The organism is Streptomyces sp. NPDC022552 (genome assembly GCF_055561875.1).
In genome coordinates, this window is sequence record NZ_JBVHGJ010000009.1 from 56,178 (window position 1) to 168,924 (window position 112,747).

General features: G+C 71.7%; 102 protein-coding genes, 1 tRNA gene and 1 pseudogene (2 of these 104 only partly in view). 50 read left to right on the top strand and 54 right to left on the bottom strand.

Features of this window, described 5'->3' with window-relative positions:
• From ACZ3OF_RS22975 to ACZ3OF_RS22985, 3 genes are all read left to right on the top strand, one after another.
• A protein-coding gene (locus ACZ3OF_RS22975) for a tripartite tricarboxylate transporter permease (RefSeq protein WP_361671256.1) crosses the window boundary here: on the top strand, positions 1-455 show its final stretch. It extends 1,042 nt beyond the left edge of the window; only the last 455 of its 1,497 coding nucleotides appear in the window; the start codon falls outside the window, past its left edge; its stop codon occupies positions 453-455.
• Positions 452-913 carry a GNAT family N-acetyltransferase gene (locus ACZ3OF_RS22980; protein WP_467306505.1) on the top strand — a complete coding sequence of 154 codons (462 nt, stop codon included), beginning with the start codon at positions 452-454 and terminating at the stop codon, positions 911-913. Before ACZ3OF_RS22975 ends, ACZ3OF_RS22980 begins: the two co-directional genes overlap by 4 nt.
• 73 nt (positions 914-986) lie before the next feature.
• Positions 987-1,400, top strand: a complete 414-nt coding sequence (locus ACZ3OF_RS22985) for a DUF6299 family protein (protein ID WP_361671252.1) — start codon at positions 987-989, stop codon at positions 1,398-1,400.
• A gap of 448 nt (positions 1,401-1,848) precedes the next feature.
• Here ACZ3OF_RS22985 and ACZ3OF_RS22990 read toward each other — a convergent pair whose 3' ends face one another.
• The gene (locus tag ACZ3OF_RS22990; protein ID WP_361671247.1) at positions 1,849-2,328 is read right to left on the bottom strand and encodes a ribonuclease FAU-1 family protein; all 480 of its coding nucleotides are present in this window, start codon (positions 2,326-2,328) and stop codon (positions 1,849-1,851) included.
• Entirely contained in the window at positions 2,309-3,229 is a 921-nt protein-coding gene (locus ACZ3OF_RS22995; RefSeq protein WP_361671245.1) for a GNAT family N-acetyltransferase, read from the bottom strand. Before ACZ3OF_RS22995 ends, ACZ3OF_RS22990 begins: the two co-directional genes overlap by 20 nt.
• Before the next feature lie 73 nt (positions 3,230-3,302).
• Here ACZ3OF_RS22995 and ACZ3OF_RS23000 point away from each other — a divergent pair, with 73 nt between their 5' ends.
• Positions 3,303-3,677: a GntR family transcriptional regulator gene (locus ACZ3OF_RS23000; protein ID WP_361671242.1), complete on the top strand. Its 375-nt coding sequence runs from the start codon at positions 3,303-3,305 to the stop codon at positions 3,675-3,677.
• A 63-nt stretch (positions 3,678-3,740) separates the two neighbouring features.
• On the opposite strand, the gene ACZ3OF_RS23005 is transcribed toward ACZ3OF_RS23000, so the two are convergent.
• The 4 genes from ACZ3OF_RS23005 to ACZ3OF_RS23020 all read right to left on the bottom strand — a co-directional run bounded on the left by ACZ3OF_RS23005 (position 3,741) and on the right by ACZ3OF_RS23020 (position 7,660).
• Positions 3,741-4,952, bottom strand: a complete 1,212-nt coding sequence (locus ACZ3OF_RS23005; RefSeq protein ID WP_467306509.1) for a DUF5925 domain-containing protein — start codon at positions 4,950-4,952, stop codon at positions 3,741-3,743.
• A 73-nt stretch (positions 4,953-5,025) separates the two neighbouring features.
• On the bottom strand, positions 5,026-5,799 hold the full coding sequence (locus tag ACZ3OF_RS23010) for a polysaccharide deacetylase family protein (RefSeq protein WP_361671430.1): 774 nt from the start codon (positions 5,797-5,799) through the stop codon (positions 5,026-5,028).
• A gap of 20 nt (positions 5,800-5,819) precedes the next feature.
• Complete coding sequence (locus ACZ3OF_RS23015; protein ID WP_361671238.1) at positions 5,820-6,836, bottom strand: glycosyltransferase family 2 protein; 1,017 nt, start codon at positions 6,834-6,836, stop codon at positions 5,820-5,822.
• On the bottom strand, positions 6,833-7,660 hold the full coding sequence (locus ACZ3OF_RS23020) for a glycosyltransferase family 2 protein (RefSeq protein ID WP_467306511.1): 828 nt from the start codon (positions 7,658-7,660) through the stop codon (positions 6,833-6,835). The genes ACZ3OF_RS23015 and ACZ3OF_RS23020 overlap by 4 nt, the downstream gene beginning before the upstream one ends.
• Before the next feature lie 609 nt (positions 7,661-8,269).
• Between ACZ3OF_RS23020 and ACZ3OF_RS23025 the strand changes: the two genes are divergently transcribed.
• On the top strand, positions 8,270-9,076 hold the full coding sequence (locus tag ACZ3OF_RS23025; protein ID WP_361671232.1) for an SGNH/GDSL hydrolase family protein: 807 nt from the start codon (positions 8,270-8,272) through the stop codon (positions 9,074-9,076).
• Here ACZ3OF_RS23025 and ACZ3OF_RS23030 read toward each other — a convergent pair.
• A complete protein-coding gene (locus ACZ3OF_RS23030) occupies positions 9,060-10,667 on the bottom strand; it encodes a serine/threonine-protein kinase (protein ID WP_361671229.1) in 1,608 nt (535 codons plus the stop codon). The two genes, ACZ3OF_RS23025 and ACZ3OF_RS23030, sit on opposite strands and share 17 nt — an antisense overlap.
• Positions 10,668-11,003: 336 nt before the next feature.
• Here ACZ3OF_RS23030 and ACZ3OF_RS23035 point away from each other — a divergent pair, with 336 nt between their 5' ends.
• Positions 11,004-11,267 carry a hypothetical protein gene (locus ACZ3OF_RS23035; RefSeq protein WP_361439168.1) on the top strand — a complete coding sequence of 88 codons (264 nt, stop codon included), beginning with the start codon at positions 11,004-11,006 and terminating at the stop codon, positions 11,265-11,267.
• A gap of 155 nt (positions 11,268-11,422) precedes the next feature.
• On the opposite strand, the gene ACZ3OF_RS23040 is transcribed toward ACZ3OF_RS23035, so the two are convergent.
• The 3 genes from ACZ3OF_RS23040 to ACZ3OF_RS23050 all read right to left on the bottom strand — a co-directional run bounded on the left by ACZ3OF_RS23040 (position 11,423) and on the right by ACZ3OF_RS23050 (position 14,445).
• The gene (locus ACZ3OF_RS23040) at positions 11,423-12,619 is read right to left on the bottom strand and encodes a CaiB/BaiF CoA transferase family protein (RefSeq protein WP_361671227.1); all 1,197 of its coding nucleotides are present in this window, start codon (positions 12,617-12,619) and stop codon (positions 11,423-11,425) included.
• Between the two features lie 63 nt (positions 12,620-12,682).
• Positions 12,683-13,504, bottom strand: a complete 822-nt coding sequence (locus ACZ3OF_RS23045; RefSeq protein ID WP_467306709.1) for an ABC transporter permease — start codon at positions 13,502-13,504, stop codon at positions 12,683-12,685.
• A 2-nt stretch (positions 13,505-13,506) separates the two neighbouring features.
• Entirely contained in the window at positions 13,507-14,445 is a 939-nt protein-coding gene (locus ACZ3OF_RS23050) for an ATP-binding cassette domain-containing protein (protein WP_467306515.1), read from the bottom strand.
• Positions 14,446-14,507: 62 nt separating this feature from the next.
• Here ACZ3OF_RS23050 and ACZ3OF_RS23055 point away from each other — a divergent pair, with 62 nt between their 5' ends.
• Entirely contained in the window at positions 14,508-15,224 is a 717-nt protein-coding gene (locus ACZ3OF_RS23055) for a TetR/AcrR family transcriptional regulator C-terminal domain-containing protein (protein ID WP_361671221.1), read from the top strand.
• A 29-nt stretch (positions 15,225-15,253) separates the two neighbouring features.
• Here the strand turns inward: ACZ3OF_RS23055 and ACZ3OF_RS23060 are convergent, their stop codons facing one another.
• From ACZ3OF_RS23060 to hmgA, 3 genes are all read right to left on the bottom strand, one after another.
• A complete protein-coding gene (locus ACZ3OF_RS23060) occupies positions 15,254-16,468 on the bottom strand; it encodes a type ISP restriction/modification enzyme (RefSeq protein WP_467306711.1) in 1,215 nt (404 codons plus the stop codon).
• A 49-nt stretch (positions 16,469-16,517) separates the two neighbouring features.
• Complete coding sequence (locus tag ACZ3OF_RS23065) at positions 16,518-17,267, bottom strand: GntR family transcriptional regulator (RefSeq protein WP_361439158.1); 750 nt, start codon at positions 17,265-17,267, stop codon at positions 16,518-16,520.
• Positions 17,268-17,391: 124 nt separating this feature from the next.
• Positions 17,392-18,714, bottom strand: coding sequence for a homogentisate 1,2-dioxygenase (hmgA, locus tag ACZ3OF_RS23070; RefSeq protein WP_467306518.1), 1,323 nt, complete (start codon positions 18,712-18,714; stop codon positions 17,392-17,394).
• Between the two features lie 161 nt (positions 18,715-18,875).
• Here hmgA and ACZ3OF_RS23075 point away from each other — a divergent pair, with 161 nt between their 5' ends.
• From ACZ3OF_RS23075 to ACZ3OF_RS23125, 11 genes are all read left to right on the top strand, one after another.
• A complete protein-coding gene (locus ACZ3OF_RS23075) occupies positions 18,876-20,999 on the top strand; it encodes a right-handed parallel beta-helix repeat-containing protein (RefSeq protein ID WP_467306520.1) in 2,124 nt (707 codons plus the stop codon).
• Positions 20,996-21,907 carry a hypothetical protein gene (locus ACZ3OF_RS23080; protein WP_467306522.1) on the top strand — a complete coding sequence of 304 codons (912 nt, stop codon included), beginning with the start codon at positions 20,996-20,998 and terminating at the stop codon, positions 21,905-21,907. Before ACZ3OF_RS23075 ends, ACZ3OF_RS23080 begins: the two co-directional genes overlap by 4 nt.
• A complete protein-coding gene (locus ACZ3OF_RS23085; RefSeq protein ID WP_361671210.1) occupies positions 21,904-23,181 on the top strand; it encodes a hypothetical protein in 1,278 nt (425 codons plus the stop codon). The genes ACZ3OF_RS23080 and ACZ3OF_RS23085 overlap by 4 nt, the downstream gene beginning before the upstream one ends.
• Before the next feature lie 24 nt (positions 23,182-23,205).
• Positions 23,206-23,976 carry a TetR/AcrR family transcriptional regulator gene (locus ACZ3OF_RS23090; RefSeq protein ID WP_467306525.1) on the top strand — a complete coding sequence of 257 codons (771 nt, stop codon included), beginning with the start codon at positions 23,206-23,208 and terminating at the stop codon, positions 23,974-23,976.
• Positions 23,977-24,108: 132 nt separating this feature from the next.
• Positions 24,109-26,307: a molybdopterin oxidoreductase family protein gene (locus tag ACZ3OF_RS23095; RefSeq protein ID WP_361671205.1), complete on the top strand. Its 2,199-nt coding sequence runs from the start codon at positions 24,109-24,111 to the stop codon at positions 26,305-26,307.
• 157 nt (positions 26,308-26,464) lie between these two features.
• Entirely contained in the window at positions 26,465-27,886 is a 1,422-nt protein-coding gene (locus tag ACZ3OF_RS23100; RefSeq protein WP_361671426.1) for a CitMHS family transporter, read from the top strand.
• A 147-nt stretch (positions 27,887-28,033) separates the two neighbouring features.
• A complete protein-coding gene (locus tag ACZ3OF_RS23105) occupies positions 28,034-28,990 on the top strand; it encodes a hypothetical protein (protein ID WP_467306527.1) in 957 nt (318 codons plus the stop codon).
• Complete coding sequence (locus ACZ3OF_RS23110; RefSeq protein ID WP_467306529.1) at positions 28,977-29,762, top strand: class F sortase; 786 nt, start codon at positions 28,977-28,979, stop codon at positions 29,760-29,762. The genes ACZ3OF_RS23105 and ACZ3OF_RS23110 overlap by 14 nt, the downstream gene beginning before the upstream one ends.
• 200 nt (positions 29,763-29,962) lie before the next feature.
• Positions 29,963-30,469, top strand: coding sequence for a DUF3574 domain-containing protein (locus tag ACZ3OF_RS23115; protein ID WP_361671196.1), 507 nt, complete (start codon positions 29,963-29,965; stop codon positions 30,467-30,469).
• 154 nt (positions 30,470-30,623) lie between these two features.
• Complete coding sequence (locus ACZ3OF_RS23120) at positions 30,624-32,015, top strand: aldehyde dehydrogenase family protein (RefSeq protein WP_361671194.1); 1,392 nt, start codon at positions 30,624-30,626, stop codon at positions 32,013-32,015.
• Positions 32,016-32,102: 87 nt separating this feature from the next.
• Entirely contained in the window at positions 32,103-33,182 is a 1,080-nt protein-coding gene (locus tag ACZ3OF_RS23125; protein WP_361671423.1) for a Zn-dependent alcohol dehydrogenase, read from the top strand.
• Here the strand turns inward: ACZ3OF_RS23125 and ACZ3OF_RS23130 are convergent.
• The 4 genes from ACZ3OF_RS23130 to ACZ3OF_RS23145 are packed head-to-tail and all read right to left on the bottom strand — an operon-like array spanning position 33,179 to position 36,875.
• Positions 33,179-34,105, bottom strand: a complete 927-nt coding sequence (locus tag ACZ3OF_RS23130) for a DMT family transporter (RefSeq protein WP_361671191.1) — start codon at positions 34,103-34,105, stop codon at positions 33,179-33,181. The genes ACZ3OF_RS23125 and ACZ3OF_RS23130 overlap by 4 nt on opposite strands.
• 32 nt (positions 34,106-34,137) lie before the next feature.
• Entirely contained in the window at positions 34,138-34,833 is a 696-nt protein-coding gene (locus ACZ3OF_RS23135) for an ArsR/SmtB family transcription factor (RefSeq protein WP_361671189.1), read from the bottom strand.
• Positions 34,834-34,851: 18 nt separating this feature from the next.
• The gene (locus tag ACZ3OF_RS23140) at positions 34,852-36,231 is read right to left on the bottom strand and encodes an ankyrin repeat domain-containing protein (protein WP_467306531.1); all 1,380 of its coding nucleotides are present in this window, start codon (positions 36,229-36,231) and stop codon (positions 34,852-34,854) included.
• A complete protein-coding gene (locus tag ACZ3OF_RS23145) occupies positions 36,198-36,875 on the bottom strand; it encodes a TetR/AcrR family transcriptional regulator (RefSeq protein WP_361671184.1) in 678 nt (225 codons plus the stop codon). Before ACZ3OF_RS23145 ends, ACZ3OF_RS23140 begins: the two co-directional genes overlap by 34 nt.
• Before the next feature lie 73 nt (positions 36,876-36,948).
• Here ACZ3OF_RS23145 and ACZ3OF_RS23150 point away from each other — a divergent pair, with 73 nt between their 5' ends.
• From ACZ3OF_RS23150 to ACZ3OF_RS23160, 3 genes are all read left to right on the top strand, one after another.
• Positions 36,949-38,100, top strand: coding sequence for an acyl-CoA dehydrogenase family protein (locus ACZ3OF_RS23150; RefSeq protein WP_467306533.1), 1,152 nt, complete (start codon positions 36,949-36,951; stop codon positions 38,098-38,100).
• A 70-nt stretch (positions 38,101-38,170) separates the two neighbouring features.
• Entirely contained in the window at positions 38,171-38,458 is a 288-nt protein-coding gene (locus tag ACZ3OF_RS23155) for a YiaA/YiaB family inner membrane protein (RefSeq protein WP_352189895.1), read from the top strand.
• 64 nt (positions 38,459-38,522) lie between these two features.
• Positions 38,523-39,149 carry a TetR/AcrR family transcriptional regulator gene (locus ACZ3OF_RS23160; protein ID WP_361671179.1) on the top strand — a complete coding sequence of 209 codons (627 nt, stop codon included), beginning with the start codon at positions 38,523-38,525 and terminating at the stop codon, positions 39,147-39,149.
• Here the strand turns inward: ACZ3OF_RS23160 and ACZ3OF_RS23165 are convergent.
• Positions 39,140-39,601, bottom strand: coding sequence for a MaoC family dehydratase (locus ACZ3OF_RS23165; RefSeq protein ID WP_361601413.1), 462 nt, complete (start codon positions 39,599-39,601; stop codon positions 39,140-39,142). The two genes, ACZ3OF_RS23160 and ACZ3OF_RS23165, sit on opposite strands and share 10 nt — an antisense overlap.
• 101 nt (positions 39,602-39,702) lie before the next feature.
• Between ACZ3OF_RS23165 and soxR the strand changes: the two genes are divergently transcribed.
• A complete protein-coding gene (gene soxR / locus ACZ3OF_RS23170) occupies positions 39,703-40,167 on the top strand; it encodes a redox-sensitive transcriptional activator SoxR (RefSeq protein ID WP_361439122.1) in 465 nt (154 codons plus the stop codon).
• 148 nt (positions 40,168-40,315) lie between these two features.
• On the opposite strand, the gene ACZ3OF_RS23175 is transcribed toward soxR, so the two are convergent.
• The 3 genes from ACZ3OF_RS23175 to ACZ3OF_RS23185 form a co-directional block, all read right to left on the bottom strand.
• On the bottom strand, positions 40,316-41,386 hold the full coding sequence (locus ACZ3OF_RS23175; protein ID WP_361671177.1) for an RNA ligase (ATP): 1,071 nt from the start codon (positions 41,384-41,386) through the stop codon (positions 40,316-40,318).
• A 156-nt stretch (positions 41,387-41,542) separates the two neighbouring features.
• Positions 41,543-42,271, bottom strand: a complete 729-nt coding sequence (locus ACZ3OF_RS23180) for a 3-keto-5-aminohexanoate cleavage protein (RefSeq protein ID WP_467306537.1) — start codon at positions 42,269-42,271, stop codon at positions 41,543-41,545.
• Between the two features lie 49 nt (positions 42,272-42,320).
• A complete protein-coding gene (locus ACZ3OF_RS23185; RefSeq protein WP_467306538.1) occupies positions 42,321-42,932 on the bottom strand; it encodes a hypothetical protein in 612 nt (203 codons plus the stop codon).
• Positions 42,933-43,055: 123 nt separating this feature from the next.
• Here ACZ3OF_RS23185 and ACZ3OF_RS23190 point away from each other — a divergent pair, with 123 nt between their 5' ends.
• Positions 43,056-44,468, top strand: coding sequence for a hypothetical protein (locus tag ACZ3OF_RS23190; RefSeq protein WP_467306540.1), 1,413 nt, complete (start codon positions 43,056-43,058; stop codon positions 44,466-44,468).
• A gap of 1 nt (position 44,469) precedes the next feature.
• On the opposite strand, the gene ACZ3OF_RS23195 is transcribed toward ACZ3OF_RS23190, so the two are convergent.
• The 3 genes from ACZ3OF_RS23195 to ACZ3OF_RS23205 all read right to left on the bottom strand — a co-directional run bounded on the left by ACZ3OF_RS23195 (position 44,470) and on the right by ACZ3OF_RS23205 (position 48,488).
• Entirely contained in the window at positions 44,470-45,681 is a 1,212-nt protein-coding gene (locus tag ACZ3OF_RS23195; protein WP_467306542.1) for an alpha/beta hydrolase, read from the bottom strand.
• A gap of 111 nt (positions 45,682-45,792) precedes the next feature.
• Entirely contained in the window at positions 45,793-47,115 is a 1,323-nt protein-coding gene (locus tag ACZ3OF_RS23200; RefSeq protein ID WP_361671167.1) for an erythromycin esterase family protein, read from the bottom strand.
• 122 nt (positions 47,116-47,237) lie between these two features.
• On the bottom strand, positions 47,238-48,488 hold the full coding sequence (locus ACZ3OF_RS23205) for an exo-beta-N-acetylmuramidase NamZ family protein (protein ID WP_361671165.1): 1,251 nt from the start codon (positions 48,486-48,488) through the stop codon (positions 47,238-47,240).
• A gap of 151 nt (positions 48,489-48,639) precedes the next feature.
• Here ACZ3OF_RS23205 and ACZ3OF_RS23210 point away from each other — a divergent pair, with 151 nt between their 5' ends.
• Genes ACZ3OF_RS23210 through ACZ3OF_RS23220 form a run of 3 tightly spaced genes read left to right on the top strand, consistent with a single transcriptional unit; the run spans position 48,640 to position 51,686 of the window.
• Positions 48,640-49,404 (top strand): SDR family oxidoreductase, encoded by a 765-nt coding sequence (locus tag ACZ3OF_RS23210; protein ID WP_361671162.1) that lies wholly within the window; start codon positions 48,640-48,642, stop codon positions 49,402-49,404.
• Positions 49,401-51,050: a class I adenylate-forming enzyme family protein gene (locus ACZ3OF_RS23215; protein ID WP_467306546.1), complete on the top strand. Its 1,650-nt coding sequence runs from the start codon at positions 49,401-49,403 to the stop codon at positions 51,048-51,050. Before ACZ3OF_RS23210 ends, ACZ3OF_RS23215 begins: the two co-directional genes overlap by 4 nt.
• A 42-nt stretch (positions 51,051-51,092) precedes the next feature.
• Positions 51,093-51,686, top strand: a complete 594-nt coding sequence (locus tag ACZ3OF_RS23220) for a TetR/AcrR family transcriptional regulator (protein ID WP_361601442.1) — start codon at positions 51,093-51,095, stop codon at positions 51,684-51,686.
• A gap of 6 nt (positions 51,687-51,692) precedes the next feature.
• On the opposite strand, the gene ACZ3OF_RS23225 is transcribed toward ACZ3OF_RS23220, so the two are convergent.
• Positions 51,693-52,907, bottom strand: a complete 1,215-nt coding sequence (locus tag ACZ3OF_RS23225) for an acyl-CoA dehydrogenase family protein (protein ID WP_361671154.1) — start codon at positions 52,905-52,907, stop codon at positions 51,693-51,695.
• 6 nt (positions 52,908-52,913) lie between these two features.
• Positions 52,914-53,936, bottom strand: coding sequence for a phosphotransferase family protein (locus ACZ3OF_RS23230; RefSeq protein WP_361671151.1), 1,023 nt, complete (start codon positions 53,934-53,936; stop codon positions 52,914-52,916).
• A gap of 139 nt (positions 53,937-54,075) precedes the next feature.
• Here ACZ3OF_RS23230 and ACZ3OF_RS23235 point away from each other — a divergent pair, with 139 nt between their 5' ends.
• The gene (locus ACZ3OF_RS23235) at positions 54,076-55,326 is read left to right on the top strand and encodes a glucarate dehydratase family protein (RefSeq protein ID WP_361671149.1); all 1,251 of its coding nucleotides are present in this window, start codon (positions 54,076-54,078) and stop codon (positions 55,324-55,326) included.
• A gap of 6 nt (positions 55,327-55,332) precedes the next feature.
• On the opposite strand, the gene ACZ3OF_RS23240 is transcribed toward ACZ3OF_RS23235, so the two are convergent.
• The 3 genes from ACZ3OF_RS23240 to ACZ3OF_RS23250 all read right to left on the bottom strand — a co-directional run bounded on the left by ACZ3OF_RS23240 (position 55,333) and on the right by ACZ3OF_RS23250 (position 58,253).
• On the bottom strand, positions 55,333-56,799 hold the full coding sequence (locus ACZ3OF_RS23240; protein WP_361671146.1) for an eCIS core domain-containing protein: 1,467 nt from the start codon (positions 56,797-56,799) through the stop codon (positions 55,333-55,335).
• Positions 56,800-56,957: 158 nt separating this feature from the next.
• Positions 56,958-57,869 (bottom strand): MBL fold metallo-hydrolase, encoded by a 912-nt coding sequence (locus tag ACZ3OF_RS23245; RefSeq protein WP_467306551.1) that lies wholly within the window; start codon positions 57,867-57,869, stop codon positions 56,958-56,960.
• Positions 57,870-57,956: 87 nt separating this feature from the next.
• Positions 57,957-58,253, bottom strand: coding sequence for a hypothetical protein (locus ACZ3OF_RS23250; protein ID WP_361671143.1), 297 nt, complete (start codon positions 58,251-58,253; stop codon positions 57,957-57,959).
• A 128-nt stretch (positions 58,254-58,381) separates the two neighbouring features.
• On the opposite strand from ACZ3OF_RS23250, the gene ACZ3OF_RS23255 reads away from it, so the two are divergent.
• A complete protein-coding gene (locus ACZ3OF_RS23255) occupies positions 58,382-59,320 on the top strand; it encodes an NADP-dependent oxidoreductase (RefSeq protein WP_361671140.1) in 939 nt (312 codons plus the stop codon).
• 27 nt (positions 59,321-59,347) lie between these two features.
• Here ACZ3OF_RS23255 and ACZ3OF_RS23260 read toward each other — a convergent pair whose 3' ends face one another.
• Genes ACZ3OF_RS23260 through ACZ3OF_RS23280 form a run of 5 tightly spaced genes read right to left on the bottom strand, consistent with a single transcriptional unit; the run spans position 59,348 to position 62,015 of the window.
• A complete protein-coding gene (locus tag ACZ3OF_RS23260) occupies positions 59,348-59,668 on the bottom strand; it encodes a DUF202 domain-containing protein (protein ID WP_361671137.1) in 321 nt (106 codons plus the stop codon).
• Positions 59,665-60,060, bottom strand: coding sequence for a YidH family protein (locus ACZ3OF_RS23265; protein ID WP_361439087.1), 396 nt, complete (start codon positions 60,058-60,060; stop codon positions 59,665-59,667). Before ACZ3OF_RS23265 ends, ACZ3OF_RS23260 begins: the two co-directional genes overlap by 4 nt.
• A gap of 9 nt (positions 60,061-60,069) precedes the next feature.
• Positions 60,070-60,585, bottom strand: coding sequence for an NUDIX hydrolase (locus ACZ3OF_RS23270; RefSeq protein ID WP_361671135.1), 516 nt, complete (start codon positions 60,583-60,585; stop codon positions 60,070-60,072).
• A gap of 12 nt (positions 60,586-60,597) precedes the next feature.
• On the bottom strand, positions 60,598-61,380 hold the full coding sequence (locus ACZ3OF_RS23275; RefSeq protein WP_361671133.1) for a glucose 1-dehydrogenase: 783 nt from the start codon (positions 61,378-61,380) through the stop codon (positions 60,598-60,600).
• The gene (locus tag ACZ3OF_RS23280) at positions 61,377-62,015 is read right to left on the bottom strand and encodes a TetR/AcrR family transcriptional regulator (RefSeq protein ID WP_361671131.1); all 639 of its coding nucleotides are present in this window, start codon (positions 62,013-62,015) and stop codon (positions 61,377-61,379) included. The genes ACZ3OF_RS23275 and ACZ3OF_RS23280 overlap by 4 nt, the downstream gene beginning before the upstream one ends.
• 95 nt (positions 62,016-62,110) lie before the next feature.
• Between ACZ3OF_RS23280 and ACZ3OF_RS23285 the strand changes: the two genes are divergently transcribed.
• Positions 62,111-63,766, top strand: coding sequence for an FAD-binding dehydrogenase (locus tag ACZ3OF_RS23285; protein ID WP_467306556.1), 1,656 nt, complete (start codon positions 62,111-62,113; stop codon positions 63,764-63,766).
• A 59-nt stretch (positions 63,767-63,825) separates the two neighbouring features.
• Here ACZ3OF_RS23285 and ACZ3OF_RS23290 read toward each other — a convergent pair whose 3' ends face one another.
• The 3 genes from ACZ3OF_RS23290 to ACZ3OF_RS23300 all read right to left on the bottom strand — a co-directional run bounded on the left by ACZ3OF_RS23290 (position 63,826) and on the right by ACZ3OF_RS23300 (position 66,437).
• Positions 63,826-64,251: an ASCH domain-containing protein gene (locus ACZ3OF_RS23290; protein ID WP_467306715.1), complete on the bottom strand. Its 426-nt coding sequence runs from the start codon at positions 64,249-64,251 to the stop codon at positions 63,826-63,828.
• A gap of 124 nt (positions 64,252-64,375) precedes the next feature.
• Positions 64,376-65,773, bottom strand: a complete 1,398-nt coding sequence (locus ACZ3OF_RS23295; protein WP_361671125.1) for a GntP family permease — start codon at positions 65,771-65,773, stop codon at positions 64,376-64,378.
• Positions 65,774-65,912: 139 nt separating this feature from the next.
• On the bottom strand, positions 65,913-66,437 hold the full coding sequence (locus ACZ3OF_RS23300) for a gluconokinase (protein ID WP_467306558.1): 525 nt from the start codon (positions 66,435-66,437) through the stop codon (positions 65,913-65,915).
• A 139-nt stretch (positions 66,438-66,576) separates the two neighbouring features.
• On the opposite strand from ACZ3OF_RS23300, the gene ACZ3OF_RS23305 reads away from it, so the two are divergent.
• Positions 66,577-67,278, top strand: coding sequence for a FadR/GntR family transcriptional regulator (locus ACZ3OF_RS23305; RefSeq protein WP_467306560.1), 702 nt, complete (start codon positions 66,577-66,579; stop codon positions 67,276-67,278).
• A 193-nt stretch (positions 67,279-67,471) separates the two neighbouring features.
• Complete coding sequence (locus ACZ3OF_RS23310; RefSeq protein WP_361671119.1) at positions 67,472-68,941, top strand: amino acid permease; 1,470 nt, start codon at positions 67,472-67,474, stop codon at positions 68,939-68,941.
• A gap of 79 nt (positions 68,942-69,020) precedes the next feature.
• On the opposite strand, the gene ACZ3OF_RS23315 is transcribed toward ACZ3OF_RS23310, so the two are convergent.
• From ACZ3OF_RS23315 to ACZ3OF_RS23335, 5 genes are all read right to left on the bottom strand, one after another.
• Entirely contained in the window at positions 69,021-69,965 is a 945-nt protein-coding gene (locus ACZ3OF_RS23315) for an RluA family pseudouridine synthase (RefSeq protein WP_361671117.1), read from the bottom strand.
• Between the two features lie 51 nt (positions 69,966-70,016).
• Entirely contained in the window at positions 70,017-71,027 is a 1,011-nt protein-coding gene (locus tag ACZ3OF_RS23320) for a phosphotransferase family protein (protein WP_361671114.1), read from the bottom strand.
• Positions 71,028-71,029: 2 nt separating this feature from the next.
• Positions 71,030-72,022, bottom strand: a complete 993-nt coding sequence (locus tag ACZ3OF_RS23325) for a phosphotransferase family protein (RefSeq protein ID WP_361671112.1) — start codon at positions 72,020-72,022, stop codon at positions 71,030-71,032.
• Positions 72,019-74,526 (bottom strand): hypothetical protein, encoded by a 2,508-nt coding sequence (locus ACZ3OF_RS23330; protein WP_467306564.1) that lies wholly within the window; start codon positions 74,524-74,526, stop codon positions 72,019-72,021. The genes ACZ3OF_RS23325 and ACZ3OF_RS23330 overlap by 4 nt, the downstream gene beginning before the upstream one ends.
• Positions 74,527-74,642: 116 nt before the next feature.
• A tRNA-Leu gene (locus ACZ3OF_RS23335) sits at positions 74,643-74,730 on the bottom strand.
• 209 nt (positions 74,731-74,939) lie between these two features.
• On the opposite strand from ACZ3OF_RS23335, the gene ACZ3OF_RS23340 reads away from it, so the two are divergent.
• From ACZ3OF_RS23340 to ACZ3OF_RS23350, 3 genes are all read left to right on the top strand, one after another.
• The gene (locus ACZ3OF_RS23340) at positions 74,940-76,265 is read left to right on the top strand and encodes a M20/M25/M40 family metallo-hydrolase (RefSeq protein ID WP_467306566.1); all 1,326 of its coding nucleotides are present in this window, start codon (positions 74,940-74,942) and stop codon (positions 76,263-76,265) included.
• A 143-nt stretch (positions 76,266-76,408) separates the two neighbouring features.
• The gene (chpH, locus tag ACZ3OF_RS23345) at positions 76,409-76,642 is read left to right on the top strand and encodes a chaplin ChpH (protein WP_329122503.1); all 234 of its coding nucleotides are present in this window, start codon (positions 76,409-76,411) and stop codon (positions 76,640-76,642) included.
• 154 nt (positions 76,643-76,796) lie between these two features.
• Positions 76,797-77,609 carry a chaplin gene (locus ACZ3OF_RS23350; RefSeq protein ID WP_361671104.1) on the top strand — a complete coding sequence of 271 codons (813 nt, stop codon included), beginning with the start codon at positions 76,797-76,799 and terminating at the stop codon, positions 77,607-77,609.
• A gap of 59 nt (positions 77,610-77,668) precedes the next feature.
• On the opposite strand, the gene ACZ3OF_RS23355 is transcribed toward ACZ3OF_RS23350, so the two are convergent.
• A complete protein-coding gene (locus tag ACZ3OF_RS23355; RefSeq protein WP_100106356.1) occupies positions 77,669-77,857 on the bottom strand; it encodes a DUF5703 family protein in 189 nt (62 codons plus the stop codon).
• 47 nt (positions 77,858-77,904) lie between these two features.
• Between ACZ3OF_RS23355 and ACZ3OF_RS23360 the strand changes: the two genes are divergently transcribed.
• Positions 77,905-78,552, top strand: coding sequence for a hypothetical protein (locus tag ACZ3OF_RS23360; RefSeq protein WP_361601508.1), 648 nt, complete (start codon positions 77,905-77,907; stop codon positions 78,550-78,552).
• A 130-nt stretch (positions 78,553-78,682) separates the two neighbouring features.
• Here ACZ3OF_RS23360 and ACZ3OF_RS23365 read toward each other — a convergent pair whose 3' ends face one another.
• Positions 78,683-80,926 (bottom strand): helix-hairpin-helix domain-containing protein, encoded by a 2,244-nt coding sequence (locus tag ACZ3OF_RS23365; RefSeq protein WP_467306571.1) that lies wholly within the window; start codon positions 80,924-80,926, stop codon positions 78,683-78,685.
• Positions 80,923-81,909 carry an aldo/keto reductase gene (locus tag ACZ3OF_RS23370; protein WP_361671098.1) on the bottom strand — a complete coding sequence of 329 codons (987 nt, stop codon included), beginning with the start codon at positions 81,907-81,909 and terminating at the stop codon, positions 80,923-80,925. Before ACZ3OF_RS23370 ends, ACZ3OF_RS23365 begins: the two co-directional genes overlap by 4 nt.
• Before the next feature lie 130 nt (positions 81,910-82,039).
• Between ACZ3OF_RS23370 and ACZ3OF_RS23375 the strand changes: the two genes are divergently transcribed.
• Positions 82,040-83,089: an LLM class F420-dependent oxidoreductase gene (locus tag ACZ3OF_RS23375; RefSeq protein ID WP_361439054.1), complete on the top strand. Its 1,050-nt coding sequence runs from the start codon at positions 82,040-82,042 to the stop codon at positions 83,087-83,089.
• 227 nt (positions 83,090-83,316) lie between these two features.
• A complete protein-coding gene (locus ACZ3OF_RS23380; RefSeq protein ID WP_361671092.1) occupies positions 83,317-84,102 on the top strand; it encodes a ferritin-like domain-containing protein in 786 nt (261 codons plus the stop codon).
• Between the two features lie 46 nt (positions 84,103-84,148).
• Here the strand turns inward: ACZ3OF_RS23380 and corA are convergent, their stop codons facing one another.
• A complete protein-coding gene (gene corA, locus ACZ3OF_RS23385; RefSeq protein WP_361671421.1) occupies positions 84,149-85,141 on the bottom strand; it encodes a magnesium/cobalt transporter CorA in 993 nt (330 codons plus the stop codon).
• A gap of 71 nt (positions 85,142-85,212) precedes the next feature.
• Between corA and ACZ3OF_RS23390 the strand changes: the two genes are divergently transcribed.
• The 5 genes from ACZ3OF_RS23390 to ACZ3OF_RS23410 all read left to right on the top strand — a co-directional run bounded on the left by ACZ3OF_RS23390 (position 85,213) and on the right by ACZ3OF_RS23410 (position 91,916).
• Positions 85,213-85,902: a histidine phosphatase family protein gene (locus ACZ3OF_RS23390; protein ID WP_361671089.1), complete on the top strand. Its 690-nt coding sequence runs from the start codon at positions 85,213-85,215 to the stop codon at positions 85,900-85,902.
• A 77-nt stretch (positions 85,903-85,979) separates the two neighbouring features.
• Entirely contained in the window at positions 85,980-86,570 is a 591-nt protein-coding gene (locus tag ACZ3OF_RS23395) for a DUF3090 domain-containing protein (RefSeq protein WP_361601523.1), read from the top strand.
• Positions 86,534-87,370, top strand: a complete 837-nt coding sequence (locus ACZ3OF_RS23400) for an SCO1664 family protein (protein WP_467306717.1) — start codon at positions 86,534-86,536, stop codon at positions 87,368-87,370. Before ACZ3OF_RS23395 ends, ACZ3OF_RS23400 begins: the two co-directional genes overlap by 37 nt.
• Before the next feature lie 144 nt (positions 87,371-87,514).
• A complete protein-coding gene (gene mshC / locus ACZ3OF_RS23405; protein ID WP_467306572.1) occupies positions 87,515-88,744 on the top strand; it encodes a cysteine--1-D-myo-inosityl 2-amino-2-deoxy-alpha-D-glucopyranoside ligase in 1,230 nt (409 codons plus the stop codon).
• A 133-nt stretch (positions 88,745-88,877) separates the two neighbouring features.
• The gene (locus tag ACZ3OF_RS23410; protein ID WP_467306574.1) at positions 88,878-91,916 is read left to right on the top strand and encodes an NPCBM/NEW2 domain-containing protein; all 3,039 of its coding nucleotides are present in this window, start codon (positions 88,878-88,880) and stop codon (positions 91,914-91,916) included.
• A gap of 64 nt (positions 91,917-91,980) precedes the next feature.
• Here ACZ3OF_RS23410 and ACZ3OF_RS23415 read toward each other — a convergent pair whose 3' ends face one another.
• The 5 genes from ACZ3OF_RS23415 to ACZ3OF_RS23435 all read right to left on the bottom strand — a co-directional run bounded on the left by ACZ3OF_RS23415 (position 91,981) and on the right by ACZ3OF_RS23435 (position 98,263).
• The gene (locus ACZ3OF_RS23415) at positions 91,981-93,015 is read right to left on the bottom strand and encodes a PAC2 family protein (protein WP_389575229.1); all 1,035 of its coding nucleotides are present in this window, start codon (positions 93,013-93,015) and stop codon (positions 91,981-91,983) included.
• 181 nt (positions 93,016-93,196) lie between these two features.
• Positions 93,197-94,801 carry a glycerol-3-phosphate dehydrogenase/oxidase gene (locus ACZ3OF_RS23420; protein ID WP_467306575.1) on the bottom strand — a complete coding sequence of 535 codons (1,605 nt, stop codon included), beginning with the start codon at positions 94,799-94,801 and terminating at the stop codon, positions 93,197-93,199.
• A 6-nt stretch (positions 94,802-94,807) separates the two neighbouring features.
• Positions 94,808-96,364 carry a glycerol kinase GlpK gene (gene glpK / locus ACZ3OF_RS23425; protein WP_361671073.1) on the bottom strand — a complete coding sequence of 519 codons (1,557 nt, stop codon included), beginning with the start codon at positions 96,362-96,364 and terminating at the stop codon, positions 94,808-94,810.
• 35 nt (positions 96,365-96,399) lie between these two features.
• Positions 96,400-97,185 carry an MIP/aquaporin family protein gene (locus ACZ3OF_RS23430; RefSeq protein ID WP_361439034.1) on the bottom strand — a complete coding sequence of 262 codons (786 nt, stop codon included), beginning with the start codon at positions 97,183-97,185 and terminating at the stop codon, positions 96,400-96,402.
• Positions 97,186-97,498: 313 nt separating this feature from the next.
• On the bottom strand, positions 97,499-98,263 hold the full coding sequence (locus ACZ3OF_RS23435) for an IclR family transcriptional regulator (RefSeq protein ID WP_361671418.1): 765 nt from the start codon (positions 98,261-98,263) through the stop codon (positions 97,499-97,501).
• A 302-nt stretch (positions 98,264-98,565) separates the two neighbouring features.
• On the opposite strand from ACZ3OF_RS23435, the gene metH reads away from it, so the two are divergent.
• From metH to ACZ3OF_RS23455, 4 genes are all read left to right on the top strand, one after another.
• A complete protein-coding gene (metH, locus tag ACZ3OF_RS23440; protein ID WP_467306576.1) occupies positions 98,566-102,075 on the top strand; it encodes a methionine synthase in 3,510 nt (1,169 codons plus the stop codon).
• Positions 102,076-102,210: 135 nt separating this feature from the next.
• Positions 102,211-102,909 (top strand): HAD family hydrolase, encoded by a 699-nt coding sequence (locus ACZ3OF_RS23445; protein WP_361671067.1) that lies wholly within the window; start codon positions 102,211-102,213, stop codon positions 102,907-102,909.
• 527 nt (positions 102,910-103,436) lie between these two features.
• On the top strand, positions 103,437-105,026 hold the full coding sequence (locus ACZ3OF_RS23450) for an ABC transporter substrate-binding protein (protein WP_361671064.1): 1,590 nt from the start codon (positions 103,437-103,439) through the stop codon (positions 105,024-105,026).
• A 79-nt stretch (positions 105,027-105,105) separates the two neighbouring features.
• On the top strand, positions 105,106-106,680 hold the full coding sequence (locus ACZ3OF_RS23455; RefSeq protein ID WP_361671062.1) for an ABC transporter substrate-binding protein: 1,575 nt from the start codon (positions 105,106-105,108) through the stop codon (positions 106,678-106,680).
• Between the two features lie 112 nt (positions 106,681-106,792).
• On the opposite strand, the gene ACZ3OF_RS23460 is transcribed toward ACZ3OF_RS23455, so the two are convergent.
• Both ACZ3OF_RS23460 and ACZ3OF_RS23465 read right to left on the bottom strand, forming a co-directional pair.
• On the bottom strand, positions 106,793-107,464 hold the full coding sequence (locus ACZ3OF_RS23460) for a response regulator transcription factor (protein WP_361439024.1): 672 nt from the start codon (positions 107,462-107,464) through the stop codon (positions 106,793-106,795).
• A 272-nt stretch (positions 107,465-107,736) separates the two neighbouring features.
• Positions 107,737-108,543: pseudogene (locus ACZ3OF_RS23465) on the bottom strand (RecB family exonuclease); the annotation flags it as partial.
• Positions 108,544-108,742: 199 nt separating this feature from the next.
• Between ACZ3OF_RS23465 and ACZ3OF_RS23470 the strand changes: the two are divergent.
• The 3 genes from ACZ3OF_RS23470 (at position 108,743) to ACZ3OF_RS23480 (ending at position 111,672) form a co-directional block, all read left to right on the top strand.
• Positions 108,743-109,993 (top strand): site-2 protease family protein, encoded by a 1,251-nt coding sequence (locus ACZ3OF_RS23470; protein WP_467306579.1) that lies wholly within the window; start codon positions 108,743-108,745, stop codon positions 109,991-109,993.
• Positions 109,994-110,011: 18 nt separating this feature from the next.
• Positions 110,012-110,899: a tRNA (adenine-N1)-methyltransferase gene (locus ACZ3OF_RS23475; RefSeq protein ID WP_019884997.1), complete on the top strand. Its 888-nt coding sequence runs from the start codon at positions 110,012-110,014 to the stop codon at positions 110,897-110,899.
• Between the two features lie 197 nt (positions 110,900-111,096).
• A complete protein-coding gene (locus ACZ3OF_RS23480) occupies positions 111,097-111,672 on the top strand; it encodes a hypothetical protein (RefSeq protein WP_467306581.1) in 576 nt (191 codons plus the stop codon).
• Positions 111,673-111,676: 4 nt separating this feature from the next.
• Here the strand turns inward: ACZ3OF_RS23480 and ACZ3OF_RS23485 are convergent, their stop codons facing one another.
• A complete protein-coding gene (locus ACZ3OF_RS23485; RefSeq protein WP_361439018.1) occupies positions 111,677-111,988 on the bottom strand; it encodes a ferredoxin in 312 nt (103 codons plus the stop codon).
• A gap of 257 nt (positions 111,989-112,245) precedes the next feature.
• Here ACZ3OF_RS23485 and arc point away from each other — a divergent pair, with 257 nt between their 5' ends.
• Positions 112,246-112,747, top strand: partial view of a proteasome ATPase gene (arc, locus tag ACZ3OF_RS23490; RefSeq protein ID WP_361439016.1) — the start only. It continues 1,265 nt past the right edge of the window; the window shows 502 of its 1,767 coding nt (coding positions 1-502); the start codon lies at positions 112,246-112,248; its stop codon lies off the right edge, out of view.

Genomic DNA, 112,747 nt, shown 5'->3' on the forward strand with positions numbered 1-112,747 from the left:
TCGAACGCGAACCCGACCTGGTCTGGGGCCTGATCGCCTCGCTCTTCGTCGGCATGGTCCTGCTGCTCGCGCTCAACCTGCCGCTCGCGCCCGTCTGGGCCAAGCTGCTCCGCATCCCGCGCCCGTACCTCTACGCCGGCATCCTCTTCTTCGCCGCCGTCGGCGCGTACGCGGTCGGCGGCGAGGCGCTCGACCTCGTCATCCTGCTGATCATCGGCCTGATCGGGTTCGGCATGCGGCGTTACGGCCTTCCCGTGCTGCCCGCCGTCATCGGCGTCATCCTCGGCCCGGCCGCCGAACAGCAGCTGCGCCGCGCGCTCCAGATCAGCGACGGCTCGCTCACGGGCCTGGTGAACACGCCCTTCTCCGTGACCGTCTACGCGGTCATCGCCGTCCTCCTCGCCTGGCCCCTGCTGAAGAAGGTGATCGTCCGCCGCCGTAACGTGTCGGCATGACACAGGACATCCGGCTCGCGACGAGCACCGACGTCCCCCGGGTGAAGGCCGTGACCGACGCGGCCTATCACCACTACATCGAGCGGATCGGCCTCGTGCCGGCCCCGATGGAGGCCGATCACGCGGCGGACGTCGCCGCGGGGAGGGTGTTCGTCGCCGGCGGCCCGGTGGTCGGCCTCGTGGTCCTCAGGACCGAGGCCGACCATCTGTATCTCGACAACATCGCCGTCCACCCGGACGCGCAGGGCACCGGCCTCGGCAGCCGTCTGGTCGCCTTCGTGGAGTCCCGAGCCCGCGCCCTCGGGCTGCCCGAGGTCCGGCTGCTCACCAACGCGATGATGTGGGAGAACCAGAAGATGTACGAGCGGTACGGCTTCGAGGTCGTCGAGCGCCGGGCGGACGGACCGTACGACCGTATTCATTACCGCAAGCACCTCAACTCGCCCCCGATAGGGTGAGTTTCGGACACCTCGGGGCTTGATCCGATATCCCTGGCGGGCGACACACCCCCCACCCCGAAGGGATCTCCCCATGCGCTTCCGACTCGCCCTCTCGCTCGGCTCGCTGCTGGTCGCCACCGCGGCCGGCGCCGCCCACGCGGGCTCCGCCGACGTCCTCTCCGTCGAGGCGTACGGAACGGTCGCCGCCGACGGCACGGTCACCGTCTCCGGCACGTACCGCTGCGTCGACGACAGTGCGGGACCGGTCTTCGTCAGCAGCACGCTCGTCCAGGAGGACCGTTCCGCCGGCATCGGCGGCACCCGGGCCGTCTGTGACGGCCAGGTGCGCGACTGGTCCAACACGGCCGTCGTGAAGGAGCCCGGCTACCGGCCCGGCGCGGCCCGGGTGAGGGCGACCCTGATGCAGCTCACGCCCTCGGGCCCGCTGGGCGCGCCCATGCCCGGCTTCCTGGCCACCAGGGACGCGGCCGTGATCCTGGGGTAGGGGTCGGCGTGCATCGCCCTACGGGCCGAGGCCGGCGGGTCCACCCCGCGCCGCCCGTGTACGTGGGCTCTAGCGCCTGCTCGGGCGTCAGACCGAAGCCGATGTCCGGGCCGTAGACCGCCATGGCGAGGGCCTGGAACATCGGTGGAGGCGTGATGGCGGGGGTTCTTCGTGGACGCCACCGCGATCGACGTCCGGCGCGAGGGTACATCGTCGTGGACTCGTAACCGGCGAAGCTGCCCTCGCCGCCGATGAAGCCGCCGGTCTCGACGAACCCCAGTCCGTAGCTCCAGGTTCCGGGCCCGTTGTAGTTCCCCGCGAAGACGAAGGGGACCGGGTCCTTCTGCGCCTCGGCCCAGACCTCCGGTTCAAGCAGCTCACCCGTCGCCAGGGCGCGGGACCAGACACGCATGTCCGCGAGCGTCGAGACCACGCCACCGTGCGCCGCTCAGCCCAGCAGCTTCCTCAGCCCCTCGCGGCCCAGCAGTTCGAGCTCGTCGAGGGCGTCGACGGCGCGGGCCGCCGCCTCCGGGTCGGAAGCGGCCAGGCCGCTCGCCTGGAACTCGTCCTCGTCGAGCCGCAGCACCTCGCTGCCGTCCGCCGACACCCACAGGTCCAGGTCCAGGTCCTCGACCACGACCTCCGCGCCCTCGACCTCGGCCGGCCGGGTGACGTCGCAGTACCAGCCCTTGAGCGTCCCGTCCGAGGAGCGGACCTCCTTGACCGCGTACCAGCGGTCGCGCCAGTAGTGCTCCACGAACACGTCGCCCGGCTCGAACCGTACGAAGCCGAAGTCCCGCACCCCCTCGGCCGCCCATGGAGCGCGGACCGCCAGCCGGATGCCGTCGTCGGCGAGGACCTCGGCGGGGTAGCGGATCTTCGTGCGGCCCGCCTTCACGAGCACGACCTCAACCGAGCATGCGGGCATGACGTACCTCCGTCGCGCAGATCTCGTATCCGAACCACTTGTTGATCGCCAGCATGGGCCCGTTGCCCGCGTCGTTCCCGGTGAACGCCTCCGTGCAGCCGGCGGCCCGGGCCCGGTGCAGGGAGTGGTTCTTGGCCAGCTTGGCGAGGCCGCGCCCGCGGAAGGCCGGGTCGGTGCCGGTCATCCCGGAGTTGTACCGCCCCCGGCCGTCGGTCTGGGCGGCGCTGAACGCGGCGGGGCGGCCGTCCACGACCGCGACCGTGGTCAGCTCGGGGTCGAACAGCGGATGGTTCCAGGTGGTCGCCAGCCAGTGCTCGTAGTCCGTCAGCTCGGCACCGACGTCACCGGGCTCGTCGGCCGTGGTCAGTGCGTCGAGGACGAACAGCGGACGGGGATCGGCGTCGAAGGCGGCGGCACTCCGCAGCTCGACACCCGCCGGCGGCTCCACGAGCGGCGGCAGCTCGGCGGAGGCGAGGTCGAGGCGGAGGAAGTGCGCGGAACGGCGTGCGGAGTACCCGCGCCGCTCGGCGAAGCCACGGAACTCCGGATCGTCGAGGACCCAGCTGTAGAGCGTGCTCGCCCCGCGCTGCGCGAGGTGCTCCTCCGCGGCGTGCATCAGCAGCGTGCCCGCGCCGAGCCGTCGCTTCTCCGGGTGGACGTAGATGTCGACCGAGCCGACACCGGGCTCCGGCGCGTCGTGCACGACGCCGAGCCGGGCCGTGCCGACGACCTCGCCGTCGATCTCGGCGACCAGCGGCCGGTCATGCGCGTCGGGATGGGCGTGGGCCCAGTCGAAGGCCACCTGGGCGGCGTTCGTCAGCATGAACGGGAGCGCGGCCCGCCGGACGCGCGCGAAGTCCTCGGCGTCCTCGGGTCGTACATCACGGACGATCACAGTCATGGTGCCGCACGCTACGCGGCGGTGTTGCGCGGCCGCCTCCCATTTTCCCCCGGAGCGGGGGGAGAATCGGGCCGTGACATTGCGAATCACCGTGGACACGGACTCGTCGACCGCCCCGTACGAACAACTGCGCGCCCAGATCGCGGAGCGCGCCCGTTCCGGCGCCGTTCCGGTCGGCTACAAACTGCCGACGGTACGCGGCCTGGCGGAGGAGCTGGGCCTCGCGGCGAACACGGTCGCCAAGGCGTACAAGTCGCTGGAGGCGGACGGCGTCATCGAGACCCGGGGCCGCCACGGCACGTTCGTCGCCGCGGCGGGCGACGCGGCGGCCCGCCTGGCGGCGACCGCGGCGGCGACGTACGCGGGGGAGGCGAGGCGCCTGGGCCTGACCCACGAGGCGGCGTCGGCGGCGGTGACGGACGCGCTCCGGGCGGCGTACGGAAGCTGATCCCGCACCGGGGGCGGCGCCCTGGGGTCTCAGGGGCCCCGTCCTGGGCCCCACGGCACCGTCCTACAGGTACATGCCCGCGTCCGGGGTCCGGGGCTCCGGGAGCCCCGGGGCCGATGTTCCGCGCCGCAGGGCGTACAGCTCCGCCAGCGTCGCGCCCTCGCGGCCCACGCCCTCCTCGCGGCCCAGCCACCCCACCGCCTCGCTCCGGGTGAGCCCGCCCACCTCGATCCGCGCCAGGCACCGGCCGGGCCGGACCACGGCCGGGTGCAGCCGCTCCAGGTCCTCGTTGGTCGTGACGCCCACGAGGACGTTCCGGCCCTGGCCGAGCAGCCCGTCCGTCAGGTTCAGCAGCCGGGACAGCGCCTGCCCCGCCGTGTGCTTCGCCTCACCGCGGATCAGCTCGTCGCAGTCCTCCAGGAGCAGCAGCCGCCACCGCCCCTTCGCCGTGCCCTCGTCCTCGCCGATCGCGATGTCCATCAGATAGCCGACGTCGTTGAAGAGCCGCTCCGGGTCCAGGACACAGTCCACCTGGCACCAGTCCCGCCAGGAGCGGGCGAGGGTGCGCAGCGCCGAGGTCTTCCCGGTGCCCGGCGGTCCGTGGAGCAGCAGCAGCCGGCCCGCGATGTCGTCCGGGGTGACCTTCATCAGCCGGTCCATCGCGTCGGCCACGGGCGCCGTGTAGTTCGGCCGGATCTCCTCCCAGGTGCCCGCGCTGATCTGCCGGGTCGTCCGGTACGGCCCGCGTCGCGGCGACACGTACCAGAAGCCCATCGTCACGTTCTCGGGCTGCGGTTCGGGCTCGTCCCTCGCCCCGTCCGTCGCCTCCTCGAGGATCTTCTCCGCCAGCTCGGGCGCGGTCGCGGTGACCGTGACGTCCGCGCCCCTGTTCCAGCGGGAGATCAGCAGCGTCCAGCCCTCGCCCTCGGCGAGCATGGCGGCGCGGTCGTCGTCCTTGGCCGCGCGCACCACCGTCGCCCCGGCGGGCAGGAGCGTCGCGGCGGGCTTCACCCGGTCCAGGGACGTGCTGTGCGAGTGCGGCTGCTCGCCCGTGGCGAACCGGCCGAGGAAGAGCGCGTCGATGACGTCGGACGGCGAGTCGCTGTCGTCGACGTTGAGCCGGATGGGCAGCGCCCGATGCGGCTCGGACGGCGTGGACCCGACGGACGGCGCGGACCCAGCGGCCGGCACGGGCCTCTCGGACGGCGCGGACCCGGTCGGCGCGGGCCCGGATGGCGCGGAATCCTCGGATGGCGTGGCAGACATGGCGACCATGATCCGGCAACCGGGCATTCCGTGCACGGTGTTTTGAACGGGACGATCCGGGGCCCGCCACGGCCCCGGATCCTCAGAGCCCGTACCGCCCCGCCGAGCGGACCGCGGCCAGGGTACGGCGGACCAGTGCGTAGCCCTTGGTCAGCGCTCGGTCCGCGGCGAAGGTGCGGGTGATCGCCCGGCCCTCCACGAGGCGTTCGAACTCCTCGATCCCGGTGGAGCGCCGTACGGTCAGCCGCTCCAGCGCGTACGGTCCCTGCCGGCGCCGCGCCGCCGCGTTCCCGACCGCGAGCGCCTGGGCGTAGCCCGCCGCCCGGACCGTGCGCCGGACCCGGCGGTCCGAGTAGCCGTACGGGTAGGCGAACGACATCGGCGCGCGGCCGAGTTCCTCGCGGACGAGCTCCTTGCAGCGCAGGGTCTCGTACCAGAGGCGTCGCTCGTCGACCTGGTCGAGTTGCGGATGGGTGTGGGTGTGACCGCCGATCTCCGTACCGGCGGCGGCCAGTTCGCGCACCTGGTCCCAGTCGAGCATGGTGTCCAGGGCGCCGCCCTCGTCGTGCGCCCCCCGCAGCCAGCCCGTGGAGACGAACAGCGTCGACGCGAAGCCGTGCTTGGCGAGTACGGGCAGCGCGTGCCGGTGCACCCCCTCGTAGCCGTCGTCGAAGGTGATCAGGACCGGGCGCGCGGGCAGGCTCCCGCCCGTGCGCCAGGCCTCGGCCAGTTCGGCCGTGGTGAGCGCGGTGAACCCGCGGGCGGCGACGACCGCCATCTGCGTGGCGAACGCCTCGGGGGAGACGGACAGCCGGCGGGTGGCCGGAGCTGGTTCGTGGTCCACCGCGTGGTACATCAGGATCGGTACGGGTTCGTTCACGCGGCCACCTCCGGGGCTTCGCGGCGTCGCGGGATCGGCCCGGACGAGAACGTCGCCCCGCCCCCGCGGGCCCGCAGCGCCCCTCGTACGTAGCCGCCGGCCGCCACCGCCACGCCCGCCACGATCGCACCCGCCCGGCCCGCGCCGCCGGGGTGGCCGAGCAGCGCGTCGCGCAGACCGCGCGCGACGCCGGCCGGCAACACCCTGGTGGTGTACCGCCGTTCCGCCTCCAGTCCCTTGCCCGCGCCCACACTGCGGGAGACGAGCGCCTTGGAGAGGCCTTCGGCGTACGTCCGGGTACGGAAGTAGCCGAAGCGTTCGCGCGCCGCCGGGACCTTGTGGTGGATGACGGACCGGTCGTCGATCAGCAGGACGGCGTCCGGGAGGGCCTGGGAGAGCCGGATGCAGAGCTCGGTCTCCTCGCAGCCGAGCGGCCGCCGGTCGCCGTCCCGCCCGATGCCGGTGGCGAAGCCGCCCGCGGCGTCGAAGGCCGTACGCCGGAAGGAGGCGTTGCCGCCCAGCACGTTGCGTACCCGGACCCGCCCCGGAGGCAGGCCGCGGTACGTGCAGCCGACGACCCAGTCGAACTCCTCGGGGAACCAGTCCGGCCGGCGGCCCGACGCCCAGGCGGGGACGGTCCGGCCGCCCACCGCCATGACCCGCGGGTCGTCGTACGCCTCGGCGAAGTACCGCAGCCAGTCCCGCTCGGCCACGGCGTCGTCGTCGAGGAAGGCCACGAACTCGCCCTGCGCGGCGGCGATTCCGGTGTTGCGTCCGGAGGAGAGGCCACGGGGGCCCGCGTTGGCGAGCACCCGCACCTCCTCCTCGTGACCGGCCCGGTCCGTGAACCGCTCGGACAGCCGGGCGAGCAGCCGCTCGTTGTGGTCGACCACGAGCAGGATCTCCCGGGCCGGATGCGACTGGTTCCGTACGGAGTCGACCGCCGCGAGGATGTCCTCCCAGCGGTCCTCCGTGTAGACGCAGATCACGACGGAGAACAGACGGTCGGTCAAGACGTCTCTCCCCGGGGAACGTTGACCGAGAAGGCGTTCGGCCTGCGGCGCGCCGCGCGTCTGACGCCCTTCTCCCGGAGGATGACCTTCAGGACCCGGATGCCGTCGCGTACGGCGTTGAGGTTGCTCACGCCGTGGATGCGCAGGTACTCGTGGCTCGGTACCTCCTGGACCTTGAGGCCGGCCTGGACGACCCGGATGTTGATCAGGGTCTCGATCTCGAAGCCGGTGCAGTCCAGGGTGACCCTGTCCAGGCAGTGGCGCCAGAAGGCGTTGTAGCCGTAGCAGAGGTCGGTGTAGCGGGCGCCGAACTTGCGGTTGACCAGGGCGCAGAGCGCCCAGTTGCCCAGCCGGCGGACGGGTGTCATGTCGTCCGTGCCGCCGCCGTTGGCGAAGCGGGAACCCTTGGCGAAGTCGGCGCCGCCGACCAGGGCGGAGACGTAGGAGACGATCTCCTGGCCGTCGGCGGAGCCGTCCGCGTCGACCATCACGATGATGTCGCCGGTGCAGGCGGCGAAGCCGCTGATGAGCGCGTCGCCCTTGCCCTTGCCGACCTGCTTGACGACCTTGACGTCGGGCCGGAGTTCACGCGCCACCCGGACGGTGTCGTCGGTGGAGTTTCCGTCGACGAGAACCACTTCGTGGATCCAGTCGGGCAGCGACTTGAAGACGTACGGAAGATTTTCCGCTTCGTTCATCGCGGGGATGACGACACTCACCGGCGGAGTGATCGCCAAATGCGAGGTGATCGCCTTGTATTGGGCGGCTATTCGGCTCTGGTCCACCACTTCGTGGTCGACGGCCGGGCGCAGGAATGAACTCATGAGTGGTGTTTCCCTCTCGTCCGGTGGACCGCCCGCCCCCGGGCTGTCCGGTGGTCTGTCCGGTTACGAAAGGGGGGTACTCACCCCGTCCGCACAGCGAACGATCGCCGTACGGCATGGGTGAGTTGGCATCTCAGACCGCGCGGCACGCGACCCGGCGCACGCATGCGTACGTCGAGCACTGCCCCCCCTACCGCGCCCCGCTCCGGAACCCTCGCGACGCTGAAGCCCTCCCCTGAGCTGTTGAGCGCGATGGTCCGATGCGGGTGAGATGTACGACGGTATTGATGAATAGGACTGTATGGCAAGTCCTGGATCGCCGACTCCCATTTCTGCTAATTGGCGGCCCTTCGGCGGTCAGATACGGAACCGTCCCGATCGGTTTTTCACAATCCGTTTGTCTGGTGGTGTCATTGGGGTCGAATGAAACTCGTGCGCATTGTTGTGCGAATTCATTTCGATACAAGATCCATCAGGTGGCTGGATCTCGACGGTCCCTGACGGAGCGTCGGCGGCTCCTCGCCAAATCTCCTTGGCATGGACACTTCCAGCGGACTCGGCTCGCTGCTACTACCTAGTAGCGCAGAGATCCTGCTAAAGGGAGGTTCCATGAAAAGGTCCCGATTCGTGGCATTCTCGTCCTCACTCCTGCTCGGTGCCGTCCTCGCCCTCACCGGGGCGGGAACCGCGCAGGGCGCCGAAGCCGCAGCTCTCGACTACGTGGCGCTCGGTGACTCGTACTCATCCGGCGTCGGTGCCGGGAGCTACGACAGCGCCAGCGGCGACTGCAAGCGCTCCACCAAGGCCTTCCCCGTCCTCTGGAAGAACGCGAACTCGCCCTCGTCGTTCGCGTTCACCGCATGCTCGGGCGCCCGAACGGGTGATGTCACGAGCGGACAGCTCGGACCCCTCTCCACCGCCACCGACCTGGTCTCCATCACGATCGGGGGAAATGACGCCGGCTTCGCCGACGTCATGACCACCTGTGTCCTCCAGTCGGAAGCCTCCTGCATCAACCGTGTGAATCAAGCCAAGGCGTACGTCGACAGCACCCTCCCGGGGAAGCTCGACGCCGTGTATTCGGCCATCAGATCCAAGGCCCCGAACGCCCGGGTCGTCGTCCTCGGCTACCCGCGCTTCTACAAGATCGGCGGCAGTTGTGTCGCCGGTCTGAGCGAGAACGAGCGCCGCGTCATCAACGAGGGGTCCGACATCCTCAACGCGGCCACCGCCAAGCGCGCGGCCGACCACGGCTACACCTTCGCGAGCGTCGTCCCCGCCTTCACCGGACACGAGATCTGCTCCGGCTCGGCGTGGCTGCACAGCGTCAACTGGCTCAACATCGGCGAGTCGTACCACCCCACCGCCTCCGGCCAGTCCGGCGGCTACCTGCCCAGCTTCAGGGCTGTGGCGTAGCGGTCCCACTCGGGGAGGTGGCCCCGCCCGTCGGGGTCACCTGCTCGCAGGTCACCGAGAACGCCACCCGGTTCGAGCTCTTCTCGACCGGGGCGCGCACCTCCATCCGAATCCGGTCCCGGCGGGTCTCGCCCTCCCGGTGTGTCAGCTCCGTGTGCTCGACCTGCTGCTCCGCCGGCCCACCGGCCGGGAACTCCAGCTTCTGCCAGCCGTCCTCCGCCGAGCTCTCGCCGCTCTCCGTGACCCAGCGGTACTCCACCGAGGCGGGCGTGCGGCTCACCGTGAGCGTGGCGGCGAAGGAGGGCGCCCGGTCCTCGGGCGGCGGGCACGTGCCGCTGTAGCTGTCGCGCACGGCCCGTACGTGCACCAGGACCGTCGGTACCGGCGGTGCGGTGGTCGTCGGGTCGGCCGTCGTGCGGGTCGGGCTCGGCGTCGTGGTCGAGGGAGTCTCCGTGGGCGGCGCACTCGTGCCAGGCGCGCTGCTCGTGGCTCCTCCGCCCGGCCCCTGACCGCCGTCCTCGTTCCGCAGCAGCGCGTACGTCAGTCCGCCCAGGGCCAGCAGCAGAAGGACGATCCCGACCGCGAGGACGGCCACCGCCCGCCGTGAGCGGTCCTGATCCGTCCCGTCCTGGGGGAGCGGTCGCGAGGAGGCGGGCGGGGGGACGGGCAGCGGCAGCGGCGGGGTGCGCTCGCCGGCCGTGGCCCGACGGTCCGGCTCGTACGGCTCCGACGGCACCGGCCGTGACGATCCCGGCCCCGGCGACGCGGAGCCCGGCCCCGGGGTGCCGCCCGCGCCCACGATCCGCAACTGCCGCTCCGCGGGCGCCGCTTGAAGCCGCTCCTGCGGGTCCTTGCGCAGCAGGCCCTCGATCACGGGCGCGAGCGCCCCGGCCCGGCGCGGCGGCGGAAGCTCCTCGTCCACCACGGCCCGCAGCGTGCTCAGCGGAGTGTCCTGACGGAAGGGCGAGTGGCCCTCCACCGCCGCGTAGAGCAGCACGCCGAGCGACCACAGGTCCGAGGCCGGCCCCGGGGTCCGCCCCAACGCCCGTTCGGGGGCCAGGAATTCAGGCGACCCGATCAGCTCGCCCGTCATCGTGAGGGGAGACGTCCCCTGCACCGCGGCGATGCCGAAGTCGGTCAGCACGACCCGGCCGTCGTTGCCGAGCAGGACGTTGCCCGGCTTCACGTCCCGGTGCAGGACTCCCGCCTCGTGCGCGGCGCCCAGGGCCGCCAGCACCTCGGCGCCGATGAGCGCGGCGCGTCGCGGGGGCATGGGGCCCTCCGCGTCGAGGACGTCCGACAGGGCGAGCCCCGGGATCAGCTCCATCACGATCCAGGGCCGGCCGTCCTCGGTCGCCACGTCGTAGACCGTCACCACATTGCGGTGGGAGATCCGGGCGGCCGCCCAGGCCTCCCGCTCCAGGCGCGCGTACAGCCGGCGTTCGTCGTCACCGGCGAGGCCGGCCGGGGCCCGGACCTCCTTCACGGCCACGTCACGCCCCAGGACCTCGTCCCGGGCGCGCCAGACGGTGCCCATGCCGCCCTGCCCCAGCACGTCCAGGAGCCGGTACCGCCCCGCGATCACGGTCATGGCGTGTCTCCATCCGTCGACGGCCACGGTGGAGCATTCCTGCCCCTCGGCCGGGTACTTCGAACACCACCGGAGAAGTGCGAGGTGATCTTGGTGGTGGAGATCACACACCGTCAGATGACCGCAGGTGGCACCCGTGCGTGCAGGATGGTTCGTGACGGTTCGGAAGGTGTTCGAGCGCTGTCCAACTCACCCTGGAATCAGATGGATTCGGACAGTAGTCGTCAACCCCCGTACGAGTGCGGTGAATCCTGCCGTCGGGATACACGGGTGTCACAGCGGGGCGATAGGGTTAACCTGCCCGGGCCGGGTGCCCTCGTCAGGGTGGGGAGTGACATGGAACAGATAGCAATGCGCAGCAGGCCGCGAGTGCCTGCCATCACATGCGGGAGCAGCGCGACCAGTTCGCGGCTCGACCGCCATCTCGCGGTGCTCGGCGGCCCCGTCGTGCCCCAGCGTGAGGCGGCCGAGGCGACGCTGCTGATGCGTGAGCTGACATCGCGTGACGTCGCGCAGAGCCACCACAGCAAGAGCGCGCGCGTCTCGCTCTTCGCGCCCCTGCGCCGGCTGCGCCGCAGCCTCTTCGGCAGCCGCGGCTAGCCGGCGTTCCTTCGGGGTCGTGGGCATCTGGTCCGCAGAGCTGGGGTCACCCAGGGGCACCTCCCAGGCGAAGCTCCGGGGGTTGAACAGCTCTGCGGGAGGGTGAGCACACCCGGACGACGGCTGTTGCCCACCCCTCCCGCCCCGCGGCCCCCCTACGTCACGACACCGTCCTCCCGTAGCGCCGCCAGCTCCGCCGGACCCACCCCGAGCTCACCGAGCACCGCATCCGTGTCCTCCCCCAAAGCCGGGATGCGGCCCATCCGGGCCTCGGGACCGTCCGGGAACGTGACGGGCGGCAGCAGGGCCCGCAGGGGCCCGGCCGCCGAGTCGACCGACCGCCAGCGGTCCCGCGCCGCCAGCTGCGGATGCTCCGCCAGATCCGCCACCGTGTTCAGTCGCGCGCACGCGACCCCGGCCGCGTCCAGCCGCGCCAGGGCCTCCGCCGCCGTCAGCGGCGCCAGCGCCCCCGCCACCACCGCGTCCGTCCGCGCCCGGCCCGCCACCCGGGCCGTGTTCGTCGCGAACGCCGGATCGTCCGCCAGATCCGGCCGTTCCAGGACCTGTTCGGCCAGCCGGCGCCACTCACGGTCGTTCTGGACCGACAGCAGCACCAGGCTCCCGTCGGCCGTCGGATAGGCGTCGTACGGCGCGATGACGGCGTGCGCCAGACCGGTGCGCGCCGGTGCCGTGCCTCCGTGCATCCCGTGGTGCAACGGATGCCCCATCCACTCGGCCAGCGAGTCGAGCAGCGACACCTCCACGGGCCCGCCCCGACCGGTCGTCCCACGCCGCACCAGCGCGGCGAGGACGCCCGCGTACGCGTACATCCCCGCCGCGATGTCGGCCGCCGGGATCCCCGACTTCACCGGCTGCTCCTCGGTCCCGGTCACCGACACCAGGCCCGCCTCGCACTGCACGAGCATGTCGTAGGCCCGCTTGTGCGCGTACGGCCCGCCCGGCCCGTACCCCGAGACGTCCACCGCGATCAGCCGGGGGTGCGTGGCACAGAGAGTGGCCGCGTCCAGGCCGAGCCGCGCCGCCGCCCCCTGCGCCAGGTTCTGTACGAAGACGTCGGCACCGGCGACGAGCCGGCGGACCAGGCCGAGACCTCGCCCGTCCTTGAGGTCGACGGCCACCGATTCCTTGCCGCGGTTGCACCACACGAAGTGCGAGGCGAGCCCGCGCGCCGCCGTGTCGTACCCGCGCGCGAAGTCACCGCCGTCCGGGCGCTCGATCTTGATGACCCGGGCGCCCAGGTCGGCGAGCTGGCGGGTGGCGAAGGGAGCGGCGACGGCCTGCTCGACCGCGACGACCGTGATCCCCTCCAGGGGGAGTGGCTGCATGCTCATCAGCCCTCCCTACCCTCTGGTCACCGCCGTTGTCACCGTCACCCTCGTCACCCGCGGGCCGTGTCACCCCCGGGCGTACCGGCGCACGGCGAGCGGCGCGAAGACCGCGATCAGCGCCACCGACCAGAGCAGCGAGCCGGCCACCGGGTGGGTCACCGGCCAGGCGGCGTCCTCCGGGACGGCCGCGTTGCCGAAGAGCTTCCGTACCGCTGTCGTGACGGCGGAGATCGGGTTCCACTCGGCGATCGTCCGCAGCCAGCCCGCCATGTTCCCGGTCGGGATGTACGCGTTCGAGAGCAGCGGCAGCATGAACGTGGCGCTGCCCAGCTGGCCGGCGGCCTCCTCGCTCCGCGAGGCGAGGCCCAGCAGGATGCCCACCCAGGTCGCCGCGAAGCGGAAGAGCAGCAGCAGCCCGAAGGCGCCCAGTGCCTCCAGGGCGGAGCCCTCGATCCGCCAGCCCATGGCGAGCCCGACCAGGATCATCGGGATCATGCCGACCGCGCTGGTCACCAGATCGGCGAGCGCCTGCCCGAGCGGTACGGCGGCCCGGCTGACCGGCATCGTCCGGAAGCGGTCCATGACGCCCCGGTGGGAGTCCTGGGCGGCCTGGAACATCCCCGTCATGACGCCGCCCGCCGCCGTCGCGACGAGCAGACCGGGCACCAGGTAGGCGCGGTACTCGGAGCCCGGCATGGCGAGCGCGCTGCCGAAGACGTACCCGAAGAAGAGCAGGAAGACGACCGGCATGGTCTGCGTCATGACGACGATCGCCGGGGCGCGGCGGACCTTCCGGAGATGGCGGCCCAGTACCGCCCACCCGTCCCCCACCGCAGCCCTCACGGAGAGCGCTTCGCGCGCGCCTTCCCTTTCGGCGTGGACCAGCATGCTCATGCGACGAGCTCCTTCCGGTCGGTGAGGCGCAGGAACACCTCGTCGAGGGTGGGCGGACGCAGGGACGCGTCGACGATGTGGACCCCGGCCGCGTCGATCTCGCGGACGATCCGGGGGAGCGTGAGCGTGGTGTCCGTGGTCACCGCGCCGACCGTGCGGCGCTCCGCGTCGAGGAGCGGTGCCGAGCCGGTGAGCTGGTCGAGCACGGCCGCCGCCGCGTCGAGCAGTGCGGGGTCGGCGACCACCACCTCCGCCCAACTGCCGATCATCGCCTTGAGTGCGGCGGGGGTGCCGCGGTGCGCGGCCCGGCCCTCGTCGACCAGCACGATGTCGTCGGCGAGCTGATCGGCCTCCTCCAGGTACTGCGTGGTCAGCAGCACCGTCGTGCCCTGGGACGCCAACCCCCGTACGGCGTCCCAGATCCCGTTCCGGCTGTGCGGGTCGAGCCCCGTCGTGGGCTCGTCGAGGAAGAGGACCCGAGGCCTTGCGAGCAGGCTCGCCGCGAGGTCGAGCCGGCGCCGCATCCCGCCCGAGTAGGTGCGGGCGGGCCGGCCGGCGGCCTCCGTGAGGCCGAACTGCTCCAGGAGCTCGTCGGCCCGGGCGCGCGGGGCGCGCAGCAGCTTCGCGAAGAGCCGCAGGTTCTCGGCGCCGGAGAGATCGCCGTCGACCGAGGCGTACTGGCCGGTTACCGCGATGCGCTTCCGCACCCCCGCCGGGTCCCGCACCACGTCGTGGCCCGCCACCCGCGCGCTGCCCGCGTCCGGGGCGACCAGCGTGGTCAGCACGCGGACAGCGGTCGTCTTGCCCGCGCCGTTGGGGCCGAGGACGCCGCAGACCGTGCCCTCGGGGACGGCGAGATCGAGCCCGCGCAGCGCGTGGACGTCGCCGTATCGCTTCGCCAGACCCTCACTAAGTACAGCGTACGTAGTAGTCATGCCTCGACCGTACCCCACTACGTACGCTGTACGTAACTAGGATGGTGGGGAGGTGATGATCAATGGCGGGCCGAGCGGCCGAACCGGAAGTGATCTGGGCGCGCCCCGAACGCGCGGGCCGAGGCCCGAAACCGGCGTACACCAGGGCCGACATCGTGGCCGCCGCGATCCGCATCGCCGATGCGGACGGCATCGACGCGCTCTCCATGCGGCGCATCGCGGCCGACATCGGCTGCGGCACGATGTCGCTCTACAACTACGTGCCGCGCAAGGAGGATCTGTACGAGCTGATGGTCGACGCCGTCAGCGGTGAGTACGACCTCCCCGATCCTCCCAGCGGCGACTGGCGCGCGGACATGCTCCAGGTGGCCCGCGAGGCCCGGGGCATCCTGCGCCGCCACCCCTGGGTGATCCGGCTGATGACGACCGGGTACGCCTTCGGCCCCAACGCGCTGCGCTTCCTCGAAGCGTGCCTGGCCTGCCTGGACGGCCTGGATCTGCCCGGCGGCACCAAGATGGAGCTGATCGCGACGGTCAACGGCACCGTGATGACGATCGTCGCCAACGAACTCGCGATCGCCGAGCGCGCCCGCGGACTGCCCTGGTCCGAGGAGCAGGAGCAGGAGGTGCGCGGCGCCTATCTCATGGAGCGGCTCGCGGGCGGGGCCTACCCCAGACTGGCCGCGGTCGTCGGCGCCGCCGGGGTCGAACGCCTCGACCCCGAGGAGATCTTCGAGCGGACGCTGGGACGGGTCCTCGACTCCTTCGTCCCTGGGTAGACCGGCCCGCGGGGCGACCGGAGACTTCTCTACAGCAGTGCGAACTGGCCCTCCGGGCCCTCCTCCTGATGGTCCAGCACGGAGGCGGGACGGCGGGCCGTGTCCGGCACGGGCAGGACGCCGGCCTCCCGCAGCGCGGCCCGGGGCAGCCACGGCCCCTCGGCGGCGAGCGCGGCGCGTTCCCCGTCCCGCTCGGCGAGCAGCGCGAGGACGGTGATCAGCTCCAGGAGCTCCGACGTCCACTCCTGCGGCCATGCCGCCGGACCGATGGCCTCCAGGCCGCCGGGTTCGGCGGGCGCGGTCCGGTGCGCGAACCACTGCTCCAGCATCCGTACGCCTCCGACCTGGAACTCCCACGCCTCGGCCGGTACGGGCGAGATCCTGCCGTCGTCGAGGGTCAGGGTCTCCTCTCCGTGCTCGTACGCGAGCGTGGTCGGCCGTGCCGGGATCGGCGCGCGCACATAGGGACGCCGGCCGCCGGGCAGCCGGGGCCGCTCGCCGCCGTGGGCGCCCCGCAGCTGGATGTCCGTGAGCCTCCGGCCGAGTTCCACGCCCGTGGACCAGACGTCCGGGCGGGCCGGGAGCGGGACGCGACAGCCGGCGGCGGACGGATGGGCGGCCGCCACGGCCCAGGCCAGGACGTCGTGGGCGGTGACCCGACCCCCGTACCGCTCGCTCAGCAGGGGCAGCAGGCCGGGTGCGAGGTTCGGCTCCTCGCCCCCGGGGCGGCGGAACAGCGGGCGGATCCGGCCAGGGCGCCCGGCCGGAGAGCGGCCGGCGGGCAGCGCCGCCGTCACCAGGAGCGCGGGACCGGCCGCACCCGGCAGGTACCCCTGCTCGACGGCGAAGAGCTGCCGCGCGTCGGCGACTCGCCACAGCTCCGGGCGGGCGGTGTCGATGAGGCGGTGGTCGGGGAGCAGCCACTGCTCGTCGAAGGGGCCGTGGGCCAGCCGTACCGGTTCCGGACACGGCCCGGACTCGCGGGCGAACCGGACGGTGCCGGTCCGCTGCCCGGGCAGCGCGGCCACGGAACTCGACGGTGTACGCGCCCGGCTGGGCCGGAACAGCTCCTCGCGCTCGGGCCCCTCGGCCCCGACCAGCCGGTCCCAGCGCGCCCGCAGCGTACGGACGTCGGGCGCCACGATCCAGGACCGGCCGAGCCGCAACGGCGCGACGGACCACGGCATCAGCTCGTCCAGGAGGGGCGCGTCGTCCAGCGGTACGTCTTCGGTCACGCCCCGGATGCTAGCGAGCGGGCTCGGTGCGCCTCCACCGCTCGTCGGACCCGGTCCTTCAGTGCGCCTCCACCGTCACCGTGAAGGAGAACCGGTCGCCCCGGTACCGGATCCGGGCCACGTCCACCACCCGGCCGTCCTCGTCGTAGGTGACGCCGGTGTAGTGCAGGATCGGCGAGAGCAGCGGCACCTGGAGCAGCGCCGCGGTCTCCGGGTCCGCGAGCCGGGCCTCGACGGTGTCCGTGATCCGGCTGATCCGTACCCCCATCACGTCCCGCAGCACCTTCGTCATCGGCCAGCGCTCCAGGTCGGCCGGGTCGAGACCGGCCGCGACCTCGGGCCGTACCGCGTTCTCCGCCCAGTTGGTGGGCTCGCCGCTCTCCCCGTCGCGCCGCAGCCGCTTGTAGGCGACCACCTCCGTGACATCGGGGAAGTACTCGGCGAGCTCGCCGGGCACGGGCTCGGCGCCGTGCCCGAGGACGGTGGTCCGCTCGCCGGACTGCTGGGCCACGATCGCGTCGATCGAACCGAGCAGCCGGCGCGGGGTGGAGCGCCGGGCGCCGGGCTCGATGAACGTGCCGCGCCGCCGGTGTCTGCTGATCAGGCCCTCCTCCTCCAGCTCCTTGAGGGCCTGCCGCATCGTCAGCACGCTCACGCCGTAGTGGGCGGCGAGCTGCTCCTCGGTGGGCAGCCGCAGCGAGGCGTCGGGCGTGCGGCCCAGTATGGAGGCGCGCAGCGACTGCGAGACCTGATACCAGAGCGGCAGCTTGCGGTTCAGGACCAGTGAGTCGGGAGCGAAGGCGGTCACGGCGTTCTCCGTACGACGACAACGAGACTCGGCGACGACGAGGCTCGGGGACAACGAGGCCCGGGACGTCGAGCCTCGACGGCCACGGGCCTCCGGGGCCGTGAGGCTCGACGGCTACGAGACTCTACGGCCGGAAGTGGCGCTCAAGACCCTGCCATACGTCGTCGTAGCCCTTCTGCAGATGGTCGGCGGACGCGGCCTGCCCGGTGGCCGTGACCGGCCAGCGGGTCTCGAACATGAAGGCGAGCCCGTCGTCGATCTTCTGCGGCTTCAGCTCGGCGGCGCTGGCCTTGTCGAACGTCTCCCGGTCCGGGCCGTGCGCGGACATCATGTTGTGCAGCGAGCCGCCGCCCGGGACGAAGCCCTCGGCCTTCGCGTCGTAGGCGCCCTCGATCAGGCCCATGTACTCGCTCATCACGTTGCGGTGGAAGTACGGCGGCCGGAAGGTGTCCTCGCCGACCAGCCAGCGCGGGGCGAAGACCACGAAGTCGACGCCCGCGAGCCCCGGGGTGTCGGTCGGGGAGGTCAGGACCGTGAAGATCGACGGGTCCGGGTGGTCGTACGAGATCGTCCCGATGACGTTGAAGCGCCGCAGGTCGTAGACGTACGGGGTGTGGTTGCCGTGCCAGGCGACGACATCGAGCGGGGAGTGGCCGTACGTCGCGGACCAGAGGTTGCCGCAGTACTTGTTCACCACCTCGACCGGGGCCTCGACGTCCTCGTAGGCGGCGACGGGGGCGCGGAAGTCGCGGGCGTTGGCGAGGCCGTTGGCGCCGATCGGGCCGAGGTCGGGGAGCTGGAACGGCGCCCCGTAGTTCTCACAGACGTAACCGCGGGCGCTGTCGTCGAGGAGCTCGACGCGGAAGCGGACACCGCGGGGGATCAGCGCGACCTCGCCCGGGTGGGCGGCGAGCAGGCCGAGTTCGGTACGGAGGAGCAGGCCGCCGCGCTCGGGGACGATCAGCAGCTCGCCGTCGGCGTCGCTGAAGACCCGCTCCATGGAGGCGTTGGCGTGGTACAGGTGCACGGCCATGCCGATGCGCTGGGCCGCGTCGCCGTTGCCGCCGAGCGTCCAGAGGCCGGCCAGCCAGTCCGTGCCCGGCGCCGGGTCGGGGAGCGGGTTCCAGCGGAGCCGGTTGGGGTCGGGGACGGTCTCGGTGAACGGCGCGGAGCGGACGGCGCCGTTGTCGATCCGGGTGAACGGGGGGTGTGCGGCCGAGGGGCGGACGCGGTAGAGCCACGAGCGGTGGTTGTGGGCACGCGGCTCGGTGAACGCGCTGCCGCTCAGCTGCTCCGCGTAGAGGCCGAGGGGTGCGCGCTGCGGCGAGTTGCGGCCGTGCGGCAGTGCCCCCGGTACGGCTTCCGAGCTGTGCTCGTTCCCGAAGCCGGTGGAGTACGTGAGTCCGTCGGCCGTCTTTCTCGCCCGCTCGGTGTTCTCCGTGGTCATCGCACGCTCCTGTCCTGAAGCCCAAAACAATCCTATGCATGACCGTAGGATTCCGCGCCCGCTCGCGTCAACGGGGTCTCCGGCGTCCGCCGAGGTCCCCCGTTCGACGCGATGCGTGCACGAGGGGTTCCAAAAGATGAACATTGCTCTACTCTCACGCCATGTCGTGGACCCGCAGGCTCCTTGTCGCGCTCTCGGTCGTTCTCGCGGCGCTCGCCGCCGCCCTCGTCACCGCCCCCGGGGCCCAGGCCCACGAAGAGCGGCCCGTCACCTTCCCCGACGGCTCCGGCAGCGTGCCGAAGCTGCGCACCGGGGAACCCGATCTCCTGGTCTGCAAGACCGACCGGACCGACTTCACCCGCCGCGTCTCGGGCTTCCCGGCGGAGCTGAAGGCCCGGAACCTCGCCCTCTTCGACCGCTGTACGCGGAGCGGGTTCCGCCATCTCCAGCAGGCCGTCGACGCCGTCGACCGGCCGGGCATGACCATCGCCGTCCTGCCCGGTCTCTACGAGGAGGAGCCCTCACAGCCCGCGCCGACCGGCGCCTGCGCCTCGCTGACGGCCCCCAGGTCCGCCCTCGGCTACCAGATCCTGTCGTACGAGCAGCAGAAGCAGTGCCCGCACAACCAGAACCTCGTGGCGATCCTCGGCAAGAAGAACCTCCAGATCGAGGGCACCGGCGCCTCCCGCCTGGACGTCGTCATCGACGCCAGGTACACGAAGCTCAACGCCCTGCGCGCCGACGGGTCCGACGGCGTCTACTTCCGCAACTTCACCGCCCAGCGGACCACCTTCAACTCGCTGTACGTGCTGGCGGCCGACGGCTTCGTCATCGACAACGTGCTCACCCGGTGGAACGACGAGTACGGCTTCCTCACCTTCGCCTCCGACCACGGCCTCTACAAGAACTGCGAGTCGTACGGCAACGGGGACTCCGGCATCTACCCCGGCTCGGCCTCCGACATCAACGACGGCCGCGGCTACGACGTCCCGCGCTACTCCATCGAGATCACCGGCTGCCGCAGCCACCACAACATGGTCGGCTACAGCGGCACGGCCGGCGACTCCGTCCACGTCCACGACAACGAGTTCGACCACAACATGGGCGGCGCCTCCATGGACTCCGCCTTCCCCGGCCACCCCGGGCTCCCGCAGAACCACGCCCGCTTCGAACGGAACCTGATCCACGACAACAACCAGAACTACTACCGGTACGTCGCCGACGGCACCTGCGCCAAGCCGCCCGTCGAGCGCGGCTACGAGCAGGGCGTGGTCTGCCCGCAGATCTCGATGCCACCGGGCACCGGCATCATCACGGCGGGCGGCAACTGGAACCTGTACGAGAACAACTGGGTGTACGGACACCAGCGCGCCGCCTTCTTCCTGAGCGCCGTCCCCGCCTTCATCCGGGGCGAGTCCGCCTGGGGCAAGCAGACCGACACCTCCCACCACAACCGGTACGCCGGCAACCACCTGGGCGTGGACAGGGCGGGCGCCTCCCGGCCCAACCGCACGGACGTGTGGTGGGACGGCCAGGGCGACGGCAACTGCTGGCGCTCCGAGGGCAAGGCGTCCGGTGCGTCGACCCCCGGCTCCCTGCCCGAGTGCGGGAAGCGCTGGGGGGAGGTCTCCGGGAACACCGACCGGCTCGTCGGCGAACCGGCCAAGCTCGCCCACCTCCTGGTGTGCGCCGACTACAACGTCCAGGCGCGGCGGCTGCCGGCGGGCTGCGACTGGTACGGGGCACGGGGGATCCAGCGCGTCGAGACACAGCTCGCCCTGGGGGTCGCGGTCGTGCTCGCCCTCGTCGGCGGTGCGCTGTGGTGGCGCCGGCTCCGCGGCAACCGGGCGGCGGGCGTGGCGACCCTCCTGGGGTTCGCGGGCCTGGTCCTGGACGTGGCCGGTTCCACGCTCGGTCTCGCCTCCGGCCCCCTCCCCGCCGTGGCGCTGCTGCTGATCGGCGTCTGGTGGACGGTGGTGGGCCTCGCCCTGCGCCCGACGCGCCCCGCCTTCGCCTGGACCACCCTCGCCCTGGGGGCCCTGACCCTCCTCGACGCCTTCGACAAGGCCGTCCTGATGATCCCCTGGATCCCTCTCGGCCCCGCCTGGCTGCGCGGACTCCTCGCGGTGGTGTGGGTGCTGTGGGCGGTGGTGGTCGCGGGCCGGCGAACTCCCGGGGGAGCGGGCGACGAGGAACCCGCCCCGGTCCCCGGCCCGCCGCCTGCCGCCGAGGCCGCGCGTGGGGAGCGTGCTGGACGCGAGGCGCGGGACGGGGGTGCGTCATGAGGCGCCCGCTCGCCACGGCCACCGCCCCGGACCGCCGGTCCGCCGCCCCGGACCGCCGGTCCGCCGCCCCGCGCCACCGGTCCGCCGCCTTCGCCGGCGTCGTCCTCGCCGTCGCGCTGGCCGCCGCCGGCTGCGGCGGGCGGGCCACTACCCACCACAAGCCCGGCACCAGCCACCAGGAGGCCACCGCGGGCAGCGGCACGCTGCTCGCGGCGAAGGACGAGGGCGGGCACCGGCTCCGGGAGGTGCCGGCCGAGGGCGCGCCCGCCGTCCGCGTCGTGACACGGCCCGACAGTGAGGGCGGCTGGAACATCCACCTCGCCATGGAGAGGTTCCGCTTCACCCCGGAGAGCGTCGGGGGCGCGGCCATCCCGGGCCGCGGGTACGCCCGGCTCCTCGTCGACGGCAAGGAGACCGGCCGGGCCTACGGCCCCTGGCACCATGTCCCGTCCGGCGCCCGCACCCTGACCGTCCGCCTCCACGCGGACGACCACACCGCCTGGGCGGTCGCGGGCAGACCGGTCGAGGCCACCGTCGCCCTGTCGTCCGCCCTGCCCTCGTCCGCCCCGCCCTCGTCCGCCTCCACGACGGCCGCGCCGCCAGGGACCGCCGCCCCCACGGCCACCGCGCCGACGACAGCCGCGCCCGGCCGGACCGTCGAGATCACCGTCGACGGGTCGTCCGTCCAGCCACCCCCCTCCCGCATCGAGTTGAAGAAGGGCGAACGGCTCACCCTCCGTGTCACCAGCGACCGCGCCGACACCCTCCACGTCCACGGCTACGACCGGGAACTGCCCCTCGCCCCTGGCACACCCGGCTCCCTCACCCTCACCGTCGACCGCACCGGTCTCTTCGAGGTGGAGACCCACGACGCGGGACTCCTCCTGACCCAACTCGTCGTCCGATGACCGCTCCCGCCCCCCTCCTCGCCCACGGCATCGGCTCCCAGCACGACCTCCCGCTCGCGCCGTTCTACGCCTACGCGGGAGCCTTCGCCGCGCTCTTCGTCTCCTTCCTCGCCCTCGGCCTGCTCTGGCCCGACTCCCGTTTCCGCGGCGACCGGGCGGGCCGCCCGCTGCCCGCCGCCGTCCAGCGCCTCGCCGACGCCCCGGCCACCCGCACCGCCCTGCGTGTGGCCGGAGCGGCGGCCGCCCTGACCGTCCTGCTCCACCTCCTCCTCGGGCCCGACGACCCCGACCGCAACCCCGCACCCGGCGCCGTCTACGTCCTGCTGTGGGTGGGGCTCGTCCCCGCCTCCCTCCTCCTCGGCCCCGTCTGGCGCCTCCTCAACCCCCTGCGGACCCTCCACGCCCTGCTCCCGGCCCCCCGCGACCCCCGCCCGCTGCCTCCCGGACTCGGCACCCGGCCCGCCGCCGCCGGACTTCTCCTCTTCGCCTGGCTCGAACTCGTCGCCCCCGACCCCGCCTCCTCCACCACGCTCCTGGTCCTCCTCGCCGCCCTCACCGCTCTCGGCCTCCTCGGCGCCGCCCGCCACGGCCCCGACTGGTTCGCCCACGCCGACCCCTTCGAGGTCTACTCCTCCCTTCTCGCCCGGCTCTCCCCCCTCGGCCGCCGCGCCGACGGCCGGCTCGTCCTGCGCTCACCCTTCGACAGCCTCGACTCCACCCCGCAGACCCCCGGTCTCGTCGCCACCGTGTGCGTCCTGCTCGGCTCCACCGCCTACGACGGCTTCTCGGACAACCCCCGCTGGATCACCACCCTCCAGACCTCCCCCTATGGCCCGACCGTCACCGCCACCCTCGGCCTGCTCGCCGCGGTCGCCCTCGTCGCCTCCCTCTACGGCCTCTGCGCGGGGACCCTGCGCCTGATGTCCCGCGAACTCGCCACGCCTCTCACCTCCTTCGCCCACTCCCTCCTCCCCATCGCCCTCGGCTATCTCGTCGCCCACTACTTCACACTCTTCGTGACCGAAGGGCCACGTACCGTCATGATGGCAGGGGGCACTGACAACGCCCCCGCGCCCGCCCCACCCCTGGCCCCGGGCGCCCTCGCCACCCTCCAGGTCACCGCGATCGTCACCGGCCACGTCCTCGGCGTCGTCGCCGCGCACGACCGCTCCGTGCGCCTCTTCCCGCCCGACCGCGCCGTGGCCGGTCAACTGCCCCTGTTCGCGCTCATGATCGCGTACACCCTCGGAGGGATCGGACTGCTCATCGCCTGACCCGACCAGGAACGGAGCGGCATCATGGACCCCGTGCCCCAGCCCTCACTCCGCCGCACCCCCGTCCAGCAGCGCAGCGCCGAGCGCCTCGCCCGGATCCTCGACGCCTGTGCCGAACTCCTCGACGAGACCGGCTACGAGCAGCTGAGCACCCGTGCCGTCGCCGCTCGCGCGGGCGTTCCCATCGGCTCCGTCTACCGCTTCTTCGGCAACAAGCGCGCGATGGCCGACGCCCTCGCCCATCGCAACCTCGACCGCTACGCCGAGCGGATCGGTGCCCGCCTCGCCGCGGCCGGCCGGGCCGACGCGTTCAGCGCGATCGACAGCGTCCTGGACGAGTACATCGCGATGAAACGCACCGTGCCCGGCTTCGCGCTCGTCGACTTCGGCGTCCCCGCCCCTGCCGTCCCGGCTTCCCCCGTCCCGGCATCCACCGGCCCGGGGTCCATCGGTCCGGTTTCCCTGGCGTCCGAGGCGCCGGCCGCAGGTGCCCCGGGCGGCGAGGCCGTCGACGGAGCGGCGACCGGAACCGAACCCACCCGCGGCGAGCCCGCTCCCACCGCGGCCCCGGCCGAGGACGCCAATCACCTTGTCGCCGACCGCCTCTGCGGCCTTCTCGCCACCCACCTCGACCGCACCGCCGACGACGCCCTGCGCCGCAAGGTCCTGGTCGGGGTCGAGGCCGCCGACGCGCTGCTCCAGCTCGCGTTCCGTACCGCCCCGTCCGGTGACCCCGCGCTCATCGCCGAGACCCGTGCCCTCCTCTACGCCTATCTCGCGCCCTCGCTGAGCTGACCCCGCCCCGCGCGGTGCGCCGAGGCGCCAAGCCCCTCCCCCCTGGGCGACGCCACCCCCTCCCCACCGTGCGTACCGGTCGGTATGCTCGCTGGTGCCCGCGCGTCATCGCCGCCGCCCCAGGGAGTCGCCATGTCCACCGCCCTGCGCATCTGCCCGCTCTGCGAAGCCACCTGCGGGCTGACCCTGACCCTCGACGGCACCCGGATCACCGGCGCCCGCGGAGACCGCGACGACGTCTTCAGCCAGGGCTTCATCTGCCCCAAGGGGGCCTCCTTCGGCGAGGTCGACGCCGACCCCGACCGGCTCACCGGGCCCCTCGTCCGCAAGGACGGCACCCTCCAGGAGGTCACCTGGGAGGAGGCGTTCGACACGATCGCCGCCCGGATCCGGCCGCTGATCGAGACGTACGGGCCGAACGCGGTGGGTCTCGTGCTCGGCAACCCGAACGTGCACACCATGGCCGGAGGCCTCTACCCGCCCCTGCTGATCGGCGCCCTGCGGAGCAGGAACCTCTTCACCGCCTCCACGCTCGACCAGATGCCCAAGCACGTCTCCAGCGGACTGCTCTTCGGTGACCCCTTCGCCATCCCCGTTCCTGACCTGGACCGCACCGACCATCTGCTGATGCTCGGCGCCAACCCCCTGGATTCCAACGGCAGTCTCTGCACCGCCCCCGACTTCCCCGGCAAGCTCAAAGCGCTGCGCAAGCGCGGCGGCACCCTCACCGTCGTCGATCCGCGCCGCACCCGTACCGCCCGGCTCGCCGACCGCCATGTCGCCATCCGTCCCGGCACCGACGCCCTCTTCCTCGCCGCGCTCGTCCACACCCTCTTCGCGGAGGATCTCGCCGACCCCGGCCTCGCGCTCGCCGACCAGGTACAGGGCGTGGACGACGTACGGGAGGCGGTACGGGAGTTCACGCCCGAGGCCGTCGCCGCCGCCTGTGATCTGGACGCGGCCACCGTCCGTACCGTCGCCCGGGAACTCGCCGCCGCGCCCACCGCCGCCGTCTACGGCCGGATGGGCAGCTCCACCGTCGCGTACGGCACCCTCGCCAACTGGCTCGTCGACGTTCTCAACGTCCTCACCGGCAACCTCGACCGCCCCGGCGGCGCGCTCTTCCCGCTCGCCGCGACCGCCCCCGCACCCCGGCCGGCGGGCCCGGGCAGGGGCTTCGCGCTCGGCCGCTGGAGCAGCAGGGTCTCCGGCCACCCCGAGGCCAAGGGAGAGCTCCCGACGGCCGCGCTCGCCGAGGAGATCGAGACGGAGGGGGAGGAACGTATCCGCGCGGTGATCACCGTCGCCGCCAACCCCGTCCTGTCCGCACCCGACGGGCTGCGCCTCGACCGGGCGCTCGGCTCCCTCGACCTCATGGTGGCCGTCGACCCGTACCTCAACGAGACCACCCGCCACGCCGATGTCGTCCTGCCCCCGCCGCCGCCCTCGCGGAGCGCCCACTTCGACTTCTCCTTCAACGGCCTCGCCGTCCGCAACCAGGTCCGCTTCACCCCGGCCGTGGTCCCGCTGGAAGAGGGACGCATGGACGAGTGCGAGATCCACGCGCGGCTGATCCTCGCCGTGAGCGGGATGCACGGCGCCCCGCCCTCGGCCGTCGACGAGCTCGCCATCGACACGACCCTCGCCAAGGCCGTCACGCAGGAGCACTCACCCGTTCACGGCGCCGACCCGAAGGCGGTCGCCGCCCGGCTGACGGGTGCCACCGGGCCCGAGCGGCGCCTCGACCTGATGCTCCGCCTCGGTCCGTACGACCTCACCCTCGACGACCTGCTCCAGGCACCGCACGGCATCGACCTCGGCCCCCTCGAGCCCCGCCTCCCCGGGCTGCTCAGGACCCGCAGCGGACGCGTCGAGCTGCTGCCCGAGCCGATCGCCGCCGACCTGCCCCGGCTGCGCGCCGCCCTTGCCACCGCACCCGGTGGACTCGTCCTCGTCGGCCGCCGTCATCTGCGGTCGAACAACAGCTGGCTGCACAACGCGCCGTCCCTCAACAGCGGTTCGAACCGGTGCACCCTCCAGGTCCACCCCACCGACGCCGACCGGCTCGGGCTCGCCGACGGCAAGCCCGCCCGGATCGCGGCCGAGGGCGGTGCCCTGGAGGTCGAGGTGGAGATCACGGACGCCGTACGGACCGGAGTGGTGAGCCTGCCGCACGGCTGGGGCCACGACCGTCCCGGCACCCGTCTCGCCGTTGCCGAGGCCCGCCCCGGGGTCAATGTGAACCAGCTCCTCGACGGCTCGCGCCTCGACCCGCTCTCGGGCACGGCGGTGCTCAACGGCTTCCCCGTGGAGCTGACGCCCCTGCCGTGACCCGACTGCCACCCCCGCCGTGACCTGGGGTTTTGCTCGTATTGCTCACGCGTCGACGTCTTGTTAACGGCAGAAGGGGGCACCTAACGTCATCCGAACGCCGCACCGGTGGGAGCCGCCCCGGTGGGAGTTCAAAGGTGAACGTGAGGTGTCCTCCATGCTGACCGTCCTCGGCTTCGCCATGATCGCGACCTTCCTGGTCCTGATCATGATGAAGAAGATGTCGCCGATCGCGGCGCTCGTCCTGATCCCCGCGCTGTTCTGCGTCGCCGTCGGACAGGGCGCGCAACTCGGCGACTACGTCATCGACGGTGTGGAGAAGCTCGCCCCCACCGCCGCGATGCTGATGTTCGCCATCGTCTACTTCGGCGTGATGATCGACGTCGGCCTCTTCGACCCGATCGTCCGGAGCATCCTGCGCTTCTGCAAGGCCGACCCGGTGCGGGTGGTGGTCGGTACGGCGGTACTGGCGGCGATCGTCTCGCTCGACGGCGACGGCTCGACCACCTTCATGATCACCGTCTCGGCGATGTACCCGCTCTACAAGCGGCTCGGGATGAGCCTGGTCGTGATGACGGGTGTCGCCGCCACCGCCAACGGCGTCATGAACACCCTGCCCTGGGGCGGCCCCACGGCCCGTGCGGCGACCGCGCTCAAGGTGGACGCGGCCGACATCTTCGTCCCTATGATCCCGGCGCTCGCCATGGGCCTGCTCTTCGTCTTCGCCCTCGCGTACGTCCTCGGCCGCCGCGAGCGCAGGCGCATCGGCTACCTCACCCTGGACGAGGCCCTGGAGCCGCAGACCGAGACCGTCCTGGTCGCCGCGGGCGGCGGCACGAAGGGTGCCGCGGGGGACGGCCACTCCGTCACCGCCACGACCGGCTCCGGCCCCGGCTCCGGTGACGCGGCCGGGCTGCCCGAGGGGGCCCACGAGGGCTTCCAGGGCCTCGACCCGAACCGCCCGACGCTGCGCCCCAGGCTCTACTGGTTCAACGCCGGCCTCACCGTCGCGCTGCTCACCGCGATGATCCTCGAACTGCTGCCGATCCCGGTCCTCTTCCTGCTCGGCGCCGCCCTCGCGCTCACCGTCAACTACCCGAAGATGGCCGACCAGAAGGCCCGGATCGCCGCCCACGCCGACAACGTCCTGAACGTGACCGGCATGGTCTTCGCCGCCGCCGTCTTCACCGGCGTCCTCACCGGTACGGGCATGGTCAAGCACATGGCGGACTGGCTCGTGGGCGCGATCCCCGAGGGCATGGGCCCGCACATGGCGCTGGTCACCGGCCTCCTCAGCCTGCCCCTGACGTACTTCATGTCGAACGACGGCTTCTACTTCGGCGTCCTGCCGGTCCTCGCGGAGGCGGGCGCGGCCCACGGGGTCTCGCCGCTGGAGATCGCCCGTGCCTCGATCGCCGGCCAGGCGCTGCACATGTCGAGCCCGCTGGTTCCGGCCGTGTACGTCCTCGTCGGCATGGCGAAGGTCGAGTTCGGCGACCACACCCGCTTCACCGTGAAGTGGGCGGCGCTCACGTCGCTGGTGGTCCTCGCGGCGGGGATTCTCTTCGGGATCGTCTAGCGCCGGATCAGCGGCCGGGATCGTCGGCCGGGGGAGTGAATACGGAGGGTGTCACCGCTGCGGTGGCACCCTCCGCGGTCATGCCATGACAGATAGTCACATTATCGGCTGATCGTCCGACGTCTTCATGACTGGAGGAACCCCCGCATGACCGCTCTGGCAGTCCGTCCCCTGCTGTCCATCGCCGCCGCGTCGCTCGCCCTCGGCAGCGTCGGTCTGGCAGGTGCACCCGCGGCCTTCGCCGCACCCGGCGACAACGGCGACGTCAAGATCCACCACGCCGGAGGCCGCGGCGAGCCGCGCCGTACGGCCGCGAACGACGAAACCACGCAGCCCAGGGTCTGCACCTTCTATCTCGCCGCGTTCGACTTCGAGGGGTTGCAGCAACTCAGCTGGACCATCTCCCCGCAGCGGCCGGTGGACAGCGTGACCACGAACGGCACGATCACCATCGACTCCACGGGCCGCGGGATCACCCCGGACCTGACGCTCGTCGACGGCGCCTACAGGGTCGAGTGGACCTGGGAGGGACAGACCAGCGCCAGGAAGAGCAGGGACTTCCGGGTCGACTGCGACGACCTCACCAACGCGTCGGCGAACGGCAACAGCGGCAGCAACGGAAGCAGCGCCAACGGCAGCGGCGCCAACACGAACGGCGCCGGCGCGAACAGCTCCAACGCCGGCAGCGCCAACGCCACCAACGGCAGCGGAAACGCCGGCAACGGCAACGGGAGCGCCGCCTCCGGCAACGGCAGCGGTGGAACCGGCAACAGCTGGAGCGGCAGCACCAGCAACGGAAGCGGCGGCACCGGCAACACCTGGAGCGGCAGCGGAGGCAGCGGAGGCAGTGGGGGGAGTGGAGGCAGTGGGGGGAGCGTCGGGAGCAGCGAGAGCGGCAGCAGTGGATGGAACGCGAGCGGCGCCAGGCCCCCGCAGGGTCCGGTCGGCGCGGGTGGTGGCGGCAGTGCCAGCACCTCGACCACCGAGTCCTCCGACGACGGCTCCGTCTTCGGCGTCGCGTCCGCTCTCGCCGCCGGCCTCGCGGGCACGGCGGGTCTGATCCTCGTCCGCCGGGCGCGCCGCCGCACGCATGGCGCGTCGTAGGTTCCGCTCGACGCGCAGGCAGCGGCGCCTCCTCCGGCTCACCCGGACGGTGGTGGTGACCCTGTCCCTGGTCGGCGGTGGCATCTGGTGGGCCCAGGACGACGAACCGTCCGGCCCGCCCGCGGCCGCCGCCGACCGGGCGGCGTCGGAAGAGGCCGCCGCGCACGGGGCACCCGCACAGTCCACCGCCCGGCCCGTCCCCGGCCGGCGGCCCGACGAGAAGCCGAAGGCGCAGTCCCACCCCAAGCCCGGGGCCAAGGTCGCGCCGAAGCCCGCACGGCCGCTCGTGGCGTCCCCTCCGCCCTTGACCCGTTCGCGCGCCACCAGCATCGCCGTTCCGTCGATCACCATCGAGGCTCCGGTCATCGACCTCGGGCTCGACCGGTCGGGGAAGCTCGCCACGCCGCCGATCGAGAACCCGCGGATCGTCGGCTGGTACGCGGGGGGCCCCGCCCCCGGCGAGCGCGGCACGGCGATCGTCGTCGGCCATCGCGACACCCGCACCGGGCCGGCCATCTTCCTCAACCTCGACTCGCTCGACCGGGGCAACACCGTCCGTATCGCCCGGGCCGACGGCAAGGTCGCCGTCTTCACGGTCGACAAGGTCCGCACCTACACCAAGAAGGAGTTCCCCGACCGCGAGGTGTACGGCTCCACGGACCGCCCCGAACTGCGGCTGCTCACCTGCGGCGGTTCCTTCGACCCCAAGAAGGGTTACGAGTCGAACGTCGTCGTCTTCGCCCATCTCACGGATGTCGCCCATGAGTTCTGAGGCGCGCGCCGCCCGTCGTCCCGCGGGCCGCCCGCGCCTCCTCGGCGCGCCCCCGTGCTTCCGGTCGTTGGCCGGGGAGGCGCGGCGGTCGCGGGGCGGGCCAGGCCCGGACGCTAGAACTGGTCCGTCACCGGGGGGTGCCGAGCCGCGCAGGCCGGGCCCGGCACCCGCCCCCGCCACCGAACCGCGAGGACGCTCCCATGACGATCAGCCCGCCGCGCCTCCCCCTGCCCCGCCCCCTGACCCGCGCACTGGCCACACGTACCCGGGTCGCCGTCGCCACCGCCGGACTGCTCGTCGCGGTCGGCGCCCCCGCGTACGCCACACTCGGCGAGAACACGCCCGCGCGGACGGCCGTCACGGCGCAGGCCAGGGGCAAGGCGTACGTCGAGACCCGGCTCTTCTTCGGGACCGAGCGCCCCGACGGCGGTCCGGCCGTCACCGACGAGCAGTTCATGGCCTTCGTCGACCAGAAGGTGACGCCCGGCTTCCCGGCAGGGCTGACTGTCCAGAACGGGCGTGGACAGTGGCGCGACGGCAACGGCACCATCGAGCGGGAGCGTTCGTACGAGCTGATCCTGCTCTACCCGGCGTCGGAGGCGCGGCTTCACGATGCCCGGATCGAGGAGATCAGGGAGGCGTACCGGAAGGCCCACGGGCAGGAGTCCGTGGCCCGGCTCGACGAGCCGACCCTGGCCGACTTCTGAATCCGGCCGCCGGCGGGCGGGTCGGCCCCGGCGCCGTCCGGCGGCTCTGGCGCCAGAAAACTATCAGCGCTAGTTTGGGTGCCTGGTGCACCGGCCGGTGACGAAGACCGACGGACCGCAGGACCGCAGGCATCAAGGACCGAGGGAGTAGCGGATGAAGAGCCACGACGCGATGTACATCGGCGGGGAGTGGCGTCCCGCCGCCTCCACGGACACGATCCCGGTGGTCAACCCGGCGGACGAGCAGGTCATCGGTCATGTCCCGGCCGGTACCGCCGAGGACGTCGACGCCGCCGTACGGGCCGCCCGCACCGCCTTCCCCGGCTGGGCCGCCACCCCGCCCGCTGAGCGGGCCAAGCTGATCGGGGCGCTCCGCGACGGTCTCGCGGCCCGCGCCGAGGAGATCGCCGCCACGGTGACCGCCGAGCTCGGTGCTCCGCCGCAGTTCGCCGCCGCCGTCCACGCCGGGCTGCCCATCGCCGTCGCCGGTACGTACGCCGAGCTCGCCGCCGCGCACTCCTTCGAGGAGCAGGTCGGCAACTCCACGGTCTACTCCGAGCCGGTCGGTGTGGTCGGCGCGATCACCCCGTGGAACTACCCGCTCCACCAGATCGTCGCCAAGGTCGCCCCCGCGCTCGCGGCCGGCTGCACCGTCGTCCTCAAGCCCGCCGAGGACACCCCGCTGACCGCCCAGCTCTTCGCCGAGGCCGTCCACGCGGCCGGCATCCCGGCCGGCGTCTTCAACCTCGTCACCGGCCTCGGCCCGGTCGCCGGGCAGGCGCTCGCCGAGCACGAGGACGTCGACCTCGTCTCCTTCACCGGCTCGACGGCCGTCGGCAAGCGGATCGGCGCCATCGCCGGCGGCGCGGTCAAGCGGGTCGCCCTGGAACTGGGCGGCAAGTCCGCCAACGTCATCCTGCCGAGCGCCGACCTCGGCAAGGCCGTCGCCGTCGGCATCGCCAACGTCATGGCCAACTCCGGCCAGACGTGCAGTGCCTGGACCCGGATGCTCGTCCCCGCCGACCGGTACGAGGAGGCGGTGGCGCTGGCCGCAGAGGCCGTCGCCAAGTACGTCCCCGGCGAGCGCGTCGGCCCGCTCGTCAACGCCAGGCAGCAGCAGCGCGTGCGCGGCTACATCGAGAAGGGTGTCGAGGAGGGTGCCCGGATCGTCGCGGGCGGCCCCGAGGCCCCGCGCGAGACCGGCTACTACGTCTCCCCGACCGTCTTCGCCGACGTCACCCCGGACATGACCATCGCGCAGGAGGAGATCTTCGGCCCGGTCGTCTCTCTCCTGCGGTACGAGGACGAGGACGAGGCCCTCGCCATCGCCAACGGGACCGTGTACGGGCTCGCCGGCGCCGTCTGGGGCGAGCCGGAGGCGGCCGTCGCCTTCGCCCGCCGCATGGAGACGGGGCAGGTCGACATCAACGGTGGCCGCTTCAACCCGCGGGCGCCGTTCGGCGGTTACAAGCAGTCGGGCGTGGGGCGGGAACTGGGTGCGCACGGCCTCGCCGAGTACCTCCAGACCAAGTCCCTCCAGTTCTGAGCCTCCTGAGCCGTCAGAGCCCTTCTGCCCCCTCCTGAGCCCCTTCCGGGCCCTTCCGATTCACGAGGAGCAAGACGCGTCATGAGCGTGGTCCGCGCCGCCTTCCTGCCCGCCGTCGGCTCTCCGCTGGAGATAGCCGGCATCCGACTGCCCGAACCCGGCCCCGGCCAGGTCCGGGTCCGCCTCGCCGCAGCGGGGGTCTGCCACTCCGACCTGTCCCTCTCCAACGGCACCATGCGGGTGCCCGTCCCGGCCGTCCTCGGTCACGAGGGCGCCGGCACGGTCGTCTCCGTCGGCGAGGGCGTCACCCATGTCGCCCCCGGCGACGGGGTCGTCCTCAACTGGGCGCCGTCCTGCGGCGCCTGCCACGCCTGCTCGCTCGGCGAGGTCTGGCTCTGCGCGAACGCGCTGACCGGCGCCGGGAATGTGTACGCCGCCACCGAGGACGGTACGGACCTCCACCCGGGTCTCAACGTCGCCGCGTTCGCCGAGGAGACCGTGGTCGCGGCGAACTGCGTCCTGCCCGTCCCGGACGGGGTCCCGCTGACCGACGCGGCCCTCCTCGGCTGCGCCGTCCTCACCGGCTGGGGCGCGATCCACCACTCGGCGCGGGTACGGCAGGGCGAGTCGGTCGTCGTTTACGGCGTCGGGGGCGTGGGCCTCGCCACCCTCCAGGCCGCCCGGATCGCGGGCGCCTCGCCGATCATCGCGGTCGACGTCTCGCCGGAGAAGGAGGCCCTGGCGCGTGCAGCGGGGGCGACCGAGTACGTCGTCGCCTCCGAGACGACCGCCAGGGAGGTCCGGAAGCTGACGGGCGGCCAGGGCGCCGACGTGGCCGTCGAGTGCGTGGGCCGCGCCACCACGATCCGTACCGCCTGGGACTCCACCCGGCGCGGGGGCCGCACGACGGTCGTCGGCATCGGCGGCAAGGACCAGCAGGTCACGTTCAACGCCCTGGAGCTCTTCCACTGGGGCCGGACCCTGTCGGGCTGCGTCTACGGGAACTCCGACCCGGCCGTGGACCTGCCCGTCCTCGCCGGCCACATCCGGGCCGGTCGCCTCGACCTGAGCGCGCTGGTCACCGAACGGATCACCCTGGACGGCATCCCGGGCGCCTTCGAGAACATGATCGCGGGCAAGGGCGGCCGGGCGCTCGTCGTCTTCTAGGGAGCCCTGTTGGCCCCGACGCTGTCGGCCGGAGTCCTCGACGGGGGCTTCGGCCGGGAGCGCGAGACCGCAACGCCCGCCAGGCACAGCGCCCCGCCCGCGAGCGTGAGCAGGCCCGGCAGCTCGCCGAGGAACACCCAGGCCATGAGGACGACCAGCGCGGGAACGGCGTACGTCGTCGCGCCCATCCGGCCGGCGGTCGTACGGGCGAGGGCGTAGGCCCAGGTCGTGAAGGCGAGGGCGGTCGGGAACACACCGAGGTAGACCATGTTCAGGGTCGCCGAGAGCGGCGCGCTCGCCGCCTCGTCGACCAGCTGCCAGGCGAAGGGCATGCACGCCACCGCACCGACCAGACACCCGAAGGTCGTGATCTGAAGGGCACTCCCGTGCGCCAGGGCGGGCTTCTGCGCGACGACACCCCCCGCGTACGCGATCGCCGCGAGGAGGCAGAGCCCGACGCCCAGCACCGAGGCGTGGCCCTCGCCCGACATCGAGAGCCCCACGGCCACGGCGCCGGCGAAGGACACCGCCATGCCCGCGAGGAGCCGGGGCGGCAGCTTCTCACCGAGGAACCGGGCGCCGAGCAGCGCGATGAGGATGGGTCCGATGTTCACGACCATCGCGGCCGTGCCCGCGTCGACCTCCTGCTCGCCCCAGTTGAGGGCCACCATGTAGGCGCCGAACCAGAGGAGTCCGGACACCGCGATCCCCGGCCAGGCCGCCCGGGGCGGCAGGCCTTCGCGCCGGATCAGCAGGACGGCCCCGAGGACCAGCGCACCGGAGAGCAGCCGCCCGAGGGCGAGCGCGCCGGGGGAGTAGGCCTCCCCGGCGCTGCGGATCGAGACGAAGGCGGAGGCCCACAGGACGACGGTGACACCGGCGGCGGCGAGCGCCAGGCGTGAGGTGGCGGGGGAGTCGGTCATGGGGCGACCGTAGGCCCTGGACACTTCGGCGTTCACCGCAATATCGCCGGCTCGATGCCCAGGGCGCGCCGGAGGGCCCGCTCGCCCTCGGGAGTCACCTTGACGGCCCGCTCGGAGCCGATGCGCACGCACCAGCCCGCGTCGAGCGCGTGCCGGCAGAGCGCGGCGCCCGCCACCCCGGCCAGGTGCGGCTTGCGCTCGGTCCAGTCGAGACAGCCGCGGGCGACGGGCCGCCGCCCCGTGGGGACCAGGGAGATGTCCTGCTCCCCGAACCACGCCACACCGCGGTCGGTGAGGGCGAACCCGGTGTCCTGGCGCAGCAGCCCGCGCACGGTCATCGCCTCGGTGATCGCGATCCCGAGCCTCCCCGCGAGATGGTCGTAACAGGTGCGCCCGCGCGCCATCGCGTGCCCGGCGCTCGCCGCCCGCAGCGAGTGCGGTGGGTCCTTCCTGGGGGGCTCGGAGCGGGCGGCCAGGTCCTCGACCAGATGCGCGATCCCGGCGTCGGCGAGCCGCACGTACCGGTGCCGCCCCTGTCGCTCCTCGGCGAGCACCCCGCCCGCGACGAGCTTCCCCAGGTGCTCGCTGGCGGTGGACGCCGCCACGCGCGCGTGCCGGGCGAGTTCCCCGGCGGTCCAGGCCCGCCCGTCGAGCAGGGCGAGGACGAACGCGGCGCGGGTCTCGTCGGCGAGGAGCGCCGCGAGTGCGGCGAGATCTTTGGCAGCCATGCCGCCAGGGTCCCGCACTCACGGTTCGGCCACGGCCGAACCGTCCTCCAGGCGCCACCGGTGGTGGAGCAGCTCCGTCGGCCGGTGATCGTGCTCGAATTCCGGGCCCACCAGGGGCCCCACCCGCCGGTACGCCTCCTCGGTCCGTGGATCGTCGCGCCGGGCCAGACCGAAGGCGCCCTCGAGCCGCAGCGACGGCTCGTCCTCGTGGAGCAGCGCCCACAGCGCCGCCGTGGCCGCGGGCGACCGGTCCCGGCTCGTGGCGAGCGCCGCCGCGGCCGTCCGTCGCACGTCGGCGTCCCGGTCCGCGACAAGGGTGAGCAGGGCGCCGGTGACCTCGTCGGAGAGGTCGTGCTTCCGGGCCAGCACGTCACCGGCCGCGGCGCGGACCAGGGCGTCGGGGTCGCCGGCGAGGCGAAGCAGCGCCGCGCGGGCCGCCGGGGTGAGCGCCGTCTCGTCGTCGATCAGGGCGTACGACGCCTCGGCCCGTACCGACGGATGCGCGTGCCCGACGAACCGCAGGCCGAGCTCCTCGTGGCCGGGGTGGTCCAGGTGGTTGAGGGTGCGCAGGATCTGGGTGAGGACGTCGGCGTCCGATTCCTCCGGGGCCCAGTCGGCGAGGAGTTCCGCGATGTCCTTCTCGTAGGAGTCGCGCCGGCCCCGCGGCAGGACGGAGACGCTCCACAGAACGTCGACCGCGAAGCGGCGGTGGGCCGGGTCCCGGTGATGACGGTAGGCCGCGACCGCCGAGAACGTCTCGCGGCTGGGGCGCTCGCCGAGCGCCCACTTCGCCGCCCACCAGCCCGCACCCGGGTGGTCCCCGTCCGGGCCCGGGTCCGCCACCGCCCGAGCCACCAGCTCGTCCACGGGCGTCAGCACGCGGAACTTCCGCTCCAGTGCGGTCAGGATCGCGCCGTGGCCGTCCCGCACGGTCCGTCCTCCGAGCGCCGCCTGCCCCACCAGAGTCTCTTCGTCGTCCTCGACATGGACCGTCCGCACCGGGCCGGACGCGCCCGTCACCCGCCGGAGTTCGGCTTCCGCCCCGGCCTCGTACCGGCGGCGCGCGCGGGCGATGAGTCGTTCCCGCGCGGTCCGCGGGAGCCGCAGCCGGGGTTCGTCTCCCAGGACCGCGTCGAAGACCGCAGGGGACCCGCCGTCGATCGCGCGGTGCAGCGGTGTCGTGCCGTCCGGCAGCTCCAGGTCCGGGTCCGCGCCGCCCTCCACGAGCGCGCGGGCGGTCACGGCGTCGTGGGCCGTCACCGCCACGCACAGAACGGGCAGTCCGTCCTCGGTCCGCGCGTTCGGCTCCGCCCCCGCCTCCAGCAGGGTGCGGACCGCGTCCGCCTCCCCGGCCCGTACCGCCGCTACGAGCCGCTCTTCGTCTCCTGCTTGGCCCACGCCCCCCGTACCCCCGTCTCGTACTGCATCGCCAACCCGTCGAGCAGCGCCCTCAGGCCCGTCTCGAAGGCTCCCTCGTCGACCTTCTGGCGGTGTTCCGCGAGGAGGTGCGCCTGGCCGAGGTGAGGGTAGTCCGCCGGATCGTAGGCCGCCTCGTCGTCGACGAAGCCGCGGGCGAAGGAGCCCAGGGCCGAGCCGGTGACGAAGTAGCGCATCAGCGCGCCGATGTACGTCGCCTGGGCGGGGGGCCAGCCCGCGCGGACCATGGCGCCGAAGACCGCGTCGGCGACCTTCAGGCCCGCCGGGCGGCGGCCCGGGCCCTGGGCCAGGACCGGGACGATGTGGGGATGGTCGGCCAGGGCGGCGCGGTAGGAGGCCGCCCAGTCGTGCAGAGCCGTACGCCAGTCACGGTCGTCGTCCTCGTCGAACATCGACAGATCGACCTTCGCGCTGACGGCGTCGGCGACCGCGTCGAGGATCTCGTCCTTGGTGCGGAAGTGGTTGTAGAGCGACGGCCCGCTCACCCCGAGCTCGCCCGCGAGCCGCCGCGTCGAGACGGCCGCGAGGCCTTCGGCGTCCACGAGCGCGCTCGCCGTCTCGACGATGCGTTCTCTGCTCAGAAGGGGCTTGCGCGGTCGGGCCATGGCGCACATAGTAGGCCTGCGAAGCAGAAACTAGCAGTGCTAATTAAAGTCCTCCCCGAAGGTCGGTGGCGTAGTGAACCTGGAGCTCAGCGAGGAACAGGAAGCCGTACGGCGGCTCGCCGAGGAGTTCGTCGCGCGCGAGGTCGCCCCGCATGCCGTCGCGTGGGACCGGAGCGAGAACGTCGACCGGTCGATCGTGAAGAAGCTCGGCGCCGTCGGCTTCCTCGGTCTGACGGTCCCCGAGGAGTACGGCGGCTCGGGCGGCGACCATCTCTCCTACTGCCTCGTCACCGAGGAGCTCGGCCGCGGCGACTCCTCCGTCCGCGGGATCGTCTCCGTCTCGCTGGGCCTCGTCGCCAAGACCATCGCCTCCTGGGGCACCGAGGAGCAGAAGCGCGCCTGGCTGCCCCGGCTCACCTCGGGCGACGCCCTCGGCTGCTTCGGGCTGACCGAGCCGGGCACCGGTTCGGACGCGGGCAACCTCGCGACCAAGGCCGTCCGAGACGGGGACACGTACGTCGTCAACGGCTCGAAGATGTTCATCACCAACGGCACCTGGGCCGACGTGGTCCTCCTCTTCGCCCGTACCGGCGGCACCCCCGGCCCCAAGGGTGTCTCCGCCTTCCTCGTCCCCACCGACACCCCCGGCCTCACCCGCCGCACCGTCCACGGCAAGCTCGGCCTGCGCGGCCAGGCCACCGCCGAACTGGTCCTGGAGGACGTCCGTGTCCCCGCCTCCGCGATGCTGGGCCCCGAGGGCAAGGGCTTCTCCGTCGCCATGTCCGCCCTCGCCAAGGGGCGGATGTCGGTCGCGGCCGGCTGCGTCGGCATCGCGCAGGCGGCCCTCGACGCGGCCGTGCGCTACGCGGGGGAGCGCGAGCAGTTCGGCAAGCCCATCGCCTCGTACCAGCTGGTGCAGGAGCTGATCAGCGACATCGCCGTGGACGTGGACGCCGCCCGCCTGCTGACCTGGCGCCTCGCCGACCTCGTCGACCGCGGCCAGGACTTCGCCACCGCCGCCTCCAAGGCCAAGCTGTACGCCTCCGAAGCGGCCGTCCGCGCGGCGAACAACGCCCTTCAGGTCTTCGGCGGTTACGGCTACATCGACGAGTACCCGGTCGGCAAACTGCTGCGCGACGCACGCGTGATGACGCTCTACGAGGGCACGAGCCAGATCCAGAAGCTGATCATCGGCCGCGCGCTCACGGGCGTGTCGGCGTTCTGAGTACATCGCGGGACGCGGCTGAGTATCCGGACGGATGTGGCGGGTGCCACATCCGTCCGATGCTGTCGTCATGAGCGACACACCGGTCAAGCAGCAGAACACGGCCGCCTACCACCTGCAGGCCGTCATCTCCTTCGGCCTCGCCCTCGCCGCCGTGGCGATCGGCGTCTACCAGCTGGACGCCGACGCCTGGGTCCGTGCCTTCCTCGCCATCGCCGTCCTCTACCTCACGACCTCCGCCTTCACCCTCGCCAAGGTCGTCCGTGACCGGCAGGAGGCGGGGCAGATCGTCAGCCGGGTCGACCAGGCCCGACTGGAGAAGCTCCTCGCCGAGCACGACCCCTTCCAGAAGCTCTGAGCCTAAGCGCTTGCTCAGCTTCGTTGTATGGTGTTCGTCCTGACGGCTGGAGAAGGGGCGAACGATGAGCGTCGCTGAGGAGACGCCCGGCGGCGCGGACGCGTCGTGGGGCGAGGTCACGCCCGAGGCGGCCAGGCGGCTGCTCGTCGCGGCCGTCGAGGCGTTCGCCGAGCGCGGCTACCACGCCACCACGACCCGGGACATCGCCGGCCGTGCCGGCATGAGCCCGGCCGCGCTCTACATCCACTACAAGACCAAGGAAGAGCTGCTCCACCGGATCAGCCGCATCGGCCACGACAAGGCCCTGGAGATCCTCCGGGCCGCGGCCGACGGCGAGGGGACGCCGGGCGAGCGGCTGGCCGACGCCGTCCGGTCCTTCGTGCGCTGGCACGCCGAGCGGCACACCACCGCCCGGGTCGTCCAGTACGAACTCGACGCGCTCGGGCCCGAGCACCGCACCGAGATCGTGGCGCTGCGCCGCGAGTCCGACGCGACCGTGCGCAGGATCATCGACGAGGGCGTGGCGGCGGGCGAGTTCGACGTACCGGACGTGCCGGGCACGACCGTCGCGGTGCTCTCCCTCTGCATCGACGTGTCGCGCTGGTTCAACGCCCAGGGCCGCCGGACGCCGGACGAGGTCGGCGCGCTCTACGCCGACCTCGTGCTGCGGATGGTCGGCGCTCAGAAGTAGTAGCGGGAGACCGACTCGGCGACGCAGACCGGCTTGTCGCCGCCCTCACGCTCCACCGTCACGGTCGCCGTCACCTGCACCCCGCCGCCCGCCTCCGTCACCTCGGTCAGGACGGCGCCCGCGCGCAGCCGCGAGCCGACCGGCACGGGGGAGGGGAAGCGGACCTTGTTGGTGCCGTAGTTGAGGCCCATCTTCATGCCCTCGACACGCATGATCTGCGGCACCAGGGTCGGCAGCAGCGACAGCGTCAGATAGCCGTGCGCGATGGTCTTCCCGAACGGCCCGGAGGCCGCCTGCTCCGGGTCCACGTGGATCCACTGGTGGTCACCGGTGGCGTCGGCGAACAGATCGATCCGCTTCTGCTCGATCTCCAGCCAGTCACTGTGCCCCAGCGGTTCGCCGACCGCGGCGCGCAGCTCCTCGGCAGAGGTGAAGATCCTCGGCTCAGCCATGTTTCGCTCGTCCCTTCGTGAACCTGTGACTCCTGTTTCTAAGCGCTTGCTCAGCATGTGGGGTGGTGGGCCCGCTGTCAACGGACAGTAGGGTTCGAGGGGTGCCGCAGATTCCAGAGAAGATCCATGAACTCACCGTCGGCCAGCTGTCCGCGCGGAGCGGCGCCGCGGTGTCGGCCCTGCACTTCTACGAGTCCAAGGGCCTGATCAGCAGTCGCCGTACCAGCGGCAACCAGCGCCGCTACGGCCGCGACACGCTCCGCCGGGTCGCCTTCATCCGGGCCGCCCAGCGCGTCGGCATCCCCTTGGCGACCATCCGCGTCGCCCTCTCCGAACTCCCCGAGGAGCGCACGCCCACCAACGAGGACTGGGCGCGCCTCTCGGCGGCGTGGCGTACGGAGCTGGACGAGCGGATCAAGCAGCTCGGACGGCTGAGGGACCATCTGACCGACTGCATCGGCTGCGGGTGCCTGTCGCTGCAGAACTGCGTCCTGTCCAACCCGGACGACCAGATCGGCGAACTGATCACCGGTTCGCGCCTGATGGGGGAGCGCCGGGAGAAGTAGGTCCCGGGGCGCCAGGCGGCTCGGACTGCTCCCGGCGGCTCCCGGCCGGTCCCCGCGGCTCGTGGCCCGTCCCGGCCGCCCCGCCCGTCCCGCGTACGAAGAGGGGCCCGCCACCCCCGTGGACGGGCCCCTCGGTCCTTCGTGGCGGTCACTCGTACTCGGTGCCGCCCTTGCGGGTCAGGTACGCCGGGCTGACCGCCTTGGCGATCGCCCGGCCGCCGACGACCGGGCTGTACCGCTCCGTCGCCGGGCGGATCACGACCCCCTCCCGCAGATGCAGCTCGCGCCCGGACACGGTCTCCCGCCCGCTCGCCAGCCCGACGACGACGTCCAGGTCGTACGGCCCCTCGTACAGCCGCGGTACGAGCGGCAGCTCGCCGGCCTCCAGGACCTCGGCCGGGTCCAGCCACCGGACCTGGCCGTCGATCTCGGCCGACACGTCGAAGACCGCGTAACCGACCTGCTCGCCACGGGCGTTCGCGCCGTAGCCGAGGTCCTGCACACCGGCCCCGTACACCTCGGCGAACAGGCCGATCCGGCGCGCCCCGAGGCGTGCGGCGAGCCGCGCCGCTACGGCCGGTACGCCGTGCCCGTGGACCGCCCGCCAGTACAGGTTCCGCGGGTCCTCCTTCAGCGCCAGGCCCTTGGCGCCGAAGCCCTTCGACGAGACCTGGACGCGGCCGTCCTCGGCGGAGTACGTGGTGAGGCAGGCCGTACCGTGCAGCTTCTCGGTCAGGACCACCGGCTCACCGGGCTCGAAGATGTCCGGATACCGCTGGAGGTTCTCGATGTCCACCCACGGCAGCAGGTCGGGAGCCACCTCCACGTCCCCGCTCATCGTCGGCGGGATCGGCGGCACCCACTTCGTGATCCCGAGCAGCTCGGCGAAGTCGGTCCCCTCGGCCGCCGCCGCGGTCAGGTCCACGTCGGCCAGCGCCTGCGGCCGGCACACGATCCCCTGCGACAGCTCACCCCGCAGGCGCACGGCCTTGACCCGGTCCGACGCCTTCCCGGCGAGCCGCCCGGTCAGCCCCAGCTCGTCGACGAGAGCGGTGGGCAGCACGGCCTGCTCCGGAATGTAGACGGCGACATCACCACTGCGGTACGCGCCCTTCGCGACGACGGCCCGGTACAGGCCCACCTGGGCCAGCTCGAGCGCGTCGGCGTTGGGATGGGCGTGGACGGCCAGGGTTTCGGCGGTGACGCGCAGCGTCGACATGTCAGTTCTCCGGTGACTCGGGTGTCGTTCTCACGACGGACACTCTGCGGGAAGGGAATTCGGGTGGGCCACCGGATTTTCGCTCTGGTAGCGTCGCGCCCTTCGCCGGACGCCCGCCCGTCTCCGCGTCCGCCTCCGTGGCGTCCACGCCTGCGCCTACGCCGAGTTGGTCTCGGAACCGGTCATCGCGATTGCGGTCGACACCAGTTGGGCGTTGGACTCCGCGGGGGCGCCGTCCGGCAGGACGAGCGTGTCCTCAAGTCCGACGCGGGTGGCCAGGCCGAGGCGGCGGGCCAGGCGCAGGACCGGCCATGTGCCACCGTCCTCACCGTGGAGGAGGACCGGCCGGCCGTGGGCCGTGCCGAGGTCCGCGAGGAGGGAACGGGCCGTGGACCCGGCGGTCGTGGGGTCAGGGTCGGTGACCTCCGCGAGGATCCGCAGCACCCGCGGTGCCAGGGGCGAACGGAGGAATCGCGCCGGTCCGTCCGTGCCCGACCAGAGCCCCGCCTCCACGCCCACCCCACGCTCCAGGAGCGCGGCCGCGAGCTCCTCCGCACCCGGCTCGTGCCAGTTCACCGACGCGTGGTCGGGCAGGACCGTCCAGGCCCGGACACGCTCCACGCGCCGTACGGGATCGGGCTCGGCCCACGCGCCCGTCGTCACTCCCACCGGGACGCCGACAGCCTCCCGTATCGCTGCCAGCGTCACCGCGAGGACCCGGGGCGACAGCGTGTCGCCGCCGCACGGCGTCCTCGGGTGCACATGGACGTCCCGCGCCCCCGCCGCGACGGCCCGCGCCGCCGACTCCGCCATGGCGTCCGGCGACATCGGCACCGCCGCGGAGTCCCCCGGCCCCCGGGTTCCGTTCAGACACACCTGCATCAACGCAGGCCCCCGTACCCCCGTTGCCCCCGAATCTCGTCTTCCACCGCTACTAGGCCACCGACGCCAGAGCGAGCTGAGCCTCTCCACGTGCTCGCGCCAGCGCACCCGCTGTCAGCACCGCCCGCGGCACGACCACGCCGCAGTCTCCGCACACCGGGCCGAACCACGGCTCGTCCGCCAGGTCCGGCCGCCAATCGATCCGGCCTCCCGCGCACACAGGGCAGTGCTCCCCGGGCGCGGACTCCAGCGCGGCGATCAACCGCCGCAACACCTCGGCCAGCGGATCCGTCGGGTGCACGGCCGGATCGTCACACCGCGCCACTCCGTTGCCGCCCCACGTCCGCCGGTGCCAGTCGTCCAGCGCGCCCGGTCGGCGCAGGCCCTCGTGCTTCTCGCGCCGCCGACGCGCCGCGAACTCCTTCTCGTACGCGAGCCACACCGCCCGCGCCTCCTCCAGCTCCTCCAGCGCGGCCACCAGCCGCCCCGGATCGAGCTCCCTGTCCTCGGGCCCGAACCCGTGCCTGCGGCACAGATGGTCCCAGGTCGCGCGGTGCCCGTAGGGGGCGAACCGCTCCAGGCACTTGCGCAGCGAATACCTCCGCAGCGCCATGTCACTCCCGGGATCGCGCACCTGTCTCGCAAGACTCCGGAAACCCGCCATCGCTCCGCACCTCCGTCGGTGGTACATCGGCGTCAAGGACGTTATGGAATGGACGAACGAGTACCCCTTCGTGTTCCATCGAAAATTCGATGGGCTCCATCAGAGGCGCGCGGGGGAGATCTGTTGCAGGACGTACTGGAGGGCCTCGCGGACAATCCGGCGCTGCCGCAGCGGCTGCTCGAACGGCTGGCGCAGGCCGGTGACGAGGACATTCACCACCTCCTGGCGCGCCGTGACGACCTGACCGAGGTCCAGGCACGCGCCCTCCTCGCCCACGACGACGCGGACCTCTGGACCCTCGTCGCCCATGGCAGGGTCGCCTGGGCCGAGGTGCCCCGTGACGATCCTCACCTTCTGGTGGCCGCGGCCCAGGCCGGCATCGCACCGGAGGCGGCGGTACGGGAGCTCGCCGCGCACCCCGACCCGGAGGTCCGTGGAGGACTGGCCTCCTACGGCACGGGCCTGCCGTCCGACGTCCTCACCGCCCTCGCGCGCGACCCGGACACGTACGTGGCCGAGTGCGCCGCGCAATCCTCCGAGCTGCCCGCCGACCTCACCGAGGAACTCGCCCGCCACCCTCATGTGGCCGTACGGGCGGAGTTCGCGAGGAGCGAGCACGCGCCGCCCGCCCTGCTCGCCTCCCTGCTCGCGGACGGCGGCCACCCGGCCCCCAGCCGCTGTGGCGCATGTCACCGGCGCGCGGAGCGCTGTCCCGACCACGCGCCCGGCGTCCGGCGGATACGGCTCGCGGCCGCGGCCAACCCCGCCGTACCGCCGACCGGCCTCGAGGAGTTCCTGGACGCCGACGAATCCTGGGTCGTGGACGCCTTCGCGGAACGGACCGATCTGCCGGCCCACTTCCACCCGCGCCTGGCCGCCCATCCCGTTGCCTGCGTACGGGCGACGGCCGCACGCAATCCCACCGTCGGCGAGCCCCTGCTCCGGCAGCTCGCCGAGGACCCGGATCCCGAGGTCCGCCGGGCCGTCGCGGAGAACCCGGCCGTACCCCTCGCCCTGCTCACCGCGCTCGCGGGACGCCAGAAGCTGCCGCGCGAGCCGCTGCCCCGGATCCTCGCGGCCACCGAAGCCGAGCTGCACGAGCAGGCAGCGAGCCGTGTGGCCCAGGTGCGCGCCCTCGTCGCCGCCCGCCCCGACCTGCCCGCCGTGCTCGTGGACCTGCTCGCCGCCGACCCCGACATCGGGGTGGCCCGGCGGATCGCACTCCACCCGGGGCTGGGCGGGGACCGGCTCACCGACCTCGTCCAGCGGCACGGGCCACCGGTGTACGGCGCCGTCGTCAGGAACCCCGGCTGCCCGGGCGGGCTCCTCCGCCGGCTGGCGCGGGACGCGGACTCCGGCCGCAGGACGCTCCGTGTGATCGCCGCGCACCCCGCGCTGCCGCCGGACGTCGTCGAGGGCCTGCTCGCGGATCCGGACCCGAGGGTCGCCGCCGCGGCCGCCGCCCACCCCGCGCTGCCGGTGGAGACCATGGAACGGCTCGTCGAGCAGGCGTGCGCAGGACGTCCGGCGGTCTGACCTACCGCCGCCCGAACCGGCCCGCCGACGCCACGAGCCGTGCCAGCTCCTCGTGGCAGATGTCGCTGTGCTCGCCGACCACCTGCGCCCCGTCGACGCTCACGCAGCCGGACGCCGGGACTCCGTCGCGCAGTGCCGCCGCCAGGGTCAGCGAGGGCGTGCCCGGGACCGCCTGGACGCCGTCGTGGCCGATCGCCCCCCAGCGCTTGTCGCTCGCGAGCAGCGAGTCGGCGTCCCTGGCCAGGCGGGAGGCCAGGGGATAGATCACCCGCAGCGCCGTGTCGTGGCGCGAGTAGCAGGCGACCACGGGCCCGTCGACCCGCCGTTGCAGATCGCGCAGCGCGCCGCCCCGGCCCGGTTCGTGCGGCAGCCGGGCGGCGAACGCGTAGTGCGAGAAGGCCCCTTGGAGCAGCGTCACCGAGGCCACGTTCCGCGCTCCGGCGGGCAGACCGCGCAGGGCGTACGAGACGAGCCGGGCGCCCATGCTGTGACCGACGAGGTGGATCCGCAGCCCGGGGGAGGAGCGGGCGAGTTCGCCGAGCAGCGGGCCGAGTCCCCGCTCGCCGACGGTGCCGGAGCGGCGCTTCATCGTGTAGTACGTGGCCTGCCGCAGGGCCTCCTTGGCCCCCTTCCAGAACCGCGACAGCCTGCCGCCGAACGCCTCGCGCGGCGTCGGCACGCTCCCCGGTCCCTCGGCCTCCTCCAGCGCGTCGGTGAACATCGCGCAGACGGCGACCGGGTCCGCGAGCAGGAAGTCCGGGACCCCCGGGCCGCCCTCCGTAAGGGCTCGCGATCCGTCGGTGTCCGTCAACTTCCTTAGCAGCTCACCGAATTCCACGAACGCCGCCTCGTCGTCCGGCTGCTCCCGGAGCAGTGTGGCGAGCCGTTCCACCACCGCCTCCTTGCCGGGGTGCACCGCCGCCACGGACTCGAAGTCGGGGATCGGCTCGTCCGAGAACATCATCGACGGCCAGACCACGCCCACGTAGCCCAGGTGCGTGTCCCGCTCCACGGTCTGCGGGAACGGGGCGAAGAACGCCGCGTACAGGCGGGTGGCCACGGACCGGGTGTTGTTCCACCCGTGGGCGAACATCACCAGATCCGTGACCCCTTGGGCGGCCAGCGCCGCGAGCGCCTCGTGCTGCCGGGCCGCCCCGTCGCCGTCCTTGTCGAAGGTGATCTCCCGGTACGGCTCCACACTCATTCCGGCCATGCCCTGTCCGTCCCTCCGCGTCGAGGAAGTGCTGAGGAAGTTCCTGAGGAAGCTGCTGAGGATGTTCTTCCCGCGCCAGCATCCTGCGCGCACGGAGGGACGGCCAGGTTTTCAGCGCAGACGCGCCGCGGAGACCTCGGGGAAGTGGACGAGCAGGTCGTACGACGTGGTCAGCCTGACCGGTGCCTGGTTGCCTTCCCACGGGAACGCCGTGCCGATCAGCCACGCAGGGCGGTGCACGCCCAGCCAGCTCCGCGCGGCGGGCGTCGTCGCGCGCAGGTCCAGGTAGAAGGGGCGCGGCGACACCCGGTCCAGGGTCTCGGCGCCGCTGTCCGTCCCCGGCCGGCCGACCGTGAACGCCCGGATCGGCTCGCCCGGCGCCTCGGTGTCATGGGCGTTGAACGAGCCCCGCCCGAAGGACGCCCCCATGCTCACGTAGTCCCGGCCGAGCGCGTCGCGCAGGAACGCCCCCTGGAGGCGCGGGTACTGGGCCGGCTTCGTCGTCTCGTAGCCGACGTGGTTGTTGTGCGCGGACAGCACGATCCGGTCGCCGGTCGCCCGCTGCCACCACACGGTGTTCTCGGCCATGATCCGGTCGCGGTAGAGCATCGCGTCGGCGACGCTGGTGGCGCTCTCCGTGTCGTGCGCCATCTCGGTGCCGACCTGGGCGATCGCCCGGGCGTGCTGGACCGTCCAGGCGTGCGCCTCACGGTCGCGGCCGGGCTTCTGCCCCTCCAGGAGCGCGAGGGCGCGGTTCACGTCCGCGGCCATCCGCCGACGCTCCTCCAACGGCTTGGCGAGGTACCCGTTCATCCAGCTGTCGACGTCACCGACCGGCCGCGAGGCCCGGTACAGCTCCTGGAAGCGCGGCAGCAGCCGTGGGTGGGTGCGGGCGACATGGTCCGTGACCTCGTCGAAGAGGTTCGGCCCCGCGTAGCCGAGGTCGTTGCCCATGAACCGCACCTGGTGGCCGGGGTGGCGCAGATTGTGCTGCCGCATCCAGGTGATCAGATCGAGGTACTCCTCGGTGTTCCAGAAGCGGTAGGCGTTCTGGAACTCGTCCTTCAGGATCTGGCGCGGGTCGCCCTTGCCGAAGCGTACGTAGTCGTCGATCAGCAGCCCGGTGGACCAGTTGGCCTCCAGGGCGAAGGTGGTGAAGCCCTTCCTCTCCACCAGGTGCTCGAAGATCCGGTGCTTGGTCTCGAAGAACTCGGCCGAGCTGTGCGTCGCCTCGCCGATCCCCAGGACCTTGGCCGAGCCGATCATCCGGTCCAGCGGCCGCAGGTCGTCCAGAGGCACTGCGGTGCGGGCGAGTTCACGGGCGGGGTCCGGGGCGGCATGGGCGTCCGCGCCCGCGGCGGGAGCGAGGGCGGCGAGGCAGAGCGCCACGACCGCCCCCACCAGCGGTAACCGATGTCGTGTCAACGTCTTCATGGATCAAGCTTGTCGACGGCCGGACCCCGGTGACCAACCTGCCCGCACCCGTGATCATCCGGGGGTCTGCCCCACCCGACAGCCGGCCACCGACACCCGTCCCGCCTCCCGGGGGATCCCCGTCACCGGTAGAGCAGATACTCCTTCCGCACCGCACGGAACGCGGCCAGGTCCGCGCCCCACGCCCCCACCACCTCGTCCGTGTCCGCCCCCGCGTCGATCAGGGTCCGCACGCGCCTCGAGCCCGTCAGCTTGTCGATCCAGTTGTCCGACCGCCAGGCGAAGCCGCTCCACGAGCGCTTGGCGCTGACGAGCAGCCCGATCCCGGTCCGTACGGGGTCGAAGGCCTCCCGGTCGTGCACCTGCACCTGCACCCCGCCGACCGTCTTTCCCTGGAACTTCGAGAAGGTCGGGGCGAAGTACGCCTCCCGGAACCGCACCCCGGGCAGCTCCAGCGCGTTCGCCGCCTCCGCCCACCGCCGGTCCACGCCCTCCGCGCCGAGCAGCTCGAACGGCCGGGTGGTGCCGCGCCCCTCGGAGAGGTTGGTGCCCTCGAAGAGGCAGGTGCCGGAGTAGACGAGCGCGGTGTCGGGCGTCGGCATGTTGGGGCTCGGCGGCACCCACGGCAGCCCGGTGGCGTCGAAGAAGTCCCGCCGCCTCCAGCCCGACATCTGTACGGTCGCCAGCTCCACCGGCTTCGCCAGGAACTCCCCGTTGAACAGCCGGGCCAGCTCCGACACCGTCATCCCGTGCGCCTGCGCGATCGGTTCGCGCCCCACGAAGGTGGCGAAGGCGCGGTCGAGGACCGGGCCGAGCGCCGCCCGTCCGGTGACCGGATTCGGCCGGTCGAGGACGACGAACCGTTTCCCCGCGAGCGCCGCCGCCACCATGCAGTCGTAGAGCGTCCAGATGTACGTGTAGAAGCGCGCACCCGCGTCCTGGATGTCGAAGACCACGGTGTCCACGCCCGAGGCGGTGAAGACGTCCGCGAGCGGCTGTCCGCTCTTCAGGTACGTGTCGTAGACGGGAAGTCCGGTCGCGGGGTCGTCGTAGCGGCCCTCGGAGCCGCCGGCCTGCGCCGTGCCCCGGAAGCCGTGCTCGGGCCCGAAGACCGCCACCAGGTCCACCCGGTCGTCGGCGTGCATCACGTCGACGATGTGGCGCACGTCGGACGTGATCCCGGTCGGGTTGGTGACGACGCCGACCCGCTGCCCGGCGAGCGGCGCGTAGCCGTCGGCCGCCAGTTGCTCGAATCCGGTGCGCACCCGCCGGCCGCCCCCGTGCGCCACCGCCGCCGGGGCGGTCACCGCGCCCACCCCCAGTGCGCCGCCGGCGGCCAGCAGTCCGCGTCTGGACAGGCTCGACAGGTTCATGCGGAAACCTCCTTGATCGCCTTCCCTGACATGGCCACGCACGCTAGCGCTCCTGACGCCCCCAGGGAACGAGGCGTGCGCAGGGGACTTTCGCCACGACATACCGACTGGTTAGTCTGCCGGTACTGTCGTAACGGAGAGGCGGGTCTCGATGAGTACGGTGCAGGGTTCCGGAGTGGTCGTCACGGGCGCGGGCGGGGGTATCGGCGCCGCGCTGGCCCGCCGGTTCGCCGCCGAGGGCGCCCGGGTCGTCGTCAACGACCTCGACCCCGACCGCACCAAGGCCGTCGCCGAGGAGATCGGCGCCACCGCCGTCCCGGGCGACGCCTCGGAGATCGTCGAGGAGGCCCGGGAGGCCCTCGGCGGCACCGTCGACGTCTGGTGCGCCAACGCCGGACTCGCCTCGCCGGGCGACGCGTTCGCCGACGAGACCGTCTGGGCCGCTGCCTGGGACGTCAATGTGATGGCCCACGTCCGCGCGGCCCGCGCGCTGCTCCCCGACTGGCTGGAGCGCGGCAGCGGCCGCTTCGTCTCCACCGTCTCCGCCGCCGGCCTGCTGACCATGGTGGGCGCCGCCCCGTACAGCGTCTCCAAGCACGGCGCGTACGCCTTCGCCGAATGGCTCTCCCTCACCTACCGCCACCGCGGCGTCAAGGTCCACGCGATCTGCCCGCAGGGCGTCCGTACGGACATGCTCACCGCCGCCGGATCGGCAGGCGAACTCGTCCTCGCCCCCACCGCCATCGAGCCCGAGGACGTCGCCGACTCCCTCTTCGACGCCATCGAGGCCGACCGCTTCCTGGTCCTCCCGCACGCCGAGGTCGCCGACTACTACCGCGCCCGGGCGACCGATCCCGAGCGATGGCTCGGCAACATGAACCACATCCAGCGGAAGTGGGAGGGGGAGGGCCGATGACGGCGTCGCCCTACGCGGCCAGGCCCTGGCTCGCCCAGCTCACCGAGGTCCAGCGCGCGCCCATAGCCCCGCCGCCCACCGTGCTGCACGCCTTCCGCGCCTCCGCCGCCCGCACCCCCGAGCACCCGGCCCTCGCCTACTTCGACGGCCGTCTGACATACCGCGAGACCGATACGCTCTCCGACTCGGTCGCCGGACACCTCGCCACCCACGGCGTGGAGCGCGGCGACCGGGTCGCGATCATGCTCCAGAACAGCCCGCACTTCGTCCTCGCCCTGCTCGGCGCCTGGAAGGCGGGCGCCACCGTCGTCCCGCTCAACCCGATGTACAAGTCGGCCGAGGTGGGGCACGCCCTGCGGGACTCCGGGGCCGTCGCCCTGATCTGCTCCGACCGCGCCTGGGAGGGGTACCTGCGGGACACCGCCGCGGACTCTCCCGTACGGATCGCGCTCACCGCCTGCGAACGCGACCTCCAGACCCGCGACGACCCGCGCGTCCTCGCCTTCGACCGGGTGGCCACCGAGGCCGACGACCTCCTCGCCGTCGCCCGCGCCGGCCACCCCGCCCCGGACGGCCGTGAGGTGGCGGGTGAGGACGTGGCCCTCATCAGCTACACCTCCGGCACCAGCGGCACCCCCAAGGGCGCCCTCAACCTCCACCGGGGCATCGCCTACAACGCCGAACGCCAGCGGACCGGACACCCCGTCCCCGAAGGATCCGGCTACTTCGCGCTCGCCCCGCTCTTCCACATCACCGGACTGGTCTGCGAGCTCGCCGCCTGCTTCGGCAACGCCGGCACCCTCGTCCTCGCCTACCGCTTCGACGCCGGTGTCGTCCTCGACGCCTTCCTGGAGCACCGCCCCGCCTACACCGTCGGCCCCTCGACCGCGTTCATGGCCCTCGCCGCGCACCCCGGGGCCACGCCCGACCACTTCGCCTCCTTCCGGGTCGTCTCCTCGGGCGGCGCCCCCGTCCCGCCCGCGCTCGTGGAGAAGTTCCGCGCCGGCTTCGGCCCGTACATCCGCAACGGCTACGGACTCACCGAGTGCACCGCTCCCTGCGCCGCCGTACCGCCGGAGAAGGAGGCCCCGGTCGACCCCGCCTCCGGCACCCTGTCCGTCGGCGTCCCCGGACCCGACACGGTCGTCCGGATCCTCGACGAGACCGGCGCCGAGGTGCCGTTCGGCGAGCAGGGCGAGATCGCCGTGAGCGGCCCGCAGGTCGTCCCCGGCTACTGGCGGCTCCCCGAGGCCACCGCCGCCACCTTCCCCGACGGGGAGCTGCGGACCGGGGACATCGGCTTCGTGGACGCGGACGGCTGGCTCTACGTCGTCGACCGCAAGAAGGACATGATCAACGCCTCGGGTTTCAAGGTCTGGCCCCGGGAGGTGGAGGACGTCCTCTACACCCACCCGGCCGTCCGCGAGGCCGCCGTCGTCGGCGTCCCCGACGCCTACCGGGGCGAGACGGTCAAGGCGTACGTGAGTCTGCGCCCGGGCAGCGCCGTCGAGCCCGCCGAGCTGTCCGCATACTGCGAGCAGCGGCTCGCCGCGTACAAGTACCCGCGCGAGGTCGAGATCCTGGCGGAGCTGCCGAAGACGACAAGTGGGAAGATCCTCAGAAGGGAACTGCGTTCCCTCACGTAGCACGGCCCCACACGGATGATCACGAGAGAAAGGCGGCGGCGCATGGCCAGGACGACGGACGGGAGCGGTACCCCCGTCCCCCAGAGGCTGCTGGCCGCCGCCACCCGGCTCTTCGCGGAGCAGGGCTACGACCGCACCTCCGTCCAGGAGATCGTGGAGGCGGCGGGCGTCACCAAGGGCGCGCTCTACCACTACTTCGGCTCCAAGGAGGACCTCCTCCAGGAGGTCTACTCCCGGGTCCTGCGGCTCCAGCAGGAGCGGCTCGACGCCTTCGCGGACGCCGACGCCCCGGTCGAGCAGCGCCTGCGCGACGCCGCCGCCGACGTCGTGGTCACCACGATCGACAACCTCGACGACGCCTCGATCTTCTTCCGCTCGATGCACCACCTCAGCCCGGAGAAGAACAAGCAGGTACGGGCCGAGCGGCGGCGCTACCACGAGCGGTTCCGCGCGCTGATCGAGGAGGGCCAGCAGGCCGGTGTCTTCTCGTCCGCGACCCCGGCCGACCTGGTGGTGGACTACCACTTCGGCTCCGTCCACCACCTGTCCACCTGGTACCGCCCGGACGGCCCGCTGACGCCGCAGCAGGTCGCCGATCAACTCGCCGACCTGCTGCTGCGCGCGCTCCGCCCCTAGGAACGGCTAGAGGTACTTCTTCAGCTCCCGCCGCGCCAGAGACCGCTGGTGCACCTCGTCCGGGCCGTCCGCCAGCTTCAGCGTGCGCGCGGCGGCCCAGAGTTCGGCCAGCGGGAAGTCCTGGGAGACCCCGCCCGCTCCGTGCACCTGGACGGCCTTGTCCAGGATGTCGACCACCGCGCGCGGGGTCGCGATCTTGATGGCCTGGATCTCCGTGTGGGCACCCCGGTTGCCGACCGTGTCCATCAGCCAGGCCGTCTTGAGGACGAGCAGTCGCAACTGCTCGACCGTCACCCGGGCGTCCGCGATCCAGTTCTGGACCACGCCCTGCTGGGCGATCGCCTTGCCGAAGGCGGTACGGGAGACGGCGCGGCGGCACATCAGCTCGATCGCCCGCTCGGCCATGCCGATCAGCCGCATGCAGTGGTGGATCCGGCCGGGGCCGAGCCGGGCCTGGGCGATGGCGAAGCCGCCGCCCTCCTCACCGACGAGGTTCGAGGCGGGGACGCGGACGTCGTGGAAGACGACCTCGGCGTGACCACCGTGGGAGTGGTCCTCGTAGCCGTACACCTGCATCGCCCGGCGCACCTCCAGGCCGGGGGTGTCGCGGGGTACGAGGATCATCGACTGCTGGCGGCGGATGTCGGCGCCGTCCGGGTCGGTCTTGCCCATCACGATGAAGATCTTGCAGTCGGGGTTCATCGCGCCGGAGATGTACCACTTGCGGCCGTTGATCACGTACTCGTCGCCCTCGCGGAGGATCCGCGTCTCGATGTTCGTCGCGTCCGAGGAGGCCACCTCGGGCTCCGTCATCGCGAACGCCGAGCGGATCTCCCCGGCGAGCAGCGGTTCCAGCCACTGCTTCTTCTGTGCGTCGTCGCCGAACTGGGCGAGCACCTCCATGTTCCCGGTGTCCGGCGCCGCGCAGTTGAGGGCGGTGGGGGCCAGGTGCGGGCTGCGGCCGGTGATCTCGGCGAGCGGCGCGTACTGGAGGTTGGTCAGCCCGGCCCCGTGCTCGGCGTCGGGAAGGAAGAGGTTCCACAGGCCCTGGCGGCGCGCCTCGGCCTTCAGGTCCTCCACGATCTGCGGGGTGTCCCACGGCGAGGCGAGCAGCGCCCGCTGCTCCTCGGCGACGGCCTCGGCGGGGTAGACGTACTCGTCCATGAAGGCGAGCAGCTTCGCCCGCAGCTCCTCGGTACGCGCGTCGAATGCGAAGTCCATGGCGGATCAGCCTTCCTGGAGGGTGGTGAGGCCGTGCTCGATGAAGACGGGGACGAGTTCGCCGATGCGGTCGAAGCCGGCGCCGACGGTCTGACCGAGGGTGTAGCGGTAGTGGATGCCCTCCAGGATCACGGCGAGCTTGAACCAGGCGAAGGCCGTGTACCAGGAGATGGCGGAGGTGTCGCGGCCCGAGCGGGCGGCGTACCGCTCGATCAGCTCGGCGGGCGTGGGGTGCCCGGCGGCCGTGGCGGTCGTGCTGACGGGGGAGTGGGGGACGTCGAGCGGCGCGCTGTACATCGCGAGCAGACCGAGGTCGGTCAGCGGGTCGCCGAGCGTGGACATCTCCCAGTCGAGGACGGCCTTGATCCGGTCGTCCTCGCCGATCAGGACGTTGTCCAGGCGGTAGTCGCCGTGGACGACCGTCGGGGTGGGGGAGGCCGGGAGCGCGCGGCCGAGGGCGGCGTGCAGCTCGTCGATACCCGCCAGTTCGCGGTTGCGTGAGGCGTCGAGCTGCTTGCCCCAGCGGCGCAGCTGCCGGTCGAGGAATCCGTCGGGGCGGCCGAAGTCGCCGAGGCCCACCTCCGCCGGGTCGACGGCGTGCAGGTCGACGAGCGTGTCGACCAGGCCGAGGACGGCCGCGCGGGTGCGCTCGGGGCCCAGCGGGGCGAGCTGCTCGGCCGAACGGTACGGGGTGCCGGCGACGAACTCCATGACGTAGAACGGCGCCCCGAGGACGGTGTCGTCCTCGCAGAGGAGGACGGTCTCCGGGACGGGCACGGCCGTCGCGTGCAGGGCGCTGATCACCCGGTGCTCGCGCTTCATGTCGTGCGCGGTGGCGAGGACATGGCCGAGCGGAGGCCGGCGTACCACCCACCGGCCGGTGCCGTCGGTGACGACGTACGTCAGGTTGGACCGACCGCCCTCGATCAGCCGGGCGTCGAGCGGGCCGCGCACGAGTCCCGGCCGTTCCCGGTCGAGGAATCCGCGCAACTGCTCGGGATCGAGACCTGGCGGCGGGGCTGAGCTCATCGTGCGTACCTCCGGGGACGGGGGACGGGGCGGGTCGGCGTTCATGATGACCGACCAGTCGGTATGTCGTCCAGGGTTCGCGAGGGAAAGTGGCGCGGGCGGTCTGGTGATGGATCTGATCCATGAATAGGGTTCACATATGAATTCAGAGCTGCTCGTCGAAGAAGTCCGGCTGACCCCGATCCTGATCGCCGACCCGCCGCTGCTCAACACCCAGGGCGTCCACCAGCCCTTCACCCCCCGCCTGGTGGTGGAAGTGGTGACGCGGGGCGGGGTCACCGGCCTGGGGGAGACGTACGGCGATGGGAAGTATCTGGATCTCGCACGGCCGCTGGCCGAGGCGCTGCCGGGTCGCGCGGTCACGGACGTGAATGGCCTGTTCACGCTCGCCGCGCGGGTGTGCGGCGACTCACGGGCCGTCGACGAGCGCGTCGACGCGGGCGGGCTGCGCGGGGTCCAGACCGCCGCCAAGCTCCGCCTCTCCGTCGTCTCGGCCTTCGAGGTCGCGTACCTGGACGCGCTCGGCAAGAGCCTCGGCCTCCCCGTCCACGCCCTCCTCGGCGGCAAGGTCCGCGACTCCGTCGAGTACAGCGCGTACCTCTTCTACAAGGTCGACGGCACCGACGACTGGGGCCCCGCACTCGACCCGGCGGGCGTCGTCGAACAGGCCCGCCGCTTCGACCGGACGTACGGCTTCCGCTCCTTCAAGCTCAAGGGCGGTGTCTTCCCGCCCGAGCAGGAGATCGCCGCGATCCGCGCCCTGGCCGAGGAGTTCCCCGGCCGGCCGCTCCGCCTGGACCCGAACGGCGCGTGGTCCGTGGAGACCGCGCTGGAGGTGGCGCGTGAGCTGAAGGACGTCCTGGAGTACCTGGAGGACCCGACGACCGGCACGGAGACCATGGCCGAGGTCGCGTCCCGTACGGACGTACCGCTCGCGACCAACATGTGCGTGACGACCTTCGAGGAGGTTCCCGAGGCCTTCGCCAGGGACGCGGTACGGATCGTGCTCTGCGACCACCACTACTGGGGCGGCCTGCACCGTACGCGCGAACTGGCCGCGCTCTGCCGTACCTACGGCGTCGGGCTCTCCATGCACTCCAACACCCACCTCGGCATCAGCCTCGCGGCCATGACCCAGGTCGCCGCCACCCTGCCCGACCTGGACCACGCCTGCGACACCCACTACCCGTGGCAGAGCGAGGACGTCGTCACCACCCGCCCCGTCTTCCACGACGGCCGCCTCACGGTCTCCGACACCCCGGGGCTCGGTGTCGAGCTGGACCGCGAGGCCCTCGCCGCCCTGCACCGCCGCTGGCTGGACGACGACGGCTCCCTGCGCGACCGCGACGACGCGGCGGCGATGCGCAGGCTGCGCGCCTCGGGTACGTGACCCCGGTCAGGGGATGGTGAGCGGCTGCGTCTTGTCCCCGGGCGCCGGCGCCGGCCGGTCCGGGTGGACCGCGACCAGCCGCGCGTTGCCCTGGGCGTAGGCGCTCTCCCGGCCGAAGAACTGGTAGCCGGATTCGATGAGCTGAAGGATCTCGTGCCCGAGCATCGCCTGCGGGCCGCCTTCGTCCGCCGACTTGTTGCTGTCCCAGAGCGCGCCGTCGCCCAGGCTCTCGATCTCCTGCCAGAAGTTGCCCGCGTGCAGCTGTCCGCCGATCAGCATGCCTTCGATCTGCGGACCGAGACTCGTGAGGATCTTGAAGACGGCCCGTTCCTCGATGCCGCCGTCCATGAAGGCGTAGTTGACGGGGACGGACCACTTCGTGGTGTTGAGGCGTCGGCCCATCCGCGCGTCCTCGGGGAGCCGGTCACCGCCCGGCGCCTTCCCCTGCTGGTACGTGGCCCACGGGCCGGTGTCGCCGGTGCGGCCGAGGACGAGCTTGCGCTTCGCGGCGAGCGCGGCCGCCCGGGTCATCGACACCGTGTCCGAGGCGGTGGAGGCCAGGTCGGCGCGGATGGTCGACTCCAGCGCCGCCATCAGGTCGGCCTTGCTCCGCCCCGCGGGCGGGCCCACCAGGTTCTCCAGGTACTCGATGTTGTCGTTGAGGTCCGAGTTGTTCATGACCCACTTCATGTTTCCCCGCTTGGCCAGCCAGGTGTTGTACTCGGCGAGGTACTCGTCGAGGCCGGGCTCCGCCTGGGCGACCAGCCTCGACACCTCGCCGTCGATCTTGCCCGGGTGGTGCATGCGCTGGACGTCGCCGGTCCCGGCGGAGGCCGGCGCGGTCTGCGCGGTCTCTGCCGACGCCTCGCCGGAAGCGGTGGCGGTCGCCGGGCGGCTCATCACCTGACGGGCGGTGGCCTCCGCCTCGCGTTCGAACCGGTCCGACGGGTCGCTGACGCGGAGCCCGTCACCCCGGTCCGTCCCGGCCACAGGCCCCGAGCGCTGCTGGAGGACATGGGTCAGCTCGTGGGCGAGGGTGTGCCGGTCGATGCCGGAGGGTCCGGCGACGATATGGCTGCCGGAGGTGTAGGCCGCGGCGCCGAGTTCGGCGGCGGAGGCCCGGGCGGCCGAGTCGGTGTGGATACGGACGTCGGAGAAGTCGGCCCCGAAGCGCGCCTCCATGTCGGCGCGGCTGCCCTCGTCGAGCGGCCGGCCGCCGCTGCGCAGCACGTTGTGCACGGCGGACCGCTGCACCGCCGGCCGCGCCTCCTCCTCATGGCCGCATCCCGCGCCGTGCCGGTGCTCGTCCTGGGCGGCGCCGGCCCTGCGGAGCATCTGGACGACGGCGGCGTTCCCGGCCGAGCGCTGGAGGGCGAGCAGGGCCTCGGCGGGCGCGGTCGGCCGGGCCGAGGACGTACGCTCCGCCGAGGCGTCCCCCTTCTTCGTGGCTCGGCTGCTCGCTCGGTCGTACATGGAGGTCCCTTCGGGCGCCGGTCGTCTGCCTTCCCGGTATACCCGGGCGGGTCGACGGACCGCCAGGTACGGCAGGGCAGACTTCCCGGCCCCCGGGGCCCTGAGCCACCGCCCGAACGCCCCCTCGCGGCGGACGCCCGGGCAACGCGCCCCCCGGCTCACGCGTGGCAGGCCACCGGAACGCCGCCGTTCATCGCGGCCATGTCCCCGAAGACCGTCACCGGATCCAGCGGCGAGCCCTCCGGGAGGCCGTCCAACTCCGTGTACGCACGGTGCAGGTTGGCCACCAGCCGCTCGCTCTCCCGCCAGGCCGCGAACTCCCCGAGGTCCGCCGAGCGCGCCGTCTCCAGCGGGGTCGTCCCCTTGGCGTGCCCCTCGCGGGCCAGTTCGGCCACCCAGCGCAGGTACCGCTCCGTCGCGTCGTACGCCGACGGGTCCGTCACGCGCCCGTGGCCCGGCACCACCGTCGGTGCGTCCAGCGAGCGGAGCAGATCGAGCGCGCGCAGCGAACCCGCGAGCGAGCCCATCGGAAGGAACGGCGTCCCCCCGTGGAAGACCAGGTCCCCCGTGAACACCACACCCTGCTCCGGGAGATGGACGATCGAGTCGCCGGTCGTGTGCGCGGGCCCGGGGTGCAGCACGCGCACCTCCAGCTCACCCACGTACAACGTCAGCCGCTCGCCGTACGTGAGCGAGGGCGGCGCCACCTCGATCTCGCCGAAGTCGGTCTGCGGCCAGAGGAGATGGAGCTGACGCCCGGCCGCGAGCTGCTCCGCGCGGCAGGCGTCGTGCCCGACGATCCGCGCCTCCGGCAGGAACACCCCGTTGCCGTACGTGTGGTCGCCGTGGTGGTGCGTGGACACGATCGTGCGGGGAAGGGGCAGCCCCTCCGCGAGGACCGCCTCGCGGAGCAGGCGCGCCCGCCGCTCGGTCGCGGCGGTGTCCACGAGCAGCGACTCGCGGTGGTCCCCGACGAACCCGGCGTTGTTCAGGCACCAGCCGCCGTCGGGCTGGACGAAGGCGTGCACGTGTGGTGCGAGCGCGACGACGTACGGATCGGTGACGGACAAGGAATCCCCCTGAGTGTGAAGATCGGGCCCGACCGGCGATTACTGCCCCCGGAGGGAGCCTGCCAGTCGGGCCCGTTCCACAAATGCTCAATGGTCGTCCCAGTGGTTGCCGTGCGCCGCGTGCCGGTGTCCGTCGTGCACGTAGTCGACGTGGTCGCCGTGGTCGACGGCCGTGTGCCCGCAGTCCGGCCCGTGCGTGTGGTCGGGGTGGGTGTGCGGGACGTGCGACGAGGGCTCGCACTCGTCCCAGTGCCCGGAGTGCTCGCGGTGCAGGTGCCCGTCGTGGGCGTAGTCCACGTGGTCGTGGTGGGTCACGGCGGTGTGCCCGCACGACGGCCCGTGGGTGTGCGCGTGCGTGGGGTGCTCTTGGTGGAGAAGGGTCATGATCTCAGGCTAGTCCGAAATACCGCCTTCGTCCCTGTATGGCCCCCGGGCCTCGGCGACCGCGTCGCCGCACTCCGCCGGGGGTACCCGGCTTGCGGGGGCCTGGGGCCGCCGTGATCGTTCGGGGTATGAAGGCGATCAGTTACAGCCGGTACGGCGGACCCGAGGTGCTCGAGTACGGGGAGCGGCCCGACCCCAAGGTCGGCCCCGACGACGTCCTCGTGAAGGTGCGCGCGGCTGCCGTGAACCCCGTCGACTGGAAGGCCCAGGCGGGCTACCTCGACGGGATGATCGACGCCGTCTTCCCCGTCGTTCCCGGCTGGGACGTCTCGGGGGTCGTCGTCCAGCCCGGTGTCTCGGTCACCGAGTTCACCGTCGGCGACGAGGTCATGGGGTACGTCCGCGAGGACTTCCTCTGCCGCGGCACCTTCGCGGAGTACGTCGCCGCCCCGGTCCGCACCCTCGCCCGCAAGCCGCGCACCCTGGGGTTCGAGGAGTCCGCCGCGCTTCCGCTGGCCGGACTCACGGCCTATCAGGTGCTCCATCAGGCGCTCGCCGTCCGTTCCGGCGACACCGTCCTGGTGCACGCCGCGGCCGGCGGTGTCGGCTCCATGGCCGTCCAGATCGCCCGCCACCTCGGGTGCCGGGTCATCGGCGCGGCGCGCGAGGCGGGCCAGGAGCGGATCAGGGAGCTGGGCGCCGAACCGGTCCTGTACGACGAGGACACCTTCGTCGCGCAGGTCCGCGAACTGGCCCCGGACGGCGTGGACGCGGTCTTCGACACGATCGGCGGCCCGTTCCTCAAGCTCAGCCCCCGGGTCCTCGCCCCCGAGGGCCGCCTCGCCTCGATCGCGGACGGCGAGGTGATCGGCCTGGGCGGCCGCTACTTCTGGGTCCGCCCCGACCCCCAGGATCTCGCCGCCCTCGCCGCCCTGGTCGACGAGGGCGTGCTCTCCGTACGGGTGGCCCGCTCCTTCCCCCTGGACCAGGCCGCCGAAGCCCAGCGCGCCAACCAGGAGGGCGGCCTGAACGGCAAGGTCGTGGTCACGGTGGAGTGGCCCGACTAGCGGGTGTCCGGCCGGTCGGGGGCGTGACTACAGGACCACGGCCACCGCGAACGCCGCCAGGGCGACCGTGCATGCCGTCGCCAGCAGCGCGCCCCGGGGGGAGAGCGGCCGCGGGCGGGCCGCGTCCAGGGCGTGGATGCGGCGGTGGGCGACGGCCAGGAAGCCGATCCAGACCAGCGCGCTGAGCGCCGCCCCCGCCACCGCCGCTCCCGTGATGTCGTCACTGATCGCCGCCTTCACGGCGAGCACCGCCACCACCGTGCAGGTCAGCGTCGTGCGCCGCCAGGCCAGCCGGGTCCGCTCCGGCTGCAGCCCCGGATCCCGGGCGGGCTTCGCCGCCTCGGTCACCTCCCGGCCCAGCCGAAGAGGATGACCACCACCATCGCGAGCGCGACCACGGCGACCGCGAGGCTCAGCAGCGTCGGGAAGCGTGACACCGGCAGATCCTCACCGCGCCGCATCGCCCGCTCGCACCGCACCCAGTGGTTCACCGCCCGCAGCGCGCACAGCACACCCGCGGCGAGCAGCGCGAGGGCGAGCCCGACCCGTACACCCCACCGCAGATCCGGCAGGAACTGGTCGACGGCGAAACCGCCGCCGACGAGTGCGAGCGCGGTCCGGATCCAGGCGAGGAAGGTGCGCTCGTTGGCGAGCGAGAACCGGTAGTCCGGAGTCTCGCCCTCGTCTCGGATCCGCTGCGGCGCGAACCACAGCCGCAGGCTCTGTACGAAGTCACTCACCCGGGCACCTTAACCGTGGCGCGCACGCAGACGGTCGTAGGCCGCCAGCCCGTCCGGCACCCACTCCCACTCCCCGAGCCGCGCGACGACCTCCGCCTCCGGAAGGAAGGCGTGCCAGGCGACCTCCTCCACCTGAGGGTTCACCGGCAGCTCGCATCGCACCTGGTAGACCGAGGACCACCACTTCCCGGCGACACCCCCGGAGTCGTACAGGAACCGGAGCAGCGGCTCTGGGCGCGGCAGTCCGGAGACACCCAGCTCCTCCTCCGCCTCGCGCAGCGCCGCGTCGTCGTACGACTCGCCCGCGCCGACGACCCCGCCGACGAACATGTCGTACATCGACGGGTAGACCAGCTTCACCGGCGTGCGCCGGTGGACGAAGATCCGGTCCTCGGCGTCCCGCACCAGGATGAACACGCAGCGGTGGATCAGGCCCCGCGCGTACACCTCCGCGCGGGGGGCCTGTCCGATCACCTCGTCGTTCTCGTCGACGACGTCGAGGATCTCTTCGGCGGGGTTCGTCATGCCGCCATGAAATCACTGCCCCATGACGTACTTCACGGTCGGACCGGTCGTCCAGCCGCCGTCCACGGCCAGCTCCGCACCCGTCACGTACGAGGCCGCGTCCGAGAGCAGGAACACCACCGCGCCGGCGATCTCGGGCGCCTCGCCGACCCGCCCCATCGGGGTGTTGGGGTACTTGCCCTCGCCGCGCTCGATGCCGACGATCGCGGTCATCGGGGTGTACGTCATGCCCGGGTGGACCGAGTTGACGCGGATCCTCGCCGTGCCCAGCTCCACGGCGCCGATCTTCGTCAGCCCGCGTACGCCCCACTTCGAGGCGCCGTAGCCCGCGGTCAGCGCCAGGCCCATCAGTCCCGCGGCCGAGGAGATGTTGACGATCGAGCCGCCACCGGCCTCCTTCATCGCCGGGATGGCGGCCTTCATGCCGATGAAGACACCGGTCAGGTTGATGTCGAGCACCTTGCGGAAGTTCTCCACGGACTCGCTCTCCAGGAACGAGCCACTGGCTGTCCCGGCGTTGTTCACCAGACCGTGGAGGCCGCCGAACTCGGCGACCGCGTACGCGACGGCCGCCGCCCACTCCTCCTCGGACGTGACGTCGTGGTGGAGGAAGCGCGCCCGCTCGCCCAGTTCGGCCGCGGTCGCCTTCCCCTCCTCGTCGAGCACGTCCGTGACGACGACGTTCGCACCGGCGGCCACGGCCTGCCGCGCGGCCTCGGCGCCCAGGCCGCGGGCGCCCCCGGTGATCAGGACGGTCCGGCCGGTGAGGTCGTGGAGGCGGGGGTTCTCGGTCATGAGAAGTCCTCTCGGAGCGAGGGCGGCGGGGCCTGCAGCAGGGCCGTCGTGGTCCGGACGAGGTCGGCGAGGAAGAGCGGCCGCCGTGTCAGCGGCTCGGTGCCGTCGAGGTACTGCCGGGCCCGGTCGGCCATGGCGGCGCCGACGACGGTGAGCGCCAGATCGAGCCGCTCCAGCCGCAGCGGCTCGGGCAGCAGCCCGGTCAGACAGGCCTCGATCCGCTCGATCAGCCTCCAGTAGACGGTGCCGTCGAGCGTGGGATGGGGGGTGCGGGTGCGGACCCCGCTCTCATGGCTGAGCTGGGCGGAGATCCGCAGACAGCGGCGGCCGCTCTCGGTGCCCAGCTCGCTCGCCTCGGCGGTGACGAGGGCCCGGATCAGCGCGTGCGGTGTGTCGGGAGCCTCGGCGAGGAGCGGTTCGAGGACCCGCTCCGTACGTCTCTGGCGGCCCGCCATCACCGCGTCGAGAAGGCCGGCGCGTGAACCGAAGTGGTACTGCACGGCCGATGGGTTGCTCTGGCCCGCCAGGGCCACGATGTCCCGCAGCTGGGCGCCGTCGACGCCCTGCGCCGCGAAGACCTCCTCCGCCGCGCGGATCAGCTTCTCCCGGGTCTCGGGCCCCGACGTCCTCGCCATGCCCGCCATGTTAATGCTCGACATTAGAAAACGGGAGGGAGGCGAAGAGGTCCGGACTGTTGACTCGATACATCGGTGTATCCAAGATTCGGTCCATGTCGTACGACGCTGATGTGATCGTGATCGGAGCCGGCCTCGCCGGCCTGGTGGCCACCGCCGAACTCGTGGACGCCGGGCGGAGCGTCATCCTGCTCGACCAGGAGCCCGAACAGTCCATGGGCGGTCAGGCCCACTGGTCATTCGGCGGGCTGTTCCTCGTCGATTCGCCCGAGCAGCGCCGGATGCGGATCAAGGACAGCCATGAGCTCGCTCTCCAGGACTGGCTCGGCACGGCGGGCTTCGACCGCCCCGAGGACCACTGGCCGCGGCAGTGGGCCGAGGCGTACGTCGACTTCGCGGCGGGCGAGAAGCGTTCCTGGCTGCACGCGCGCGGGGTGCGCTTCTTCCCCGTGGTCGGCTGGGCCGAGCGCGGTGGCTACGACGCGAACGGGCACGGCAACTCGGTGCCCCGCTTCCACATCACCTGGGGCACGGGCCCCGGACTCGTCGCCCCCTTCGAGCGCCGGGTCCGCGAGGGCGTCGCCACCGGCCGGGTCCAGCTCCGCTTCCGGCACCGGGTGACCGGCCTCGGCCGCACCGCCGGAGCCGTGGACACCGTCAGCGGCGAGATCCTGGAGCCCTCCACCGCCGAGCGCGGCACCGCGAGCAGCCGGGAGGTCGCCGACACCTTCTCCCTGCGGGCCCAGGCGGTGATCGTCACCTCGGGCGGCATCGGCGGCAACCACGATCTCGTACGCAAGCAGTGGCCCGACCGGCTCGGCACCCCGCCCGCGAAGCTGCTCTCCGGCGTCCCCGCCCATGTCGACGGGCTGATGCTCGGGATCACCGAGGAGGCCGGCGCCCACCACATCAACCGCGACCGGATGTGGCACTACACCGAGGGCATCGAGAACTGGAACCCGATCTGGGCCCGGCACGGCATCCGCATCCTCCCCGGCCCGTCCTCGCTCTGGCTCGACGCGACCGGCCGCCGGCTGCCCGTCCCGCTCTTCCCGGGCTTCGACACCCTCGGCACGCTCGAACACATCATGCGGACCGGGTACGACCACACCTGGTTCGTCCTCGACCAGCGCATCATCGGCAAGGAGTTCGCCCTCTCGGGCTCCGAACAGAACCCCGACCTCACCGGCAAGTCGATCCGGGACGTCATCGGCCGCGCCCGCGCGGACGTACCGGGCCCGGTGAAGGCGTTCATGGACCACGGTGTCGACTTCGTGGTCGAGAAGGACCTGGCCGCGCTGGTCCGGGGGATGAACGCGCTCACGGACGAGCCGCTGATCGACGAGGCGGAGCTGCGCCACGAGATCACCGCACGGGACCGCGAGATCGTCAACCCCTTCACCAAGGACCTCCAGGTCACGGCTGTCCGGGGCGCCCGTAAGTACCTGGGCGACAAGCTGATCCGTACGGCGTCCCCGCACCGGATCCTGGACCCCAAGGCCGGTCCGCTGATCGCCGTACGCCTGAACATCCTGACCCGCAAGTCGCTCGGAGGCCTGGAGACGGACCTGTCGTCGCGGGTGCTCACCGAGAGCGGAGAGGTACTGGAAGGGGTGTACGCGGCGGGCGAGGCGGCCGGGTTCGGCGGCGGAGGCGTCCACGGCTACCGCTCCCTGGAGGGCACGTTCCTCGGCGGCTGCATCTTCTCGGGCCGAGCGGCGGGCAGGGCGGCGGCTCGGGCGGTGGGCTAGGGGCCGGTCGGCGGAAAGGGCTGTGGCGGCGCACGCGCCGCCGCAGCCGCCCGCGGGGCTCAGCCCAGGCGCCGTACGACCTTGAACCGCTCCGCGACCGCCACCGTCGCGTCGGTCACCGTGAACTCCGGGTCGCCGAGGAACTCCCGCATCTCGGCGCCGTGCCAGAACCTCTCGTGGGAGGCCCGCCACTCGGCGACCGTCGTGTACCCCTCCCCCTCCTCGATCGCGAACGGGAGGTCGATCTCCCCGACCGGCAGCACCCGTACCTGCGTGGTCTCCACCACCGCGACCGGCCGCTCCTGCGAGTCGATGAGCGCCCAGCGCTCGCCCACGCGCGGCAGCTCCTCGCCCTCCACCTCGTACTCCACCATCAGACCCGTCGTCGAGGTCTTCTCGCCGGAGAGCACCGCCGCCACCAGCTGGTCGCGCAGCGGGCCGGGGAAGGCCAGCTCCAACGGCTTGAGGGACTCGGGGTTCTCCAACTGCTCGGTGATCTCGCTCTGTTCCATGCGGCGCAGTCTGGCACGCGGCACGAAAGGAACCGGGCCCGGTCGCCCGGAAGGCGTCCGGACCCGGTCCGAGTGCGGGGGATGGGGCGCGCGTTGGCTACAACACCAGCGACAGCAGCAGGACGAAGACGATGCCGACGACCGAGATGATCGTCTCCATCACCGACCAGGTCTTGATCGTCTGGCCGACGGTCATCCCGAAGTACTCCTTGACCAGCCAGAACCCGGCGTCGTTCACATGGCTGAAGAAGAGCGAACCGGCGCCGATCGCGAGGACGAGCAGCGCCGTCTCGCTCGTGCCCATGCCCTCGGCGAGCGGGGCCACGAGCCCGGCCGCCGAGATCGTCGCCACCGTGGCCGAGCCGGTCGCGAGGCGGATGGCCACGGCGATCAGCCAGGCGAGGAGCAGCGCCGGAATCGACCAGTTCTCGGAGAAGTCCAGGATCATCTGGCCCACGCCGACGTCGATCAGGGTCTGCTTGAAGCCGCCGCCCGCACCGACGATCATCAGCACGCCCGCGATCGGGGCGAGGGACTTCTCGACGGTCGAGGAGAGCCGCTCCTTGGTGAAGCCGGCCGCGCGGCCCAGCGTGAACAGACCCACGATCACGGCCGCGAGAAGCGCGATCAGCGGCGAGCCGATGACGTCGGTGACCTTCTGCACGGCGTTGTCGGGGTTGCCGACGACGATGTCGACCAGCGCCTTGACCAGCATCAGGACGACGGGCAGCAGGACGGTCGCGACGGTGGCACCGAAGCCGGGGCGCTTCTCCAGATCCTCCGACGGACGGGCGGGGATCATGTTCTCGGGGGCCGGGATGTCGACCCAGCGGGCCGCGTACCGGGAGAAGACCGGACCGGCGATGATCACGGTCGGGATGGCGACCAGGACGCCGAGGGCGAGCGTGACCCCGAGGTTGGCGCCGAGCGCGTCGATGGCGACCAGCGGGCCGGGGTGCGGCGGGATCAGCCCGTGCATCACCGACAGACCGGCGAGCGCCGGGATGCCGATCCGCATCAGCGAGTAGTTGCCGCGCTTGGCGACGAGCAGGACCACCGGGATCAGCAGGACGATGCCGACCTCGAAGAAGAGCGGCAGACCGATGACGGAGGCGATCAGCACCATCGCCCAGGGCATGGACCGGCCGCTCGCCTTGGCGAGGATCGTGTCGACGATCTGGTCCGCGCCGCCGGAGTCGGCGAGCAGCTTGCCGAGGATCGCGCCGAGCGCGATCAGGACGCCGACCCCCGCGACGGTCTTGCCGAGGCCGGCGGTGAAGGCGTCGATGGTCGCCGCGAGCGGCGCCCCGGCGAAGGCGCCGAGGGCCAGCGACCCGATGGTCAGGGCGAGGAAGGCGTGCAGCTTGAACTTGGTGATGAGCAGGACGATGACGGCTATGCCCGCGAGCACGGCGATGCCGAGCTGGGCGTTGCCTGCCGAGGTGATCGGCTCGACGGCGTCCGCTGCCAGCACCTCGACGCTGAGACTGGTCACGGTTGTTCCTTAGGGGGACGGGGCAGGGAGGGGGACCGTCCGGCGCTCCGAGCGGGCTGGAGGACGGCGGGTACGGCGGGGGTACGGCATGGTGCCGCGGGGATACGGCGGGGACAGGGCTACGGCCGGCGTACGGAGATCAGCCGGCGAGTTCGCGCAGCGCGGCGACCGCCCGTGCGGCGATCTCCTCGGGGGAGCCGGAGACGTCGACGGCCACACCGGCCTCGTCGTCCCCCAGCGGCTGCAGCGTGGCGAACTGCGAATCGAGCAGCGCCGTCGGCATGAAGTGCCCCTTGCGCTCCCTCATCCGCCGCTCGATCAGCTCACGGTCGCCGGTCAGATGGAGGAAGACCACGCCCGGGGCGGCAGCCCGCAGCCGGTCCCGGTAGATCCGCTTCAGCGCGGAGCTGCTCACCACCCCGCCGAGCCCTTCCCGGCCGTGCGCCCACTGCCCGATGGCGTCGAGCCAGGGTCCGCGGTCCGCGTCGTCCAGCGGGGTGCCGGCCGACATCTTGGCGACGTTCGCCGCCGGGTGGAAGTCGTCGCCCTCGGCATAGGGGATGCCGAGGGCGTCCGCGACCAGCGGACCGATGGTCGTCTTGCCGGTGCCGGCGACGCCCATCACGACGACGACCGGGGGGACCGTCGGGGAGGTGGTGCTCATGGGGGTGTGCCTCGCTGTCCACGTCGACATCGATTCCGTCGCGCTCATGAAACCCATTGGGTACGACGTATTCAAGAGTCTGTGACATTAAAGTCATACTTTTAGTTTCCGATCTTGGTCCACGCGTAGGCTGACCCCCATGACGACACCGGCCCAGGGGCTCCATCCGCACGTGCTCGCCACCCTGGGTCTCGCGATCACCGCGGGGGAGTACCCGCCCGGCAGCGTCCTGCGCACCGACGAACTCGCCCAGCGCTTCGACGTCTCCCGCACCGTCGTCCGCGAGGTCGTCCGCGTCCTGGAGTCCATGCACCTGGTCGCGTCCCGCCGCCGCGTCGGCGTGATCGTCCTGCCGACCGCCCAGTGGAACGTGTACGACCCCCAGGTCATCCGCTGGCGCCTGGCCGGCGCCGACCGCCCGCGCCAGCTGCGCTCGCTCACCGTCCTCCGCTCCGCCGTCGAACCCGTCGCCGCCGGACTCGCCGCCGTGCACGCCACCCCCGAGCAGTGCCGCGAGCTGACCGAGCAGGCGCTCGGCATGGTCGCCACCTCGCGCGGCCGGCAGCTGGAGGCGTACCTCGTCCACGACATCGCCTTCCACCGGGTCGTCCTGAACGCCTCCGGCAACGAGATGTTCGCCCGGCTCGGCGACGTCGTCGCCGAGGTGCTCACCGGCCGCACGCACCACCAGGTGATGTTCGAGGACCCCGACCCGGCCGCCGTCACCCTCCACGTCCAGGTCGCCGAGGCGGTACGGGAGCGGGACGCGGTCCGCGCCGAGGAGCTGACCCGGCAGATCGCGGTCGGTGCGCTCAGGGAACTGGATGTTCTCGCACCGTAAATCCTGCCGATCCAAGGCATTCGCCATGGAGGAACCTCAGAAGTAGCTCAAATAAGGGCGTTCAGTGACATTGGCCACTGCTGAAATCCCGCCTTGCCGTGACGATGTGCGCTGGCCGTGAGAGCCGTGGACTACCTCCACGCGCGCGGCCGGGTACCGCACAGACCCTCCCCTCACGAAGGCGAACAACTCCATGAGTGACCGCACCCTCCCTGCGGCCGACACGCTGTCCGCCACGCCACCGGCGACGGCATCCGGGACGTCCCCCCACGTAGACGCCGGCGACGCCGGGTACCGCAAGGACCTCAAGTCCCGTCACATCAACATGATCGCCATCGGCGGCGCGATCGGCACCGGCCTCTTCCTCGGCGCCGGTGGCCGCATGGCCAACGCCGGACCGTCCCTCTTCATCGCGTACGCGGTCTGCGGCGTCTTCGCCTTCTTCGTGGTGCGGGCCCTCGGCGAGCTGGTCCTCTACCGCCCCTCCTCCGGCGCGTTCGTCTCCTACGCCCGTGAGTTCATGGGCGAGAAGGGCGCCTACACGGCCGGCTGGCTCTACTTCCTCAACTGGTCGACCACCGCCATCGCCGACATCACGGCAGCCGCGACCTACGCCCACTTCTGGGCCATGTTCAGCGACGTCCCGCAGTGGATCCTCGCCCTGATCGCCCTCGCGGTCGTCCTCGCCGCCAACCTCATCTCCGTGAAGTACTTCGGCGAGATGGAGTTCTGGTTCGCGATCATCAAGGTCGGCGCGCTCGTCGCCTTCATGCTGATCGGCATCTTCCTGATCGTGACGTCGCACGACGTCGGCGGCCACACCCCGGGCTTCTCCACCATCACCGACAACGGCGGCATCTTCCCCAGCGGTGTCATGCCGATGCTGCTGCTGATCCAGGGTGTCGTCTTCGCGTACGCCTCCGTCGAGCTGTGCGGCGTCGCCGCCGGCGAGACCGAGAACCCCGAGAAGATCATGCCGAAGGCGATCAACTCGATCATGTGGCGCGTGGGCCTCTTCTACGTCGGCTCCGTGGTCCTCCTCGCGCTGCTCCTGCCGTACACCGCGTACTCCGGCGACCAGAGCCCCTTCGTCACGGTCTTCGACAAGCTGGGCGTCCCCGGCGCCGCCGGCGTGATGAACCTGGTCGTCCTCACCGCCGCGCTCTCCAGCCTGAACTCGGGCCTCTACTCGACCGGCCGGATCCTGCGCTCCATGTCGCTGTCCGGCTCCGCGCCCAAGTTCACCGGCGTCATGAACAAGGGCGGCGTGCCCTACGGCGGCATCCTGCTGACCGCCGCCTTCGGTGTCCTCGGCGTCGGCCTGAACTACCTCATGCCGGGCGAGGCCTTCGAGCTCGTGCTGAACTTCGCCTCCATCGGCATCATCGGCACCTGGGCCATGATCATGGTCTGCTCGCTGCTGTTCGTGAACCGCTCCAAGGAAGGCCGGGTCACCCGCCCCGGCTACCGGCTGCCCTGGGCCCCCTACACCCAGATCGTCACGCTGGTCTTCCTCGGCTCCGTCCTCGTCCTGATGTGGATGGACGGCGGGATCAGCCGCACCACCGTGAACTGCCTCCCGCTGATTGCGCTCCTGCTCGTCGGCGGCTGGTTCCTGGTCCGTGGGCGCGTCCGCGCGACCGCCGCGGCGAACCAGGACTGACGGCCCCCCACGGGTGCCGAGACCCTCGCAGGCGGCAGCCTGCGGGGGTCTCGTGCTTGTCGTCCGGTCCGGGAACGCCTCAGTCCAGCGTGTCGGGCCCGTCCAGCCCGTCGAGCCGAAGTCCGCTCTCGAACCTCATCGGGACGCCGGTCAGCGGATCGGTGAACTCCAGCGTCCGCGCGAGCAGCTGGAGCGGGCGCGCGTAGTCCTCCGGCCCGTCCTCGCGGACCACGGGATAGACCGGATCGTTCAGGATCGGCAGCCCCAGGCTGTTCATGTGCACCCGCAGCTGATGGGTCCGCCCGGTCGCCGGGAGCAGCCGGTACCGCCCGAGCCCGCCGCGCCGCTCGACCAGCTCGATCCGGCTCTCGCTGTTCGGCTCACCCGGCTCCTCGCGGGCGGCGATCACCCCGCGCTCCTTCACGATCCGGCTCCGTACGGTCACCGGCAGCGCGATCCCTGGCTCGTACGCCGCCACCGCCTCGTACTCCTTGCCGACCAGCCGGTCCCGGAACAGCGTCTGGTACGCGCCCCGGTCGCCGGGCCGCACGACGAAGAGCACCAGGCCGGCCGTCAGGCGGTCGAGCCGGTGCGCGGGCTGGAGCTCCGGCATCCCCAGCTCCCGGCGGAGCCGTGCGAGTGCCGTCTCGGTCACATGGCGTCCGCGCGGCATCGTCGCCAGGAAGTGCGGCTTGTCGACGACCACGATCCGCTCGTCCCGGTGCACGATCCCCAGCTCGAAGGGGACCCGCTCCTCGGCGGGGAAGTCCCGGTGGAACCACAGACGCAGCCCGGCGACGTACGGTTCGTCGTCCGCGACCGGCCCGGCCACCCCGACGAACCGCCCGTCGCGCAGCATCTCCTCGACGCGCCCGTCCCCGACGGCACCTCCGTACCGTGCCCGTAGGTAGTCCCCGACGGTCGCCCACCCCGCATCAGGATCCTCGGGCAGCCGCACCCGCACAGGATCGATCCCGTCCCGCTGCGGAAGCGGCGCGGCGGGCGTCTTCGATCTTCGTCTCACCGTTCCCACGGTAGACGAGCCGTCACCGGCCACGACCCGGCGTCTCGCCGGTCAGTCGCCCGTGGAGCCGAGCCAGGTCAGGGCGGCGTCCTCGATCCGGCCCGCCGAGGGCGGAGGGCCACCGCCCCAGTGCGGGCTGGCCGTGACCAGCTTCGCCCGGAGTTCCTCGGCCAGCCTCCGGCGCTCACCCGCCGTCCGGGCCTCGGTGATGCGGCGGCCCCACCGGACCGTGTCCACCACCGCGGACTTCATCTCCTCGTACGAGCGATAGAAGGCCAGACCCGCGTGCCAGTCCCGGCGGCACTCGGGGGGCGCGACCCGCTCCCAGCCCGCGACGATCCGCTGTCGGTCCACTGCCGTGTACGACGTCTTGTGCAGGTGATCCGCCAGGTCGTACACGGGGTCCCCCCACAGTGCGAGCTCCCAGTCGAGGAAGGTCACCCGGGCCTGCTCGGTGAGGATCATGTTCTTACGGTGGATGTCCGCGTGCAGCAGGCGGAACGGACGCTCGGTGAGCTCCCTGCCCGCGCGCTCGGCCAGGGCCCCGCACGGGTCCGACGGGACGCCCAACGCCCCGTAGAGGCCTTCGAGCACCGCGTCCGCGCGTCCGCGAATATCACGGACGAGGGCCAGGAGCCGACCGGCGAACGCTGCGGTGTCCCCGTCGGCGGGCCAGTCGGCAGGCACCGCGGGCAGAGCGGTGAAGGGCACGCGGTGCATCTCGTGGAAGAGCCGCTCGACACCGTCGAGGACCGCGTCGGGTAGCGGTTTGCCGTCCTGCGCCAACTCGTCGACCCGGCGGCCCTCGACGAACTCGTGGATCTGGAAGCGGCGCTGCTCGTCCGCGTGCAACAGCCGCGGTGCCAGGGAGACGTAGGGATGGATCGCCCGGAGCACGGCCGGCTCGGACCAGAGCGTGAGGTCCATCGGCTCGGCGCGGGGACCGGGTATCCGTACCAGAACCGGCCCGGAGTCCGCCTCCATCCGCACATTGCGGTTGTAGAACCCGGCGAGCGCGTCCTCGCGCGTGCGTGCCTCTGCGTACAGCGCTGTGGCGTCCATGCCTATCTGTCTACCCAGGCAGCCAGGGTCCGTACGACCCTTTCCGGCGTCATACCGGCGTCCGCCCCCCAGACCGCACGGGCAACGTTGAGTTTGCGCGCCAGACGGCCGGTCAGGAACTCCCGCAGTGACTGGTCGGCCCCGACCAGCTGCTTCGAGTAGCGGACGGTGTCCACGATCGCCGACTTGATCCGCTCATGTGCCAGGTACAGGTCGAGGTCGGCCACCGGCCCGGCCGTTGCCTGCAGGGGAAGCCTGGCCCGCCACTTTCGGAAGGCCTCGGCCTGTTGCTGGGCCGGATAGTCCATCTTGTGGAAGTGGATGCCGATCTCGTACAGGGGATCGCCCCACAGAGCCAGTTCCCAGTCGAGGAACCAGGTCAGCCCGTCCGAGACGATCATGTTCTTGCGGTGCAGGTCGGCGTGGAGGACGGCGAAGGGGCGTGAGACCAGTCCGTCCCAGAGCGGTTCGACGACCGCGAGCGGCTCGGCCGGGATGCCGAAGTCCGCGAACACGTCCGCGTACTCGTCGCGGTGGGTGTCGTAGACCCGCTGCGTCAGCCGGGCGAGCAGTCGTCCGAAACCGGCACTGTCGCCGGACTCCGGCCACTCGGCGGGCAGCGAGGGCGCCTTCTCGACCGGAATGCGCGTCAACTGGTCCATCACACCGATGACATCGTCGATCACATGTGAGGGGACGGCACTGCCGCGTGGAGAGAAGCTGTCGAGCACCCGCCCCTCGATGAAGTGGTGCACCTGGAAACGGGGATCCCGGGAGACATGGCGCAACTCCGGGGCGTGGCCGACATACGGCCCGATGCACGCAAGTACGTCCTCCTCGTCCCACAGCCGTACGTCCATCGTGTCGGCCGCCGCCAGTGGGATGCGGACGTTGACCCTTCCGTCCGGCGTGCGAACACCCACGTTGCGGTTGTAGTAGCCCGCGGCCGACTCGCCCGAATCCAGCGCCTGCCCGTACAGCTCCAACCAGTTCACGCGTCCCCCTCGAGGAACATCGACAGCACGGAGTCCGTACGGCGTTGCAGGGCGTCCAGGGAGCCGAGCGGCCGTACGGCGGGGCTTGCCCGGTCCGCCGCCGCGCTCAGCTCCGGTTCGCTCAGCCCGATGCGCTCGGCCGCACGGTGGATCGCGAGGATCAGCGAAGGGTAGACCTGGCAGGCCAGGAACTCCGCCGACGCCTGCATGAGCAGGTCGCGCGTCGCCTGCCGGTCGCCCTGCCGCAGTGTCAGGAACGCACGGAACATGTCGGCCCGGGCCCGTCCCGAGCGGTAGCCCGCACGGTCGAGCGCCTCGTTGGCGTTCAGGAACGAGGATGCCGCCCGGTCGTACTGGCCCAGCCGGGTCTGGGCCATGGCCATAGCGGTGTACGCCTTGCCGAGCTCATGCTGGGCGCCCAGGTCCCGTTGCACCTCCAGGGCGGCCGAGGCCTCGTCGACGGCCGCCGTCGGGTCGGTGAAGGCGAACAGCTCGGCCCGGTTGGTGCGGACATTGGCCATGCCCACGACCGCGTTCGCGGCGCGGTACTCCTCCTCGGCCTCGACCAGCAGCCGCGCCGAGCTGTCGAAGTCCATCAGGAAGCGATGGCCGAGATGCATCAACCGCTTGAGGTCGCCCCGGATCACCCCGTCCTCCGGCGCCGAGATGCCGTGCACCTCCTCCGCAAGGGAGAAGGCCCCCGCGAAGTCGCCCTGCCACATACGGATGTCGGCGACGCAGTACCCGGCCGCCGGCCGCGCCGCGCCCCCGTGCTCCGCCCACACACGTTCGAAGATCGCCGCGGCACGGTCGCTCTCCCCCGCGATCCGTCGAGCGTTGGCACCCGCCAGAGCGAGCCGCGCCGAGACGAGCGAGGTCACGGGTCGCTCCAGGTGCGGCGTGAGGTCGATCGCCGCCGCCGCGTCGCCGCGCTCGAGCATCGCCTCAGCCTCCAGACAGACCGCCGCGTCCCGCAGCTCGGAGACCGCCTCCTGGTCCGCCCCGGCGGAAGGACTCGCCTCCAGCGACGCGAGGTGGTCGCGCAGGTCCTTCACCATGCCGTCCGCGGCCTGTCTGCCGCTGAGGGCGACCGCCCGGTCGGCGTGGCGCTGGATCTGCTCCGGTGAGATGTCGGCGGCGTGCAGCCCGTGGAACACCGCCTCGCGCAGGGGCGACAGCCGGGACATGCCGGAGGTACGAAGCTGTCCCTGCTCCATGCGCTCCGCCAGGCTCTCCCAGTGGGACCTCAGCGTGCTGTGGACACTGCGCTGGACGGACTGCGAGAGGTGCCGGCGCAGCGCCCCGATCATCAACTGGTGGAGTCGGTGCCAGCCGTCGGGCAGGGGGTAGGCGAAGGAGTACGCGGTGAGCGACTCCCACGTCAGCAGGTTGGCTGGGAGGTCGAAGGCCCGCCCGACAGCTTGGAACACACCGAAATCGAAGGTCCGGGCCACGCTGAGCAGCTCCAGGATCCGCACCTCGTCCGGAGCCACGTGCTGCAGAAATCGCTGGACGATCTCCTCCGAGGTCCCCGCGTGCTCCAGCCGGGCCGGGTTCTGCAGATGAGTATCGACCGCGAGGTGGAGGTAGAACGGGACGCCCGCACTGGCCTCTGCGATGGACCGCTGCCGGGGGATCTCGGTGATCCCGGCCTGGGAGAGCAGATCGAGCCGGGCGGACATGGGCAGTCCGTCCACGTCCGCCCGGCGGATCACCGACTCCCAGTCCCGGTCGTACGCCGCCCACCGCAGCGGCTCGCGACTGGCCAGAACGGTGAGCCCGCCCTGCAGCTGGCCCAGCACGTCGCGCAGCCAGGAGTCCGACCCGAAACTCCGGCCACGGGGCAGAGGGGCCGGTACGAGCGCCTCGTAGGCGTCCACGTACACGACGTAGGGCTGCTCCGCCGCCCTCAGGTCCTCGGCGAAGAGGTAGGAGACCGCGTGCCCGAGTTCCGCGGTGCTGAGGCTGTCGAGCTCGTGCAGCGTGGGGTCGGTTTCGATCCGCTGCCGGCGCTGGCGGTTCTTGATCGCCCGCCCGGTCAGCCGTACCAGCCCGGCCGCCGTTCCGAAGACGGGGATGCCCATGGCGTCGTCGAGGATCCTCGAGAGGATCTCGCTCTCCTCGGCGAACGGAGTGTTCTTCGGGTTCAGCTGCAGTTGCGGATGGACGCGCTGCCACAGCACCGCGTAGGCGATGTCGAAGCGGTCGAACTGGACTCCCTGGGCCCCGAACTCCATCCGGAGCACCGCGAGCGCGTCCTCCTGCTGTCGCATGGCCGGCAGCTGCAGGTCGAGGCAGGCGGTGCGGAAGTCGTCCGGGGTGCGGTTGCGTAACTCCTGGAGAAGGCGTGACTTGCCGATACCGCCGACGCCGACCACGTTGAGGATCCGGGGGCCGTCGTCGATGCCCTGCAGTTCCTCGTCGTAGGCGGCGAGGATGCCTTCTCTGTTGAAGAACTCCCGCTGCAGAGCCGATACCCGCCGGTACTGCGGTCTGATGGGCATGGTGGCTGTCCCCCCAACGTCGCCGTGCGCATGCGAGGGGAAGGTTATCGGTATCGGCAAGAAGCCGACATGTGGTTCATACGCAGAAGGACCCCACGTGATGTGGGGTCCTTCGTTGGTGTCCGAGGGGGGACTTGAACCCCCACGCCCGATAAAGGGCACTAGCACCTCAAGCTAGCGCGTCTGCCATTCCGCCACCCGGACAAGGTGTCTGTCTTTCCGGCCGCTCGGCCGTTCCGACGTGGAAAACCATAGCAAACATTGGAGGTGGTCGATCACCACCCCTGGTCGGGGCCGAACCGTGTGACAGACGCATGTCGGCCGACGGGCGCCCTTGGGTCCCGGGGGCCGGGCGCGCGAGGATGGGGGCGACCACCAGCAAGCACGTGGGGCACGTAGTGGGAGGAAGCAGCGTGAGCGAGTCGAACACGGCCCGGAGCGTCACCGGCGAGGACGAGGTCGTCGACCTCTGTCGTGACCTCATCCGCATCGACACCAGCAACTACGGCGACCACTCCGGCCCGGGCGAGCGGGCGGCGGCGGAGTACGTCGCCGAGAAGCTCGCCGAGGTCGGTCTCGAGCCGAAGATCATCGAGTCGCACAAGGGGCGGGCCTCCACCGTCGCCCGTATCGAGGGCGAGGACCCCTCCCGGCCGGCCCTGCTCATCCACGGCCACACCGACGTGGTGCCGGCCAACGCCGAGGACTGGACCCACCACCCCTTCTCCGGCGAGGTCGCCGACGGCTGTGTCTGGGGCCGGGGCGCGGTCGACATGAAGGACATGGACGCGATGACCCTCGCGGTCGTACGGGACCGGATGCGCGGCGGCCGCAAGCCCCCGCGCGACATCGTCCTGGCGTTCCTCGCCGACGAGGAGGCGGGTGGCACCTACGGCGCCCGGCACCTGGTCGACCACCACCGTGACCTCTTCGACGGCGTGACGGAGGCGATCGGAGAGGTCGGCGGCTTCTCCTTCACCGTCAACGAGAACCTGCGGCTCTACCTGGTCGAGACGGCCCAGAAGGGCATGCACTGGATGCGGCTGACCGTCGACGGCACCGCCGGGCACGGGTCGATGACCAACAACGACAACGCCATCACCGAGCTCTGCGAGGCCGTCGGCCGCCTCGGCCGCCACCAGTGGCCGGTGAGGGTCACCAAGACCGTGCGGTCCTTCCTGGACGAGCTCTCGGACGCGCTGGGCACCCCGCTCGACCCCGAGGACATGGAGGCGACGCTCGCCAAGCTGGGCGGTATCGCCAAGATGGTCGGCGCGACCCTGCGCAACTCCGCCGCCCCGACCATGCTCGGCGCCGGCTACAAGGTCAACGTCATCCCCGGACAGGCCACGGCGCACGTCGACGGACGGTTCCTGCCCGGTTACGAGGACGAGTTCCTGGCCGACCTGGACCGGATCCTCGGCCCGCGGGTCAAGCGCGAGGACGTGCACGGGGACAAGGCCCTGGAGACCAGCTTCGACGGGGCCCTGGTCGACGCGATGCAGCTCGCCCTGCGCGCCGAGGACCCGATCGCCCGGGCGGTGCCGTACATGCTCTCCGGCGGCACCGACGCCAAGTCCTTCGACGACCTCGGCATCCGTTGCTTCGGCTTCGCGCCGCTCCAGCTGCCGCCCGAGCTGGACTTCGCCGGGATGTTCCACGGCGTGGACGAGCGGGTTCCGGTGGACGGGCTGAAGTTCGGCGTCCGCGTTCTCGACCGGTTCATCGACGCTTCCTGAGCGGGCTCTTCGGGTATTCGGCCGCACGTACGCATGTGACCGGAACGAGTGAATGCACTCATACGCTCGTAGCCCCAATACTTCCCCCTCGTTACAGGTGGTGCGGTCCGCGGCTGGGATCGCATTGCCAACAAGGAGGAATAATGATCAAGAAGGTCGTCGCTGCTGCGGCTGCCACCGGCGGTCTCGTTCTCGCGGGTGCGGGCATGGCCGTTGCCGACTCGGGTGCCCAGGGTGCCGCCATCGGTTCCCCCGGCGTGCTCTCGGGCAACGTCGTCCAGGTGCCGGTTCACGTCCCCGTGAACGTGTGCGGCAACACGGTCTCCGTGATCGGGCTGCTGAACCCCACCTTCGGCAACACCTGCATCAACGCCTGACGTTGTGCCTCGACCCGTGAGGGTCTGAGCCAGTCCGGCCCCGGAGTGCGTGCCATGCACTCCGGGGCCGGTGGCCATTTCCGCCCCGGGCGTCGTGCCCGGTGGCCCTCTTCTGAAGCCAGAAGGCAGAAGCCGAGAAGGCAGGGAACAAGCTATGCGACAGGTCACGCGCAAGGGCCTGATCACCGTTGCGGCCGCGGGCGGCGTACTCGCCCTCGGTGGTGGTTATGCGAATGCCGATTCGGGCGCGAACGGCACCGCTTCGAATTCCCCGGGCGTCGCGTCCGGTAATTCCGTCCAGGTCCCGGTGCACGCGCCGGTGAACGTCTGCGGAAACACCGTCAACGTGGTCGGGTTGCTCAATCCGGCGTTCGGCAACAAGTGCGCCAACGTCTCCAAGCCGGGCAAGCACCGCGGCTCGTCGGCCGAGGGCGGCACCCGCAATTCCCCGGGCGTCGCGTCCGGCAACACCGTCCAGGTGCCGGTCCACGTCCCGGTCAACGCCTGCGGGAACAGCGTCTCGGTCATCGGCGCCATCAACCCGGCGTTCGGCAACGAGTGCGCCAACGGCATCGAGCCGACGCACCCCGGCAACCCGGGTAACCCCGGGAATCCGGGTAACCCTGGGAACCCTGGCAATCCGGGTAACCCCGGTAACCCTGGCAATCCGGGTAACCCCGGTAACCCTGGCAATCCGGGTAACCCTGGGAACCCTGGCAATCCGGGTAACCCCGGTAACCCCGGCAACCCGGGTACGCCCGGCACCCCTGGCAACCCCGGTGACTCCGAGGGGCCGGGGACGCCCGCCGGGCCGAACACGCCTGGTACGCACACGATCACGCAGCCCGGTGCGACCGAGGAGCTGGCGCAGACCGGTTCCGGTCCGCTCGGTGTGATCGTCCCGGCCGGCGCCGGTCTGCTGCTCGCCGGCGCGGTGCTCTACCGCCGCACCCGCCAGTCCGCCTAGATCGGCCGGATCGGCCGGGAGACGCGCAGGGGCCCCGCATCGCGGGGCCCCATGTCATGTCACCAGGTGGCGCGGACCTGACGGATGATGCGCCGGCGCAGCCGCACCCTGCGGCTGCCGTCCCGGTGCAGGGTCAGGCGGTCCAACTCCCAGTGCCCGTACTCGGCATGGTCGGTCAGAAGCCGCGTGGCCTCCTTGCGGGAGACGCCGCGCGGCACGTACACGTCGACAAATTCGTATTCCGGCATCGCATCTATTGTGCGGGCACCGGCCCGCTACGGATAGCGTGCGTCCCATGTCTGATGCTGCGCAGCCCACCGCTGCCGAGGTACGTGCCGCCGCCGAGGCGGTCAAAGCCGCACTGGACCGTCACCTGGAGGCGGTCGAACGTCGTTCGGGGGACGACGACCCGGCCGTCTACGAAGCCTTCAACGCCCTCGCCGCGGCGGCCGAGGCGTACGACGAGCGGCTCTACGACCGGTACGACGAGGTCACCCCCTTCGAGATCCCGGCCGCCGACGACTCGCTGCCGCCCTACGCCGGGCCGGAGGAGCCGCACGCCCTCAGCGTGCTGATCCGCCGCGACTACGCCGTGGCGGAGCCGAAGCGGCTGCTCGCCCAGGCCCAGCGCATCGCCGATCTGGAGAGCGACGAGGAGGGTTCGGACGGGGTTCCCGCCGTCGGTGTCAGTACGCACGCGGCGCTCGGCGTGCTCTTCGGCGAGTACGAACCGGACGAAATCGCCTCACGCCACAAGGAGTTCGGTCTGGAGGAGGGCGACTCCACGCTCTGGGTCTCGGCCGCGGAGGAGCTGCCGGAGCCGGGGGAGTGGCTGAACGCTCCCTTCGAGCAGGCCGATCCGGAGCGGATCGTCTGCCGCTTCGACGTCAGCGCGGTCTTCGACGACGAGCTGGACGACGACCTGGAGGAGCAGGACGCCTGACCGGGGCGGCGAAGAGCCGGTACGGCTGAGCGGTACGACGTACGGCCGGTACGGCGAAGTGCCGGTACGGCGGAGGGCGGGGCGCCACTCGGTGCCCCGCCCTCCGCGTACCGGCCCCTGTGGGGGCCGGTCAGTCCTCCGCGGCCGCCAGAAGGGCCTCCAGGAGCGGCCCCAGCCGGGTCGTACGCTCCTGGGGCATCCCCTCGGACACCGCGCGGGGCAGCGCCTGGTCCACGCCGTGGACGACCGACAGATGGCGCTCCCCACGACCGAAGGCCGTGTACACCCAGGGCCGGCTCAGCCCCTGGGCCGCGTCGCCCGGCAGCACCACGACCGCCGCCGGCCACCGCATCCCGGCCGCCTGGTGCGCCGAGAGCGCCCAGCCGTGCCGCAGCGCGGACTCCACCCGTTCCTTCGGTACGACGAGCTCCTCGTCCTCGCACTCCAGGCGCAGGCCCTCGGCATCGGCCGAGACGACCGTCCCGGTCACCGTCCGCCCCGGGGCCGGTACGTACGCCACACGGTCGCCCGGGTCGAAGCCGCCGAAGCGGCCGGGGCCGGGGTTGAGCCGCTGCTTGAGCGCCGTGTTCAGCGCGCGGGTGCCCGCCGAGCCGCCATGGCCGACCGTGATCACCTGGGTCTGCTCGGTGGGCACACCGATCGCGCGGGGAATCGAGTCGGCGACGAGCTGGACCGTGCGGTGGACGGCCTCGCCCGCGTCCCGGACCGGGACGATCACGACCTCCTTGCCGGGGGCCTCCACCTGGTTCAGCTCACCGATGCCGATGCCCGAGACCAGCTCGCCGATCGGGCCGGGGTCGGGGACCCGGGAGGCGATCTGGGGGCACACCCGGGCCGCGAGGACATCGCCGAACACCCGGCCCGCGCCCGCGGAGCCGAGGACCCCGGGGTCGCCGCCGAGCACCAGACGGCAGCCGTCGGGCAGGGACTCCACGAGCATCGCGGCGCTCTCGACGTCCAGCTGCGGGGCGTCCAGGACGATCAGCAGGTCCAGGGCGAAGGCGCCCTCCGCGTCCCGGCCGGGTCCGGCGGCTCCGGACAGCAGGGCGGCGACCGTCAGCGCCTCCGCGCCGAGTCGGCGGACCCCGTTCTCGCTGTGCACGGCCACGGCGACCCGCAGGCCCCGCTCACGGGCGGCCTCGGCCAGCGCGACCGGCTCGCGGCGGGCCGCCTCGCCGCCGGTGTGCAGGACCAGGCCGTGCGCGCCGGCGGCGCGGACCAGTTCGGGCCCCTCCCAGACCTCCGCGGAGGCGGTCTTGACCAGCCGTGCCAGGCCGTCGGCCAGGCTCTCCTCGGCGAGGGCGTACCGGTCGAGCCCCAGCAGGACCGGCACGTCGGGTGCGTCGAGGTCCTCACCGGCCTCGGCGGCGGCGGTCTCGTCGTCCTCGTCCTCGGCCTCCTCCGGCGCGGGCTCCTCGTCCTGGAACACCAGCACCGCGCCCTCGGAGACCGCCTGGCGGAGCGCCTCGTCCGGGTTGGGCACGGACAGCTTGGCGAGCCCGGCCCGCACGGCGCCGTCCTCCAGGGCCGTGTGCCCCTTCAGCGCGGCCCGCTCGAGCAGCCAGGCCACCAGGGCGACCGCCCGCCGGGGGTCGTCAGGGCCGCACTCCGCACCCAGCAGGGCCCGCGCGAAGCCGTCGGCGTGCTCGGGCTGCACCCCGGGCACCGAGAGGAGGAGCCAGGGGTCCTCGCGCAGCGCCTCGGCGGCGCCCTCGCCCAGGGCGGCGGCGACCTGGGCGGTCAGCGACTCCGGCGCCCCACCGCGCGCGAGGACCTCCCGCACGGCCTCGAGCGTCTCGGGTGCCGCCGTCCGCTCCGGGGCCGCCGTGCGCGCCGCCGCGGCCGGTGCGGGCGCGGGCGGGGGCGTCGGCGCGGGCGCGAGGGGCCGGGGCGCGGGCTCGGGCGCCTCGAAGAACGCGGTGCCCGGCTTCGTACCGCTCTCCACCGCCCGTACCGCCGCGAGCAGATCGGCCGCCGTGCCGCTGAGCTTCCCGCCCGCCTCGACCGGCGCCTCCTTCTCGGCCTTGCGCTGCTCGATCCTGGCCCGCAACTCACGCTGCGCGGCCAGCTCGGCCTGCGCCTCGGACACCTCCGCGGCCTTCGTCTCCCCGTCGGCCTTCGTCGCCCCGTCGTCGGCAGGACTCGCGGCGTCGGCAGAACTCGCGGCGTCGGCAGGACTCGCGTCGGCCACGGGGCTCGTGTCGCCGGCCTCAACCGCCTCGGCGCCCACCTCCGGGCCTTCCCCGACGCGCTCCGCCACGCCCTCCGGGGTGCGCTCGGTCGCGGCCTCGTCGGCCTCGCCCGGCACGGGCTCGGTGGCCTCGGGAGGGGTCTCCCGCGAAGGCTCGGTCACAAGGTGCTCCAGTCCTGATCCGGATAACGGTGCACGGGCGCCGACACATCGTCGAGAGCCCGGCAGATCTCGTCAGGAAGACTAAGGCTCTCCACTGACAACGCGGCCGTGAGCTGCTGCGCGTTGCGCGCACCGATGATCGGGGCGGTCACCCCGGGCCGGTCGCGGACCCAGGCGAGCGCCACCTGGAGCGGCGTCGTCGCCAGGCCGTCCGCCGCCGTGGTGACCGCGTCGACGATCCGGCTCGCCGCCTCGTCCAGATACGGCTCCACGAAGGGCGCCATGGTCTCCGAGCCGCCCCGGGAGTCGGTGGGCGTGCCGTCGCGGTACTTGCCCGTCAGCACCCCGCGCCCCAGCGGTGAGGACGGCAGCAGACCTATCCCCAGGTCCAGGGCCGCGGGCAGCACCTCCCGCTCGACGCCCCGCTGCAACAGCGAGTACTCCATCTGCGTCGCCGCAAGACGGGTCCGCCCCGCTCCCGTCGCCCCGAGCTGCCAGGTCCCCGCCTTCGCCAGCTGCCACCCGCAGAAGTTCGACACCCCCACGTACCGCGCGCGGCCGCTGCTCACGGCGATGTCCAGCGCCTGGAGGGACTCCTCCAGCGGGGTGTACGGATCGAAGGCGTGCAGCTGCCACAGATCCACGTGGTCCGTTCCCAGTCGCGACAGGGAGGCGTCGAGCGCCGCCAGCAGATGGCCGCGGGAGCCGTCCATCCGCCGGTCCGGGTCGGGCACGCTGCCCGCCTTGGTGGAGATGACCAGATCCCGCCGTGGCACCAGCCGTTCCATGAGCTGCCCGAGCATGTACTCGGCCTCGCCCCCGCCGTACACGTCCGCGGTGTCGACCAGCGTGCCGCCCGCGTCCCAGAACGCCTTCAACTGGTCGGCGGCGTCGTGCTCGTCGGTGTCGCGGCCCCAGGTGAGGGTGCCGAGTCCGAGCCGGGACACGCGCAGGCCCGTACGTCCGAGATGCCTCTGCTCCATGGGACGCGAGATTACTGGCCAAGACCCCACGCGGAGAGAGCCTGTGGACAACCTCCCCCTGACGGATCCCTCCCCCTCGCGCTAGAGTCCGGCGCAAGGGACGTTACTGATCGGTAAAGAGGGTGTGGTCATGAGGCTCGGCATCAACCTCGGCTACTGGGGCGCCGGAATGGACGGCGACAACCTCGCCGTCGCCCAGGAGGCGGACCGCCTCGGATACGACGTCTGCTGGGCCGCCGAGGCCTACGGCTCCGACGCGCCCACCGTGCTCTCCTGGGTGGCCGCCAAGACCGAGCGGATCGACATCGGCTCCGCGATCATGCAGATCCCGGCCCGTCAGCCCGCGATGACGGCGATGACCGCCGCCACCCTCGACTCGCTCTCCGGCGGCCGCTTCCGCCTCGGCCTCGGCGTCTCGGGGCCGCAGGTCTCCGAGGGCTGGTACGGCGTCAAGTTCGACAAGCCCCTCGCCCGCACCCGTGAGTACGTCGAGATCGTCCGCAGGGCCATGTCCCGCGAGCGGCTCACGTACGAGGGCGAGCACTGGACGCTCCCGCTGCCGGACGGCCCGGGCAAGCCCATCAAGCTCACCGTCCACCCCGAGCGCGAGCACATCCCGCTCTACATCGCGGCGATCGGCCCGAAGAACCTGGAGCAGACCGGCGAGATCGCCGACGGCGCGCTGCTGATCTTCCCCTCCGCCGAGCACCTCGAGGAGACCGCGCTCCGCCCGCTCCGCGCGGGCCGCGAGAAGGCCGGGCTGACCATGGAGGGGTTCGACGTCCACCCCACCCTGCCCCTCGCCCTCGGCGACGACATCGACGCCCTCGCCGACATCTTCCGCCCGTACACCGCGCTGTACGTCGGCGGCATGGGCAGCCGCAAGCAGAACTTCTACAACCAGCTCGCCCAGCGCATGGGCTACGAGAAGCAGGCCGCCGAGATCCAGGACAAGTACCTGTCCGGGGACAAGGCCGGCGCCGCCGCCGCCGTACCGCGGCAGCTGATCGACCAGACCACGCTGCTCGGCTCCGTCGAGCGGATCGCCGACCGGATGAAGGCCTACGCCGAGGCCGGTGTCACGACCCTGACCATCGCCCCGGCCGGCTTCACCCTCGACGAGCGGGTGGCGGCGCTGCGGGCGGGCACCGAGGCCCTGGAGCGGGCGGGCCTGGCCTAGGTCGCGCCTTCCGGAACCTGAAGGTCTGCGGCCGTGGTGGGGGCTCGGGGGTCTTCCCCGCCACGGCCGTCATGCTGCTCAACGCGTCACACGGCGCGCGGTTACGAGCGGAACGCTCCATCTTTCAGTCGAACGGCCCGCCGCTCCTGTTGCTGGGAGGCCCGTACCGCATTTGACTCGTTCTCTGCGGACGTGCGGCGTGCGGACGCCCGCAGGGAGGTGGAGCCATGCTCACGGCCAAGGGCCTGTTCCAGGAAATCATCGACAACGACGAGTCCTTCCAGCTCTTCTGTTCCATCGCCGCCAGCGGCGAGGCCCAGGGCGGCTGGGAGAACGGGCGGATCGCGGCCCTCGTCCCGCCGGCGATGCGCGATCTCGCGCCCAAGATCACCCGGCACGGGGCCGACGAGGAGAAGCACGGCCGGATCTTCAACGCGCTCCTGAAGAAGCGCGGACTCGATCCCGTGCCGGTGCCGCCCGACACCGACTACACGATGCTTCTCGAGAAGCGCGGGATCGGCCTCGCCCACGACAAGCTCCGCCGGGACGAGCCGCTGAGCGAGGAGGACATCATCGTCTACCTCTCGCACAGCCGGGTCACCGAGCAGCGCGCCGCGGACCAGATGGACATGCTGGTCACCTACTTCGGGGACCACCCCGAGCTGGGCAAGGCCATCCACATGATCGACAACGACGAGGCGAACCACCTGGCGTACTGCCACGAGGAACTCCTCGGCCTCGCGTACGCCGGACACGGCCGGCTCATCCAGCGCACCCTGCGCGAGTCCGCGCTCAGCGAGATCCAGGTCTACCGCGACGTCAGCCTCGCCGTGATGGGCCACATGGGCCGCATCCTCGGCTGGCCCAAGGCCAAGTCGGCCGTGCTGGCCGGCGGGATCCACGCCATGTACGCGTGGGAACGGGCCGCCGGCTGGCACAACATGGTCGGCCTGGCGATGCCCGAGCGGCGCGACGCTCTGGGCGGCCCCATGACGCCCGCCCCCGCGTTCTGAAGCACCGGCGGAACCGTCGGGCGCCACCGGGCCCGTGGCGCCGCGGCTACATCCAGCCGCGGCGCTTGAACAGCCGGTACAGACCGATCTCGATGCCGGCCATCAGCAGGATCACGGCCGGATACGCCCACGTCCACGAGAGCTCCGGCATGTGCTCGAAGTTCATGCCGTAGATCCCCGCCACCATCGTGGGGACCGCGGCCATGGCCGCCCAGGCCGAGATCTTCCGTACGTCGTCGTTCTGCCGCACGCCCATCTGGGCCAGATGCGCCGACAGCACGTCCGAGAGCAGCCGGTCCAGGCCCTCCACCTGCTCGTTGGCGCGGATCAGATGGTCGGCGACGTCCCGGAAGAACGGCCGCGCGTGCTCGTGCACGAACGGCACTTCGCCGGCCGCAAGCCGGGCCACCGGCCCCGAGAGCGGAACGCTGGCCCGCCGGAACTCCAGCACCTGCCGCTTGGCCGTGTAGATCCGCTCCGCCGTGCTCGCCCCATGGCGGCCCACCGGCGCGAACACGTCCGCCTCCAGCTCCTCCAGGTCGATCTGCAGCTCACCGGCCACGTCGATGTAGTGGTCCACGACCGCGTCGCTGACGGCGTACAGCACGGCCGTCGGGCCGTGCTTCAGAACCTCGGGCTCGGCCTCCAGACGGCGGCGCACCGCCGCCAGCGGCGCCCCTTCGCCGTGCCGGACCGTCACCACGAACGAATCGCCCACGAACAGCATCAGCTCGTCCGTGGAGACCCGGTCGCTCTTCGGCTCGTACACCACGGGTTTGAGGACCACGAACAGGGAGTCGTCGTAGATCTCCAGCTTGGGGCGCTGATGGGCCTTCAGCGCGTCCTCGACGGCCAGCGGATGCAGCGCGAACTCGTCCGAGACATGGTCGAACTCCGCCTCCGTGGGCTCGTAGAGACCGACCCAGAGGAACGCGTCCCCGGTCGCCCGCGCCTCCGCCAGAGCATCGGACAGGTCCGCGGGCCCCGCGGTGCGGCGCCCGTCCCGGTAGATGGCAGAGTCCACGATCACGCGCCGTATTCTCCCCGCTCCGCGCCTTTCCACACCCGCGGACACCCCGCCCGCGCGTGCGGCCGCCTACTCTTGCCGCCATGGCCACGCTGATTCTCGTCCGGCACGGACGCTCCACCGCCAACACCTCGGGTGTCCTCGCCGGGCGGCTGCCCGGGGTCGCCCTCGACGAGCGCGGGACGGCTCAGGCCGCCGCGCTGCCCGGCCGACTGGCCGGGGTGCCGCTCGCGGCGGTCGTCACCAGCCCTCTGCAGCGCTGCCGCGAGACCCTGCGGCCGCTCCTCGACGCCCGGCCCGGGCTGCCGCTGCACACCGAGGAGCGGATCAGCGAGTGCGACTACGGGGACTGGTCCGGCCGCAAGCTCGCCGAACTGGCCGACGAGCCCCTCATGGAGGTCGTCCAGGCCCACGCGTCCGCCGCGGCCTTCCCCGGCGGCGAGTCGATGCGCGCCATGCAGGCACGGGCCGTCGACGCCGTACGGGACTGGAACGCGCGCGTGGAGGCCGAGCACGGCGAGGACGCCGTCTACGCGATGTGCTCGCACGGCGACATCATCAAGTCGATCGTCGCCGACGCCCTCGGGCTCCACCTCGACCTCTTCCAGCGCATCCACGTCGACCCCTGCTCCGTCACCGTCATCCGCTACACGCGGCTGCGTCCCTTCCTCGTACGGCTCGGCGACACCGGCGACTTCGCCGCCCTCGCCCCCCGGGAGAGCGGCGACCAGGGTGGGGCCGCCGAGGTCGGGGGCGGTGCGGGCGCACCGTGATCCATCCGCGCAGTAGGGTGGACGGGCCGCCGTAGCGCGGGCCTTCATCACCGCCGAGACGCAAGGGAGTCAGGGACGTGTCCCGTCAGGTGTTCCTCTACGACCCACCGGAGCGTTTCGTGGCCGGTACGGTCGGGCTGCCTGGCCGCCGTACGTTCTTCCTGCAGGCGTCCGCGGCAGGCCGGGTCACCAGCGTGGCCCTGGAGAAGACCCAGGTCGCCGCGCTCGCCGAACGCATCGACGAACTCCTCGACGAGGTCGTGCGCCGCACCGGCGGCAACGCCCCCGTCCCGGCCATGGCCCCGGCCGACATCGCCGACACCGCCCCCCTCGACGTCCCCGTCGAGGAGGAGTTCCGGGTCGGCACCATGGCGCTCGCCTGGGACGGCGAGGAGCAGCGCATGATCGTCGAGGCGCAGGCCCTCGTCGAACTCGACGCCGAGTCCGAGGAGGACCTGGCGGCCGCCGAGGAACGGCTGCTCCAGGACGAGGAGAACGGGCCGCCGATGCTGCGCGTCCGCCTCACCGGCGCGCAGGCCAGGGCCTTCGCCAAGCGCGCCCTCGACGTGGTCAACGCCGGCCGCCCGCCGTGCCCGCTGTGCAGCCTGCCGCTCGACCCCGAGGGGCATGTCTGCCCGCGCCAGAACGGATACCGACGCGGAGCATGAGCGGTCCCGACAACCGGGCGGTCGTCGACCTGCTCACCAAGGGCGAGCTGACCGTACGCGGCCAGGTCCGCGAGGCGTCCAACGCCGTGCTCGTCTGCTCCGTCGGCCACGACGGCGTCGAAGCCGACTGCGTCTACAAGCCCGTCGCGGGCGAGCAGCCGCTCTGGGACTTCCCCGACGGCACCCTCGCCCAGCGCGAGGTCGCCGCCTACGAGCTCTCCGAGGCCACCGGCTGGGGGCTCGTACCGCCCACGGTGCTCCGGGACGGTCCGTACGGCGAGGGCATGGTCCAGCTGTGGATCGAGGCCGACCCCGGGGCGAGCCTGCTCGCCCTCACCGAGGACGAGGAGGCCGGCGAGGGCTGGAAGGCCGTCGGGCCCGCCCAGGTGGGCGAGGACCGCACCGCGCTCCTCGTCCACGCCGACAGTCCCGAGCTGCGCCGGCTCGCCGTCCTGGACGCCGTCATCAACAACGGCGACCGCAAGGGCGGGCACCTGCTGCCCGCGCCGGACGGGCGCCTCTACGGCATCGACCACGGGGTGACCTTCCACGTGGACGACAAGCTGCGCACCCTGCTGTGGGGCTGGGCGGGCGAGGAGCTGCCCGCCGAGGCCGCCGAGGTCCTGGCGCGGCTCGACGGGTCCCTGGCCCCCGGGACGGCGCTCGCCACCCGGCTGGCCGAACTGCTCACGGCCGCCGAGGTCGACGCCCTGCGCCACCGGGTCACCACGCTGCGCACCACCGGCCGCCACCCGGAACCCTCCGGGCAGTGGCCGGCGATCCCGTGGCCCCCGGTCTGACCGATCGGATCCGGCCAACCCGGGTTCGGGGGCGCGGACCCCCAGGGGGTATGCACGAACGGCCGCGAGCTGCAAGAGCGCCTTGTCGGCCAAGATCCCGGATCCGGTTCGTATCCGGAACAGGTGTCCGGTTACGCTCAGGTCATGCATGCCTGGCCCGCTTCTGAGGTCCCCGCCCTTCCCGGCAAGGGCCGCGACCTCCGGATCCACGACACCGCGACCGGCGGACGAGTGACCCTCGCCCCCGGCCCCGTCGCCCGTATCTACGTCTGCGGCATCACGCCGTACGACGCGACCCACATGGGTCACGCGGCGACCTACAACGCGTTCGACCTCGTTCAGCGCGTGTGGCTCGACACCAAGCGGCAGGTTCACTACGTCCAGAACGTGACCGACGTCGACGACCCCCTCCTGGAGCGGGCGATCCGGGACGGCGTCGACTGGGTCGGCCTCGCCGAGCGTGAGACGGCCCTCTTCCGCGAGGACATGACCGCCCTGCGGATGCTGCCGCCGCAGCACTACATCGGCGCGGTCGAGGCCATACCGGGCATCGTGCCGCTCGTCGAGCGGCTGCGGGACTCCGGCGCCGCCTACGAACTCGATGGCGACATCTACTTCTCCGTCGAGGCGGACCCGCACTTCGGCCAGGTGTCGAACTACGACACCGAGCTGATGCGCCATCTCTCCGCCGAGCGCGGTGGCGACCCGGACCGCGCGGGCAAGAAGAACCCGCTCGACCCGATGCTCTGGATGGCCGCCCGCGAGGGCGAGCCGAGCTGGGACGGCGGCAGCCTCGGCCCCGGGCGCCCCGGCTGGCACATCGAGTGCGTCGCCATCGCCCTCGACCACCTCGGCATGGGCTTCGACGTCCAGGGCGGTGGCTCCGACCTGATCTTCCCGCACCACGAGATGGGCGCGTCCCACGCCCAGGCGCTGACGGGCGAGTTCCCCATGGCCAAGGCGTACGTGCACGCCGGCATGGTCGCCCTGCACGGCGAGAAGATGTCCAAGTCCAAGGGCAACCTGGTCTTCGTCTCCGCGCTCCGCCGCCAGGGCGTCGACCCGGCCGCCATCCGGCTCTCGCTCCTCTCGCACCACTACCGCGCCGACTGGGAGTGGACCGACCAGGTGCTCCAGGACGCCGTGGCGCGTCTGGACCGCTGGCGCGCGGCCGTCTCCCGCCCCGACGGGCCGTCCGCCGACGCGTTGGTCGAGGAGGTCCGCGAGGCGCTCGCCGACGACCTCGACACGCCGACGGCGCTCGCCGCGGTCGACCGGTGGGCCGAGGGGCAGAACGCCGAGGGCGGTACGGACGAGTCCGCGCCCGGCCTCGTCTCCCGTGCCGTCGACGCGCTCCTCGGTGTGGCCCTGTAGCCCGGCCTCCGTACAACTCGCTTTCGGCCAACCGCCCTCGGACTTCTCCGCGAAGTCCGAGGGCGGTTCCGTTTTGTCCTAGCCTCCATGCTCGTTTCTGCGCTAAATACCGTCCATGCAATCAACATTGCGCATGAAGGCTGCATTCGCAGGCGCTGTACTCGGGCTTCTCGCGGTGTTCGCGGGACCCGGAAGCGCCCAGTCCGCCGAGCCCTCACCCACCACCGTCGGCGACCTCACCGGCTTCGAGGCCGACGGCGCCGTCTACCGGCTGACCGCCGGCCCGGCCAAGGCACGCGTCAGCTTCGTCACCGACGAGACCTTCCGCATCGAACTGGCCCCCGACGGGACGTTCACCGACCCCACCGGACAGGACATCGTCCGTCCTCAGGGCGCCCCGCCCAGGACCCGCTGGTACGACCGCGGCGACCGCTACGAGCTCACCACGGCGAAGGTGACCCTGCGCGCCTACAAGGCGCCCCTCCGATTCGCCGCCGTCCGCGCCGACGGCACCCCGCTCTGGTCCGAGACCCAGGGCCTCACCTGGAGCCAGGAACGCACCACCCAGACCCTGGCCCGCGGCGCCGAAGAGCAGTTCTACGGCGCCGGCATGCAGAACGGACGCGGCAACACCTCGCACCGCGGCAAGACCGTCGAGGTCGGCGTCGACTACAACTGGAACGACGGGGGCCACCCCAACTCCGTGCCGTTCTACCTCTCCTCGGCGGGCTACGGCGTCTACCGCAACACCTACGCGCCGAACACCTACGTCTTCGGCGAGCCCGTCACCACCAGCGCCCGCGAACAGCGCTTCGACGCCTACTACTTCGCCGGCTCCGGTTCCGACGCGCTCAAGGACGTCATCGGCCAGTACACGAACCTCACCGGGAAACCGTTCCTGCCGCCCGTCTACGGGCTGGAGATCGGCGACGCCGACTGCTACCTCCACAACGCCAACCGCGGCGAGCGCCGCACCCTCGACGCCCTGAAGGTCGCCGACGGCTACGTCGAGCACGACATGCCCAACGGCTGGATGCTCGTCAACGACGGCTACGGGTGCGGCTACGAGAACCTCGCCGAGACCGCGACCGGCCTGAAGCAGCGCGGCATGGAACTCGGCCTGTGGACCGAGGACGGCATCGACAAGCTGGAGGAGCAGGTCAAGGCCGGCCAGCGGGTCGCCAAGCTCGACGTCGCCTGGGTCGGCGAGGGCTACAAGTTCGCGCTCGACGGCTGCAAGGACGCCTACGCCGGCATCGAGGCCCACAGCGACGCCCGCGGCTTCACCTGGGCCCCCGAGAGCTGGTCCGGCGCGCAGGCCTGCGGCGTCCAGTGGTCCGGCGACCAGTCCGGCACCTGGGAGTACATCCGCTGGCAGATCCCCACCTACGCGGGCGCCTCCATGTCCGGGCTCGCGTACACCACCGGCGACGTCGACGGCATCTTCGGCGGCAGCGCCAAGACGTACACCCGTGACCTCCAGTGGAAGATGTTCCTGCCCGTCACCATGACCATGGACGGCTGGGCCGCCAACGACAAGCAGCCCTTCCGCTACGGCGAGCCGTACACCTCCGTCAACCGCGACTACCTGAAGCTCCACGAGTCGCTCCTGCCCTACATCTACTCGCACGCCCACCAGGCCACCAAGACCGGCGTCGGCCTCGCCCGGCCGCTCGTCCTGGAGTACCCGGACGACCCCGAGGCCGCCTCCGACGCGGCGAAGTACGAGTTCCTGAGCGGCGAGGACTTCCTCGTCGCCCCCGTCTACCAGGACGCCGTCGAGCGCGACGGCATCTACCTCCCCAAGGGCACCTGGATCGACTACTGGAGCGGCCGCACCTACCAGGGCCCGGTCACCGTCGACGACTACAGCGCCCCGCTCGACACCCTGCCCCTCTTCGTCCGGGCCGGCGCCACCGTCCCGATGTGGCCCGGGGGCATCCGCTCGTACACCGACCGCACCCCGGACTCCCCGGTGGCCTGGGACATCTACCCGCAGGGCGACTCCTCGTTCGAGCTGTACGAGGACGACGGTGTCACCCGCGCCCACCGCACCGGCCAGTACGCCACCCAGACCGCCGAGGTCCGCGCGCCCCAGCGCGGCGCGGGTGACGTGACGGTACGGATCGGCGCGAGCAAGGGCTCCTTCGCGGGCAAGTCCCCCTCCCGGCCGTACCAGTTCACCGTCCACACCGGTGACGCGCCGAGCGAGGTCGAACTCGGCGGGCGCGAGCTGCCCCGCCTCACCTCCGAGGCCGCCTACGAGGCCGCCCGTCAGGGCTGGTGGTACGACCGCGACGACCGCGGGGGAGTGGTGAAGGTCAAGACCGCCTCCCAGCGAACCGACCGGGCCTTCACCCTCGAACTGGAGGACACCAGCGCGGTCGGCGGCGCCGTACCGGGCGCCGCCGCGACGGCCGCCGTCCCGGCCGGTCAGGAGCTCGGCGCGGGAGCGCCCGGCACCGTCGCCGTCGACGTCACCGCGGGGACGAAGGACGCCACCGGCGTCGAGGTCTCGCTCTCGGCCCCGGACGGCTGGCAGGTCACACCGGCCGCACCGGTCGCCCGCATCCCGGCCGGCGCCACGCGGCGGGTCGAGGTCTCCGTCACCCCGGCGAAGGACGCGAAGCCCGGGGAGGTCACGCTCGGCGCGACCGTACGCCACCGCGCGGCGGGCCAGGACCGCACCGCCGTCCAGCGGTTCGCCGTCGGGGTGATGCCCGAGCCGCCGAGCGCCGACGCCTGGGCGAGCGACCTGACGTGGCTGAAGGCCACCAACGGCTGGGGCCCGCCCGAACGCGACCGCTCCAACGGCGAGTCGGGCGCGAGCGACGGCCACCCGCTGACGCTGGCCGGAAAGAGCTACGAGAAGGGCATCGGCGCCCACGCCGACTCCGACATCGAGGTCTACCTCGGCGGCCGCTGCACCGCCTTCACCGCGGAGGTGGGTATCGACGACGAGATCAACGGCTACGGGGAGGTCGCGTTCTCGGTGGAGGCCGACGGCAGGGTGCTGTGGACCTCACCCAAGGTGACCGGTGCCTCGGCGACCGTCCCGGTCGACGTCGACGTCACCGGCGCCCGCCATGTCCGCCTCCGGATCACCGACACCAACGGCTCCAAGAGCGGTGACCACGGAGACTGGGCGGCCGCCCGCTTCCACTGCGCCTGAGCGGCGAAGGGGGCCGCACCGATCCCGGTGCGGCCCCCTTCGGCTCACTGCCCTTCCGTACGGCTCACTCGTCGCCGTCGCCGTCCTCGGAGCCCTCGTCCTCCTGGGGCGGCTCCGGCGCCGATTCCGCGGCCGACTCCGGCCCCGGCCGCTCCGGCTTCGGCGGCCGCGTGCGGCCGCTGCCGGGGTCCCTCAGATACGAGGTGTCGCCGCCGTCCGTCGCGAGACCGGGGCCGGGACCCGGGCCCTGCCCGGGACCGCCGTCACGCCGCCGCAGATACCGCTCGAACTCCCGGGCGATGGCCTCGCCGGAGGCCTCCGGCAGCTCCGCCGTGTCCCGCGCCTCCTCCAGCGTCTGGACGTACTCCGCCACCTCGCTGTCCTCGGAGGCGAGTTGGTCCACGCCCAGCTGCCAGGCCCGGGCGTCCTCGGGGAGTTCGCCCAGCGGGATGCGCATGTCGATCAGATCCTCGAGGCGGTTGAGCAGCGCCAGCGTCGCCTTGGGGTTGGGCGGCTGCGACACGTAGTGCGGCACGGCGGCCCACAGGCTGACCGCGGGCACTCCCGCGTGCGTGCAGGCCTCCTGGAGGATGCCGACGATGCCCGTGGGCCCTTCGTAGCGGGTCTCCTCCAGATCCATCGTCCGCGCCAGGTCCGGGTCGGAGGTGACCCCGCTGACCGGGACGGGCCGGGTGTGCGGGGTGTCGCCGAGCAGCGCGCCCAGGATCACCACCATCTCGACGCCCAGCTCATGGGCGAAGCCCAGGATCTCGTTGCAGAACGAGCGCCAGCGCATCGACGGCTCGATCCCGCGCACGAGCACCAGGTCGCGCGGCTTGTCGCCGCCGACCCGGACCACGGAGAGCCTCGTCGTCGGCCAGGTGATCTTCCGGACACCGTTGTCCAGCCACACCGTGGGCCGGTTGACCTGGAAGTCGTAGTAGTCCTCGGCGTCGAGCGCCGCGAACACCTCGCCCTTCCACTCCCGGTCCAGATGGGCGACCGCGGTGGAGGCAGCGTCGCCGGCGTCGTTCCAGCCCTCGAACGCGGCCACCATGACCGGGTCGATCAGCTCGGGAACCCCCTCGAGCTCGATCACCCAGTGCCTCCTTTTCGAAGTTCCTGTCGTACGGACCAACCTTACGGCTTTCCGACGGTCCGTCCGCAGCCCTCGTGCACCACCGGGAGCCTTCGCGGCCTTGATCGACTACCCAGGAACCGGCCTCGGCACACGAACGCGTAAGGGGCGGCCTCCCTTGGAGACCGCCCCTTACAAGCCGCTACTTGCCGAGCATGTCCTCGACCTTGCCGCGGATCTCGTCCGTCGCCAGACCGCGGATCGTCAGCGTCGTACGGCGGCGCAGCACGTCGTCCGCCGTCTCGGCCCACTCGTGGTCACGGGCGTAGGCGACCTGCGCCCAGATCTCCGGTGCGTCCGGGTGGATGCGCCGAGCCAGCTCCGGGTTCTCGTTCGCCATCCGCGCGATGTCGAAGGAGAGCGAACCGTAGTGCGTCGCCAGGTGCTTGGCGGTGTCGGCGGCCATCCGCGGGCCGGGGGCCGGACCGTCGACGAGCAGCCGGTGCGCGACCGCGTTCGGGTTGGCGATACCGGGCAGCGGGAGCCGCTTCGGCAGCGTCGAGACGGACTCGTAGTCCTCGCCCAGCGGGTGGCCCGGCAGGGCCTCCAGCTTCTTCATCACCGTACGGCCGATGTGGCGGAAGGTCGTCCACTTGCCGCCGGCCACCGACAGCATGCCGCCGCGGCCCTCGGTGACGACCGTCTCGCGCTTGGCCTTGGAGGTGTCGCCGGGACCGCCGGGCAGCACCCGCAGCCCCGCGAAGGCGTAGGTGATCAGGTCGCGTGACAGCTGCTGGTCGCGTATGGAGAACGCGGCCTCGTCCAGGATCTGCGCGGTGTCCTTCTCGGTCACCTCGACCTTGCCGGGGTCGCCCTCGTACTCCTCGTCGGTGGTGCCGAGCAGCAGCATGTCCTCCCAGGGGAGGGCGAAGGTGATGCGGTACTTGTCGATCGGGGTCGCCAGCGCGGCCTTCCACGGCGAGGTCCGCTTCAGGACCAGGTGCGCGCCCTTGGAGAGGCGGATGGAGGGGGCCGCGTTCGGGTCCTCCATCTTCCGCAGGTGGTCGACCCACGGTCCGGTCGCGTTCAGCACCAGACGGGCGGTGACGCCGAACTCGTCGCCGCTCGTACGGTCCTTCAGCTCCGCGCCCGTGACCCGGCCCCGGGTGAAGCGCAGCCCGGTGACCTCGGCGTGGTTGAGGACGACGGCGCCGGCGTCGACGGCCGCGCGGACCGTCATCAGCGCCATGCGGGCGTCGTTCATCTGGTCGTCGCCGTACACGGCCACGGCCTTCAGGTTGTCGGTCCGCAGCTCCGGCACGTCCTGCGCGGCCTTCGCCGGGCTGAGCAGGTGGCCGACGCCGTCACCGAACGCGGAGAGGGCGGAGTACGCGAAGACGCCGGCGCCGAGCTTGGCGGCGCCGTGCGGGCCGCCCTTGTAGACGGGCAGGTAGAAGGTGAGGGGGTTGGCGAGGTGCGGTGCCACCTGACGGGAGACCGCACGCCGCTCGAAGTGGTTCTCCGCCACCAGCTTCACCGCGCCGGTCTGCAGGTAGCGCAGACCGCCGTGGAGAAGCTTGGAGGAGGCGGAGGAGGTGGCGCCGGCGAAGTCGCCGGCGTCCACCAGGGCCACCCGCAGACCCGACTGCGCGGCGTGCCAGGCCGTGGAGATGCCCAGGATGCCGCCGCCGATCACCAGGAGGTCGTACGTCGCCTTGGAGAGCTGTTCCCGGGTCTCGGCGCGGCTCGGCAGGGAACCGGCGGCCGGTCGCGTCCCCAGGGCGGGGACGCTCTGCAGGGTGGTCATGTCGAATTACTCCTCGTCAGATCCGTCTTCGAGCCAGCCCATGGAGCGTTCAACGGCCTTCAGCCAGCTCTTGTACTCGCGGTCACGCTTGTCGGCGTCCATGCGAGGGGTCCATTCCGCCGCGCGGCGCCAGTTGGCGCGCAGGGCGTCGGTGTCCGGCCAGAAGCCGACGGCCAGGCCGGCGGCGTAGGCGGCACCGAGGCAGGTGGTCTCGGCGACCATCGGGCGCACGACCGGCGCGTCGAGGAAGTCCGAGAGGGTCTGCATCAGCAGGTTGTTGGAGGTCATGCCGCCGTCGACCTTGAGCGCGGTCAGCTCGACGCCGGAGTCCTTCGTCATGGCGTCGGTGATCTCGCGGGTCTGCCAGGCGGTGGCCTCCAGGACGGCGCGGGCGATGTGCGCCTTGGTGACGTACCGGGTGAGACCGGCGATCACACCGCGGGCGTCGGAACGCCAGTACGGGGCGAAGAGGCCGGAGAAGGCCGGGACGAAGTAGGCGCCACCGTTGTCCTCGACCGAGGACGCGAGGGTCTCGATCTCGGCGGCGGACTTGATGAGGCCCATCTGGTCGCGCATCCACTGCACCAGCGAACCGGTGACGGCGATCGAGCCCTCCAGGGCGTAGACCGGCTTCTCGTCGCCGATCTGGTAGCCGACGGTGGTCAGCAGGCCGCTGTAGGAGTTGATGATCTTGTCACCGGTGTTCATCAGCATGAAGGTGCCGGTGCCGTACGTGGACTTGGCCTCGCCCTCGGCGAAACACGTCTGGCCGAACAGGGCGGCCTGCTGGTCGCCCAGCGCGGAGGCGACCGGGACACCGTCCAGGACGCCGCCCTTGACGGTGCCGTACACCTCGGCGGAGGAACGGATCTCCGGCAGCACGGCGGCCGGGACCTCCATGGACTGCAGGATCTTGTCGTCCCAGCCCATGGTGTGCAGGTTCATCAGCATGGTGCGCGAGGCGTTGGTGACGTCGGTGACGTGGTGGCCGCCGTCGACACCGCCCGTGAGGTTCCAGATGACCCAGGAGTCCATGGTGCCGAAGAGGATGTCGCCGCGCTCGGCGCGCTCGCGCAGGCCCTCGACGTTGTCGAGCAGCCAGCGGACCTTGGGGCCGGAGAAGTACGAGGCGAGGGGAAGACCGGTCTCGCGGCGGAAGCGGTCCTGGCCGACGTTGCGGCCGAGCTCCTTGCAGAGGGCGTCGGTGCGGGTGTCCTGCCAGACGAGGGCGTTGTGGACGGGCTCACCGGTGTTCTTGTCCCAGAGCAGCGTGGTCTCGCGCTGGTTGGTGATGCCGATGGCCTTGACGTCGGCGGAGGTGATGCCCGCCTTGGCGATGGCGCCCGCCACGACCTCCTGGACGTTGGTCCAGATCTCGGCGGCGTCGTGCTCGACCCAGCCCGGCTTCGGGAAGATCTGCTCGTGCTCCTTCTGGTCGACCGAGACGATCCGGCCGTCCTTGTCGAAGACGATGCAGCGGGAGGAGGTGGTGCCCTGGTCGATGGCGGCGATGAACGGGCCGCTGCCGTGGGAGGAAGAGCCGGCGATGTGTGCGTCGGTCACGGTGTGCTCCAAGGAAGTCTGGGTGGAAGGACGGCTCAGGCGAACGCGATGTTGTAGATACCCGCGGCGATGGCGCCACCCACCAGGGGGCCGACGACCGGGATCCAGGCGTACCCCCAGTCGGAGCCACCCTTGTTCGGCAGCGGCAGCAGGGCGTGCACGATGCGCGGGCCGAGGTCACGGGCCGGGTTGATGGCGTAGCCGGTCGGGCCGCCGAGCGAGAGGCCGATGGAGACCACGACGAAGGCGGTGATCAGGGCGCCGATGACGCCGAGGCCCTTGCCGCTGTCGTTGAGGCCCTGCGTCAGCACCGCGAGGACCAGCACGACCGTGCCGATGATCTCGGTGGCCAGGTTCTGCCAGACGTTCCGGATCTCGGGTCCGGTGGAGAAGACACCGAGCACCGGGCCGGCCTTGGGGGCGGACTTCTGGTCGACCATGCCCTCCTCGTGCGGCGAGGAGATGATCTCCTGGTCCGTGAGGTGCGCGTGGAACTGTCCGTAGTACGCGACCCACACCAGGACCGCGCCGAGCATGGCGCCGAGCATCTGACCCGCGAAGTAGACCGGAACGTTGCTCCAGTCCCCGTCCTTGAGGGCGATGCCGACCGTGACGGCGGGGTTCAGGTGGGCGCCCGAGAGGGTACCCGTCATGTACACGGCGGTCATGACCGCGAAGCCCCACCCGAAGGTGATGGCGAGCCACCCGGCGTTCTGAGCCTTCGAGCGCTTGAGTACCACGGCGGCGACGACACCGCCGCCGAGCAGAATGAGTACGGCGGTACCAATGATCTCGCCGATGAAGATGTCGGAGCTGGACACCCGCGACTCCTTTGTCCTTCGTCCAGGGGAAGGCGAACCCCGGGTCCCTCCGGTGGTCCGCGCCCTCTGATGAGGGCGTTGCCGGCCCTTGGCACTGCCACACTCTAGCGCGTATTGCCGGTAGGTGTTCGACAATGCCGACCGATGAACGGAAGTTTTGCCCTCCGGTTAACAGCGCGTCAAGGGTTGCGGTAACGAAAAACCCGCCGATAACGGGATCGTTACCGACGGGTTCACCATGCCCTCCCGCGCGTGCGTGCGCCTGCTCGGAGGGGTCCGGAGCTCGGGATCGGACGCGTGGCGCGGGGCGCCGTCAGAAGCGCCCGGCGCCCAGGTCGCGGGAGACGGCGCGGGCACAGTCCCGTACCGCCGCGACGAGCTCGGAGCGCAGCTCGCCGCCGTCGCAGACCCGCTCCACCGCGCCCGTGATCGCCACCGCGCCCACCGGCATCCGGCGCCGGTCGTGGATCGGGGCGGCCACCGAGGCCACGCCCTCCCAGGTCTCCTCCACATCCGCGGCCCAGCCCTTGGCCCGCGTCATGTCGAGCAGCGACTCGAACTCCGTGAGCTCGGTGACCGTACGGGGCGTGAAGCCCTCGCGCGGCACCTCCAGGACCTCGCTGTGCGCCACCGGGTCGTACGCTGACAGGACCTTGCCCAGGGCCGTGGAGTGCAGCGGCTGCATCGCCCCCACCTCCAGGACCTGCCGGCTGTCGTCCGGCCGGAAGACGTGGTGCACGATCAGGACGCCCTGCTGGTGCAGTACGCCGAGGTGGACGCTCTCGCCGCTGGACCGCGCCAGGTCGTCCGTCCAGACCAGCGCCCGCGCCCGCAGCTCGTGCACGTCCAGATAGCTGTTGCCCAGGCGCAGCAGCTCGGCGCCCAGCTGATAGCGGCCCGAGGCCGCCTCCTGCTCCACGAAGCCCTCGGCCTGCAGCGTGCGCAGGATGCCGTGCGCCGTCCCCTTGGCCAGGCCCAGGGACGAGGCGATGTCGGAGAGGCCCAGCCGGCGCTCGCCGCCCGCGAGCAGTCGCAGCATCGCCGCCGCCCGTTCAAGCGACTGGATGTTCTTCGCCATCGCCCGGCCCTTCTCCCTGTCCATTGATGTCCCGATCCCCGGTCGTCCCGTGGATCCTCGGGCAACAGGATCGCTTGGATCATGCTGTTCGACAATGCTGAACACTATCGGTCGATGCCGACCGTCTTTTACCTACACAGTGTCGGGCATGAACGGCCGTGACCGGGAGCCCCGGGACACAGGATGCCGTCCGCCCACTGGAACGCGATGTCCACCCCGGCATCCACGCGGTTAGTCTGGCTCCGTGCACCCTCCACCGAGCGTGCAAAGCCGACAGCCGTCGCATCCCAGGGAGCTCATCCATGGCCTCGTCGCCGACCCCTTCCGCTGACAGCCGGACCCGCGCCGCAGCCCTCCGCGAGGCACTCGCGAACCGGGTGGTCGTGGCCGACGGAGCCATGGGCACCATGCTCCAGGCGCAGGACCCCACTCTTGAGGACTTCCAGAACCTCGAGGGCTGCAACGAGATCCTCAACGTGACCCGGCCCGACATCGTCCGCTCGGTGCACGAGGAGTACTTCGCCGCGGGTGTCGACTGCGTGGAGACCAACACATTCGGCGCAAACTTCGCCGCCCTGGGGGAGTACGACATCCCCGAGCGGGTGTACGAGCTGTCGGAATCCGGCGCCCGTATCGCCCGCGAGGTCGCCGACGGGTTCACCGCCTCCACCGGACAGCAGCGCTGGGTGCTCGGCTCCATGGGGCCCGGTACCAAGCTGCCGACGCTCGGCCACGCCCCGTACACCCTGCTGCGCGACGCCTACCAGCAGAACGCCGAGGGCATGCTCGCCGGCGGCGCCGACGCGCTGCTCGTGGAGACCACCCAGGACCTGCTGCAGACCAAGGCGTCCGTCATCGGCGCCCGCCGCGCCCTCGACGCGCTCGGTGCCGACGTACCGCTGATCGTGTCGGTCACGGTCGAGACCACGGGCACCATGCTGCTCGGCTCGGAGATCGGCGCCGCGCTGACCGCGCTCGAGCCGCTCGGCATCGACATGATCGGCCTGAACTGCGCCACCGGCCCGGCCGAGATGAGCGAGCACCTGCGCTACCTCGCCCGCCACTCCCGTATCCCGCTCTCCTGCATGCCCAACGCCGGCCTGCCCGTCCTCGGCAAGAACGGCGCGCACTACCCGCTGACCCCGGTCGAGCTCGCCGACGCCCAGGAGACCTTCGTCCGCGAGTACGGACTGTCCCTGATCGGCGGCTGCTGCGGTACTACCCCGGAGCACCTGCGCCAGGTCGTCGAGCGGGTCCGTGACCTCACCCCCGGCGTGCGTGACCCGCGCCCCGAGCCCGGCGCTGCCTCGCTCTACCAGACGGTCCCGTTCCGCCAGGACACCTCCTACATGGCGATCGGTGAGCGCACCAACGCCAACGGCTCCAAGAAGTTCCGCGAGGCCATGCTGGACGCCCGCTGGGACGACTGCGTCGAGATGGCGCGCGACCAGATCCGCGAGGGCGCGCACATGCTCGACCTCTGCGTCGACTACGTCGGCCGTGACGGAGTCGCCGACATGGAGGAGCTGGCCGGCCGCTTCGCCACCGCCTCGACCCTGCCGATCGTCCTCGACTCCACCGAGGTCGACGTCATCAAGGCCGGTCTGGAGAAGCTCGGCGGCCGCGCCGTCATCAACTCCGTCAACTACGAGGACGGCGACGGACCCGAGTCCCGCTTCGCCAAGGTCACCCGTCTGGCCCAGGAGCACGGCGCCGCGCTCATCGCGCTCACCATCGACGAGGAGGGCCAGGCCCGCACCGTCGAGAACAAGGTCGCCATCGCCGAGCGGCTCATCGACGACCTGACCGGCAACTGGGGCATCCACGAGTCGGACATCCTCATCGACACCCTCACCTTCACCATCTGCACCGGGCAGGAGGAGTCCCGCAAGGACGGCATCGCCACCATCGAGGCCATCCGCGAACTCAAGCGCCGCCACCCGGACGTCCAGACCACGCTGGGTCTGTCCAACATCTCCTTCGGTCTCAACCCGGCCGCCCGCATCCTGCTCAACTCCGTCTTCCTCGACGAGTGCGTCAAGGCCGGTCTCGACTCGGCGATCGTGCACGCCTCGAAGATCCTGCCGATCGCCCGTTTCGACGAGGAGCAGGTCAGCACCGCGCTCGACCTCATCTACGACCGGCGCGCCGAGGGCTACGACCCGCTGCAGAAGCTGATGGCCCTCTTCGAGGGCGCCACCACCAAGTCGATGAAGGCCGGCAAGACCGAGGAGCTCCTCGCCCTGCCGCTGGAGGAGCGCCTCAAGCGCCGCATCATCGACGGCGAGAAGAACGGCCTGGAGGCCGACCTCGCCGAGGCCCTGCAGGAGCGCCCCGCCCTCGACATCGTCAACGAGACGCTGCTCGACGGCATGAAGGTCGTCGGCGAGCTGTTCGGCTCCGGCCAGATGCAGCTGCCGTTCGTGCTCCAGTCCGCCGAGGTCATGAAGACGGCCGTCGCCTACCTCGAACCGCACATGGAGAAGACGGACGCCGACGGCAAGGGCACCATCGTGCTCGCCACCGTCCGCGGCGACGTCCACGACATCGGCAAGAACCTCGTCGACATCATCCTGTCCAACAACGGCTACAACGTGGTCAACCTGGGCATCAAGCAGCCGGTCTCGGCGATCCTGGAGGCTGCGGAGGAGCACCGCGCCGACGTCATCGGCATGTCCGGGCTGCTGGTGAAGTCGACCGTGATCATGAAGGAGAACCTGGAGGAGCTCAACCAGCGTGAGCTGGCCGCCAAGTACCCGGTGATCCTCGGTGGCGCCGCCCTGACCCGCGCCTATGTCGAGCAGGACCTCCACGAGATCTACCAGGGCGAGGTCCGATACGCCCGCGACGCCTTCGAGGGCCTGCGGCTGATGGACGCGCTCATCGCCGTCAAGCGCGGTGTCCCCGGGGCCGTACTGCCCGAGCTCAAGCAGCGCCGGGTCGCCAAGCGGGACACGCCGGCCCTCCAGGTGGAGGAGTCCGAGCCCGCCGGCCGTTCCGACGTCGCCGTCGACAACCCGGTGCCCACCCCGCCGTTCTGGGGCACCCGCGTCAGCAAGGGCATCCCGCTGAAGGACTACGCGTCCTGGCTGGACGAGGGCGCCCTGTTCAAGGGCCAGTGGGGACTCAAGCAGGCCCGTGCGGGCGGTCCGACGTACGAGGAGCTGGTCGAGACCGAGGGCCGGCCCCGGCTGCGCGGTCTGCTGGACAAGCTGCACACCGAGAACCTCCTGGAGGCGGCCGTCGTCCACGGCTACTTCCCCTGTGTCTCCAAGGGCGACGACCTGATCATCCTCGACGAGGCCGGCAACGAGCGGACCCGCTTCACCTTCCCGCGCCAGCGCCGCGGCCGCCGCCTGTGCCTCGCGGACTTCTTCCGCCCCGAGGAGTCCGGCGAGACCGATGTCGTCGGCCTCCAGGTCGTCACCGTGGGCTCGAAGATCGGCGAGGCCACCGCCAAGCTGTTCGAGTCCGACTCCTACCGGGACTACCTGGAGCTGCACGGACTCTCCGTGCAGCTGGCCGAGGCTCTCGCGGAGTACTGGCACGCCCGCGTCCGCGCCGAGCTCGGCTTCGCGGGCGAGGACCCGGCCGACGTCGAGGACATGTTCGCGCTCAAGTACCGCGGCGCCCGCTTCTCGCTCGGTTACGGGGCCTGCCCCGACCTGGAGGACCGGGCGAAGATCGCGGATCTGCTGGGCCCCGAGCGGATCGGCGTCCAGCTGTCGGAGGAGTACCAGCTCCACCCCGAGCAGTCCACCGACGCGATCGTGATCCATCACCCCGAGGCGAAGTACTTCAACGCGCGGTAACACCCGCACCGGGAGTAAATCAGGGCACCTTCGGTGATCCGGACGTACACTGGTCGGTCCAGTGCAGGCCGGTCGCCCTACCCCCGTACCGGGGAGGGAGACCGGCCTTCTCGTCCCTCCATGGAGGTGTGCCGGATGACCAGTACGGTCCCCGCGTCCTTGTTCCGCGCCAATGGAAGCTCCGCCCTGCAAGCGGTCTTCCTCGACATGGACGGCACCCTCGTCGACACCGAGGGGTTCTGGTGGGACGCGGAGGTCGAGGTCTTCGCCGACCTCGGACACCGGCTGGACGAGGCCTGGCGCGACATCGTGGTGGGCGGCCCCATGACCCGCAGCGCGGGCTACCTCATCGAGGCCACCGGCGCCGACATCACGCTTCCCGAGCTCACGGTCCTGCTCAACGAGAAGTTCGAGCAGCGCATCGGCCGGGGCGTGCCGCTGATGCCGGGCGCCGAGCGGCTCCTCGCCGAGCTGGCGCACCACAACATCCCGACCGCACTGGTCTCCGCCTCGCACCGCCGGATCATCGATCGGGTCCTCGCCTCGCTCGGCCGTGACCGCTTCACCCTCACGGTGGCGGGTGACGAGGTGCTGCGCACCAAGCCTCACCCCGAGCCGTATCTGACCGCGGCGACCGGGGTCGGCGCCGAGCCGGCGCTGTGTGCCGTGATCGAGGACACCGCGACGGGCGTGGCGGCCGCCGAGGCCGCCGGCTGCCGCGTGGTGGCCGTCCCCTCGGTCGCCCCGATCGCGCCCTCGGCCGGCCGGGTCGTGGTCCGCTCCCTGGAGGACGTGGACGTGCCCTTCCTGCGGACGCTGATCACCGGACCGTGACCCGTGCCGCGGTCCGGTCCGTGTCCAGGGTCACGACCCGGGCCGCGGTCCCGTCAGTGCCCCGTCGTCCGACCCTGTCCGTGCCTCTGTGACCGGCCATCCATGGAACAGGACCGGCCATCCGCGGAACGGCCGCACGCGTGACCTTCGTCACCCAGCGTGCCGGGCCGCGGGTGGCCCCTCCGCACCCCATGTCCGTAACGCCAGGGTTTGACCGTCGACGTCTGTCCCGATTCGCACGTTCCCTGCTGAATCGTTCCCGCGCATGACTATCGGGCCCACCGTATTCATGATCACTATCCGCATCCGGACCCGCCCGCCCGCGGTCGGGCGTCTCGGCGTCTCCCACTAATCTTTCGCGAGTACTTCGCCGCACCATCCGAGTGCACCGGCGCCGCATCCAAGTCGCCGCGAACACAGGACCGATCGCTCACCATCCCGGCCCGATCGCCCGCCCAGAACGGGCGGAAGCGGCGGAGTGTCCGTACTGCGCTGTATCCCAGTGCCGGATGAGGAGAACTCCCCGGATGAACCGCAAGACCTTGGCGCTGCCGGCCGTCGCCGGCCTGCTCGCCCCGCTGCTCGTCGCCTGCGGCGGCTCGGACGAGTCCAGAGCCATCGTCGTCGGCACCACGGACCAGTTCGTCGCCACCAGCGAAGCTCCCGCGCCCTTCGACCCGGCCTTCGCCTACGACACCGGTGCCTGGAACATCCTCCGGCAGACCGTCCAGACCCTGATGCACGTGCCCCGCGGCGGCGGCGAGCCCGTCCCCGAGGCCGCCGAGAGCTGCGGCTTCAGCGACCGGGCCAGCGAGAGCTACCGCTGCAAGCTCCGCGAAGGACTCACCTTCGCCGACGGCACCCCCCTCACCGCCGAGGACGTGAAGTTCTCCGTCGAGCGGGTCCTCGCCATCAAGTCCGACAACGGCACCGCGGCCCTCCTCGCCAACGTGGACACCGTCGAGACCAACGGCGACCGCGATGTCGTCTTCCACCTCAAGACCCCCGACGCGACCTTCCCGTACAAGCTCTCCACCCCGGTCGCCGGCATCCTCAGCAAGACCAAGTACAGCGCCAAGGAGCTCCGCGAGGGCTTCGACGTCGACGGCTCCGGCCCGTACGTCATGAAGACCGAGCGTGACGGCGAGCGCATCCTCAAGGCCGTCTTCACGAAGAACCCGCACTACAAGGGCGACATCGCCCTGAGCAACGACAAGGTCGAGCTGCGCTCCTTCCCCGACGCGGGCGTCATGGGCAAGGCCCTGGAGAGCCGCGAGATCGACATGATGACCCGCTCCATGTCGCTCGACCAGGTCAAGTCGCTCACCGAGAAGCCCAAGGACGGCATCGAGCTCACCGAGGTCCCCGGCCTGGAGATCCGCTACCTCGCCTTCGACACCGACGCCCCGTCCGTCAAGGACAAGGCCGTCCGGCAGGCCATGGCGGCCGTCATCGACCGCGGCGCGATCGTCAACACGGTCTACGGCGCGACCGCCCAGCCGCTCTACTCGCTGATCCCCTCCAGCGTCACCGGCCACTCCACCGCCTTCTTCGACGCCTACGGCGAGCCCAGCAAGAGCCGGGCCGCCGGCATCCTGCGCAAGGCCGACATCACCGCCCCGGTCGCGCTCACCCTGCACTACACCACCGACCACTACGGCTCCGGCACCAAGACGGAGTTCGAGGCGCTGCGCGACCAGCTCAACGCCACCGGGCTCTTCGACGTGACCGTCAAGGGCAGCGAGTGGTCGACCTTCCGGCCCGCGCAGAAGCGCGGCGACTACCCCGTCTACGGCCTCGGCTGGTTCCCCGACTTCCCGGACCCGGACAACTACGTCGCCCCCTTCCTCGACGCCGACAACTTCCTGAACACCCCTTACGTCAACGCGTCCGTACGTGACCAGTTGATCCCACGCTCCCGCCGCTCGGCCGACCGCAGCGCCGCGAGCCCCGTCTTCGGACAGATCCAGAAGATCGTCGCCCAGGACGTACCGGTCCTGCCGCTCTGGCAGGGCAAGCAGTACGTCGCCGCACGCGACGACCTGACCGGCGTCGAATGGGCGCTGAACACCTCCTCGGACCTGCTCCTCTGGGAGCTCGGACGCGGCAGCGCCTGACCTTCCTCAACCCCGTTCGGCTACACCGGACGCGCACCCGCGCGCGACCGGCCTGGCAAGAGATCAAGAGGCACGTTCTGTGAAGCACAACAAGTGGCTGACGGCCCCCCTCGCCGCGGGCCTGTCCGCCGCCCTGCTCAGCGGCTGCGGCACGGAGCAGGGCGCAGGCGCCGGCGGCTCCGGGGACAACGTCCGCGTCGGCATGTCCGACGAGGTCCTGGCCACCGACCCGGCCGCCGGCTACGACCCCGGTTCCTGGCTGCTCTTCAACAACGTCTTCCAGTCCCTGCTCAGCTTCCCCAAGGGCACCACCGAGCCCCAGCCGGAAGCGGCCGAGAAGTGCGCCTTCGCAGGGGGCAGCAAGATCTACACGTGCACCCTGCGCGAGGGCCTGAAGTTCTCCAACGGCAACCCGCTGACCTCGAAGGACGTCAAGTTCTCCTTCGACCGCGCGCTGAAGATCGCCGACCCGGCCGGCCCGGCGCCGCTGCTCTCCTCGATCGCCTCCATCGAGACCCCCGACGACCTCACCGTCGTCTTCCGTCTGAAGACCCCCGATGCCACCTTCCCGAGCAAGATAGCCTCGGGCGCCGGCTCGATCGTGGACCACCGCGAGTACGACGAGAACGGGCTGCGCACCGACGGCAAGGCGGTCGGCTCCGGCCCGTACAAGCTCGACTCCATCAGCGACACCGAGGCCGTCTTCTCGGTCAACGCCGACTACCGGGGCAGCGCCAAGCCGCAGAACGGCGGTGTCACCCTCAAGCTCTACGGCGGCGACCGCGCGGCTCTCTCCAAGGCCTTCGCCGACAACGACGTCGACGTCGCCTACCGAGGCCTCAACGCCGACGACATCGCCGCTCTCGAAGCCACCGCGGACGACAAGGGCATCGAGGTCGTCCAGGGCACCAGTGCCGAGGTCCAGCACCTCGTCTTCAACGTCAAGGACTCCGTCGTCGGCAAGCTCGGCGTCCGTCAGGCGATCGCCCACCTCGTCGACCGCGAGGCGCTCGTCCAGGATGTCTACAAGTCGACCGCCACGCCGCTCTACTCGATCGTCCCGGCGGGCATCGCCGGCCACAACACCGCCTTCTTCGACACCTACGGCAGCCCCGACGCCGCCAAGGCCAAGAAGGCGCTGCGCAAGGCCGGCATCACCGACAAGGTGAAGCTCACCCTCTGGTCCACCCCGAGCCGCTACGGCCCCTCCACCGACCAGGAGCTCAAGGCGATAGCCGAACAGCTCAACCGCAGCGGCCTGTTCGAGGCCGAGATGAAGTCCGTCGAGTACGAGCAGTACGAGAAGGACATCGCGGCAGGCAAGTACGGCGTGTACGTCAAGGGCTGGGTGCCCGACTACCCGGACGCCGACAACTTCACCGCGCCGTTCTTCGGCGAGGGCAACGTCCTCGGCAACAACTACACCAACGCCACCATCAGCGGCAGCCTGCTCCCGAAGACCGCCGCGGCCGCCGACCGCGCCGGCACCGGCCAGGACTTCGGCAGGCTCCAGGACCTGGTCGCCGAGGAGCTGCCCCTCCTGCCGCTCTGGCAGGGCAAGCAGTACGCCGTCGCCCGGGAGGGCGTCACGGGTCTCGACTGGACCCTGGACGCCTCGACCGTCTTCCGCTTCTGGGAGATCAAGAAGGGCTGACGGGTCCACCCGGAGGGCGCCCGGCGCCACGGTGCACCGTCCCGTGGCGCCGCGCGAAGGGGCCCGGCACGCATCACGCGTGCCGGGCCCCTTTCTGTCGTGTCGTCAGGCGCTACTGCGCACCGGGGCGCACCAGACCGCTCTCGTACGCGTACACCGCCGCCTGGACCCGGTCGCGCAGGCCCAGCTTCGTCAGCACATGGCCCACGTGCGTCTTCACGGTCGTCTCGCTGACGAACAGGTCCGCCGCGATCTCCGCGTTGGACAGACCGCGTGCCACCAGCTTCAGGACCTCGACCTCGCGGTCGGTCAGGGTGTTTAGCGTGTCCGGGACCTGCTCGTCGCCCGACGGCAGATGCGCGGAGTACTTGTCGAGCAGGCGGCGCGTGATCGACGGCGCCAGCATCGCCTCGCCGGCCGCCACCACCCGGATCGCCTGCACCAGTTCGTTGGCCGGCGCGTCCTTCAGGAGGAAGCCGCTGGCGCCCGCCCGCAGCGCCTCCACCACGTACTCGTCCAGGTCGAACGTGGTCAGGACCAGCACCTTCGCCGGACCATCCCGCCCCGGACCCGTGATCTGGCGCGTCGCCTCGACCCCGTCCATCCGCGGCATCCGGATGTCCATCAGCACCACATCGGGCTGGAGCGCCCGCACCTGGTCGAGGGCCTGCAGGCCGTCCCCGGCCTCACCGACGACCGCGATGTCCTGCTCGGCCTCCAGAATCATCCGGAAACCGGTGCGCAGCAGCGGCTGGTCGTCGACCAGTAGGACGCGGATAGCCACGGACAACTCCTTCACGGCGCGGGCTGGACCGGGTCCATTCTGCCCTGCCCCGAATCGCCCGACTCCGGCGGGCGCGCGGAAACGATCTCGCCCCGGATCTCCTCCTGGATCTCCTCCCGGGTCTTCTCCCCGATCTCCTCCAGGGTCCTGTCCCGGACCTCCTCACGGGCTGCCTCAGCGACCTCCTGGCGGGCCGCCTCACGGGGTACCCCCGGGACCTCCTCACGGGCTGTCCCCGGGACCTCCTGGCGCGCGACCTCCGGGACCTCCTGGGGGGCCGCCTCCGGGGCCCCTTCCCGCGCCGCCTCCGGGATCGCTCCTCGGATCTCCAGCGGATACACCGGGGGAGTCCCGCCGAACTCCGGGCAGACCGCCTGGTGGTCGCACCAGCCGCACAGCTTCGTCGGACGCGGCCGCCACTCACCCGTCTCCGTCGCGAGCCGGATCGCCTCCCACAGCGCCAGCAGCTTCCGCTCCACCCGCAGCAGATCCGCCTCCACCGGGTCGTACGTCAGCACGTCACCGCTGCCCAGATACACCAGCTGCAGACGGCGCGGGATCACCTGCTTCAGCCGCCAGATCACCAGCGCGTAGAACTTCATCTGGAAGAGCGCGCCCTCGCTGTACTCCGGGCGCGGGGCCTTCCCCGTCTTGTAGTCGACGATCCGGACCTCGCCCGTCGGCGCCACGTCGATCCGGTCGATCACCCCGCGCAGCCGCAGCCCCGAATCGAGCTCCGTCTCGACGAACAGCTCACGCTCCGCCGGCTCCAGGCGCGTCGGGTCCTCCAGCGTGAACCACCGCTCCACCAGCCGCTCGGCCTCGACCAGCCAGCGCGACAGGCGCTCCCCCTCCGTGTCCTCCGCGAACAGCTCGCCCAGCTCGGGCCGCGACTCCAGAAGCCGGTCCCACTGCCCCGGGATCAGCGCCTTCGCCCGCGGCGGCGTCCGCTCCACCGCGGGATCGTCGAAGAGCCGCTCCAGGACCGCGTGCACCAGCGTGCCCCGCGTCGCCGCCTCGCTCGGCTTCTCCGGCAGCCTGTCGATCACCCGGAACCGGTACAGCAGGGGACACTGCATGAAGTCGCTCGCCCGCGAGGGCGACAGCGACGTGGGTGTCCTGGCCCCCGCGGGCGGCTGCTCGCTCGTACTCATGACACAGACCCTACGACCCGCCACCGACAGCGAGCCGAATACCATCGACGCCGGACCCCGTCACGCTGCATGATCGAAGAGTGACGCACGACAGCGGTCGGGCGGAAGGCTACGAGAGGAACCCGTGAACCAGGACGACGAGCGCGGCGAGAACAAGCGGCCGCGGTCCGGCGACCCGGAACCGCCGGTCAACGCCGACGCCCGCACCCGGCGGAGCGAGGAACCCGGCGGAGGGATCCTCATGGGCCGCCCGTTCGGCGTGCCCGTCTACGTCGCGCCCAGCTGGTTCCTCGTCGCCGCCCTCATCACCTGGGTCTTCGGCGACCAGATCCAGCGCGTCCTGCCCGACCTCGGCGCCGCCCGCTACCTGGTCTCCCTCTTCTTCGCGATCGCCTTCTACGCCTCCGTGCTCGTCCACGAGCTGGCCCACACCATCGCCGCGCTCCGCTTCAAGCTCCCGGTGCGCCGCATCCAGCTCCAGTTCTTCGGCGGAGTCTCCGAGATCGAGAAGGAGACGGAGACGCCCGGCCGCGAGTTCGTCCTCGCCTTCGTCGGCCCCCTGCTCTCCCTGGTGCTCGCCGGCGTCTTCTACCTCTGCATGTACGCGGTCGAACCCGGCACGGTCCCCGGCGTCCTGCTCGCCGGCCTGATGATCTCCAACCTGATCGTCGCGATCTTCAACCTGCTGCCCGGTCTCCCGCTCGACGGCGGCCGCATGCTGCGCGCCGTCGTCTGGAAGATCACCGGCAGGCCCATGACCGGCACCGTCGCGGCCGCCTGGGTCGGGCGCGCCCTCGCCGTCGCCGTCCTCATCGGCCTTCCCCTCCTCACCCGCACCGGCCTCCTCGGCAACTCGACCGACGAGATCAGCGGCATGGACACCGTCACCGACGCCCTGCTCGCCGCGATCCTGGCCGCCATCATCTGGACCGGCGCCGGCAACAGCCTCCGCATGGCCCGGCTCCGCGAACACCTCCCCGAGCTCCGCGCCCGCACCCTCACCCGGCGCGCCATCCCCGTCGAGCCCGCCACCCCGCTCTCCGAAGCGCTCCGCCGCGCCAACGAGGCAGGAGCCCGCGCCCTCGTCGTCGTCGACGGACAGGGCAACCCCACCGGCCTCGTCCGGGAGACCGCCATCGCCGGCGTTCCCCAGCACCGCCGTCCCTGGGTGGCCGTCAGCACGCTCGCGCAGGACCTCACCGACGGCATGAGGGTCCCCGCCGAACTCACCGGGCAGCCCCTCCTCGACCACCTCCGCGCCAGCCCGGCCTCCGAATACCTCGTCGTCGAGGAGAGCGACGAGATCTACGGAGTCCTCTCCGCCGCCGACGTGGAACGCGCTTTCGTCAAGGCCATGGCAAGACCCTCCGCATAACCCCGGTACTCTGGTGACATGTCCGAACCGACCGGTGCCGCCCGCCGTCGCGGGCCCTTCAAGGTCGGGGACCAGGTCCAGCTCACCGACCCCAAGGGACGCCACTACACGTTCACGCTCGAGGCCGGGAAGAACTTCCACACCCACAAGGGTTCCTTCCCCCACGACGAGCTGATCGGTGCTCCCGAGGGCAGTGTTGTCCGTACCACGGGAAACGTCGCCTACCTCGCGCTGCGCCCCCTGCTCCCCGACTACGTCCTGTCCATGCCCCGCGGCGCCGCCGTGGTCTACCCCAAGGACGCGGGTCAGATCCTGGCCTTCGCCGACATCTTCCCCGGCGCCCGCGTCGTGGAAGCGGGTGTGGGATCGGGCTCTCTCAGCAGCTTCCTCCTGCGCGCCATCGGAGACAGCGGCATGCTGCACTCCTACGAGCGTCGCGAGGACTTCGCCGAGATCGCCAAGGGCAACGTCGAGCGTTACTTCGGCGGTCCGCACCCCGCCTGGCAGCTGACCGTCGGCGACCTCCAGGACAACCTGTCCGACACGGACGTCGACCGCGTCATCCTGGACATGCTCGCCCCCTGGGAGTGCCTGGAGGCCGTCTCCAAGGCCCTCGTCCCCGGCGGCATCCTCTGCTGCTACGTGGCGACCACCACCCAGCTCGCGCGCACCGTGGAGTCCATCCGCGAGTTCGGCTGCTACGCCGAACCGCAGCCGTGGGAGTCCATGATCCGCAACTGGCACGTGGAGGGCCTGGCCGTCCGCCCCGACCACCGCATGATCGGGCACACCGGCTTCCTCGTCACCGCCCGGCGCCTCGCCGACGGCGTCGAGCCCCCCATGCGCCGCCGTCGCCCCGCCAAGGGCGCGTACGGCGAGGACTACGAAGGCCCCAACAAGGGCTGACGGCCCTCAGGGCTGACGCCCCGACAACGAACGCGTGCCGCCGTCGAGTTCCGCCCCCAGGGCAGGGAACTCGACGGCGGCACCTTCACGTTCGGCATCTTTGCGCGGAGCCCGCACCCCACCTGTTCCACCCGCCTGTGACGTGTGGCACGATGCCCGCAACTCCTTCCGCACCACCCTCACAGGAGACATCCCGCGTGCAGCCCCCCGCCGTCCCGGACCTCGCGCACACCCACGCCCGGCCGGTGCACTGGCTGGCCACCGCGACCGCGATGGCCGCCGTCGTGGCCGCCGCCGGACTGCTGCAGCCCGGCCCCGCCACCGCCACGACCGCCGCCGCCTCCGTCGGCGAGCCGCCCGCCGTACGGCCCGCGCCCGACGCCGCCACGGCCGACTATCCGCTGGAGTGCGGGGGTGCCCCCGTCAAGATCGCGCAGCGGGCCTCCGGGGACCTCGACGGCGACGGAAACCCCGAGGCCGTCGCAGTCGTACACTGCGAAGCCGGTTCGGGAACGCCGCCCCACGCCCTCTACGTCCTGACCCACGGCAAGGGCGGCCCGGGCGCGCGCGTGGTAGCGACGCTCGTCGAGTCCACCCAGCAGAAGAACGTCGCCGATCTCGCCGTACGCGACGGAGCGGTGACCGCCACTCTGCTCGGCTACTCGTCCCCGGACGTACCGAGTTGCTGCCCGGACGAGCAGGAGCGCGTCAGCTGGCGATGGAGGGGCGGAACCTTCGTCCGGACCGCCCAGTCCGACGCGCGGAGCGTGTGATCCGTCACTCCGCGTCAGGGCCGTAGACCTCGACCCTGTCCGATACCCGGCGTACGTGGATGCAGTCGCCCGGGCACTCCTTCGCGGAGTCCACGACGTCCTGGAGCAGCGGCAGCGGCACCGGCGTCGTCGCCCCGGCGTCCTGCAGCAGCTCGTCGTCCGCGCTCTTCACGTACGCGAGGCCGTCGATGTCCAGCTCGAAGACCTCCGGAGCGTACTGCGCGCAGATCCCGTCCCCGGTGCAGAGATCCTGGTCGATCCAGACCTCCAGCGCCTCGCCGGCGCCCTGTGTCGGGGCCTCGTGCTGCACGGTCATGTCTCCTGCCGTTCCTGAGCGTCGAAAAAAGAGATCGTTCTTCTAAGTCCGGTCAAGCCTGACGGGTGTTGACCACTGACGACGATACAACCGGCGGCTTTCTGATGTTGATGGGTGGGTATTCACCTGGCGTGAGGGGAAGCGCAAGGGTGAAGATCGGACACACCCCGACAGTCTTTGTGATCTAGGGGTTTCAATCACCACCCACGCAGGTAGGGTCAGGAAGCGTCCAGCTCCCCTTGGAGGAGGTGAGGACCGTGGCAGCCCACGACGACGACATCAACCGCGGCATCCGGCCGGGGCGGGGGTCTGAAGACCCCGCCGGCCAGGTTGCCTATCTCGAGCAGGAAATCGCCGTCCTGCGCCGCAAGCTCGCCGACTCTCCGCGTCATACGAGGATTCTCGAAGAGCGGATCGTCGAGCTGCAGACAAACCTGGCCGGCGTGTCCGCGCAGAACGAGCGGCTCGCGAACACACTCCGTGAGGCCCGCGACCAGATCGTGGCCCTCAAGGAGGAGGTCGACCGGCTCGCGCAGCCGCCGGCCGGCTTCGGTGTGTTCCTGCATGCCAACGAGGACGGCACGTGCGACATCTTCACCGGGGGCCGCAAGCTCCGGGTGAACGTCAGCCCGAGCGTCGAGCTCGACGAGCTCCGGCGCGGCCAGGAAGTCATGCTCAACGAAGCGCTCAACGTGGTCGAGGCCATGGAGTTCGAGCGCGCCGGGGACATCGTCACCCTCAAGGAGATCCTCGAGGACG

Coding starts and splice junctions, on each gene's coding strand:
- metH (WP_467306576.1), top strand. CDS start 98,566: ATGGCCTCGTCGCCGACCCCTTCCGCTGACAGCCGGACCCGCGCCGCA.
- chpH (WP_329122503.1), top strand. CDS start 76,409: ATGATCAAGAAGGTCGTCGCTGCTGCGGCTGCCACCGGCGGTCTCGTT.
- ACZ3OF_RS23025 (WP_361671232.1), top strand. CDS start 8,270: ATGAAAAGGTCCCGATTCGTGGCATTCTCGTCCTCACTCCTGCTCGGT.
- ACZ3OF_RS23230 (WP_361671151.1), bottom strand. CDS start 53,936: ATGAGCTCAGCCCCGCCGCCAGGTCTCGATCCCGAGCAGTTGCGCGGA.
- ACZ3OF_RS23005 (WP_467306509.1), bottom strand. CDS start 4,952: ATGGTCGCCATGTCTGCCACGCCATCCGAGGATTCCGCGCCATCCGGG.
- ACZ3OF_RS23210 (WP_361671162.1), top strand. CDS start 48,640: ATGAGTACGGTGCAGGGTTCCGGAGTGGTCGTCACGGGCGCGGGCGGG.
- ACZ3OF_RS23040 (WP_361671227.1), bottom strand. CDS start 12,619: ATGAGCATGCAGCCACTCCCCCTGGAGGGGATCACGGTCGTCGCGGTC.
- ACZ3OF_RS23355 (WP_100106356.1), bottom strand. CDS start 77,857: ATGCCGGAATACGAATTTGTCGACGTGTACGTGCCGCGCGGCGTCTCC.
- ACZ3OF_RS23305 (WP_467306560.1), top strand. CDS start 66,577: ATGACGACACCGGCCCAGGGGCTCCATCCGCACGTGCTCGCCACCCTG.
- ACZ3OF_RS23240 (WP_361671146.1), bottom strand. CDS start 56,799: ATGTACGACCGAGCGAGCAGCCGAGCCACGAAGAAGGGGGACGCCTCG.
- ACZ3OF_RS23375 (WP_361439054.1), top strand. CDS start 82,040: ATGAGGCTCGGCATCAACCTCGGCTACTGGGGCGCCGGAATGGACGGC.
- ACZ3OF_RS23200 (WP_361671167.1), bottom strand. CDS start 47,115: ATGAAGACGTTGACACGACATCGGTTACCGCTGGTGGGGGCGGTCGTG.
- ACZ3OF_RS22980 (WP_467306505.1), top strand. CDS start 452: ATGACACAGGACATCCGGCTCGCGACGAGCACCGACGTCCCCCGGGTG.
- ACZ3OF_RS23145 (WP_361671184.1), bottom strand. CDS start 36,875: ATGGCCCGACCGCGCAAGCCCCTTCTGAGCAGAGAACGCATCGTCGAG.
- ACZ3OF_RS22995 (WP_361671245.1), bottom strand. CDS start 3,229: ATGACTGTGATCGTCCGTGATGTACGACCCGAGGACGCCGAGGACTTC.
- ACZ3OF_RS23020 (WP_467306511.1), bottom strand. CDS start 7,660: ATGAGTTCATTCCTGCGCCCGGCCGTCGACCACGAAGTGGTGGACCAG.
- ACZ3OF_RS23195 (WP_467306542.1), bottom strand. CDS start 45,681: ATGGCCGGAATGAGTGTGGAGCCGTACCGGGAGATCACCTTCGACAAG.
- ACZ3OF_RS23205 (WP_361671165.1), bottom strand. CDS start 48,488: ATGAACCTGTCGAGCCTGTCCAGACGCGGACTGCTGGCCGCCGGCGGC.
- ACZ3OF_RS22985 (WP_361671252.1), top strand. CDS start 987: ATGCGCTTCCGACTCGCCCTCTCGCTCGGCTCGCTGCTGGTCGCCACC.
- ACZ3OF_RS23110 (WP_467306529.1), top strand. CDS start 28,977: ATGGCGCGTCGTAGGTTCCGCTCGACGCGCAGGCAGCGGCGCCTCCTC.
- ACZ3OF_RS23085 (WP_361671210.1), top strand. CDS start 21,904: ATGACCGCTCCCGCCCCCCTCCTCGCCCACGGCATCGGCTCCCAGCAC.
- ACZ3OF_RS23090 (WP_467306525.1), top strand. CDS start 23,206: ATGGACCCCGTGCCCCAGCCCTCACTCCGCCGCACCCCCGTCCAGCAG.
- ACZ3OF_RS23030 (WP_361671229.1), bottom strand. CDS start 10,667: ATGACCGTGATCGCGGGGCGGTACCGGCTCCTGGACGTGCTGGGGCAG.
- ACZ3OF_RS23370 (WP_361671098.1), bottom strand. CDS start 81,909: ATGGAGCAGAGGCATCTCGGACGTACGGGCCTGCGCGTGTCCCGGCTC.
- ACZ3OF_RS23045 (WP_467306709.1), bottom strand. CDS start 13,504: ATGCTGGTCCACGCCGAAAGGGAAGGCGCGCGCGAAGCGCTCTCCGTG.
- ACZ3OF_RS23350 (WP_361671104.1), top strand. CDS start 76,797: ATGCGACAGGTCACGCGCAAGGGCCTGATCACCGTTGCGGCCGCGGGC.
- ACZ3OF_RS23010 (WP_361671430.1), bottom strand. CDS start 5,799: ATGTACCACGCGGTGGACCACGAACCAGCTCCGGCCACCCGCCGGCTG.
- ACZ3OF_RS23225 (WP_361671154.1), bottom strand. CDS start 52,907: ATGGACTTCGCATTCGACGCGCGTACCGAGGAGCTGCGGGCGAAGCTG.
- ACZ3OF_RS23100 (WP_361671426.1), top strand. CDS start 26,465: ATGCTGACCGTCCTCGGCTTCGCCATGATCGCGACCTTCCTGGTCCTG.
- ACZ3OF_RS23120 (WP_361671194.1), top strand. CDS start 30,624: ATGAAGAGCCACGACGCGATGTACATCGGCGGGGAGTGGCGTCCCGCC.
- ACZ3OF_RS23420 (WP_467306575.1), bottom strand. CDS start 94,801: ATGACCACCCTGCAGAGCGTCCCCGCCCTGGGGACGCGACCGGCCGCC.
- ACZ3OF_RS23050 (WP_467306515.1), bottom strand. CDS start 14,445: ATGACTACTACGTACGCTGTACTTAGTGAGGGTCTGGCGAAGCGATAC.
- hmgA (WP_467306518.1), bottom strand. CDS start 18,714: ATGACCACGGAGAACACCGAGCGGGCGAGAAAGACGGCCGACGGACTC.
- ACZ3OF_RS23310 (WP_361671119.1), top strand. CDS start 67,472: ATGAGTGACCGCACCCTCCCTGCGGCCGACACGCTGTCCGCCACGCCA.
- ACZ3OF_RS23435 (WP_361671418.1), bottom strand. CDS start 98,263: ATGGCGAAGAACATCCAGTCGCTTGAACGGGCGGCGGCGATGCTGCGA.
- ACZ3OF_RS22990 (WP_361671247.1), bottom strand. CDS start 2,328: ATGCCCGCATGCTCGGTTGAGGTCGTGCTCGTGAAGGCGGGCCGCACG.
- ACZ3OF_RS23160 (WP_361671179.1), top strand. CDS start 38,523: ATGAGCGTCGCTGAGGAGACGCCCGGCGGCGCGGACGCGTCGTGGGGC.
- mshC (WP_467306572.1), top strand. CDS start 87,515: ATGCATGCCTGGCCCGCTTCTGAGGTCCCCGCCCTTCCCGGCAAGGGC.
- ACZ3OF_RS23285 (WP_467306556.1), top strand. CDS start 62,111: ATGTCGTACGACGCTGATGTGATCGTGATCGGAGCCGGCCTCGCCGGC.
- ACZ3OF_RS23075 (WP_467306520.1), top strand. CDS start 18,876: ATGTCGTGGACCCGCAGGCTCCTTGTCGCGCTCTCGGTCGTTCTCGCG.
- ACZ3OF_RS23280 (WP_361671131.1), bottom strand. CDS start 62,015: ATGGCGAGGACGTCGGGGCCCGAGACCCGGGAGAAGCTGATCCGCGCG.
- ACZ3OF_RS23390 (WP_361671089.1), top strand. CDS start 85,213: ATGGCCACGCTGATTCTCGTCCGGCACGGACGCTCCACCGCCAACACC.
- ACZ3OF_RS23215 (WP_467306546.1), top strand. CDS start 49,401: ATGACGGCGTCGCCCTACGCGGCCAGGCCCTGGCTCGCCCAGCTCACC.
- ACZ3OF_RS23055 (WP_361671221.1), top strand. CDS start 14,508: ATGGCGGGCCGAGCGGCCGAACCGGAAGTGATCTGGGCGCGCCCCGAA.
- ACZ3OF_RS23115 (WP_361671196.1), top strand. CDS start 29,963: ATGACGATCAGCCCGCCGCGCCTCCCCCTGCCCCGCCCCCTGACCCGC.
- ACZ3OF_RS23080 (WP_467306522.1), top strand. CDS start 20,996: ATGAGGCGCCCGCTCGCCACGGCCACCGCCCCGGACCGCCGGTCCGCC.
- ACZ3OF_RS23300 (WP_467306558.1), bottom strand. CDS start 66,437: ATGAGCACCACCTCCCCGACGGTCCCCCCGGTCGTCGTCGTGATGGGC.
- ACZ3OF_RS23235 (WP_361671149.1), top strand. CDS start 54,076: ATGAATTCAGAGCTGCTCGTCGAAGAAGTCCGGCTGACCCCGATCCTG.
- ACZ3OF_RS23135 (WP_361671189.1), bottom strand. CDS start 34,833: ATGGCTGCCAAAGATCTCGCCGCACTCGCGGCGCTCCTCGCCGACGAG.
- ACZ3OF_RS23360 (WP_361601508.1), top strand. CDS start 77,905: ATGTCTGATGCTGCGCAGCCCACCGCTGCCGAGGTACGTGCCGCCGCC.
- ACZ3OF_RS23380 (WP_361671092.1), top strand. CDS start 83,317: ATGCTCACGGCCAAGGGCCTGTTCCAGGAAATCATCGACAACGACGAG.
- ACZ3OF_RS23475 (WP_019884997.1), top strand. CDS start 110,012: ATGTCCGAACCGACCGGTGCCGCCCGCCGTCGCGGGCCCTTCAAGGTC.
- ACZ3OF_RS23410 (WP_467306574.1), top strand. CDS start 88,878: ATGAAGGCTGCATTCGCAGGCGCTGTACTCGGGCTTCTCGCGGTGTTC.
- ACZ3OF_RS23485 (WP_361439018.1), bottom strand. CDS start 111,988: ATGACCGTGCAGCACGAGGCCCCGACACAGGGCGCCGGCGAGGCGCTG.
- ACZ3OF_RS23220 (WP_361601442.1), top strand. CDS start 51,093: ATGGCCAGGACGACGGACGGGAGCGGTACCCCCGTCCCCCAGAGGCTG.
- ACZ3OF_RS23165 (WP_361601413.1), bottom strand. CDS start 39,601: ATGGCTGAGCCGAGGATCTTCACCTCTGCCGAGGAGCTGCGCGCCGCG.
- ACZ3OF_RS23155 (WP_352189895.1), top strand. CDS start 38,171: ATGAGCGACACACCGGTCAAGCAGCAGAACACGGCCGCCTACCACCTG.
- ACZ3OF_RS23270 (WP_361671135.1), bottom strand. CDS start 60,585: ATGACGAACCCCGCCGAAGAGATCCTCGACGTCGTCGACGAGAACGAC.
- ACZ3OF_RS23105 (WP_467306527.1), top strand. CDS start 28,034: ATGACCGCTCTGGCAGTCCGTCCCCTGCTGTCCATCGCCGCCGCGTCG.
- ACZ3OF_RS23320 (WP_361671114.1), bottom strand. CDS start 71,027: ATGGACGCCACAGCGCTGTACGCAGAGGCACGCACGCGCGAGGACGCG.
- ACZ3OF_RS23255 (WP_361671140.1), top strand. CDS start 58,382: ATGAAGGCGATCAGTTACAGCCGGTACGGCGGACCCGAGGTGCTCGAG.
- ACZ3OF_RS23095 (WP_361671205.1), top strand. CDS start 24,109: ATGTCCACCGCCCTGCGCATCTGCCCGCTCTGCGAAGCCACCTGCGGG.
- ACZ3OF_RS23175 (WP_361671177.1), bottom strand. CDS start 41,386: ATGTCGACGCTGCGCGTCACCGCCGAAACCCTGGCCGTCCACGCCCAT.
- ACZ3OF_RS23275 (WP_361671133.1), bottom strand. CDS start 61,380: ATGACCGAGAACCCCCGCCTCCACGACCTCACCGGCCGGACCGTCCTG.
- ACZ3OF_RS23445 (WP_361671067.1), top strand. CDS start 102,211: ATGACCAGTACGGTCCCCGCGTCCTTGTTCCGCGCCAATGGAAGCTCC.
- ACZ3OF_RS23185 (WP_467306538.1), bottom strand. CDS start 42,932: ATGGCGGGTTTCCGGAGTCTTGCGAGACAGGTGCGCGATCCCGGGAGT.
- ACZ3OF_RS23130 (WP_361671191.1), bottom strand. CDS start 34,105: ATGACCGACTCCCCCGCCACCTCACGCCTGGCGCTCGCCGCCGCCGGT.
- ACZ3OF_RS23450 (WP_361671064.1), top strand. CDS start 103,437: ATGAACCGCAAGACCTTGGCGCTGCCGGCCGTCGCCGGCCTGCTCGCC.
- ACZ3OF_RS23330 (WP_467306564.1), bottom strand. CDS start 74,526: ATGCCCATCAGACCGCAGTACCGGCGGGTATCGGCTCTGCAGCGGGAG.
- ACZ3OF_RS23250 (WP_361671143.1), bottom strand. CDS start 58,253: ATGACCCTTCTCCACCAAGAGCACCCCACGCACGCGCACACCCACGGG.
- ACZ3OF_RS23035 (WP_361439168.1), top strand. CDS start 11,004: ATGGAACAGATAGCAATGCGCAGCAGGCCGCGAGTGCCTGCCATCACA.